Origin of the sequence: Neorhizobium turbinariae (genome assembly GCF_023223505.1) — a bacterium.
Taxonomy (GTDB): domain Bacteria; phylum Pseudomonadota; class Alphaproteobacteria; order Rhizobiales; family Rhizobiaceae; genus Neorhizobium; species Neorhizobium turbinariae.
Window position 1 is genome coordinate 56,774 of sequence record NZ_JALPRY010000023.1, and the last position, 111,176, is coordinate 167,949.

The 111,176-nt window shown below is 62.2% G+C and carries 113 protein-coding genes, 1 tRNA gene and 1 other RNA gene (2 of these 115 running past the window's edge); 49 read left to right on the forward strand and 66 right to left on the reverse strand.

The genetic code is table 11. The features are described 5' to 3' along the window. Positions 1-913: the 5' portion of a Bug family tripartite tricarboxylate transporter substrate binding protein gene (locus tag M0654_RS18505; RefSeq protein WP_248684349.1), read on the reverse strand. The gene continues 32 nt to the left of window position 1, outside the view; the window shows 913 of its 945 coding nt (coding positions 1-913); it begins with the start codon at positions 911-913; its stop codon lies off the left edge, out of view. 215 nt (positions 914-1,128) lie between these two features. Further along, positions 1,129-2,199 carry an ABC transporter substrate-binding protein gene (locus tag M0654_RS18510; RefSeq protein WP_248684350.1) on the reverse strand — a complete coding sequence of 357 codons (1,071 nt, stop codon included), beginning with the start codon at positions 2,197-2,199 and terminating at the stop codon, positions 1,129-1,131. Positions 2,200-2,350: 151 nt separating this feature from the next. Between M0654_RS18510 and M0654_RS18515 the strand changes: the two genes are divergently transcribed. The 3 genes from M0654_RS18515 to M0654_RS18525 all read left to right on the forward strand — a co-directional run bounded on the left by M0654_RS18515 (position 2,351) and on the right by M0654_RS18525 (position 4,992). After that, positions 2,351-2,857: a DUF1993 domain-containing protein gene (locus tag M0654_RS18515; protein ID WP_248684351.1), complete on the forward strand. Its 507-nt coding sequence runs from the start codon at positions 2,351-2,353 to the stop codon at positions 2,855-2,857. Between the two features lie 69 nt (positions 2,858-2,926). After that, positions 2,927-3,604, forward strand: coding sequence for a response regulator transcription factor (locus M0654_RS18520; RefSeq protein WP_118851217.1), 678 nt, complete (start codon positions 2,927-2,929; stop codon positions 3,602-3,604). Next, a complete protein-coding gene (locus tag M0654_RS18525; protein ID WP_248684352.1) occupies positions 3,601-4,992 on the forward strand; it encodes a sensor histidine kinase in 1,392 nt (463 codons plus the stop codon). The genes M0654_RS18520 and M0654_RS18525 overlap by 4 nt, the downstream gene beginning before the upstream one ends. Here M0654_RS18525 and nagA read toward each other — a convergent pair whose 3' ends face one another. Genes nagA through M0654_RS18545 form a run of 4 tightly spaced genes read right to left on the reverse strand, consistent with a single transcriptional unit; the run spans position 4,993 to position 8,858 of the window. Then, complete coding sequence (nagA, locus tag M0654_RS18530; protein ID WP_248684353.1) at positions 4,993-6,165, reverse strand: N-acetylglucosamine-6-phosphate deacetylase; 1,173 nt, start codon at positions 6,163-6,165, stop codon at positions 4,993-4,995. Next, a complete protein-coding gene (locus M0654_RS18535) occupies positions 6,162-7,193 on the reverse strand; it encodes an SIS domain-containing protein (RefSeq protein ID WP_248684354.1) in 1,032 nt (343 codons plus the stop codon). Before M0654_RS18535 ends, nagA begins: the two co-directional genes overlap by 4 nt. 16 nt (positions 7,194-7,209) lie before the next feature. Beyond that, on the reverse strand, positions 7,210-7,974 hold the full coding sequence (locus M0654_RS18540; protein WP_248684355.1) for a GntR family transcriptional regulator: 765 nt from the start codon (positions 7,972-7,974) through the stop codon (positions 7,210-7,212). Further along, complete coding sequence (locus tag M0654_RS18545) at positions 7,971-8,858, reverse strand: N-acetylglucosamine kinase (RefSeq protein ID WP_248684356.1); 888 nt, start codon at positions 8,856-8,858, stop codon at positions 7,971-7,973. The genes M0654_RS18540 and M0654_RS18545 overlap by 4 nt, the downstream gene beginning before the upstream one ends. Before the next feature lie 205 nt (positions 8,859-9,063). Between M0654_RS18545 and M0654_RS18550 the strand changes: the two genes are divergently transcribed. From M0654_RS18550 to M0654_RS18580, 7 genes are all read left to right on the forward strand, one after another. Further along, a complete protein-coding gene (locus tag M0654_RS18550) occupies positions 9,064-9,978 on the forward strand; it encodes an N-acetylmuramic acid 6-phosphate etherase (RefSeq protein ID WP_248684357.1) in 915 nt (304 codons plus the stop codon). 23 nt (positions 9,979-10,001) lie between these two features. Further along, positions 10,002-11,252: an ABC transporter substrate-binding protein gene (locus M0654_RS18555; RefSeq protein WP_248684358.1), complete on the forward strand. Its 1,251-nt coding sequence runs from the start codon at positions 10,002-10,004 to the stop codon at positions 11,250-11,252. A gap of 200 nt (positions 11,253-11,452) precedes the next feature. Then, positions 11,453-12,403 (forward strand): carbohydrate ABC transporter permease, encoded by a 951-nt coding sequence (locus M0654_RS18560; RefSeq protein WP_248684359.1) that lies wholly within the window; start codon positions 11,453-11,455, stop codon positions 12,401-12,403. Between the two features lie 12 nt (positions 12,404-12,415). Next, positions 12,416-13,255, forward strand: a complete 840-nt coding sequence (locus tag M0654_RS18565) for a carbohydrate ABC transporter permease (RefSeq protein WP_118851224.1) — start codon at positions 12,416-12,418, stop codon at positions 13,253-13,255. Continuing rightward, the gene (locus M0654_RS18570; protein WP_248684360.1) at positions 13,252-14,313 is read left to right on the forward strand and encodes a Gfo/Idh/MocA family protein; all 1,062 of its coding nucleotides are present in this window, start codon (positions 13,252-13,254) and stop codon (positions 14,311-14,313) included. The genes M0654_RS18565 and M0654_RS18570 overlap by 4 nt, the downstream gene beginning before the upstream one ends. Positions 14,314-14,327: 14 nt before the next feature. Further along, a complete protein-coding gene (locus M0654_RS18575) occupies positions 14,328-15,338 on the forward strand; it encodes an ABC transporter ATP-binding protein (RefSeq protein ID WP_248684361.1) in 1,011 nt (336 codons plus the stop codon). Between the two features lie 93 nt (positions 15,339-15,431). Beyond that, positions 15,432-15,716: a hypothetical protein gene (locus M0654_RS18580; RefSeq protein WP_248684362.1), complete on the forward strand. Its 285-nt coding sequence runs from the start codon at positions 15,432-15,434 to the stop codon at positions 15,714-15,716. A gap of 26 nt (positions 15,717-15,742) precedes the next feature. Here the strand turns inward: M0654_RS18580 and M0654_RS18585 are convergent. Next, positions 15,743-15,818 (reverse strand) — tRNA-Ala (locus M0654_RS18585). 158 nt (positions 15,819-15,976) lie between these two features. Then, positions 15,977-16,363, reverse strand: a complete 387-nt coding sequence (locus M0654_RS18590; protein WP_248684363.1) for a TIGR02300 family protein — start codon at positions 16,361-16,363, stop codon at positions 15,977-15,979. 226 nt (positions 16,364-16,589) lie between these two features. On the opposite strand from M0654_RS18590, the gene M0654_RS18595 reads away from it, so the two are divergent. The 3 genes from M0654_RS18595 (at position 16,590) to rpsA (ending at position 19,725) form a co-directional block, all read left to right on the forward strand. Then, entirely contained in the window at positions 16,590-17,231 is a 642-nt protein-coding gene (locus M0654_RS18595) for an FMN-binding negative transcriptional regulator (protein ID WP_248684364.1), read from the forward strand. A 21-nt stretch (positions 17,232-17,252) separates the two neighbouring features. Further along, a complete protein-coding gene (gene cmk, locus M0654_RS18600) occupies positions 17,253-17,879 on the forward strand; it encodes a (d)CMP kinase (protein WP_248684441.1) in 627 nt (208 codons plus the stop codon). 139 nt (positions 17,880-18,018) lie between these two features. Further along, positions 18,019-19,725 carry a 30S ribosomal protein S1 gene (rpsA, locus tag M0654_RS18605; protein ID WP_118851231.1) on the forward strand — a complete coding sequence of 569 codons (1,707 nt, stop codon included), beginning with the start codon at positions 18,019-18,021 and terminating at the stop codon, positions 19,723-19,725. Positions 19,726-19,803: 78 nt separating this feature from the next. On the opposite strand, the gene M0654_RS18610 is transcribed toward rpsA, so the two are convergent. From M0654_RS18610 to rimP, 12 genes are all read right to left on the reverse strand, one after another. Continuing rightward, positions 19,804-21,498: a hypothetical protein gene (locus tag M0654_RS18610; protein WP_248684365.1), complete on the reverse strand. Its 1,695-nt coding sequence runs from the start codon at positions 21,496-21,498 to the stop codon at positions 19,804-19,806. A gap of 172 nt (positions 21,499-21,670) precedes the next feature. Continuing rightward, a complete protein-coding gene (locus M0654_RS18615) occupies positions 21,671-22,546 on the reverse strand; it encodes a hypothetical protein (protein ID WP_248684366.1) in 876 nt (291 codons plus the stop codon). Between the two features lie 89 nt (positions 22,547-22,635). Then, positions 22,636-23,259 (reverse strand): ribonuclease D, encoded by a 624-nt coding sequence (locus M0654_RS18620; RefSeq protein ID WP_248684367.1) that lies wholly within the window; start codon positions 23,257-23,259, stop codon positions 22,636-22,638. Positions 23,260-23,646: 387 nt separating this feature from the next. Next, the gene (locus M0654_RS18625) at positions 23,647-24,633 is read right to left on the reverse strand and encodes an Ldh family oxidoreductase (protein ID WP_248684368.1); all 987 of its coding nucleotides are present in this window, start codon (positions 24,631-24,633) and stop codon (positions 23,647-23,649) included. 53 nt (positions 24,634-24,686) lie between these two features. Next, a complete protein-coding gene (locus tag M0654_RS18630) occupies positions 24,687-25,688 on the reverse strand; it encodes an energy transducer TonB (protein ID WP_248684369.1) in 1,002 nt (333 codons plus the stop codon). Next, positions 25,685-26,188, reverse strand: coding sequence for a TonB system transport protein ExbD (gene exbD, locus M0654_RS18635; RefSeq protein WP_248684370.1), 504 nt, complete (start codon positions 26,186-26,188; stop codon positions 25,685-25,687). The genes M0654_RS18630 and exbD overlap by 4 nt, the downstream gene beginning before the upstream one ends. A gap of 6 nt (positions 26,189-26,194) precedes the next feature. After that, the gene (exbB, locus tag M0654_RS18640) at positions 26,195-27,283 is read right to left on the reverse strand and encodes a tonB-system energizer ExbB (RefSeq protein ID WP_248684371.1); all 1,089 of its coding nucleotides are present in this window, start codon (positions 27,281-27,283) and stop codon (positions 26,195-26,197) included. Positions 27,284-27,448: 165 nt separating this feature from the next. Further along, positions 27,449-28,210 carry a 2-dehydro-3-deoxy-D-gluconate 5-dehydrogenase KduD gene (gene kduD, locus M0654_RS18645; RefSeq protein ID WP_248684372.1) on the reverse strand — a complete coding sequence of 254 codons (762 nt, stop codon included), beginning with the start codon at positions 28,208-28,210 and terminating at the stop codon, positions 27,449-27,451. A gap of 78 nt (positions 28,211-28,288) precedes the next feature. Beyond that, a complete protein-coding gene (gene infB, locus M0654_RS18650) occupies positions 28,289-31,012 on the reverse strand; it encodes a translation initiation factor IF-2 (RefSeq protein ID WP_248684373.1) in 2,724 nt (907 codons plus the stop codon). Positions 31,013-31,115: 103 nt separating this feature from the next. After that, a complete protein-coding gene (locus M0654_RS18655) occupies positions 31,116-31,799 on the reverse strand; it encodes an RNA-binding protein (RefSeq protein ID WP_248684374.1) in 684 nt (227 codons plus the stop codon). 17 nt (positions 31,800-31,816) lie between these two features. After that, entirely contained in the window at positions 31,817-33,427 is a 1,611-nt protein-coding gene (nusA, locus tag M0654_RS18660) for a transcription termination factor NusA (protein ID WP_118851242.1), read from the reverse strand. A gap of 66 nt (positions 33,428-33,493) precedes the next feature. After that, on the reverse strand, positions 33,494-34,090 hold the full coding sequence (rimP, locus tag M0654_RS18665) for a ribosome maturation factor RimP (protein WP_248684375.1): 597 nt from the start codon (positions 34,088-34,090) through the stop codon (positions 33,494-33,496). Between the two features lie 245 nt (positions 34,091-34,335). Here rimP and M0654_RS18670 point away from each other — a divergent pair, with 245 nt between their 5' ends. Beyond that, complete coding sequence (locus M0654_RS18670) at positions 34,336-35,967, forward strand: MFS transporter (RefSeq protein WP_248684376.1); 1,632 nt, start codon at positions 34,336-34,338, stop codon at positions 35,965-35,967. Between the two features lie 5 nt (positions 35,968-35,972). Beyond that, entirely contained in the window at positions 35,973-36,428 is a 456-nt protein-coding gene (locus M0654_RS18675; protein WP_248684442.1) for a GNAT family N-acetyltransferase, read from the forward strand. Here M0654_RS18675 and M0654_RS18680 read toward each other — a convergent pair whose 3' ends face one another. Continuing rightward, a complete protein-coding gene (locus M0654_RS18680; RefSeq protein ID WP_248684377.1) occupies positions 36,429-37,703 on the reverse strand; it encodes a lytic murein transglycosylase in 1,275 nt (424 codons plus the stop codon). 15 nt (positions 37,704-37,718) lie between these two features. Further along, a complete protein-coding gene (recR, locus tag M0654_RS18685; RefSeq protein WP_248684378.1) occupies positions 37,719-38,324 on the reverse strand; it encodes a recombination mediator RecR in 606 nt (201 codons plus the stop codon). 69 nt (positions 38,325-38,393) lie between these two features. Between recR and M0654_RS18690 the strand changes: the two genes are divergently transcribed. Further along, on the forward strand, positions 38,394-39,005 hold the full coding sequence (locus tag M0654_RS18690) for an MOSC domain-containing protein (RefSeq protein ID WP_248684379.1): 612 nt from the start codon (positions 38,394-38,396) through the stop codon (positions 39,003-39,005). Here M0654_RS18690 and M0654_RS18695 read toward each other — a convergent pair. Both M0654_RS18695 and M0654_RS18700 read right to left on the reverse strand, forming a co-directional pair. After that, the gene (locus M0654_RS18695; protein WP_248684380.1) at positions 39,002-39,613 is read right to left on the reverse strand and encodes a LysE family translocator; all 612 of its coding nucleotides are present in this window, start codon (positions 39,611-39,613) and stop codon (positions 39,002-39,004) included. The two genes, M0654_RS18690 and M0654_RS18695, sit on opposite strands and share 4 nt — an antisense overlap. A 55-nt stretch (positions 39,614-39,668) precedes the next feature. Then, entirely contained in the window at positions 39,669-40,250 is a 582-nt protein-coding gene (locus M0654_RS18700; RefSeq protein ID WP_118851249.1) for a TetR/AcrR family transcriptional regulator, read from the reverse strand. 84 nt (positions 40,251-40,334) lie between these two features. Here M0654_RS18700 and M0654_RS18705 point away from each other — a divergent pair, with 84 nt between their 5' ends. Continuing rightward, complete coding sequence (locus tag M0654_RS18705; RefSeq protein WP_248684381.1) at positions 40,335-41,225, forward strand: alpha/beta hydrolase family protein; 891 nt, start codon at positions 40,335-40,337, stop codon at positions 41,223-41,225. A 4-nt stretch (positions 41,226-41,229) separates the two neighbouring features. Here the strand turns inward: M0654_RS18705 and M0654_RS18710 are convergent, their stop codons facing one another. From M0654_RS18710 to ffs, 3 genes are all read right to left on the reverse strand, one after another. Further along, on the reverse strand, positions 41,230-41,553 hold the full coding sequence (locus M0654_RS18710) for a YbaB/EbfC family nucleoid-associated protein (RefSeq protein ID WP_118851251.1): 324 nt from the start codon (positions 41,551-41,553) through the stop codon (positions 41,230-41,232). Between the two features lie 15 nt (positions 41,554-41,568). Next, the gene (locus M0654_RS18715; protein WP_248684382.1) at positions 41,569-43,431 is read right to left on the reverse strand and encodes a DNA polymerase III subunit gamma/tau; all 1,863 of its coding nucleotides are present in this window, start codon (positions 43,429-43,431) and stop codon (positions 41,569-41,571) included. Positions 43,432-43,506: 75 nt separating this feature from the next. Continuing rightward, an RNA gene (gene ffs, locus M0654_RS18720) (signal recognition particle sRNA small type) lies at positions 43,507-43,603 on the reverse strand. Positions 43,604-43,690: 87 nt separating this feature from the next. Between ffs and M0654_RS18725 the strand changes: the two genes are divergently transcribed. Then, positions 43,691-44,101 (forward strand): HIT domain-containing protein, encoded by a 411-nt coding sequence (locus M0654_RS18725; RefSeq protein WP_248684383.1) that lies wholly within the window; start codon positions 43,691-43,693, stop codon positions 44,099-44,101. Further along, entirely contained in the window at positions 44,098-45,057 is a 960-nt protein-coding gene (nudC, locus tag M0654_RS18730) for an NAD(+) diphosphatase (protein ID WP_248684384.1), read from the forward strand. The genes M0654_RS18725 and nudC overlap by 4 nt, the downstream gene beginning before the upstream one ends. Before the next feature lie 105 nt (positions 45,058-45,162). Here nudC and M0654_RS18735 read toward each other — a convergent pair whose 3' ends face one another. Both M0654_RS18735 and M0654_RS18740 read right to left on the reverse strand, forming a co-directional pair. Continuing rightward, entirely contained in the window at positions 45,163-46,026 is an 864-nt protein-coding gene (locus M0654_RS18735) for a prephenate dehydratase (RefSeq protein ID WP_118851255.1), read from the reverse strand. A gap of 18 nt (positions 46,027-46,044) precedes the next feature. Further along, positions 46,045-46,803: a 3-deoxy-manno-octulosonate cytidylyltransferase gene (locus M0654_RS18740; RefSeq protein ID WP_248684385.1), complete on the reverse strand. Its 759-nt coding sequence runs from the start codon at positions 46,801-46,803 to the stop codon at positions 46,045-46,047. Between the two features lie 161 nt (positions 46,804-46,964). Here M0654_RS18740 and M0654_RS18745 point away from each other — a divergent pair, with 161 nt between their 5' ends. Next, positions 46,965-47,543: a c-type cytochrome gene (locus M0654_RS18745; RefSeq protein ID WP_118851257.1), complete on the forward strand. Its 579-nt coding sequence runs from the start codon at positions 46,965-46,967 to the stop codon at positions 47,541-47,543. Positions 47,544-47,612: 69 nt separating this feature from the next. Here M0654_RS18745 and M0654_RS18750 read toward each other — a convergent pair whose 3' ends face one another. Continuing rightward, positions 47,613-48,557, reverse strand: a complete 945-nt coding sequence (locus M0654_RS18750; protein WP_248684386.1) for an AEC family transporter — start codon at positions 48,555-48,557, stop codon at positions 47,613-47,615. Positions 48,558-48,787: 230 nt separating this feature from the next. Between M0654_RS18750 and M0654_RS18755 the strand changes: the two genes are divergently transcribed. Further along, positions 48,788-49,780, forward strand: coding sequence for an adenosine kinase (locus M0654_RS18755; protein WP_248684387.1), 993 nt, complete (start codon positions 48,788-48,790; stop codon positions 49,778-49,780). Positions 49,781-49,798: 18 nt separating this feature from the next. Here M0654_RS18755 and M0654_RS18760 read toward each other — a convergent pair whose 3' ends face one another. Continuing rightward, the gene (locus M0654_RS18760; RefSeq protein ID WP_248684443.1) at positions 49,799-50,335 is read right to left on the reverse strand and encodes an SH3 domain-containing protein; all 537 of its coding nucleotides are present in this window, start codon (positions 50,333-50,335) and stop codon (positions 49,799-49,801) included. A gap of 153 nt (positions 50,336-50,488) precedes the next feature. On the opposite strand from M0654_RS18760, the gene M0654_RS18765 reads away from it, so the two are divergent. Then, complete coding sequence (locus tag M0654_RS18765; protein ID WP_248684388.1) at positions 50,489-51,493, forward strand: 2-hydroxyacid dehydrogenase; 1,005 nt, start codon at positions 50,489-50,491, stop codon at positions 51,491-51,493. A gap of 2 nt (positions 51,494-51,495) precedes the next feature. Here the strand turns inward: M0654_RS18765 and M0654_RS18770 are convergent, their stop codons facing one another. Genes M0654_RS18770 through recF form a run of 3 tightly spaced genes read right to left on the reverse strand, consistent with a single transcriptional unit; the run spans position 51,496 to position 53,928 of the window. Then, complete coding sequence (locus M0654_RS18770; protein ID WP_248684389.1) at positions 51,496-51,969, reverse strand: GNAT family N-acetyltransferase; 474 nt, start codon at positions 51,967-51,969, stop codon at positions 51,496-51,498. After that, positions 51,966-52,748 carry a molybdopterin-synthase adenylyltransferase MoeB gene (moeB, locus tag M0654_RS18775; protein ID WP_248684390.1) on the reverse strand — a complete coding sequence of 261 codons (783 nt, stop codon included), beginning with the start codon at positions 52,746-52,748 and terminating at the stop codon, positions 51,966-51,968. Before moeB ends, M0654_RS18770 begins: the two co-directional genes overlap by 4 nt. 43 nt (positions 52,749-52,791) lie before the next feature. Next, on the reverse strand, positions 52,792-53,928 hold the full coding sequence (recF, locus tag M0654_RS18780; RefSeq protein ID WP_248684391.1) for a DNA replication/repair protein RecF: 1,137 nt from the start codon (positions 53,926-53,928) through the stop codon (positions 52,792-52,794). 309 nt (positions 53,929-54,237) lie between these two features. Here recF and M0654_RS18785 point away from each other — a divergent pair, with 309 nt between their 5' ends. Both M0654_RS18785 and M0654_RS18790 read left to right on the forward strand, forming a co-directional pair. After that, positions 54,238-55,722: a globin-coupled sensor protein gene (locus M0654_RS18785; protein ID WP_390920818.1), complete on the forward strand. Its 1,485-nt coding sequence runs from the start codon at positions 54,238-54,240 to the stop codon at positions 55,720-55,722. A 66-nt stretch (positions 55,723-55,788) separates the two neighbouring features. After that, on the forward strand, positions 55,789-55,995 hold the full coding sequence (locus tag M0654_RS18790; protein WP_118851264.1) for a SlyX family protein: 207 nt from the start codon (positions 55,789-55,791) through the stop codon (positions 55,993-55,995). Between the two features lie 71 nt (positions 55,996-56,066). On the opposite strand, the gene dnaJ is transcribed toward M0654_RS18790, so the two are convergent. The 3 genes from dnaJ to M0654_RS18805 all read right to left on the reverse strand — a co-directional run bounded on the left by dnaJ (position 56,067) and on the right by M0654_RS18805 (position 61,848). Continuing rightward, positions 56,067-57,194 (reverse strand): molecular chaperone DnaJ, encoded by a 1,128-nt coding sequence (dnaJ, locus tag M0654_RS18795; RefSeq protein WP_248684393.1) that lies wholly within the window; start codon positions 57,192-57,194, stop codon positions 56,067-56,069. 98 nt (positions 57,195-57,292) lie between these two features. Next, on the reverse strand, positions 57,293-59,197 hold the full coding sequence (gene dnaK / locus M0654_RS18800) for a molecular chaperone DnaK (RefSeq protein WP_118851266.1): 1,905 nt from the start codon (positions 59,195-59,197) through the stop codon (positions 57,293-57,295). A 197-nt stretch (positions 59,198-59,394) separates the two neighbouring features. After that, positions 59,395-61,848 carry a transglycosylase domain-containing protein gene (locus M0654_RS18805; RefSeq protein ID WP_248684394.1) on the reverse strand — a complete coding sequence of 818 codons (2,454 nt, stop codon included), beginning with the start codon at positions 61,846-61,848 and terminating at the stop codon, positions 59,395-59,397. Between the two features lie 199 nt (positions 61,849-62,047). On the opposite strand from M0654_RS18805, the gene M0654_RS18810 reads away from it, so the two are divergent. The 6 genes from M0654_RS18810 to M0654_RS18835 all read left to right on the forward strand — a co-directional run bounded on the left by M0654_RS18810 (position 62,048) and on the right by M0654_RS18835 (position 64,148). Then, the gene (locus M0654_RS18810) at positions 62,048-62,221 is read left to right on the forward strand and encodes a hypothetical protein (protein WP_248684395.1); all 174 of its coding nucleotides are present in this window, start codon (positions 62,048-62,050) and stop codon (positions 62,219-62,221) included. A 128-nt stretch (positions 62,222-62,349) separates the two neighbouring features. Then, entirely contained in the window at positions 62,350-62,532 is a 183-nt protein-coding gene (locus tag M0654_RS18815) for a hypothetical protein (protein ID WP_118851269.1), read from the forward strand. Between the two features lie 94 nt (positions 62,533-62,626). Further along, positions 62,627-62,833 carry a hypothetical protein gene (locus M0654_RS18820; RefSeq protein ID WP_248684396.1) on the forward strand — a complete coding sequence of 69 codons (207 nt, stop codon included), beginning with the start codon at positions 62,627-62,629 and terminating at the stop codon, positions 62,831-62,833. Between the two features lie 140 nt (positions 62,834-62,973). Further along, the gene (locus M0654_RS18825) at positions 62,974-63,171 is read left to right on the forward strand and encodes a hypothetical protein (RefSeq protein WP_248684397.1); all 198 of its coding nucleotides are present in this window, start codon (positions 62,974-62,976) and stop codon (positions 63,169-63,171) included. Positions 63,172-63,460: 289 nt separating this feature from the next. After that, positions 63,461-63,673 (forward strand): hypothetical protein, encoded by a 213-nt coding sequence (locus M0654_RS18830; protein ID WP_118851272.1) that lies wholly within the window; start codon positions 63,461-63,463, stop codon positions 63,671-63,673. A gap of 118 nt (positions 63,674-63,791) precedes the next feature. Next, positions 63,792-64,148 (forward strand): hypothetical protein, encoded by a 357-nt coding sequence (locus M0654_RS18835; protein ID WP_248684398.1) that lies wholly within the window; start codon positions 63,792-63,794, stop codon positions 64,146-64,148. 25 nt (positions 64,149-64,173) lie between these two features. Here M0654_RS18835 and M0654_RS18840 read toward each other — a convergent pair whose 3' ends face one another. Beyond that, positions 64,174-64,662 carry a YbaK/EbsC family protein gene (locus M0654_RS18840; protein WP_248684399.1) on the reverse strand — a complete coding sequence of 163 codons (489 nt, stop codon included), beginning with the start codon at positions 64,660-64,662 and terminating at the stop codon, positions 64,174-64,176. A gap of 457 nt (positions 64,663-65,119) precedes the next feature. Between M0654_RS18840 and M0654_RS18845 the strand changes: the two genes are divergently transcribed. Next, positions 65,120-65,329, forward strand: a complete 210-nt coding sequence (locus tag M0654_RS18845; protein WP_118851708.1) for a cold-shock protein — start codon at positions 65,120-65,122, stop codon at positions 65,327-65,329. A gap of 437 nt (positions 65,330-65,766) precedes the next feature. Here M0654_RS18845 and M0654_RS18850 read toward each other — a convergent pair whose 3' ends face one another. Further along, entirely contained in the window at positions 65,767-67,155 is a 1,389-nt protein-coding gene (locus M0654_RS18850) for a dipeptidase (RefSeq protein ID WP_248684400.1), read from the reverse strand. A 138-nt stretch (positions 67,156-67,293) separates the two neighbouring features. After that, the gene (locus M0654_RS18855; RefSeq protein WP_248684444.1) at positions 67,294-67,725 is read right to left on the reverse strand and encodes a MarR family winged helix-turn-helix transcriptional regulator; all 432 of its coding nucleotides are present in this window, start codon (positions 67,723-67,725) and stop codon (positions 67,294-67,296) included. A gap of 403 nt (positions 67,726-68,128) precedes the next feature. Here M0654_RS18855 and polA point away from each other — a divergent pair, with 403 nt between their 5' ends. Beyond that, entirely contained in the window at positions 68,129-71,122 is a 2,994-nt protein-coding gene (polA, locus tag M0654_RS18860; RefSeq protein WP_248684401.1) for a DNA polymerase I, read from the forward strand. Positions 71,123-71,131: 9 nt separating this feature from the next. Here polA and M0654_RS18865 read toward each other — a convergent pair whose 3' ends face one another. The 9 genes from M0654_RS18865 to mepA all read right to left on the reverse strand — a co-directional run bounded on the left by M0654_RS18865 (position 71,132) and on the right by mepA (position 78,227). Next, the gene (locus M0654_RS18865) at positions 71,132-71,431 is read right to left on the reverse strand and encodes a hypothetical protein (RefSeq protein ID WP_248684402.1); all 300 of its coding nucleotides are present in this window, start codon (positions 71,429-71,431) and stop codon (positions 71,132-71,134) included. A 76-nt stretch (positions 71,432-71,507) separates the two neighbouring features. After that, positions 71,508-72,086 carry a phosphonate metabolism protein/1,5-bisphosphokinase (PRPP-forming) PhnN gene (phnN, locus tag M0654_RS18870; protein WP_248684403.1) on the reverse strand — a complete coding sequence of 193 codons (579 nt, stop codon included), beginning with the start codon at positions 72,084-72,086 and terminating at the stop codon, positions 71,508-71,510. Then, positions 72,086-73,222 carry an alpha-D-ribose 1-methylphosphonate 5-triphosphate diphosphatase gene (locus M0654_RS18875; RefSeq protein ID WP_248684404.1) on the reverse strand — a complete coding sequence of 379 codons (1,137 nt, stop codon included), beginning with the start codon at positions 73,220-73,222 and terminating at the stop codon, positions 72,086-72,088. The genes phnN and M0654_RS18875 overlap by 1 nt, the downstream gene beginning before the upstream one ends. Then, positions 73,219-73,932 (reverse strand): DUF1045 domain-containing protein, encoded by a 714-nt coding sequence (locus M0654_RS18880; protein WP_248684405.1) that lies wholly within the window; start codon positions 73,930-73,932, stop codon positions 73,219-73,221. The genes M0654_RS18875 and M0654_RS18880 overlap by 4 nt, the downstream gene beginning before the upstream one ends. 162 nt (positions 73,933-74,094) lie before the next feature. Continuing rightward, positions 74,095-74,730, reverse strand: a complete 636-nt coding sequence (locus M0654_RS18885) for a 2,3-bisphosphoglycerate-dependent phosphoglycerate mutase (RefSeq protein ID WP_248684406.1) — start codon at positions 74,728-74,730, stop codon at positions 74,095-74,097. Positions 74,731-74,756: 26 nt separating this feature from the next. Then, positions 74,757-75,575: a 4-hydroxy-tetrahydrodipicolinate reductase gene (dapB, locus tag M0654_RS18890; RefSeq protein ID WP_248684407.1), complete on the reverse strand. Its 819-nt coding sequence runs from the start codon at positions 75,573-75,575 to the stop codon at positions 74,757-74,759. A 72-nt stretch (positions 75,576-75,647) separates the two neighbouring features. Next, positions 75,648-76,670 (reverse strand): glucokinase, encoded by a 1,023-nt coding sequence (locus M0654_RS18895; RefSeq protein ID WP_248684408.1) that lies wholly within the window; start codon positions 76,668-76,670, stop codon positions 75,648-75,650. Between the two features lie 8 nt (positions 76,671-76,678). Next, positions 76,679-77,059, reverse strand: a complete 381-nt coding sequence (locus M0654_RS18900; RefSeq protein ID WP_248684409.1) for a methylglyoxal synthase — start codon at positions 77,057-77,059, stop codon at positions 76,679-76,681. 121 nt (positions 77,060-77,180) lie between these two features. Further along, positions 77,181-78,227: a penicillin-insensitive murein endopeptidase gene (gene mepA / locus M0654_RS18905; RefSeq protein WP_390920798.1), complete on the reverse strand. Its 1,047-nt coding sequence runs from the start codon at positions 78,225-78,227 to the stop codon at positions 77,181-77,183. Positions 78,228-78,419: 192 nt separating this feature from the next. On the opposite strand from mepA, the gene M0654_RS18910 reads away from it, so the two are divergent. The 7 genes from M0654_RS18910 (at position 78,420) to pncB (ending at position 87,127) form a co-directional block, all read left to right on the forward strand. Next, positions 78,420-80,255 carry an extracellular solute-binding protein gene (locus M0654_RS18910; RefSeq protein ID WP_390920801.1) on the forward strand — a complete coding sequence of 612 codons (1,836 nt, stop codon included), beginning with the start codon at positions 78,420-78,422 and terminating at the stop codon, positions 80,253-80,255. A gap of 144 nt (positions 80,256-80,399) precedes the next feature. Then, a complete protein-coding gene (locus tag M0654_RS18915) occupies positions 80,400-81,482 on the forward strand; it encodes a microcin C ABC transporter permease YejB (RefSeq protein ID WP_248684410.1) in 1,083 nt (360 codons plus the stop codon). Then, on the forward strand, positions 81,482-82,621 hold the full coding sequence (locus M0654_RS18920) for an ABC transporter permease (protein ID WP_248684411.1): 1,140 nt from the start codon (positions 81,482-81,484) through the stop codon (positions 82,619-82,621). The genes M0654_RS18915 and M0654_RS18920 overlap by 1 nt, the downstream gene beginning before the upstream one ends. Beyond that, positions 82,618-84,246, forward strand: coding sequence for an ABC transporter ATP-binding protein (locus M0654_RS18925; protein WP_248684412.1), 1,629 nt, complete (start codon positions 82,618-82,620; stop codon positions 84,244-84,246). Before M0654_RS18920 ends, M0654_RS18925 begins: the two co-directional genes overlap by 4 nt. A gap of 12 nt (positions 84,247-84,258) precedes the next feature. Continuing rightward, the gene (locus tag M0654_RS18930) at positions 84,259-85,209 is read left to right on the forward strand and encodes a 2-hydroxyacid dehydrogenase (protein WP_248684413.1); all 951 of its coding nucleotides are present in this window, start codon (positions 84,259-84,261) and stop codon (positions 85,207-85,209) included. Positions 85,210-85,314: 105 nt separating this feature from the next. After that, on the forward strand, positions 85,315-85,644 hold the full coding sequence (locus M0654_RS18935; RefSeq protein WP_248684414.1) for a hypothetical protein: 330 nt from the start codon (positions 85,315-85,317) through the stop codon (positions 85,642-85,644). A gap of 178 nt (positions 85,645-85,822) precedes the next feature. Beyond that, entirely contained in the window at positions 85,823-87,127 is a 1,305-nt protein-coding gene (gene pncB / locus M0654_RS18940; RefSeq protein ID WP_248684415.1) for a nicotinate phosphoribosyltransferase, read from the forward strand. 63 nt (positions 87,128-87,190) lie between these two features. Here pncB and M0654_RS18945 read toward each other — a convergent pair whose 3' ends face one another. Beyond that, a complete protein-coding gene (locus tag M0654_RS18945; RefSeq protein ID WP_248684416.1) occupies positions 87,191-87,586 on the reverse strand; it encodes a DUF1236 domain-containing protein in 396 nt (131 codons plus the stop codon). 206 nt (positions 87,587-87,792) lie between these two features. Here M0654_RS18945 and M0654_RS18950 point away from each other — a divergent pair, with 206 nt between their 5' ends. The 3 genes from M0654_RS18950 (at position 87,793) to M0654_RS18960 (ending at position 89,683) form a co-directional block, all read left to right on the forward strand. After that, positions 87,793-88,188 (forward strand): response regulator, encoded by a 396-nt coding sequence (locus M0654_RS18950; protein ID WP_245450354.1) that lies wholly within the window; start codon positions 87,793-87,795, stop codon positions 88,186-88,188. A 96-nt stretch (positions 88,189-88,284) separates the two neighbouring features. Then, entirely contained in the window at positions 88,285-89,292 is a 1,008-nt protein-coding gene (locus M0654_RS18955) for an NAD-dependent epimerase/dehydratase family protein (RefSeq protein WP_248684417.1), read from the forward strand. Between the two features lie 76 nt (positions 89,293-89,368). After that, positions 89,369-89,683 carry a hypothetical protein gene (locus M0654_RS18960; RefSeq protein WP_248684418.1) on the forward strand — a complete coding sequence of 105 codons (315 nt, stop codon included), beginning with the start codon at positions 89,369-89,371 and terminating at the stop codon, positions 89,681-89,683. 226 nt (positions 89,684-89,909) lie between these two features. Here the strand turns inward: M0654_RS18960 and M0654_RS18965 are convergent, their stop codons facing one another. From M0654_RS18965 to M0654_RS19005, 9 genes are all read right to left on the reverse strand, one after another. Beyond that, positions 89,910-90,887, reverse strand: a complete 978-nt coding sequence (locus tag M0654_RS18965; protein ID WP_248684419.1) for a type II secretion system F family protein — start codon at positions 90,885-90,887, stop codon at positions 89,910-89,912. Positions 90,888-90,897: 10 nt separating this feature from the next. Beyond that, a complete protein-coding gene (locus tag M0654_RS18970; RefSeq protein ID WP_248684420.1) occupies positions 90,898-91,911 on the reverse strand; it encodes a type II secretion system F family protein in 1,014 nt (337 codons plus the stop codon). 13 nt (positions 91,912-91,924) lie between these two features. Next, positions 91,925-93,427, reverse strand: a complete 1,503-nt coding sequence (locus M0654_RS18975) for a CpaF family protein (RefSeq protein WP_248684421.1) — start codon at positions 93,425-93,427, stop codon at positions 91,925-91,927. A 15-nt stretch (positions 93,428-93,442) separates the two neighbouring features. Further along, a complete protein-coding gene (locus M0654_RS18980) occupies positions 93,443-94,738 on the reverse strand; it encodes an AAA family ATPase (RefSeq protein ID WP_118851300.1) in 1,296 nt (431 codons plus the stop codon). A 19-nt stretch (positions 94,739-94,757) separates the two neighbouring features. Further along, positions 94,758-95,438 carry a CpaD family pilus assembly protein gene (locus M0654_RS18985; RefSeq protein ID WP_248684422.1) on the reverse strand — a complete coding sequence of 227 codons (681 nt, stop codon included), beginning with the start codon at positions 95,436-95,438 and terminating at the stop codon, positions 94,758-94,760. Between the two features lie 51 nt (positions 95,439-95,489). Then, the gene (locus tag M0654_RS18990) at positions 95,490-96,992 is read right to left on the reverse strand and encodes a type II and III secretion system protein family protein (RefSeq protein WP_118851302.1); all 1,503 of its coding nucleotides are present in this window, start codon (positions 96,990-96,992) and stop codon (positions 95,490-95,492) included. Between the two features lie 57 nt (positions 96,993-97,049). Then, positions 97,050-97,856 carry a Flp pilus assembly protein CpaB gene (gene cpaB / locus M0654_RS18995; RefSeq protein ID WP_118851303.1) on the reverse strand — a complete coding sequence of 269 codons (807 nt, stop codon included), beginning with the start codon at positions 97,854-97,856 and terminating at the stop codon, positions 97,050-97,052. 103 nt (positions 97,857-97,959) lie between these two features. After that, positions 97,960-98,490, reverse strand: a complete 531-nt coding sequence (locus M0654_RS19000; RefSeq protein WP_248684447.1) for an A24 family peptidase — start codon at positions 98,488-98,490, stop codon at positions 97,960-97,962. Between the two features lie 95 nt (positions 98,491-98,585). Further along, on the reverse strand, positions 98,586-98,777 hold the full coding sequence (locus M0654_RS19005) for a Flp family type IVb pilin (RefSeq protein WP_118851305.1): 192 nt from the start codon (positions 98,775-98,777) through the stop codon (positions 98,586-98,588). Positions 98,778-99,175: 398 nt separating this feature from the next. Between M0654_RS19005 and M0654_RS19010 the strand changes: the two genes are divergently transcribed. The 7 genes from M0654_RS19010 (at position 99,176) to M0654_RS19040 (ending at position 104,550) form a co-directional block, all read left to right on the forward strand. Further along, entirely contained in the window at positions 99,176-99,595 is a 420-nt protein-coding gene (locus tag M0654_RS19010; protein ID WP_248684423.1) for a pilus assembly protein N-terminal domain-containing protein, read from the forward strand. 88 nt (positions 99,596-99,683) lie between these two features. Next, complete coding sequence (locus M0654_RS19015; protein ID WP_313791091.1) at positions 99,684-100,298, forward strand: TadE/TadG family type IV pilus assembly protein; 615 nt, start codon at positions 99,684-99,686, stop codon at positions 100,296-100,298. Further along, positions 100,295-100,888, forward strand: a complete 594-nt coding sequence (locus M0654_RS19020) for a TadE/TadG family type IV pilus assembly protein (RefSeq protein ID WP_248684424.1) — start codon at positions 100,295-100,297, stop codon at positions 100,886-100,888. The genes M0654_RS19015 and M0654_RS19020 overlap by 4 nt, the downstream gene beginning before the upstream one ends. A gap of 103 nt (positions 100,889-100,991) precedes the next feature. Next, on the forward strand, positions 100,992-102,212 hold the full coding sequence (locus tag M0654_RS19025; protein WP_248684425.1) for a phosphopentomutase: 1,221 nt from the start codon (positions 100,992-100,994) through the stop codon (positions 102,210-102,212). Beyond that, positions 102,209-103,195: an adenosine deaminase gene (locus M0654_RS19030; protein WP_248684426.1), complete on the forward strand. Its 987-nt coding sequence runs from the start codon at positions 102,209-102,211 to the stop codon at positions 103,193-103,195. The genes M0654_RS19025 and M0654_RS19030 overlap by 4 nt, the downstream gene beginning before the upstream one ends. 92 nt (positions 103,196-103,287) lie before the next feature. Continuing rightward, a complete protein-coding gene (gene upp, locus M0654_RS19035; protein ID WP_118851310.1) occupies positions 103,288-103,917 on the forward strand; it encodes a uracil phosphoribosyltransferase in 630 nt (209 codons plus the stop codon). A 117-nt stretch (positions 103,918-104,034) separates the two neighbouring features. Next, on the forward strand, positions 104,035-104,550 hold the full coding sequence (locus tag M0654_RS19040) for a TIGR02281 family clan AA aspartic protease (RefSeq protein ID WP_248684427.1): 516 nt from the start codon (positions 104,035-104,037) through the stop codon (positions 104,548-104,550). Here M0654_RS19040 and deoA read toward each other — a convergent pair whose 3' ends face one another. The 7 genes from deoA to M0654_RS19075 all read right to left on the reverse strand — a co-directional run. Beyond that, a complete protein-coding gene (gene deoA / locus M0654_RS19045) occupies positions 104,551-105,861 on the reverse strand; it encodes a thymidine phosphorylase (protein ID WP_248684428.1) in 1,311 nt (436 codons plus the stop codon). Continuing rightward, on the reverse strand, positions 105,861-106,631 hold the full coding sequence (gene deoC / locus M0654_RS19050) for a deoxyribose-phosphate aldolase (RefSeq protein ID WP_248684429.1): 771 nt from the start codon (positions 106,629-106,631) through the stop codon (positions 105,861-105,863). The genes deoA and deoC overlap by 1 nt, the downstream gene beginning before the upstream one ends. Positions 106,632-106,780: 149 nt before the next feature. After that, complete coding sequence (locus M0654_RS19055; RefSeq protein ID WP_282571696.1) at positions 106,781-107,569, reverse strand: purine-nucleoside phosphorylase; 789 nt, start codon at positions 107,567-107,569, stop codon at positions 106,781-106,783. Positions 107,570-107,579: 10 nt separating this feature from the next. Beyond that, positions 107,580-107,984: a cytidine deaminase gene (locus M0654_RS19060; protein ID WP_118851314.1), complete on the reverse strand. Its 405-nt coding sequence runs from the start codon at positions 107,982-107,984 to the stop codon at positions 107,580-107,582. Between the two features lie 5 nt (positions 107,985-107,989). Beyond that, complete coding sequence (locus M0654_RS19065; protein WP_248684430.1) at positions 107,990-108,961, reverse strand: ABC transporter permease; 972 nt, start codon at positions 108,959-108,961, stop codon at positions 107,990-107,992. 3 nt (positions 108,962-108,964) lie between these two features. Beyond that, positions 108,965-110,068, reverse strand: coding sequence for an ABC transporter permease (locus tag M0654_RS19070; protein ID WP_248684431.1), 1,104 nt, complete (start codon positions 110,066-110,068; stop codon positions 108,965-108,967). Then, a protein-coding gene (locus M0654_RS19075) for an ABC transporter ATP-binding protein (RefSeq protein WP_248684432.1) crosses the window boundary here: on the reverse strand, positions 110,065-111,176 show its 3' portion. It continues 433 nt past the right edge of the window; only the last 1,112 of its 1,545 coding nucleotides appear in the window; its start codon lies beyond the right edge, outside the window; its stop codon occupies positions 110,065-110,067. Before M0654_RS19075 ends, M0654_RS19070 begins: the two co-directional genes overlap by 4 nt.

The following is a 111,176-nucleotide window of genomic DNA, read 5'->3' on the forward strand; positions in this document are numbered from 1 at the left end:
CTTCAGTCGCCGTGATGTCCTTGGCGAGCTGTTCTTCAAATTCCGGGCCGGAGAGGTAGGTGTCGATCCAGCCCTTGGTCTTCAGGTTGTCCTGCCAGGTCTTGGACTTGGCGAGCTTTTCGATGTCAGCCGTGACAGCTGCCTTCTGCTCGTCGGAAAGACCCGGGGCAGCAGCAACCATGCGCCAGTTCTGGATCACGACATCGAGGCCGGATTCCTTCAGCGTCGGGGCGTCGATGCCTTCGATCTTCTCGTCGGACGAGATGGCGAGGACGCGCAGCGCGCCGGCCTTCACCTGGCCTTCGAATTCGCCATAGGAGGAGATGCCGGCCGTCACCTGGCCGCCAAGGATAGCAGCAAGCGCTTCGCCGCCGCCGGAGAAGGCGATGTAGTTGACCTTGGTCGGGTCGACGCCTGCAGCCTTGGCAACGAGGCCAGCCGTGATGTGGTCGGTACCGCCGGCCGAACCGCCGCCCCAGGAAACCGCGCCCGGATCAGCCTTCAGCTTTTCGACGAGGTCGGCCATGGTCTTCACTTCGGAAGCCGCCGGAACCACGATCACTTCATACTCGCCGGTCAGGCGAGCGATCGGGGTGACGTCCTTCAGCGTGACGGGAGAATTGTTGGTCAGGATCGCGCCGACCATGACGTAGCCGCCAACCATCAGCGCGTTCGGGTTGCCCTTCTGCTGGCTTGCGAACTGCGCGATGCCGATCGTGCCGCCCGCGCCCGGGACGTTCATGACCTGCACCTTGTCGGAGATCTTCTCCTGCTGCATGGCCGTCTGCATCGTGCGGGCCGTCTGGTCCCAGCCGCCGCCAGGCGCTGCCGGAGCCATGATCGTGTAGTCGGCTGCAGCAGCCGGAAGAGCGATGGCGCCCGCGAGAATGGATGCGAGGATGAAATGTTTCAAGGATGTGTCCTCCGTTGAGCGTCTTGAGTTGACGCGACATTATTTGACATGCGGCGGTGAAGCGTTTGCAAGGCTGGAAGCCTGCCTGTCATCCTCCGCAATCGGGTCCCGCCTCCAAACGGGGCCGAATGCGCCTAAGCGATCACATAAAGCTGACATCAACCTGACATCCCGCGCCGCTTGTTCACGAGGATGCCACGGAAATGCCCGATTTGCTACTGCAGTCGCAGCACCTCGTTCCAACGCGAGATGAGCCGGGCGCGCTTCACCTGGTCGAGATAGACCATCAGCCCGAGGCTCACCGGAACCGGTTTCAACTGGCCGCCCAGCATTTCGCGCATGGTCGTGGCCGTATTGTTGCCGGCCACTTCCGGGCTCACCGCCGGGATTTGCAGTTCGCGGGCCATGATCGTCTGGCCCTCCTTCGACATGAAGAACTGCAAGTAACGCTTTCCAAGCTCGGGGGAGGCTGCTGCCTGCGGCACCAGCCCGATGCGCGACATCACGACGGTATAATCCTTCGGCAGCACGATGCCGACATTCGGGTCGTGCTTCGCCCAGTCTGCGGCATAGGAGCCGACGATGTTGTAGCCCAGCAGGAAGCGTCCGTCGGCCACCCGTTCCAGGATCGCACCGCTTGTTGAGTAGAGTTTGACGCCAGCCTTGCCCATGGCGCCGACAACCGACCAGATGTCGCCGAACTGCTCCTGGTCCCGTGACATGAACAGGAAGCCAACGCCAGACCGCTCGATGTCATAGGTGCCGATCCGCCCGTGCACAGCGTCGCCGCGCTCCTTCAGGAACTGTACGAACTCGGCGCGGGTCGAGGGCGGCGGCCGGTCCTGGAAGCTCGGCTTGTGGTACACGAAGACGGCCGGCTCGAAGGTCAGTGCGTAGACTGTGTTGCGCCAGTTCGCCCAGCTTGGCCAGAGCCCGCTGTTCGGCAGGTCGCTCTGTTGCGCATAACCATCATTGGCAAGCTTCACCTGCAGGTCCATGGCGGAGGAGAAGGCAAAGTCGGCGGTCTTCTGTCCAGCATCCGTTTCCCGCACGATCCGATCATAGATCTCGCCGGTCAGCATGTCCTCGTAACGCACCGCGACATCCGGATTGGCGGCCTGGAAACTGGTGATCATCGGCTTCGCAAGCGGCGCGTCGAGCGACGAATATACCGTCAGCACGGGTGCGTCGGCCCGGCCCGACAGGGCTGGAAACACCGTTGTATCGGCTGCGGCAAACAGGGGCAGGAGCGCAAGGCAAAGCGAAAGGAACAGGAGCCTTTTCATGGGCGCGAAGAATGCCTCATCGGCGCGTGGTGGGCAAGCTGAACGAGCGCCTCCGCCGATACGCCACACCGCTTGTATTTATCGATCCTCTGCCTACCTCTGCACCGCCTGCGCCAAGCCAGCGCGCCACTTGAACCCGAGGTTTCGACCCATGTCGCTTTCGCTCTACGATGTCACGATCCCCGTCTTCCTGCGCAACTTCGCCAACCTCACCGAGATCCTGAAGAAGGGCGAGGCCTTCGCGGACGAAAAAGGCATGGCGCATGAGGAGCTACTTGGCGCTCGCCTCATTGAGGACATGCACCCTTTGACGGCGCAGGTTCAGCGCGCCAGCGACACCGCCAAGTTTGTCGTGGTCCGGCTCGGCCAGGTCGAGAACATGCCGATGGCCGATGACGAAAAAACCTTCGCTGATTTGCATGCCCGCATCGCCAGGACCGTCGAGTTCCTGAAAAGCGTCGACCGTGCCAGCATGGATAACCGTGAAGATGCCGAAGTGGTGCTCACCACCCGTACCGGTTCCACCACCTTCACCGGCACCAGTTACGTGTTGAACTTCGCGCTGCCGAACTTCTTCTTCCACGTCACGACGGCCTATGACCTGCTGCGCCACAAGGGGGTGCCGGTCGGCAAGATGGACTATCTCGGCCGCGCGTAACCATCTGTCCGCCCCAGCCGTGACATCCCCGCTTCATCCGGTATAATCGCCGGCGAAACGGGGCATTTCGTGCGCATTCTTCTGGTCGAGGATAATCAGGCTCTGGCCGAAGGGCTGACGGCAATCCTGCGCGGCAGCGGCTATGCTGTCGATGCGGTTGCGGATGGCGCATCGGCGGAGGCGGTGGTGGCCGCCGAGGCTTATGACCTTGTCATCCTTGATCTCAACCTTCCGGAAATGGACGGTTTGGACGTGCTGCGCATGATGCGCGCCCGCCAGAACAAGGCGGCCGTGATGATCCTGACGGCGCGAGGCACCCCGGAAGAGCGGGTGAGGGGGCTCGATCTCGGTGCCGACGACTACATGATCAAGCCCTTCGATATTTCCGAGTTCGAGGCGCGGATCCGCGTGCTGCTGCGCCGTCAGGCGGGCTTGCGGAGTTCGATCGTCAATTATGGCGGCGTCACTTTCGACCTCACCTCGCGCAGCTTTTCGAGCAATGGCGTGCCGCTCGATATTCCCGCCCGCGAAGTCGCCCTGCTCGAACTGCTGTTTCTGCGCGCCGGCAAGGTCGTCTCCAAGGATGCGATCGTCGGCTCGCTCACCGGTTTTGACGAAGACCTTTCGGCCAATGCGATCGAGCAATATGTCAGCCGGCTTCGGCGTCGCCTCGCGCCACACGGCCTGACGGTGAAGACCGCCCGCGGCATTGGATATTACCTCGAAATGCTCGCGCCCGCCTCATGATGGCGCCGCCGCGGTCCCCGACCTATTCCCTGCGCCGCTGGCTGCTGGCCTGGCTGTTGCTCGCCACCGCCTTCATCGGCACGATCGCCATGATCGACACCTGGGATGAGGCGGTCGATACAGCCAACGAAGTCTCCGATCGTGTTCTTGCCGGGTCGGCGCTCGCAATCGCAGAACGTGTCGTCGTTGCCGAAGACGGCTCGCTGCAGGTCGACATCCCTTATGTCGCGCTGGAGATGCTGACATCGGCGGCGCAGGATCGGGTTTTTTATCGCGTGGACGGGCCGCCCGGCCACTTCATCACCGGCTATGGCGACCTGCCGTCGATTCCACGTCGTGAAGGGCAAGCGGCGGCTTACGAGGATGCGCATTACCGCGGCGAGCCGATCCGCATTGCGGCGCTCGCCCGCTCCGCCTCTACCGGTATCAATTCCGTGCCCTTCATTGTCACCGTGGCCGAAACCACCATTGCCCGCCAGCAACTGACCCAGACCATCCTCATCCGCTCGGCGCTGCGCCTGCTGTTCATGATATTCGGTGCTGCGGCCATCGTCTGGGTTGCCGTCACGCTTTCCTTGCGGCCGCTCTACCGCTTCAGCGAGGCGATTGCGGAGCGTAGCCCGGACGATCTTCACCCGATCGACGAGCGTGTACCGAATGAGGTCCAAGGCCTGGTCGATACCGTGAACTCGTTCATGGTGCGGCTTGAAAACGCGCTCGACGCTCTGCGCCACTTCACCGGCAATGCCAGCCACCAGTTGCGCACCCCGCTGACGATCATCCGCACGCAGCTGGCGCTCGCCGCCCGCGCCCCGACTTTGGAGGACGCAAAGGATGCCGCGCGCAAGGCCGACGAGGCGGTTGCCGATGCCGAACGTATCCTCGCGCAACTGCTGCTGATGGCAAAGATCGATGCGGCGAAACGCTCGACCGCAATGCAGGTGATTGATCTGACGGCGCTGGCTCGCCAGGCGACCGCCGATCACATTCCGGCCGCGGCTGACGCCGGGATCGATCTGGGTTTTGAAGGCGAGGACGAGGTATCTGTTCTGGCAGAACCGCTGCTGATCGGCGAACTCATCAAGAACCTGATCGGCAACGCGCTGCTTTATGCCGGCAGCGGGGCGGAAGTCACGGTGCGGGTGCGAGGGGAAAACCAGGTGGCCGTGCTGGAAGTCGAGGACGATGGTCCCGGCATTCCTCCTGCCAAGCGCGATGCGGTGCTCGAACGGTTCGACCGCGGCGGTCGAACGGATCATGCCGGCACAGGCCTTGGCCTGCCGATCGCGGAAGACATTGCCCGGCTGCACAACGCCAGGCTTTCCCTGTCCGACGGCCACGCGGGCAGGGGCTTGAAGGTGGAGCTCCGGTTTCCCGAGCGCTCCTGATTATTCCTGATGCACCTTCTGGCCGTCGATCCAGGTGCTCTTCATCTGCAGGTCGTCGGTCAGCAGGACGAAATCCGCGTCGAGCCCCGGCCGCAGCGCGCCCTTGCGCTCTGAAAGCCAGGCCGCTTCCGCCGCATACGTGGAGGCCATGCGCAGTGCCTCCTCGACCGGCAGGCCGAGTTCGCGGTGCACGAGCCGGATCGACGAGATCATATCGATATCGGCGCCCGCCAATGTGCCGTCCGCCAGCGTCAAACGGCCGTTCTGCCGCAGGATTTCGCGTCCGTTCAGCGTAAAGCTCGTCATGTCGGTGCCGATCGGCGACATCGCATCGGTGACGATGAAGATCTTGCCCGGCCCGCGTTTTGCGCGAAGCGCAATACCCATCGCGGCCGGATGCACATGCACGCCGTCGCAGATCATGCCAGCGTAAAGCGAACCGGTATCAAGCGCCGTGCCGACCATTCCAGGTTCGCGGTGCGCGAGCGGGCTCTGGGCGTTGAACAGGTGGGTTACGGTGCGGATGCCGGCCTTAGCATATTGCCTCGCCGTCTCGTAACCTGCCTCGGTATGACCAAGGCTCACCATGAAGCCGGCGTCTGCCAGCCGCCGCACCTGGTCAACCGTGACGTTTTCCGGCGCGATCGTGATCATCATCGCGCCAAAGGCTCCCTTGCAGGAGAGCATCAGCTCGATGTCCTTCTCTTCCATCGGCCGGATCAGCTTTGGATCATGCGCGCCCTTGCGAGCGATCGAAAGATGAGGTCCTTCGAGGTGAAGCCCGAGGAAACCAGGAACGCGCTGCGCACTCGCCTGCTTGCCCGCTTCCACCGCGGCGCGGGTGGTCTCGTAGGTATCGGTGATGAGCGTCGGCAGAAGGCTCGTCGTGCCGAACTTGGCATGTGCCGAGCAGATCTGCCGCAGGCCCTCGACGCTCTGGTCTTCATTGAGCAGAACGCCACCGCCGCCATTCACCTGCAGGTCGATGAAGCCGGGCACGACCATGCCGCCACCTGCATCGACCGTCTTGATGTCAGGCTCAAGCTCGGCGACCGGCTGGATCGCCTTGATCTTTCCGCCTTCGATCAGAAGCGCGGAATCGTCGTGCCAAAAGGTCCCGTCGAAGATGCGGGCTCCGACAATCGCCGTTCTGCTGGTGCTTGGCTCGTTCATAACGTTTCCGTCACTTTCTTCAGCGCAACCGGTGCGTCCGGATTGAAGCCCTTGGCGCGGGACCAGGCTTCCACGAAGCCGTAGAAAGGCAGGATCAGCGCAAGTGCATCGGTGATCGGGTGGCCGGTTTCGATGAACGGCAGCTTGTGCGCCGTCTTCGCCCCGTTCGAAGTGATGAAGGCAAGCGCCCCCTTGGCCGCGAGGCTATCGGCAACCTCGAGTGCCGAACCTTCCGCAGCGTCACGCGCCGCAAAGGTCACGACGGGGAAACGCTTTTCCACCAACGCCACCGGACCATGCAGCACTTCCGCCGCGGAATAAGCTTCCGCATGCATGTTGGAGGTTTCCTTGAACTTCAGTGCCGCTTCGCTGGCGATGGCAAGGGCGGGGCCGCGACCGAGCATGTAGAGCGATTCCGCATCACCCAATTCTTGCGCAAGCGCGCTCCAGTCGAGCTTCACGGCCTTCTCGAAGTGACCCGGCAGCGCGCGCACGGCCGCCTTCAGCGCCTCGTCATCCACCCATTCCGAAAGCAGCGCGAGGCCAGCGACGATGGAGTTGACGAAGGACTTTGTCGCAGCGACGGCAAGTTCCGGCCCGGCATTGATATCAATGGCATGGCTCGATGCACTGGCGATCGGGGAAGGCAGCGTGTTGGTGAGCGCAACGGTCAAGGCGCCTGATTTGGTAGCAGCTTCGGCCATGGCAACGATGTCCGGGCTCTTCCCCGACTGCGAAATGGCAATCGCCGCACCGCCATCGAGCTTCAATGTCTTGCCATAGATCGAGGCGAGCGACGGCCCGAGCGAGGCAACCGGACGGCCGACCGTCAACTCGATCGCGTATTTGATGAAGGTGGCGGCATGGTCCGACGATCCGCGCGCAATGGTGATCAGGAAGGCTGGATCCTTCTCCCGCAATGCCAGACCGGCGGCAGCAAGCTGAGCGGCCGAACCATCCAGAAGTCGCGCTGCCGCTTCCGGTATCTCGTCGATCTCCTGGCGCATATTCGTCATGTTGGTCTGCATTGCATCATCCTTGTCGTCATTTGGAGCCAAGCGAAAGCTCGGCCACGAAATCATAAGCATCGCCGCGGTAAAGCGAGCGGGTGAGTTCCACCACGCGGCCGGAAGCGAGGTAGGAAACCCGCTCGATCGACAGTCCCGCCGCCCCTACCGGAACCGCCAGCAGCCCGGCTTCCGGGTTCTTCATGTTGCAGGCGGAGATACGCTGGATGGCCCGCACCGGCCGGGCGTTCTTCTTCTCAAGCTCGGCATAAAGGGAACCTGTGACAGACATCGGATCCGGCAAGAACTCGGCGGAAATACTGGCGTGCTCGATGGCAAGCGGCAGGTCGTTTCCCATGCGCAAGCGCCCGAGCCGCGCCACCCTGGTTCCGGGCGCCAGCCCCAGCATCATCATTTCCTCGGGCGAGGGGTGAAACAACCCCCGTTCCAGCCATTCGGAACGCGTCAACAGCCCACGCCGCGCCATGTCTTCCGTGAAGGAGGTCAGGCTCGTCAGCGGCTGTTCGACCCGCGGCATCGGCTTCACGACAAAGGTGCCGGAGCCATGTTTTCGGGTCAGAAGCCCATCACGGACCAGATCATCCACCGCCTTGCGCACGGTGACGCGGCTCACATTGGCGTAGTCCGCGAGATCGCGTTCGGGCGGCAAGGCATGTCCGTGCTCCAGCCGGCCGGATCGGATCGCCTCCTCGAGGCTCCGGCGCAGCTTCACATAAAGCGGTCCGGTCCCCGCAGATTGCAGGCTCTGAAGCGGCAGCAATGCGGAGAGCGTCTCGTTCATGCCGTGAGCGTCTCTTTGCGTCCAAAGGTCTGGATGGCGAGCGCCACCGCGCCGGTCAGGGCATCGGCAAGCGGAGCGGAAATTCGGCCACGATGACGTTCGGCAAGATAGGGCGGGTAAAGCGGCCCGAGACCACCAAGCAGGCAGAGCCGGCCGGTGTTCCGCGTCAGCCGGTCAACGGCATCGAGCGCTTCATCAATGCAGGCGGCACCCTGGCGCAGAAGGCGCAGCGCCGCTTCGTCGCCACGTGCCGCATGTTCGAAAACCTTTGGTGTGAACCGCCCGAAGTCGCCAGGCTTCGCCAATCGGGCAAAATCCACCACGGCTTCCGGGTTGTTGCCGAATTCGGCAAGGATCGCTCGTGTGAGGTCCGTCAGCGGGCGGATTGTGTCATGCGCGAGCAGGCTTTCCTGCAGCGCCATCTGCCCCAGCCGCGCGCCGGAGCCGAGATCGCTGACCTGGAAACCCCAGCCGGCAATCGAATGCAGCTTGCTCTGGTGGCGCGCGATGTAAACCGTTCCAGTACCGACGATGCCGATCGCGCCGTCCTCGTCGCCGATTGCGCCCTGGAGCGCGATCACGCCATCTGACACGATGTCAGACTGCCGGAAGGGAAGACGCGCCGAAACATAGCTTACGGCATCGCCGACATTGTTGCCGGCAAGGCCAAGCACGGAGGAGGCTGAAGCGAGGTGCGGTACCAGTCCGGCTTCCTCGAAGGCGCGGCGCGACGCTTCCTCGATATGCCGCAGCGCCGTGTCAGGGTCGGTCAGGATATTGGAGGCACCACTTTTGCCCCGGCCTATGATCCGGCCAGTCTCGTCTGCCAGCGCTGCCCGGCAACTGGTGCCGCCGCCGTCAATGCCCAGGAAATAGCGCGTCATGAAGACCTCCGACACAACAATACCAAAACAACACCAATAGCCAAGCCTGTTTTTATTTGTTGCAGAGATGCGATTCTAACAGGTTGAGCGAACTGCGAATTTATTGCGACTGGCGTCTCACGTCGGCTTTCTGTTCATCCCACTCAACTTTCCCTCTGGACAATTGGTATTTTTTTGGCATCAATTGTAGAGAGGGAGAAATCGGATGAGCGAAAAAGCCACCGAAGCACGACATGGGAAAGCGGAGGGGCTGGATCGCCTGCCTCCGGGGAAAATCCTTGCGCTCCTCGCCAAGGGCCAGCAGGCGGCGTCGCAAGCCGTCGATGCGGCCATTCCTGAGATTTCGAAAGCAGCAGATCGGGTCGCGGCCTCCTTGAGAGCGGGCAGAAAGCTCGTCTATGCCGGCGCCGGCAGCGCAGGCCTGATGGCCGCCGCGGATGCCATGGAACTGCCGGGTACCTATGGCATCTCGCCTGACCGCATCGCCATCCTGCTTGCGGGTGGCTTGCCGCAGGTCGCCGATATTCCGGGCGGTCCGGAAGACGATGCCGAACTTGGCGAACGCGATGCCGCGGTAATCGAAGCCGGTGACTGTGTGCTCTGCGTTTCCGCCAGCGGCACCACGCCTTACACCTTGGCCGTCGCTAAAACTGCCCACCGCCATGGTGCAAGCGTCGTTGCCATTGCCAATAATCCCGGCGCGCCGCTGTTTCGTGATGCCGATGTGGCGATCCTGCTCGCAACGCCTCCGGAAGTCATTGCCGGTTCCACCCGCATGGGCGCCGGCACGGCGCAGAAGATCGCCTTCAACATGCTGTCGACGCTCGCGGCCATCAAGCTTGGCCACGTGCATGACGGCCACATGGTCAACCTGCGTGCCGATAATGAGAAGCTGCGTATCCGCGCTGCTCGCATGGTCGCCGACATCGGTGCGGTTCCATTCGATGAAGCGCGGATCTGGGTCGATGCCGCTGACGGCTCGGTGAAAGTTGCCGTGCTGCTCGCCGCTGGCGTCGAGCATGCCGAGGAGGCGCGGGCGATGCTAGCCGAGAATGGCGGATTGCTTCGCACCGCGCTTAAAGAAATACAGCTGAAAAAGAGTTCCATGAAGCGCGCCTGAAGGCGCAGAAGAGGGAGAACATCATGACTCGCATTTTGAAGGGTGTGTTTTTCGCCACGACGGTGCTGGCGCCGGGCATGGTCTTTGCACAGACCAACCTGACGATCGAAAGCTGGCGCAATGACGACCTGTCCATCTGGCAGGAAAAGATCATCCCGGCGTTTGAAGCAAAGAACCCCGACATCAAGGTCACCTTCGCGCCGATGGCGCCGACCGAATACAACTCGGCCGTCAACGCCAAGCTTGAAGCGGGTACCGCCGGCGACCTCATCACCTGCCGTCCGTTCGACCTGTCGCTTGGCATGTTCCAGAAGGGCCAGCTCGCAGCACTGAACGACCTGCCGGGCATGTCGAACTTCTCCGACACCGCAAAGTCCGCCTGGACCACCGACGACGGCAAAACCACCTTCTGCGTGCCGATGGCGTCCGTCATCCACGGCTTCATCTATAACAAGAAGGCGTTCGAGGAAGTCGGCGTCGAAGTGCCGAAGACCGAAGACGAGTTCTTCGCGGTTCTGGAAAAATTCAAGACGGACGGCAACTACATCCCGCTCGCCATGGGCACCAAGGACCAGTGGGAAGCCGCCACCATGGGCTACTACAACATTGGTCCGAACTACTGGAAGGGTGAGGAAGGCCGCAAGGCGCTGATCGCCGGCGAACAGAAGCTCACCGATGCGCAGTGGGTCGAGCCTTATGCAACGCTTGCCAAGTGGAAGCCTTACCTCGGTGATGGTTTCGAAGCCCAGACCTATCCGGACAGCCAGAACCTCTTCACGCTTGGACGCGCCGCCATCTATCCGGCCGGTTCGTGGGAAATCGCACCGTTCCGTGCCCAGGCCGATTTCGAGATGGGCGCCTTCCCGCCGCCGGTAAAGAACGCTGGCGACACCTGCTACATCTCCGACCACAACGACATTGGCATCGGCTTGAATGCCAAGGGCAAGAACCCGGAGGCCGCGAAGAAATTCCTGGAATGGGTTGCTTCCGCGGAATTTGCCGAACTTTACGCTAACGCACTGCCGGGCTTCTTCAGCCTCAACTCCACCGCGGTGAAGATGGACGATGCACTGGCGCAGGAATTCGTCTCCTGGCGTGAAAACTGCAAGCCGACCATCCGCCCGAGCGCAGCCATCGTCGGCCGCGGCCAGCCGAACCTCGATCTGGAAATGTGGCGCGTCTCAGCCAATGTCATCAACGGCACGCAGACCCCGGAAGAAGCCGGCGCAGAGACCCAGAAGGGCCTCGACAGCTGGTACAAGCCGGCGAAGTAACGTCGTTATCCACGATAGCCCCTCACCCTGACCCTCTCCCCGCATACGGGGAGAGGGGAATTGGGCAGCGAACTCTGATCTTCGAGAATAGGTGGAGAGGGCGCGGCATATCCGTTCTCCCCGGTTGACAGGAAGAAGGTGGCGGCAGCCGGATGAGGGGCATCTCAAACGTCTTGAATAGAAATACCGGAACCAGATCCATGAGCGATACCGACAGCACCGATCCCGCGATCGCTCCGGTGCGGCGCCCCATCCGGTGGCACGTCCTGGTCTTCCTCGCGCCGGCCTTCCTGGTCTACACGGCAGTGATGATCCTGCCGTTGATCGAGACGCTGCGGCTTTCGCTCTTCAACATGGTCGAAGGCCAGTTGTCCTTCGTCGGCTTCAACAATTTCCGCGTCCTGTTTACCGATCCGCGCCTGTCGGCAGATTTCTGGAACGCGCTGTCGAACAACGTCATCTTCTTCATCATCCACATGCTGGTGCAAAACCCGATTGGCATTGCACTCGCCGCCATGCTGTCGGTGCCGAGCCTGCGGTTTGCCGGCTTCTATCGCTCGGCGATCTTCGTGCCGACACTGCTCTCCTTCGTCATCGTCGGCTTCATCTGGAAGCTCATCCTGTCGCCGATCTGGGGCATCGCGCCGAGCCTGATGGACTGGGTCGGCCTCAAATGGGCCTTCTCGCCCTGGCTTGGAAAGCCGCAATCGGCGCTGATCACCGTCTCGCTCATCTCGGTCTGGCAATATGTCGGCATCCCGATGATGCTGATCTATGCCGCCCTCCTCAACATCCCGGATGAAGTTCTGGAAGCGGCGGAATGTGACGGCATCACCGGCTGGAGCCAATTCTGGAAGATCAAGCTGCCGCTTATCCTGCCCTCGATCGGCATCATCTCGGTCCTGACCTTCGTCGGCAATTTCAACGCCTTCGACCTGATCTACACGGTCCAGGGTGCGCTTGGTGGCCCGAACGGGTCGACCGATATTCTAGGTACCCTCTTGTACCGCACCTTCTTCGGTTTCCAGAACCAGCTCGGCGACCGCTCCATGGGCGCCACCATTGCCGCGGTGATGTTCCTCATCATCCTCGCCGGCGTCTCGCTTTATCTTTTCGTCATCCAGCGGCGCATGCGCCGTTACCAGTTCTAAAGGGCGGATCTGATGTCCAAGGCACGCTCAGCCCCGCTTCGCTCCGCGCTCATCCATCTGGCGCTCCTGTCCTACACGCTGCTGGCGCTCTTTCCCGTCTTCCTGACGCTGGTCAACTCGTTGAAGAGCCGCAACGCGATCTTCCGTGAGCCGATGGCCTTGCCCACGCCGTCGACCTTCAGCCTGATCGGCTACCAGACGGTCCTGCAGCAGGGGGATTTTGTCGGCTATTTCCAGAACAGCCTGATTGTTACCGTCGCATCTATCGCGCTCGTGCTGCTGTTCGGCGCAATGGCGGCTTTTGCGCTGTCGGAATACCGCTTTCGCGGCAACACGCTGATGGGGCTATACCTGGCCCTCGGCATCATGATCCCGATCCGGCTTGGCACCGTCGCCATCCTGCAGGGCATGGTCTCGGCAGGCCTCGTCAACACGCTGACCTCGCTCGTCCTCGTTTATACCGCGCAGGGCCTGCCGCTGGCGATCTTCATCCTGTCTGAGTTCATGCGCACCGTCTCCGACGACCTGAAGAATGCCGGCCGCATTGATGGCCTGTCGGAATATTCCATCTTCTTCCGTCTCGTCCTGCCACTGGTCCGTCCAGCCATGGCAACGGTGGCGGTCTTCACCATGATCCCGATCTGGAACGACCTGTGGTTTCCGCTCATCCTGGCGCCTGGCGAAAGCACCAAGACGGTGACGCTCGGCGCGCAGATGTTCATCGGCCAATACGTGACCAACTGGAATGCGGTGCTGGCGGCACTCTCGCTCGCCATCCTGCCCGTCATGGTCCTCTATGTCATTTTCTCGCGGCAATTGATCCGCGGCATTACCTCTGGAGCCGTCAAGTGAATTCGAATACCCCCATCCGCGTCCTCGTCGCCGGCCTTGGCAATATGGGCATGAGCCATGCGCTCGCCTATCACAACAACCCGGGATTCGAGATCGTCGGCCTCGTCAACCGCTCTAAGCGCGAGCTGCCGCCGGAACTCCAGGGTTATCCGCTTTATCCGGAGTTCGAGCCGGCGCTGAAGGAAACCAGGCCGGCGCTCTGCTCCATCAACACCTATTCCGATAGCCATGCCGACTATTCGGTCATGGCTTTTGAGGCGGGTTGCGACGTCTTTGTCGAAAAGCCGCTCGCGACCACCGTTGCCGATGCGGAACGCGTCGTGGCGGCCGCGAAGAAGCATGGCCGCAAGCTCGTCGTCGGTTATATCCTGCGCCACCATCCGTCCTGGATGCGGCTCATCGAGGAGGCCCGTCGTCTCGGTCCCCCGTACGTCTTCCGCATGAACCTCAACCAGCAGTCCTCCGGCTCCAAGTGGGACGTCCACAAGGCGCTGATGCAGACCACCCCGCCGATCGTTGATTGCGGTGTGCATTACGTCGATGTCTGGTGCCAGATCACCGATGCCAAGGCTGTCGAGGTCCGCGGCATGGGCTTGCGCATGACCGACGAAGTCGGGCCGGACATGTATAACTACGGCCACATGCAGGTGCTCTTCGAGGATGGCTCGGTCGGCTGGTACGAGGCAGGCTGGGGCCCGATGATGTCGGAAATGGCCTTTTTCGTGAAGGATATCATTTCGCCCAAGGGTTCGGTCTCGATCCTGGTCGATGCCAACGCCAAGTCGGATGACATCGACACCCATACCAAGACCTCGGTGATCCGTGTCCATTCCGCCGAAACCGGACCGGATGGCTCCTTCATCCGCCCCGACCAGGATCTTTCCATGAGCGGCGAGCCGGATCACCAGAAGCTTTGCGACCTCGAACAAGCCTATGTGCTGAAGGCAATCCGCGAGGATATCGACCTGACGCGGCACATGAACGATGCGGTCCAGTCGCTGCGCATCTGCCTTGCAGCAGATGAAAGCGTCCGCACCGGCCAGCCTGTACGTCTGTAAAAAGGGAAACGCTTGTGGGTTCTCTCCAGCTCCAATCCATCCGCAAGGCCTTCGGCACCCACGAGGTGCTGAAGGGCATCGACCTTGAGGTCGCCGATGGCGAGTTCGTCATCTTCGTCGGTCCATCGGGCTGCGGGAAGTCGACGCTTCTGCGGGTGATCGCGGGTCTTGAGGACGCAACCTCGGGCAGCGTGCGCATTGATGGCGCGGAGGTGGTCAACACGCCGCCCGCCAAACGCGGCATCGCCATGGTCTTCCAGTCCTATGCGCTTTACCCGCACCTGACGGTGAAGGACAATATGGGCCTGGGACTCAAGCAGGCGGGGACCGACAAGGCAGAGATCGAGACACGCGTCGCCAAGGCATCCGCCATGCTGTCGCTTGATCCGTATCTCGCCCGCCGTCCGGCGGAATTGTCCGGTGGCCAGCGCCAGCGGGTGGCGATCGGGCGCGCCATCGTGCGCGAACCCAAGCTTTTCCTGTTCGACGAACCCCTGTCGAACCTCGATGCGGCGCTGCGCGTCCAGACGCGGCTGGAGATCGCAGGTCTCCATCGCCGCCTCAAGGCGACGATGATCTATGTCACGCACGACCAGGTCGAGGCGATGACGCTGGCCGACAAGATCGTCGTGCTGAACGCGGGTGCTGTGGAGCAGGTCGGTTCGCCGATGGAGCTTTATAACCGGCCGGCGAACATCTTCGTCGCAGGGTTCATCGGCTCGCCGCAGATGAACTTCATCCCGGCCGAGCGCCTAGGCGATTCGTCCGCCAAGACGATCGGCATCCGTCCCGAGCACATCGCCCTGTCGCGCGACAGCGGCGAATGGAAGGGCAAGGTGATTCACGTGGAGCACCTGGGCGCCGACACGATCGTCTACCTGGAGACAGAGCAGACCGGCCTGCTGACGGTTCGGTTGTTCGGCGAGCATGCCTATGCCCCCGATGACATCGTCTTTGCCACCCCCGACAGGGCGCACCTGCACCGCTTCGACGCAAGCGACCGCGCCATTGTGACCGAGCGCTAGGACTGGGGTTCGGTCGCGCCGATGTGAACGGACGGGCCCCGAGTTGAACGGGGCCATCTGGGAAGGGCAGAACTTTCCACCGATATAAGCGTTATGATCCTCAAGGAGGCGCTCATGTTCGCTTTATCGCTCATCATCGCGCTGATGGCAGGAATGGCAGGGCTTTTCGCCACCATCGTTTACCAGATCGCCCAGGCGCGTCGCCAGCAGTTTATCGAGGAAGCCTCGCTCAACGGCTATGCGAACCATCGCGCGGTCGAACTGGAAAAGAAGGCAGCGGAAAAGAAGGTTTTTCGAGGAAAACCCCAACGGCTCGCGAAACAAACGCCGAAATGCGTTCCGGCCCGGCGTCCGCACGCACCGATGCTTGCCCGTTAAGCAATCATTTCACGAACTTGGGAAATTGGTGGAGCTAAGCGGGATCGAACCGCTGACCTCTTGCATGCCATGCAAGCGCTCTCCCAGCTGAGCTATAGCCCCATCAGGGTGGTCCGGTATATTCCGGCCCTGGGAAACTCCGTTCGGCGCTTTGTCCGGGGGAGTGGCGGCTTCTTACTTCCGGTTCGGAAAGAGTGCAAGCCGAAATTTGAGAGCCCGCCAATTTTTATCTAATTGCCGGGCTCAAAAGCGAAAATCGCTTAAACGTCGTCGTCGTCGCCGCCAACGCCGATGATGCCCGAAACGTCGTCATCATCTTCGTCTTCGTCGGCTTCGAGGAAGGTATCGTCGTCGTCATCGCCGAGATCAACGTCGTCGTCACCGATATCGGGGATGTCGTCGCCGCTGTTGCCGTCGTCGTTATCGTCGGTCGAAACCATTTCGATCTCGGCGTTTTCGGTATCGACTTCCTGGACGTCCTCTTCCTCGGCCTGTTCCATCTTCTTGGCAGCGCTGTTTTCTTCGAAGAAGGAGAGCGGCCAGGACTTGCCGGTATAGGGCGATACAACCGGATCGCGGTTCAGGTCGTAGAATTTTTTGCCGGTATCGGGGTCGGTGCGCTTGGTGCCGAGTTCCGCTTTTGCCACAGTCAGAGCCTCATGGGATGGCCGATAATATCGGCATGCCGCCGGATGAGCGGCTAATTTCGGTGAAAATCTAAGCCGGTCCCCATAAGGCCTGAGCACTATGATGTCAAAGACAAACTTTCATGAGGCCCATCAACCACCGCGTGATGACCGCCTGACGGCTTTGTGCTAGGCAGCCCCATCGGCAGAGCCTTTGGGAACAAGGCATCATCGGGAAGGACAGGACGTGTATCAGCCGCCGCATTTTCGTGAAGACGATCTTGCCACGCAGCACGCGTTGATCCGCGCCCATCCGCTCGCCCTTCTGATCACGGCCGGCGCCTCCGGCCTCACCGCCAATCCGGTTCCCTGCCATCTTGACGCCGGAGCATCGGACAAGGGCACCTTGCGGCTGCATCTTGCCCGGGCAAATCCGCAATGGAGCGAGATCCGCGATGGTGCGCCAGTGCTTGCCGTCTTCCAGGGCGCAAACTCGTATGTGACGCCATCCTGGTACCAGACCAAGCAGGAGACCGGCAAAGTCGTGCCGACCTGGAATTATGCCATCGTGCAGGTTCGCGGCACTGCCCGTGTCATCGAGGATGCCGACTGGCTGCTGGCGCAGGTCGAGGCTATCACCCGTCAGCATGAGAGCGATCGTCCCGAGCCTTGGGCCGTCAGTGACGCGCCGCGGGATTTCGTCCGCGCGCAGCTAAAGGGCATCGTCGGCATCGAAATCGAGATCACGGATATCGACGGCAAGTGGAAAGTCAGCCAGAACCGGTCCGCCGGTGACCGGGAAGGGGTTGCCGCAGGCCTAGACGAGCTAAAGGCCGGCGATGGCATGGCAGAACTGGTGCGCCGCTACGGCGCAATGCGAATTTCATAAGGTGAAAGAGTGAACGCAGGAATGATTATCGCCATCGACGGGCCCGCGGCAGCCGGCAAGGGCACGCTGTCGCGCCAGATCGCCGAGACCTATGGCTTCCAGCATCTGGATACCGGGCTGACCTATCGCGCCACCGCCAAGGCGCTGCTGGATGCTGGCCTGCCGCTCGACAATGAAGAGGTGGCGGAAAAGATTGCTCGCGAAGTCGAGCTTGCCGGCCTGGATCGCGACATCCTGTCGGCGCATGCAATCGGCGAGGCCGCCTCGAAGATTGCCGTGATGCCCGCAGTTCGCCGCGCGCTGGTCGAAGCGCAGCGCACCTTCTCCCAGCGCAAGCCCGGCACGGTGCTCGACGGTCGCGACATAGGCACCGTCGTTTGCCCCGATGCGGCGGTGAAGCTTTACGTCACCGCCTCTCCCGAAGTCAGGGCGAAACGCCGCTACGACGAGATCCTCAGCCGTGGCGGCGAGGCGGATTTCGCCGAGATCTTCGCCGACGTGCAAAAGCGCGACGAGCGCGACATGGGGCGCGCCGACAGCCCCTTGCGGCCCGCCGAGGATGCGCACTTGCTAGATACGTCGGAAATGAGTATAGAGGCGGCGTTTCAGGCGGCGAAGGTCATCATCGATGCTGCCTTGAAGAAATAGCATTCCAGAATAGCTCGAAGCTCAGTCCCCGCGCCGGATTGCCTCCCTGTTTGATGAGAGAGGCGGACTTGAGTCTTTGGGCATGTACAACTCGAACCCCCGGCGCGCTATGTGCCCCCGCGGCACTCCAGGAGATTTTATGGCAGTATCAACCCCCACGCGGGAGGACTTCGCAGCCCTCCTCGAAGAATCCTTCGCTTCCAACGATCTGGCAGAAGGCTACGTCACGAAAGGTCGCGTCACCGCGATCGAAAAGGACATGGCCGTTGTTGACGTCGGCCTCAAGGTCGAAGGCCGCATCGCGCTGAAGGAATTCGGTGCAAAGGGCAAGGACGGTTCGCTGAAGGTCGGCGACGAAGTCGAAGTCTATGTCGAGCGCATCGAAAATGCACTCGGCGAAGCCGTTCTGTCGCGCGAGAAGGCTCGCCGCGAAGAAAGCTGGGTCAAGCTCGAAGCCAAGTTTGAAGCTGGTGAGCGCGTTGAAGGCGTTATCTTCAATCAGGTCAAGGGTGGCTTCACCGTCGATCTCGACGGCGCCGTTGCCTTCCTGCCGCGTTCGCAGGTCGACATCCGTCCGATCCGCGACGTTACCCCGCTCATGCACAACCCGCAGCCCTTCGAAATCCTCAAGATGGACAAGCGCCGCGGCAACATCGTTGTTTCGCGTCGTACGGTTCTTGAAGAATCGCGTGCCGAGCAGCGTTCGGAAATCGTGCAGAACCTCGAAGAAGGCCAGGTTGTTGACGGCGTCGTCAAGAACATCACCGATTACGGTGCGTTCGTTGACCTCGGCGGCATTGACGGCCTGCTGCACGTCACCGACATGGCATGGCGCCGCGTCAACCATCCGTCGGAAATCCTGAACATCGGCCAGCAGGTCAAGGTTCAGATCATCCGCATCAACCAGGAAACCCACCGCATCTCGCTCGGCATGAAGCAGCTCGAGTCGGATCCGTGGGATGGCATCTCGGCCAAGTATCCGGTCGGCAAGAAGATCTCCGGTACCGTCACGAACATCACCGACTACGGTGCGTTCGTTGAGCTGGAGCCGGGCATCGAAGGCCTGATCCACATCTCCGAAATGTCCTGGACCAAGAAGAACGTACATCCCGGCAAGATCCTGTCCACGACGCAGGATGTTGACGTTGTCGTTCTCGAAGTCGACCCGTCGAAGCGCCGTATCTCGCTCGGCCTCAAGCAGACGCTGGAAAACCCGTGGCAGGCATTCGCCTACACGCATCCGGCTGGCACTGAAGTCGAAGGCGAAGTCAAGAACAAGACCGAGTTCGGCCTGTTCATCGGCCTTGAAGGCGATGTTGACGGCATGGTGCACCTGTCTGACCTCGACTGGAACCGTCCGGGCGAGCAGGTCATCGAGGAATACAACAAGGGCGACGTCGTCAAGGCTGTCGTTCTCGATGTAGACGTCGAGAAGGAGCGTATCTCGCTCGGCATCAAGCAGCTTGGCAAGGACGCTGTTGGCGAAGCCGCAGCTTCGGGCGAACTGCGCAAGAATGCTGTTGTTTCCTGCGAAGTCATCGGCGTCAACGACGGTGGCGTGGAAGTGAAGCTCGTCAACCACGAGGACATCACCTCCTTCATCCGCCGCAACGACCTGGCCCGCGATCGTGACGATCAGCGTCCGGAGCGTTTCTCGGTTGGCCAGGTATTCGACGCCCGCGTCGTCAACTGGTCGAAGAAGGACCGCAAGGTCATGCTGTCGATCAAGGCTCTCGAGATCGCAGAAGAGAAGGAAGCAGTTGCTCAGTTCGGTTCGTCCGACTCGGGCGCTTCGCTCGGCGACATCCTCGGCGCGGCTTTGAAGAACCGCAACAACGCCGAGTAATCCACGCCAAGAATAATAAGAGCCGCCGGACCCAGGTCCGGCGGTTTTTTCATGTCCGCTTTTCAGGCTTCGGGTTGATCAAGCCCAGCCGGCCATGCGCCAGTAAAGATCGTTGGCGGGCGAGGAGCTGTCAGTTTCCTCGTTATCTTCTGAAGCATCCGCCTCAGGCTCGTCCTGCCGGTCATCCTCCTCAGCGTGATGAAACGCCTGGCCATCCTGGCCCTGCTGGCTCTCGCCATCTTCATCGGTGGCCGACACGGCGCGCGTCTTGCGCTCTTCCGGATCCCGCTCCCGCTCTTCCGGCGGATAGGGCACATAAGCGAGCGGCACGCCGTCACGCATGACAGGCGGCAGCGTCATCGGCACCACCATCTTGTCGGACACCTCGGTCGTGACGGGACGCGGCATGGCTGTGGCGTCCTGCTGCGCACGGGTGGCCTGTGGAGACACGTCGTCGGCCGAGTTTTCCGATGCAGTAGCTGACGGCGGGCGCATGCCCGCCTGGCCATCGGCCGCTGTGGCGCGTGCCTGTGCCGCCTCTGCCGCGGGCTGGTCCGCATTCAGAAGTGCCCGCAACGCCTGTTGTTCAGGGGAAGCATTCCTGGATGCTGCCGCTGTGGCAACCGTTGGAAAACCGTCTTCGTCAAAGGCCTCTGCCAGCCACTGCGCCACCGCGGAGATTGATGCCTTGTCGGCGGGCGTCTTACGCAGGGCTTCACCGCGATGCTCGGGCAGGCGCGCGGCGGCTGCCTGTTCCTGCCGTTTCGGCTCGAGCGACCACTCTTCACCCGCCTGTTCGTAAAGTAGGTGACCAGGATCGGCGACTTGGGCCGTGTGAGCCTGTTTAGGTGTACCTTGCGGTGTCGATGCCGGTAATGCAGTCGCCGGTTTTCCAGTCTCGGGCGTCGTAACGGTGGCCGGCACCGGGCGACCGCCGGCTGGCGTCGCACGACCTTCCAGAGCCTGCTTTGCAACCTGGCCAGCCTTGGCGGCAGCTGCATCGGCTTTTGCGCCATCAGGCAGGTCATCGACGGTCTCCCCCGTGGGGGAGGAATTCTGCGGCACCGGCGCCTCATCCGCCTGTGCGGCCTCTGCCGCAAGCTCAGCGAATGCCGAAGTGGCCGATGGACTAGCCGCCGCCTTGATGGCGTTGCTGGCCTGCGCTGTTGGCGCAGCATTCTGTGCTGGCGCCGTCGTGTCCGCCCGTGTTGCATCTACCGGTTTCGGGGCATTGGCTGCCACGCGCGGCGCCGTACCGGGTGCAGGCTCCGCGCCTCCGTTCTGCTGGTAGGAATTGACGGCCGCCTTGGCGGCAAGATCGCCTTCGAGAAGCTTTGCAGTTTCGAGGTTCACCGCAAACCGAGCCGCCTCCGGTCCGGCCGGGTTGGCGAGCACCTGGTTCAGCAACTGCAGCGTGATACCGCGCACCAGCTGGTTCAGGCTGCGCTCCACTGTGGCGCGCTCTGCCGGGTTCAGCGCCTTGATCGCCTCGAACAGCCGCTTGGTGTAATCCGAAAGTGTCTCGCCTTCGCGCCGTGGCAGCTTGATCAGCCGGCCAACCGTTTCGGCAAACACCGAAGTCCCCTGCGCGAGTTGCACCTGCGCCGAAAGCGCCAGCGCATTGCTACGACCACCGGACAGCGCGTTCGACAGGCTGACGACCGCTTCCTGTGCCGGCGCGTTTGCACCCATTCGCTGGCGCAACAACGTGTGCGGCGGCAAGGGCTGCTGTTCGGAGAAAGATGTCGAAGTGGTACGCACCAGAGGCAGCATCGGTCGCTCCTTCTGTTGGCGACGATAATGGCAGCTCGGCTAAGCGATCACTCTGTTTTATCGCAACGAAACGGCGTTGCGACCGTAACGCCTCATGGCGTACCCGATGCCGATGGATTCGCCCATTCTGGCCAGGCATGGTTAATAATTTACAAACGGAAGCAGGGGCAGCTTAAGCCGCCTGCTTGCGATCCCGAAGTTCGTAGAGACCGATCTCGTCAACGTAGACTGGCACGATCCCGTCGGTCTTCTTCTCAGCTTCCGCCTCGTCATCCACCGACATGGCTTCGTCTGTCACCGGGGCCGCAGCGTCGGCGTCATCAGCCAAGGGCAAGCCGTTTTCGTTGTCTTGCCTCACGGCCTCCTGCAGCTTGCGCACCTCTTCCAGGTTACGGCCCGCCTCGGCGGCCTTGATGTCCTCGCGTCGCTCGGCGCGCGCTTCACCATCCTCCACGCGGGCCGGGTCGCCACCCTGCGGCCCAAGCTTCAGTTCCTCAAGCGTCTTTGGATCGGCAACATCGTCCATCCGCTGCAGCACGCGGCCGAGGTCAGCGTCGATCCTGCCGCCGTTGACCTTTCTCGTCAGCGCGTCCTTCAGCCGCTCGCTGTCGTCGCCATAGGGGCTCTTGATCGCTGCAATCAGCGTGTCCATCGTGATATCGAGTTCGGAAAGTCCGATATCGTCGGAAAGCGCGCGGATCTGGTCCGGCCGCATGTCCTTCACGAGGTCTTCCACCGCCTTGCCGAACTTGAACGAGGAGCGCGCTTCGTCGGTGTCGAGGCCGAGCTTTTTTGCCAGCCGCTCCAGAAGATCCATCTTCAACTGGTTGGCGTCGGCCTGGTTGGAACCGAAAAGCCCAGAGGCGATCTTTTCCCGCGCCCGCTTGGCGTCCTCGCTGGCGCTGATCCGCGCTTCGAGAAGGCGGTCCTTTTCCTTGCCGGTCCGCTGTTCTTCCTCGCGCTTGCGCTGCTCCTCAATGCTGTCGAGCATCGACTGCATCTGCGAGGTGGCGGCAAGTCCATGAGCTTGCTGGGTCGGAAACAACATCGGCGGGTCCCGGTCTGATTGAACCACCAGGAACCATAGGTTCCGACGGTTAATCAGGCTTTAACCGCGCCTGCCTGGCTCTGGCCGGCTCAACTATGGGCGAAGATGTCGGTATCTTCCCAGCCGAGCAGGTCGAGCTTGGCGCGGGTCGGCAGGAAGGCAAAGCAGGCTTCGGCAAGTGCGGCACGGTTGTCGCGCACCAGGCGCTCGGTCAGCTTGTCGCGCAACGCATGTAGATGCAGCACGTCTGATGCGGCATATTCCAGTTGCGCGGGCGAGAGCACGGCCGCCGCCCAGTCGGTCTGCTGCTGCGCCTTTGACACATCGACGTCCAGCATCTCCTTGAGATTGTCCTTCAGCCCGTGCCGGTCGGTATAGGTGCGCGTCAGGCGAGAAGCGATCTTGGTGCAGAACACAGGCGTCGCCGTGACGCCGAAAGTATGGAAGAGCACGGCGATGTCGAAGCGGCCGTAGTGGAAGATCTTCTGCTTGGTGGGATCCGCCAGAAGCGCAACAAGATTGGGTGCCGCGGTCTGCGATGCTGCGATGCGGATAACATCCGCCGTCCCGTCACCGGGCGACAGCTGCACCACGCAAAGCCGGTCACGCCGCGGGACGAGCCCCAGCGTTTCGGTATCGATCGCGATCGCATCGGTGTAACGCGCGGCATCCGCTGCCGAAATATCGCCCTCGTGGTATCTGATCTCAGCCATTCCGCGTCTCCGCATGCCATTCGTCGTGCAGTTCGCAACCGCTATAGCCCAGGCGCCGGCCGAAGAACAGCGTTTGTCCGATCGCGGCGCTCTGAGCATCGGTGCATGCACTGGGCAAATGCTCAGCTCTGCGTCCGGCGCATTGCTGCATTGCAATAGCCGCTCTTGGCCTGCTTAATCGATTAGCTTATACACTCACTCATCGAACGACGCACTCCTCCTCCCAGCGTCGTGCGATATGGATCGACAACATCCTCCTCCTCCCAGTTGTCGATCAAGTTTAAAGCCTGGCGCACCTCCTCCCGCGCCAGGCTTTTTGCATTTCAGGCTTTCAAAAAACCGTGCCCGTCGCCGCCGGCATCACCGGCGGCTTTTGCTTATCAGCGTTCAGGCCAGCGCCTTGATTGCGGCGATCACGGCATCATCGATCTCCAGGCCTTGGGCGATGGCCCGCTGGCGCGCATTCTGGCCGCGGCGGCCCGGCAGGCGCACACCGTCTTCGGACGCCAGTTCACCCGCAAGCTCGGCAATGCGTTCCGCAGCTGCCGTTCCGGCCACGGGATCGATGACAATCAGCGTCTGTCCGACCGAAGGCGGTGGGCCATCCTCGGCCATGAAGGAACTCGCCTCGTATGAGAAGTTCGAACCCGTCAGCCCCGCCGCCAGCACTTCCACCATCAGCGCCAGCGCCGCGCCCTTGGCGCCGCCGGAGGGCGCCATCAGGCCCTTCAACGCCTTGTCCGGATCGGTCGTCGGTTGTCCGTCGGAATCGAAGGCCCAGTCGGCAGGGATCTGCTGCCCCTGCTGCTTGGCGGCCATGATCTTGCCGGCGGCAACAGTTGAGAGAGCGAGGTCGATCACCAGCGGGTCAGTGCCTGCCACCGGTGTTGCAAAGGCGATCGGATTGGTGCCGTAAAGCCGCTTCTTGCCGCCCCAGGCGGCCATGGAAGCCGGCGCATTTGCAAACATCATCGCCACCAGCCCCTGGTCTGCAAAACGCTCCACGGTCAGCGCCATCACGCCCGCATGGTGGGAACGGTGCACCAGCCCGAGCGCGATGCCTTGCGCGCGTGCGATCGCCGGCAGCTTCTCGACCGCCAGATCAAGGGCGGGGTAAGCGTAACCGAGTGCGGCATCGATCGTGAGCACCGCTGGCTTCGGCTGCAGGCTGCTGACGCGCGCCTTGCCGTCCACCTTGCCGGTCCGCGCCTGGCCGATATAGACCGGCACGCGCCGCAGGCCGTGGCCATATTGCCCGGCAGCTTCCGCCTGCACCAGCGCATGCGCCACAGAGCGGGCGGTGTCGGGGAGAACGCCATTGGCTTCAAAAACGCCTGCGACAAGCGTTTCGGCTTCAACGAGAGAAATATGCATGCTGCGGATCCGGCAGGTTCAGGAAGGGCGGGAGCTGCGCTGATGACAGGCGGCTACTGGCACTTTACCGGCTGGCTCAGCGAACTTCCAGCACCTGGTGGTGGTGCGGGAATGGGCGAGGCCTTGCGCACGGCGGACGCGACATATTCGTCGATCGCCGGATTGCCGGATGAGCGGGCCACGGCAACGCTGCCGATATTGCCGCTGCCGTCGAAGCTGAAACGCACGGTGACAACGCCGGTGTCGTTGCCTGGGCAACGACGTGCATAACGTGCGATCTTCGTCCGCACCTTCGTCATCCACTGCTGCGGCGACACCTTTGAAGAAAACAATCCTGCCGAGGTCTGGCTGGCGGCGGTACGGTCGGAATCGCGGGCCTGCACCCGTGCTTCGGCCTGTTCCTGGCGCGCCTGCGGCTGTTGCTTCGGCTTTTCCACCTTGCGAACGGTCTGCTGCTTCTTCGGCTCCGGCTTCTTTTCTGCCGGCGGCTTCTCGTCAACCATCGGCGGACGCATGGCCGGCAACGGCACCTCGACGTTCTCGAGCATCGCCGTCTGCTGCGCCTCGATCGGATCCGGTTCCTCGATCGGTTCCGGCGGCGGCTCGGGGATCGTCTGCGTCATCTCCGGCGCAGGTTCAGGTTCGGGTTCCGGCGGCGGTTCCTCCACCACCGGCTCGGGCGGTGTTGGCTCCGGTGGCAGCTCAGCCATCTCCGGGGGAGGCGACTCCACCGGCTCAGGCGGCATCGGCTCTGCCTGCTCAACGGGTTCCACCGGTTCGTCCACCGGCTCCACCTGTTCGCTCAGCACCTCCTGCTGGTCCTGCACGTCGGTGGCAATCTGCTCTTCTTCGGTATTGGCCGCTTCCGGCTCAGCCGCGAGTTCGATCATGATGGCCGCCGGCGGGCCGGTATCGACAATCTCTTCAGGCACCTGCCGCATCAGGTACGCAGCGCCCGCCACATGCACGGACAGCATCACAAGGCCAGCCGCGCCCCAGAGCGCCAGTTCGCCGACGCGTCCACCCGGACCTGCCTGCGAGACAACGAGACTCATGGCGTGGTTCCTGCCGGTGCCGCGGGTGTTGCAGGCTGCGTCTGTCCCTCGGCTGGCGCGGCGGCGGGTGCCTGTGCACCCGGCAGGGTTTCCAGGCCCACCAGCGCGATTTTCAGGTAGCCGGCATCACGCAGCAGGTTCATCACTTCCATGAACTGGCCGTAGTCGACAGTCTTGTCGGCGCGCAGGAAGACGCGCGTGTCCTTGTTGCCCTCCGTCACGCGATCAAGCGTTGCGGCAAGCTGTTCGCGCGCCACAGGATCATTGCCGATATTGAGGCTGAGGTCGGTCTTCACCGTCAGGTACAGCGGCTCATCCGGGCGCTCCGCGGGCTTGGCGCTGGAGGCCGGTAGGTCGACATTCACGTCGACCGTCGAAAGCGGTGCCGCCACCATGAAGATGATCAACAGCACCAGCATGACGTCGATGAACGGCGTAACGTTGATCTCGTGGTTTTCGGTCAACTCGTCGCCGTGGTTTTCGCGGATGCCACCAGCCATGATCGATCAGCCTCCGGAAACAAGCGAAACAGGCGTCTTGCGGGCGTCCGGCGGCACCTTGCGGAAGTCGAGGTCGCGGCTCACCAGCCGTTCCACGCCGGCCGCAGCATCGGCCAGCAACTGCCGGTAACCGGTCACGGAGCGGGCAAAGACGTTGTAGATTACCACCGCGGGAATAGCTGCAACAAGGCCAATGGCGGTCGCCAAAAGCGCTTCGGCAATGCCGGGCGCCACGACGGCAAGGTTCGTCGTCTGTGTTTCCGAGATGCCGATAAACGAGTTCATGATGCCCCAGACCGTGCCGAACAGGCCAACGAAGGGCGCGGTCGAGCCGATCGTGGCGAGCACGCCCGTGCCGCGCGACATGCGCCGGCCGGCAGACGCTTCGATGCGCGACAGGGCGGAGGAAACACGTTCCTTCACGCCATGCCCGTCTGCGTGGTCGAGGGCGGCTTCCGACATCTGGATCTCTTGCGCCGCCGCACGCAGCATCAGCGCTGCCGGGCCACCACGGCCGTCCGTCTCGCGGTAAGCCTCGGCGAGCGACCGGGCCGACTGGATCACCTTCAGTGTCCGGCTGGCGCGGGTGCGGGCACCGGCAAGTTCGAGCGACTTGGCAAGCCATACGGTCCATGTCACCAGCGAGGCAAAGGCAAGTCCGATCATCACCGCCTTCACGACCCAATCGGCGGCCATGAACATGCCCCAGGGCGAAAGGTCATGCGGCAGGTCGGTGCGCTTTTCCGGGTTCAGGAACTGGGTCAGCACATCCATCGGCTCTGCCGGCTCGGCACTTTCGGCGGGGGCTTGCGCCGGTGTCATCTCAGCGGGCGCCGCCTCAGCAGTCGTGGGCTCGGCAGGTGCAATTTCGACAGGTGCAGGTTCGACCGGTGCGGCAGCCGATGGTTCTGCGGGTGCAGCCGGCTGGGCCGGAGCCGTTACGTCCGGCTGCGCAGGTGCAGGCGTGGTTGCATCCGGGGCAGGGGTTTGCGCAACCGCAGCCGAAGCGGCAAGCAACAGCCCGGCCAGTGCGCCGAGAGACCGGTTTCCGATCGGCAGGTGCTTGAAGGAAACGGCGGTGCGGGCAGCGGACATGGTTGCGATACTCCGGGTCATCGGCAATGCGTCTGCTGGCGTTGCCGGAACAGCACAAGAAGCCGCGAGGCTTCAGGTTCCGCTACCCGATAATAAACATGAGTACGGTTGGCAACATATAATTCCGCCGGCGCGATCAAATCACCTGCGCCGGCGAGGGGCGCCTTACCGTGCCAGCCAGCCACCATCCACCGGCAGCACGATGCCATGGACGTAATCGGATGCCGGAGCCGCGAGGAACACCGCCGCGCCACCCAGTTCTTCCGGCTCGCCCCAATGGCCGGCCGGGATGCGGCCGAGGATTGCCGCATTACGATCCGGGTCGTTGCGCAGCGCCTCGGTGTTGTTGGTGGAGAAGTATCCGGGAGCGATCGCGTTAACGTTGATGCCCTTGCCGGCCCACTCGCAGGCAAGCAGCCGCGTCAGGCCCGCAAGTCCGCTCTTCGAAGCGGTATAGGACGGAATGCGGATGCCGCCCTGGAAGGAGAGGAGCGAGGCGATGTTGATGATTTTGCCGCGCTCGCCCTTGCCAATCAGGTGGCGCGCAAAGGCTTGGGACAGGAAGAACACGGTCTTCAGGTTGACGTCCATCACCGCGTCCCAGTCCGCCTCGGTAAAGTCGATCGCGTCAGCGCGGCGGATGATGCCGGCATTGTTGACCAGGATGTCGGCGCGACCGGTCCAGGCGACGGTCTCGGAGATAACTCGCTCCACCGGCTCAAGGGTTGAAAGGTCGGCCTGGATCGACAGGCTGCGTCCACCACCGGCCTTTGCAACGGCAGCTTCCGTGCCGGCCATCGACGAGCGGCCGACCAGCGCCACGTCCGCACCGGCGCCGGCCAGCGCCACGGCAATTGCCTGACCAAGGCCAGTATTGGCGCCGGTCACGATCGCCGTCTTGCCGGTCAAGTCAAACGAAACTGCCATGTCTTCCTCCAAACTGCAGACAAAATAAAACCGCCGGGAATTTCTCCCCGGCGGTTGGTAACACTATCGCGGACGGGCTTAAAGCGTCCGGGTGATGTGTTCGACGCGGAAGCACTCGATGGTGTCCCCGGCGCGGATGTCTTCGTAGTTCTCGAAGGCCATACCGCATTCCTGGCCCATCGGCACTTCGGTGACCTCGTCCTTGAAGCGCTTGAGCGTCTTGAGCTTGCCTTCGTGGATGACGACGTTGTCGCGCACCAGGCGCACGCCTGCACCGCGTTCCACCTTGCCTTCGACGACACGGCAACCCGCGACCTTGCCGACCTTGGTGATGTTGAACACCTCCAGGATCTCGGCATTGCCGAGGAAGGTTTCGCGGCGTTCCGGCGACAAGAGGCCCGACATCGCGGCCTTCACGTCATCCACCAGATCGTAGATGATGTTGTAGTAGCGGATCTCGATGCCGGCGCGTTCTGCGGCGGTACGAGCCTGGGCATTGGCACGAACGTTGAAGCCGATGATGGCTGCGTTTGAGGCTTCGGCAAGCGAGATATCCGACTCGGTGATGGCGCCGGCGCCCGAATGCACGATGCGTGCCCGAACTTCGTCGGTTCCAAGCTTGTCGAGTGCACCTGCAATGGCTTCGATCGAGCCCTGCACGTCACCCTTGATGACGAGCGGAAACTCCTTGAAGCCGGTGTTCTGCAGCTGGCTCATCATCTGCTCGAGCGAACCGCGCTGGCCGGACTGGCGGGCAGCGGCCTTGTCACGAGCGAGACGCTGGCGGTACTCGGAGATTTCGCGAGCACGCGCTTCGTTCTCGACGACCGCAAACCGGTCACCGGCCGCAGGCGTTCCCGAAAGACCAAGCACTTCCACCGGCATGGCAGGACCGGCTTCCTTCACATGCTCGCCCTTGTCGGTCACGAGCGCGCGAACACGGCCCCACTGGTCGCCGGCCACGATGATCTGGCCAGGCTTCAGCGTACCCTTCTGCACGAGCACGGTTGCCACCGCACCACGACCGCGGTCGAGCTGCGCTTCGATGACCGTACCTTCTGCCGTCCGGTTCGGATCAGCCTTCAGGTCAAGAATTTCAGCCTGCAGCAGGATCGCCTCGAGCAGCTTGTCGAGGTTGATCTTGTTCTTGGCCGAAACTTCGACGTCGAGCACTTCACCGCCGAGTGATTCAACGAATACCTCGTGCTGCAGAAGCTGCTGGCGAACCTTGTCAGGCTTTGCTTCGTGCTTGTCGATCTTGTTGATCGCCACGATGAGCGGCACGCCGGCCGCCTTGGCGTGGTTGATCGATTCAATCGTCTGCGGCATCACGCTGTCATCAGCCGCAACGACGAGAACGGCAATGTCGGTTGCCTGTGCACCGCGGGCACGCATTGCCGTAAAGGCGGCGTGGCCGGGGGTGTCGATGAAGGTGATCTTCTGGCCGTTCTGCTCAACCTGATAGGCGCCGATATGCTGCGTAATGCCGCCGGCTTCACCGGAGGCCACGTTCGCATGCCGGATGGCGTCGAGCAGCGAGGTCTTGCCGTGGTCGACGTGACCCATGATGGTCACGACCGGCGGACGCGGCATCATTTCGCCTTCGTCGTCGGCCTTGTTGAAGATGCCTTCTTCAACGTCGGATTCCGACACGCGCTTGACGGTATGGCCGAATTCGGTGGCGATGATTTCGGCGAGGTCGGCGTCGATGACGTCGCCCGGCTTCATCATCTGGCCTTCCTTCATCAGGTACTTGATGACGTCGACGGCGCGTTCGGACATGCGCTGCGACAGTTCCTGAATGGTGATCGTCTCCGGCAGGATGACTTCGCGCATGACCTTTTCGCGCGTTTCCTGCATCTGGCTGCGGCGGAACTTCTCCTGCCGGCGGCGGATGGAGGCAAGCGAGCGGCCACGTGCATTGCCGTCGTCATCGGTGCTGACGGTGGTAACGGTCAGCTTGCCCTGGCGGCGACCATCATCGGCCTTCGGACGTGCCGGGACCTTGGCCGGAGCCGGAACCGGTGCGCGACCGCGACCCGGAATGGTGCGTGCAGGACCACGATCATCATCGTCCTCGCCAGCGCGGCGGCCACGAACGGCACCTGGCTGAGCAGGTGCTGCCGGTGCGGCACCCGGACGGGTAGCCTGCGGACGTGCGTCAGGACGACCTGCCGGTGCAGCCGGAGCGCGTGCTACAGCAGGCGCAGGCTCTTCAACCTTTGGCTCTTCCTTGGGCGCAAGCTTTGCTTCTTCGGCACGACGAGCAGCTTCGGCGGCTTCTTCAACGCGACGACGCTCTTCCTCGACCTTGCGGCGTGCTTCTTCCTCGGCGCGCTGCTGCGCTTCGATTACTTCGCGGGCCTGCGCTTCTGCAAGCGCGCGGCGACGGGCTTCCATTTCGCCTGCGGACAGGTCGTGCAGAACCGTGCCGGTGCGCTGCTGCGGACGCTGCGGCTGGGCAGACGGTGCCGGTCGGCGGTCCTGGCTGTGGGCCGGGCGCTGGTTCTGCGATGCGGGCTGGTGAACGCGCGGAGCCGGGGTCGCCGGCTGCTGCGGCCGTGGTGCGGCAGGCTGCGGTGCGGCCGCTTCAACCTGGCGTGGTGCTGCGGGGGTCGGGGCCGTGAAGGCGGGCTTCTCGTCCAGTGGTCGCGTTGGTCGCCGCTTTACTGTTTCGACAACGACTGCCTTGGTGCGACCGCGCCCCATGTCCTGGCGTACAGTACCCTGCGTCACGCCTGATGGTTTCAGGGTGAGGGTCTTCTTTACGCCGAGCGTCTTGTCGTCTTTGTTATCGGTCATTCCGTTCCTGTTCCTTCGGGCAGGAACGGATGGTCAAGCCATCAGAACCTGTCGTTCAAATTGTGGTCTATCGACTTGCGTCCGGCTGAAGCCGGTGACCGCGTCATTGTTTCGGCATGTCAGCGACACCCTTTGTCTGGCACAGATCGCCACCGCGATACTGTTCAAGTAGGTTTGCGCGCTTCACTACACCCTCACCTGCCTGCCCTGCAAGCGCGCAGGCATGGATAAAAGCGTTCTGGCCCATCACTTCGTCCATTTCGGTGCTCGTGAAGAGCCGAAAAGACGGAATATCGTGCTCGGCATCGTTGCCGAGCTTCCAGGCCTTGCGCGCCTGGTCGATCTTGCGGATCCCGTCGGGACTCGCATCTGCCGCATGGAAAACGGCGAGAGCGGCACCGGAGCGCACGGCTGCGTCCACTTTCATGGCACCGGTGACGAACTGGCCCGCCTTGCGCGCCATGTTCATCATGCCGATCAGGTCGGCTGCAATGAGCCGGTCCACCAAGGCACCGAGATCGGCATCGGCCTTGACGTCTTTCTTGAACGCCCGGGAAAACAGCTTCTTGGCCACCGCCCGGTCGATCAGCGCCCGTTCGGGCTTGATCCAGCATCCCCGACCGGGGAGCTGGCGTTTCAGGTCCGGAACAACCTTGCCGTCCGGACCCGCCACGAAGCGGATCAGCGTCTCCGGCGAGGCAGCTTCCCGTGTCACGATGCAGGTACGGTCGTTCACGATGCTATCGTCCCATCCGTCCTCATCTGGGGCCTGCCTGCCCGGTGTCAACTCATCCGCCAGTGGGATTACTCCTGTTCTGCGGCGTCGGTGTTCTCGTCCTCAGCCTCTACGGCTTCGCGTGCGAGATCCTCTTCCGTGATCCAGCCGGCCAGAAGGCGCGCCTGGACGATCATGTTTTCGGCTTCGGCGCGCGAAACGTCCATCTTCGAGAACAGGCCGTCGAACTTTTTGGTTTCGCCGTCCTTGCGTTCGCTCCAGCCGACGAGGTCGTCAGCGGCGCAGCCTGCAAAGTCCTCGACAGTCTTGATGCCGTCTTCGCCGAGTGCCACCAGCATCTGGCCGGTCAGGCCGTTGATCTGGCGAAGCTCGTCCTGGACGCCCAGCTCCTTGCGCTTGGCGTCCATTTCGGCCTCCACGCGCTCCAGGTATTCGCGGGCGCGGGTCTGGATCTCGGTTGCGGTGTCTTCGTCGAAGCCGTCGATCGAAGCGATTTCGTCGAGATCGACGTAAGCCAGTTCCTCAACCGCTGCGAAACCTTCGGACGCCAGCACCTGGCCAACCATCTCGTCAACGTCGAGCGCTTCCATGAAGAGGTTGGTGCGCTCGTTGAATTCCTTCTGGCGGCGCTCGGACTCTTCCTGCTCCGTCATGATGTCGATGTCCCAGCCGGTCAGCTGCGACGCCAGGCGAACGTTCTGGCCGCGACGGCCGATCGCAAGCGACAGCTGCTCGTCCGGAACCACGACTTCGATGCGCTCTGCATCCTCGTCGAGAACCACCTTGGCGACTTCAGCCGGCTGCAATGCGTTGACGATGAACGACGCCGGGTCCTGCGACCACGGAATGATGTCGATCTTTTCGCCCTGCAACTCGCCGACGACGGCCTGGACACGGCTACCGCGCATACCGACGCAGGCGCCGACCGGATCGATCGAGCTATCGTTCGAGATCACGGCGATCTTGGCGCGCGAACCGGGGTCACGGGCAACCGACTTGATCTGGATGATGCCGTCGTAGATTTCCGGCACTTCCATGGTGAACAGCTTCACCATGAACTGCGGGTGCGTACGCGACAGGAAGATCTGCGGGCCGCGCTGCTCGCGACGTACATCATATACGTATGCACGGACGCGATCGCCATAGCGCATGTTCTCGCGCGGGATCATTTCGTCACGACGGATGATGCCTTCGCCGCGGCCGAGGTCAACGATGACGTTGCCATATTCGACGCGCTTGACGGTGCCGTTGACGATTTCGCCAAGGCGATCCTTGAATTCGTCGAACTGACGGTCACGCTCGGCTTCGCGCACCTTCTGCACGATGACCTGCTTGGCCGACTGGGCGGCGATACGGCCGAAATCCATTGGCGGCAGCGGGTCTGCAATGAAATCGCCGATCTTGGCGTCAACATTGCGGTCGCGCGCCAGTTCCAGCGGGATCTGCGTGCTGTAGTCCTCGGCGTGCTCGACGACCTCGAGCAGGCGCTGGAGGCGGATTTCGCCGGTCTTGGAGTTGATGTCGGCGCGGATGTTGGTTTCCGAACCGTAACGGGAACGGGCAGCCTTCTGGATGGCGTCGGCCATCGCAGCCAGCACGATCTCGCGGTCGATGACCTTTTCGCGGGCTACAGCGTCTGCGATCTGCAGAAGTTCAAGCCGATTTGCGCTCACTGCCATTGTCGTTGGTCTCCGTCATTCGCATGTTTTGCGAGGGGGTGCTTCGCGGCACCGGGTTTGTCTTGGTTATTCTTCGTCTTCGTCTTCGTCGTCGTTCTGGTTTGCAGCCTGCTGCTTGGCGAGCTTGTCGGCCCGCAAAGCCTCACGGATCAGGTCGTCCGTCAGGATCAGCTTTGCTTCTGCCAGCGCCGAGAACGGGATCGTCACCCGCGGTTCCTCGCCATAGGCGACCTGGTCCCGCTCGATGGTGAAGCCTTCGCTATCCGTGTTCGTGATCTTGCCGCGGAACCGCTTGCGGTTGTCGATGATGATCGACGTCTCGCATTTCACCAGATGGCCTTCCCAGCGGGAGAAATCCGACTTGCGGACCATCGGGCGGTCGATACCGGGCGAAGACACTTCCAGATGATACTCCCGATCGATCGGATCTTCCACATCGAGGACGGGAGAAATCGCCACTGACACGGCCTCGCAGCCGTCGACGTCCATGGTGCCGTCGTTGCGCTCGGCCATGATCTGCAGCGTAGCACCGTTCTGGTTCAGCATGCGCACGCGCACCAGCCGAAAGTCCATGGCGGTCAGCACAGGCTCGATGATTTCAGCGATTCTGAGTTCGAGCCCGGTTTCGATGATGAGCCGCGGCTCGTGTTCGGTTTGCGGCATAAGCTCTCCGGCAATCATGGACCCGGATCTGTTTCAAGAGCCGGGAAGGACGATCGCCTAACAAAAAAGAGCGGGTCCGGTCGGGCCCACTCTTCATCGGACGATCAAGAATATGTGCTGCATATACGTCTTTTGGCCGGCAATTGCAAGACTTGCTTAATCTTGCGGCGTGGCGCTGGAATTTGCAGCCGGCCGGTCTATAACCGTCATCAGCACGCAAGAGCAGATGAGCAAGAGGACGCCAAGTGCCCGACCGGATCCCCACCCTGGCACCCTTCCGGCATCAGACTTTCAGGACAATCTGGCTCGCAAGCCTTGTTTCGAACTTCGGCGGCCTCATCCAGGCTGTCGGTGCTGCGTGGATGATGACCTCCATCTCCAACTCGCAGGACATGGTGGCGCTGGTGCAGGCCTCGACTGCCGCGCCGATCATGCTGTTTTCGATCGTTGCCGGCGCGCTTGCCGACAATTTCAACCGTCGCACCCTTATGCTGACCGCCCAGAGCTTCATGCTGGTGGTGTCGGTCCTGCTGTCGCTGTTTGCCTATCTCGAGCTTCTGACGCCCTGGCTGCTCTTGTGCTTCACCTTCCTGCTCGGCTGCGGCGTGGCGCTGAACAACCCGTCCTGGCAGGCCTCGGTGGGGGACATGGTGCCGCGCGAGGTATTGCCGGCGGCCGTCACCATCAACAGCGTCGGCTTCAACATCACCCGCAGTGTCGGCCCGGCGATCGGCGGTGCCATCGTCGCAGCAGCCGGCGCGGCCGCCGCCTTTGCGGTGAATGCCTGCAGTTATCTTTCGCTGATCTATGCGCTGGCCCGCTGGAAACCCGAAATTCGCGAAAACCCGCTGCCGCGCGAAACGCTGGGCCGGGCGCTCTCAGCCGGCCTCGGTTACGTGGCGATGTCGCCGAACATCCTCAACGTCCTGTTCCGCAGCCTGGTCTTCGGCCTCACTGCCAGCGCCATCCTCGCGCTGTTGCCGATCGTTGCGCGCGACCTGGTGGCCGGCGGCCCGCTCACTTACGGCATCATGCTCGGCGCCTTCGGCGTTGGCGCCATCGGTGGTGCGATCGGCAATGCGCGCCTGCGTGAAAAACTATCGAGCGAATCCATCGTGCGCTTGGCCTTCCTTGGGTTTGCCGCAAGCGCTGCCGTCATTGCGCTCAGCACCGATACGCGGCTCACGGCGGTGGTACTGCTCGTTCCCGGCGCCTGCTGGGTGCTCGCGCTGTCGCTCTTCAACACCACGGTGCAGCTGTCGACGCCGCGCTGGGTGGTTGGCCGAGCGCTGTCCTTCTACCAGACGGCCACCTTCGGCGGGATTGCCGCCGGCAGCTGGATCTGGGGTATCCTTTCCGAAAACCTCGGCGTCTCGGTGTCGCTGACCATCGCGAGCCTTGTCATGCTGCTCGGGGCAGCACTGGGCATGCGGCTGCCGGTGCCGCAGTTCCGCGACCTCAACCTCGACCCGCTGGGCCGCTTCAACACGCCGCCGCTCAAGCTCGACCTGCAGCTGCGCAGTGGCCCTATTGTCTCGCTGATCGATTACACGATCGCCGACCAGGATATTCCGCAGTTCCTGCGGCTGATGTCGGACCGCCGCCGCATCCGTATCCGCGATGGCGCGCGCCAATGGGCTTTGATGCGTGACCTCGAGCATCCGGAGGTTTGGACGGAAACCTACCATGTCGCGACCTGGGCCGATTACGTCCGGCATAACCAGCGCCGCACGCACGCCGATGCCGAGGTCTGGGATGCGATCCGCAAGCTGCACCGTGGCACCGAGGGCCCGCGTGTCCACCGCATGATCGAGCGGCAGACAATCCCGCCGGTCAACGACATCTTCCACAAGTCACCACCTGACCTGCATCATTGAACGCCATGGTTCTGTTCCGGAAAGCACGTTCTGAGGAGCTACCCGCCATTGTCCGGCTTCTCGCCGACGACGCGCTCGGCCAGGCACGGGAGGTCGTCTCCGATCCCGTCGATCCGCGTTACGTACAAGCTTTTGCGGCAATTGACGCCGACCCGAACCAGTTGCTCGCCGTTGCGGTTGATCCGAAAGACGAGGTTGTCGGCTGCCTGCAACTCACCTTCATTCCCGGCCTTTCCCGCACCGGGATGTGGCGAGGGCAGATCGAAAGCGTCAGGATTGCCGCCAGCCAGCGGGGCAGCGGAATGGGTTCTGCATTCATCGAATGGGCTGTCGAGCGCGCAGCCGAACGGGGTTGCAAGCTGGTGCAGCTGACTTCCGACAAGTCTCGGCCGGACGCCATCCGCTTCTACGGGAAGCTCGGTTTCACAGCCAGCCACGAAGGGCTGAAGCGCAGCCTCTAGTTACCTGATCTTCCCCTTCAGCCCGGCATCCGGATAGCAGGTCGGCGCAAGGCCATTTTTCGCCTGCCAGTCGCCGAGCGAGCGGCGTGTCTTGTAGCCCGGCAGCCCGTCGACATTGCCGACGTCATACCCCTTGGCCACCAGCGCCTTCTGCATCGCCAGCACGTCGGAACGCAGCATCTTGCCGACATCGCCCCACGGCGCCTTGAACGCGCCTGAGCCGTAGGCGATGCGGTCTGCGAGATTGCCGATGAAAAGCGCGTAGAGGTCGGAGTTGTTGTACTCTTTCAGCACGTAGAAGTTTGGCGTGACGATGAATTCCGGCCCATGCCGCCCGGCCGGCACCAGCACCATGCCGTCCGCCTTCATCTCGGCGGCCGGGAAAGCCTTGCCGGAAATCCGGGTGATGCCGAGCGCTGCCCATTTCGCGATAGGCTGCGCGCGGTCCGGCCCTTCCTGGGCGCAGGAAACATCCTGCGGAATCCGCGCCTCGAAACCCCAGCTTCGGCCGCGCTGCCAGCCTTCCTTTTGTAGATAGTGTGCTATGGAAGCCAGTGCATCCGGAATCGAATTCCAGATGTCGGCATGGCCGTTCTTGTCGAAGTCGACCGCGTATTTCAGGTAGCTGGATGGCATAAACTGCGGCTGTCCCAGCGCGCCCGCCCAGGAGCCTTTCATCGCGGATGCATCCACGTCGCCGCGTTCGATCATCGTCAGGGCAGCGAGCAGTTCATCGCGGAACATGTCCTTGCGGGTCGACATGAAGGCCTTGGTCGCCAGCACCTCGATCGCCGAATACGGCAGCTTGGCACGGCCGAAGCCGGATTCACGGCCCCAGATCGCAACAATGATTTCGGCTGGAACGCCATAGGCCGCTTCGATCCGTTTCAGCGTCGAGGCATGTGTGGAGGCAAGGCTGCGGCCGGTTGCAGCCAGTCCCTGCAACCGCTTTTCCGAAAAGTAGGCACCGGGCGATGAGAACTCCGCCTGGCTCTGGTCCTGTTTCTTCGGCGGCGGCGCTCCCGGCGGCACGAGGTCCGGCAGGCTCCAGTTCAGCGTCACGCCCTTGAGTGCAGCCCGCAGCGTCCTCTCGGAGATCCCGGCCTTTTTCGCCTGGGTCGTCAAATCGCTGGCGATCCATCGCTGGAACTGCTTTTCTACCTCCGGCTTGTTCTGCGCCAGCGCCGGCAGGGGCAGGAGGGAGAGCAGGGTTGCCGCAACGGCCAGCAATCGGCGCCTGGAGTGATTATTGCAGAGGGGGGTGTGGTGGCGCATGAAGCCTCCCGATCTTTAAATGGCCGTTCGCGCCCGCAGAGCGGCCGTCAGCGTTCCTTCGTCGAGGTAGTCGAGCTCACCGCCAACCGGCACGCCATGGGCCAGCCGGGTGATCTTCACGTCGATGCCGGACAACTGATCGGTGATGTAGTGCGCCGTCGTCTGGCCTTCGACGGTGGCGTTTACCGCGATGATGATCTCGCGGATCGTTCCTTCGTTCACCCGGTCGATCAGGCCGCGGATGTTGAGGTCGTCGGGACCAACCCCGTCGAGCGGCGAAAGCGTGCCGCCCAGCACATGGTAGGCAGCGTTCATCGCGCCGGCGCGTTCCAGCGCCCAGAGGTCAGACACATCCTCGACCACGATCAGCATGGACTGGTCACGCTGCACATCGGTGCAGACGGTGCAGGGGTCGGACGTATCGACATTGCCGCAGCGCGAGCAGACCTTCACCTTGTCGTAGGCATCACCCATTGCGTGCGATAGCGGCCCGAGCAACTGGTCTTTCTTCTTGATGAGATGCAGAGCGGCGCGACGTGCCGAGCGCGGCCCAAGCCCCGGTACCTTCGCCAACAACTGGATGAGTTTTTCAATTTCGGGGCCGGTGACTCGCTTTGCCATGTTCTCCCTTTAGCCCATATGGTGCACAAACGGAATCGCGTAAGGACCCGCATCCATGAAGATATGGCTATGAAACTTGTTGCCGTCTGCCTCGGTCACGCCGAAAAGCTGCCAGGCAAGAGCTACAAGACCGGCATCTACAAGATGCCCGTTTCCGCTCCGGTCATGGTCGACAGGCTCGGCCTCGTGGGCGACGCGGTCTGCAACAGCAAGCACCATGGTGGCGAAGACCAGGCAATCCTGCTGGAGGGCTCATTGACGCTCGACTGGTGGGCGGCTGAACTCGGGGATGACGTGCTGCCCGGCACCTTTGGCGAAAACCTCGTGGTGGAAGGCCTCGACAACCGCGACGTTGCCGTCGGCGACCGCTTCCATCTCAGCGAGGTGGTGTTGGAAGCGACCTGCGCCCGCTCGCCCTGCAACACGCTCGCGGCAAGGATGGGCGATCCTAAATTCCTGAAAGCCTATACGCAGGCCGCGCGCCCCGGCATCTATTGCCGCGTCATCCAGACAGGAATGGTCGCGGCCGGCGACCCCGTTCGTTACGAACCAGTCGCAGGCGATCGCGTCGGCATCGCTGAAATGCTTGCCGCGCTTGGCAGGCGCCTGTCGCCTGCGGAGAAGGATCGTTTCCTCGCAGCGCCAATCGGGAGCCGCTGGCGGCAGAAGTTTTCCGCCTAGCGTGCCGCAATCACCGCGGCCGCGCCCGCCATGGTGCCGGCCGAGACCCGGTTCGCGATTCCCACTGCCGTCGGGCTTTTCAGGAACTGGCGAGCCTTGGCGGCAAGCAGCACCCAGAGAAGATCGACCACCATCAGCACGAGCAGCATCGCCACCACGAGTTCCGCCCAGCCGGCGAGCGTCACGCCACCAAGGTCGATGATCGATGGCAGAAGCGCCACATAGAACATCATGATCTTCGGGTTGCCGAGGGTAAGCGTCAGGCCCGTGAGAAACATCTTCACCGAAGACCGGCTCTCGGGCAGCGCATCGTCAGAGACTGCGGTCTCAGCGGTCCACATCTTCCATGCCAGGTAAAGCAGATAGGCGACCCCAATCCACTTGATGACGAGAAAGAGGGGCTGGAAACTCTCGGCGATGGCGGCCAGTCCCGCCACCGCAAAGGATAGCCAGATCGCTTCGCCAAACCACATGGCGGCGACAAACGGCAACACGTCGCGGTATCCCTTGGAAAGCACCCGTGCGACAAGTGCGGCAATACTCGGTCCGGGCGATCCAGCGGCAACAAACAGCGCCGCAGCGAATACAAAAAGCGATGTCAGGGTCATGGGAGCCTCCCCTCCGCGGGTAGATTAGCGAAGTCTCAGGTGCTCCGGCAAGGCCTCATTTCCGGGTGGCGCTACGGCTCGCCGTTACCAGCGCATAGGCGGCCTCTCCGGCTGTTCGAAAATAGCTCGGGTCCCGGTGCAGCATGACAACGGCAAAGGCGCCGTCGAGCAACAGCCGGATTTGCCGGGCCAGCGCTTCCGGCGTGGCCAGGCCTTCCGCGGTGAAGCAGTTGGCAAACCATCGCTCCACCTTCAGCTTGTGGGCCGCACCCACCTGGATTGCCGGGTGGCCTGGCAGGTTGGACAATTCGGCCGAGGTGCGTAGAAAGCCGCAGCCCTTCCACTTCGGGTGTCTGGCAGAGGTTGCGAGATGCTCGAAGATCGCAACGATCTTTCCTTCGATCGCCCCGTCATGCTCATCATACCAGCGCTGGAAGGCCTTCAGGTTCGGCAGGTCGCGATAGTCAAGGTAAGCGGCAATCAGGTCGTCCTTGCTCTTGAAGTGGTAATAGAGCGACCGCTTGGTGATACCGGCTTCTTCGGCCACGGCATCGACGCTGACGGCACGGATTCCGTCGCGGTAGAACAGCTTGTTGGCGGCGGAAACGATACGCTCGCGCGTCGAGAGGGTATCCATGCGGCGAAAGTATACCGACCAGTGAGTGTACACAAGCGACGTGACGAGCGAATTTAGGGATCACAGTCGCTTCGGAGGGAGCACATGCAGCACGTCGCTATCGAGATAACCTGCGCTGATGATGTCGCCCTGCATGGGCACTGGTGGGCAGCAGATGCAGACCGGCCTCTCGGTTCAGTGGTCATCAACTGCGCCACCGGCGTGCAGGCGCGATATTACCACCGCTATGCATCCTTCCTGGCGCGCCACGGCTTCCACGTCCTGACCTATGATTATCGCGGCATCGGCCTCTCACGGCCGGAACGTCTGCGTCACCTTCGATGCGGATGGCGGCATTGGGGAGAGCTTGATTTCGATGCGGCGGTGCAACTGGTCACGGAGAAACAACCCAGCCTGCCTGTCCAGGTGGTCGGGCACAGCATCGGCGGTTTCCTGCCGGGTTATGCGGCAAGCGCCTCGCGCATCTACCGCATGCTCACCGTCGGCGCCCAACATGCCTATTGGCGTGATTATCATCCGCCGAGAAGAATGGGATACCTTCTACGCTGGCACCTCGTCATGCCGGCTATCACTGGGATCTACGGTTATTTCCCGGGCCGTCGGCTGGGCTGGCTGGAGGACCTGCCGGCCGGTGTCGCCTACAGTTGGAGTTTCGGCGGCAGGCAGTTGGCATCGAGGCTGGACCAGGAGGAACGGCAGGTCGTCGTGTCGCGCTTTGCCCATGTCCGCGCCCCGATCCTCGCCGTCAGCGTCTCGGATGATCCCTTCGCCACCAAACCGGCGATGCGACGGGCGCTCGGTTATTACACCGGCAGCCGGGCAATCAGTGTAATGCTGGAGCCCGCGGATCTTGGCGTGGAAAAGATCGGTCATTTCGATCTTTTCCACGACCGTCACGCATCGGGCTTCTGGCGGGATACGCTGTTGTGGCTCCGGGACGGGATCAATCCCTGGCCGCAGAGGTGCTTCGTCTGATGCCTCAGAACGGCATCTTGAAGCCGGGCGGGATCGGCAGGCCGGCGGTCAGTTCCTTGGTCTTCTCGGCGGCAATTGATTCGGCGCGTTCCTTGGCAGCCTTGTGAGCGGCGATGATCAGGTCTTCCAGGATCTCGACCTCGTCTTCCTTGAACAGCGACGGGTCGATCTTGAGGCCGAGCATTTCGCCCTTGCCGTTCATGCGCACAGTCACGAGCCCGCCGCCGGAGGTGCCTTCGACGTCGAGCGAGGCGATCTCCGCCTGCATCTTCTCCATCTTGGCCTGCATTTCCTTGACCTTGCCCATCATGCCCATGATGTCGCGCATAATTCTTTCTCTCCTTTAGAATTCGATGTCGTCGCCGGGCAGGATGTCGCCCTCGTCAGATTCGGCGGCCGCCGGTGCCGGCGCTTCTTCAATATCCGCCTGCTCCTCGGCCGCGCGAATGCGCACGTCGATGATCTTTGCGCCGGGAAACTGTGCCAGGATTGCCGCCACGTCCGGGTCGGCCTTGGCGTCCGTCTTGCGCTGTTCGCGCACCTGTTCCTCGGCCTGCGCCAGCGTCGGTGCACCGCGCTCGTTCGACAGCGTCACCCACCAGGTGATCCCCGTCCATTCGCGAAGCTTGGAGGTGAGATCGTTGACGATGGTTTTCGGTGCGTCCGGCTCGAGGCTGATTTCCAGCCGCCCCGGCTCGATCTTGACGAGATGGACGGAGGAACGCAGCCGGGCGCGCAGCACCGGCTCCTTGTTCTTGGCGCAAAGATCGGCGATGTCCTCGAGCGACTTGATCGGGACCTTCGGCTCCGGTTTTTCTTCCGTGCGGCCAACCGGCATCTCGCGCGGGCCCGTGTTCGGCACCGCCTGCAGCATCGCGGTCGGACCACCGGCAGGCATTCGCCCGCCCGTCATCTCCGAACCACGCGCATTGAGCATTGCGGAGGGCTGCGAGCCCATCCGGCCGCCGCCGTTTCCGCTCGGTGACCCACCCTGCGCACCGTTGCCGGCAGACATGTCGAGCAGCCGGCGTGCGGCATCTTCCGGGGAAGGGAGGTGGGCGGCATGTGTGAGCCGGATCAGCACCATCTCGGCCGCACCCGCCGGGCGCGACGAGTTTTCCGCTTCCGGAATGCCCTTGAGCAGCATCTGCCACATGCGTGACAGCGTGCTCACCGCTACATTTTCGGAACATTCGCGTCCGCGCACCCGCTCCACTTCGCTCAGCGATGCGTCGGCGGCAGCCTCGGGAATATATTTGATCCGGGTTACGAGATGCGTGAAGTCGGCAAGGTCCGTCAGCATCACCACCGGGTTGGCGCCGGCCTCGTATTGCGCCTCGAATTCCTGCAGCGCCGCCTTCACGTCGCCGCGCAGGATGTGTTCGAAAAGGTCGACGATGCGGGCCCGGTCGGCAAGCCCCAGCATGCCGCGCACGGTGTTCGCCAGCACCTGGCCGCTGCCATGGGCAATCGCCTGGTCGAGCAGCGACAGGCCGTCGCGGGCCGAACCTTCCGCGGCGCGGGCAATCATTGACAGCGCTTCCGCTTCGGCCGGAATGCCTTCCTTTTCGAGAATAGTGGTGAACAGGCCAACCAGGTCCGAGGCGCTGATGCGGCGCAGGTCGAACCGCTGGCAGCGCGACAGCACGGTGATCGGCACCTTGCGGATCTCGGTCGTCGCGAAGATGAACTTCACATGCTCCGGCGGCTCTTCGAGCGTCTTCAACAGGCCGTTGAAGGCCTGCGTCGAAAGCATGTGCACTTCGTCGATAATATAGACCTTGTAGCGTGCCGACACCGGGCGGTAGCGCACCTGCTCGATGATCTCTCGGATGTCGTCAATCCCGGTATGGGAGGCGGCGTCCATCTCGATCACGTCGACATGCCGGCCTTCCATGATCGGCTGGCAGTGCTCGCCGGGTATGCGGAGGTCGATCGTCGGCTTGTCGATCTCGGCGGTCTTGTAGTTCAGCGCCCGGGCCAGGATGCGCGCCGTCGTCGTCTTGCCCACCCCGCGAACGCCGGTCAACATATAGGCCTGGGCAATGCGGCCGGTTTCGAACGCGTTGGTCAGCGTGCGAACCATCGGCTCCTGCCCGACCATCAGGTCGGAGAAATCCTTCGGGCGGTATTTGCGGGCGAGAACCCGATAACCGCTGCCTGCCGTGGCGAGGATGTTGGAATAGGTCGGCCCGTTATCGCTCATTCGTCCTGCCAGCCTGCACGGGCCATTCCTGAGCGCGGTCTTGACCGGGCCGGAAGCTGACCAAGATGGAAGAAGGTGGGAGGCTGGCACGGCGACCCGTGCCTGGCTCGTTAGGGCTGCTTCCTTCCGGACCTGACCCGGTTGGCGAGTGGCTCGTCCACCACCAACCTCCCACTGCTCATATCGTCAATAACGCTTCCAAATGCAAGCCAAGCCTGTAAAAAACTGGAAGGGAAACATGGGAAGATGGAGGACAAGGGTGGACGCTTTTCAACTCGACGCGCGAATCGGGCGCGATTCCACGCTGATCAAGCGGCTCGGCCTGTGCCAGTTGCGCCTCCAGGACGACAGCCGATGGCCCTGGCTCGTCATGGTGCCGGAGCGCGCCGGGATGAGCGAGATTTTCGAACTGTCGAGTGAAGACCGGGCGCTGCTCAATGCCGAAGTGGCCAAGGTTGGCGCGGCGCTGAAGCAGGTCACTGGCGCCACCAAGATCAATATCGCGGCGATCGGAAACATCGTCCGCCAGCTCCACGTTCATGTTATTGCCAGGTTCGAGGGTGACCCCAACTGGCCGGGACCGGTCTGGGGCTTTGGACAGGCCGTGCCTTATGCCGATGCCGCGGAGAAGACGATGTTTAACGACAAACTGATCGAAGCCCTTTCATGACCTCATCCATGTTCGACAGCCAGGCACCGCATTCTGAACCGAGCGAGCTTACGGCCTTTTCCGGCAATAAGCTCGACCGGCAGGCCGAATACCGCACCGATGATTGCGTCGAAAAGGCGCTTGCGGTGGAGGGCGCGCATATCTTTGCCTTCACCGGCAGCCGGGTCATCCTCAAGCACGACGGCCAGATCCTCGATCCTCTGTTTGCAGCTTATGAGCTTGCGGGACTGCAGCCGGATTTCGATAATGCAATCCTGCTCGGTTACCGCGAAACGGGCGAACCGCGCATCGCCGTGCCGGTGCTTATTCCAGCAGACGACCTCGCCAGCCAATACAAGCCGACCGAGCCGCGCGCTCTGTTCCGCGACCGGCTGATGGAAGGCGAGTTGCAGGGGGAGGTGGCGCAGGCCGTGTCGCTCCTCAACTGGAACGCCGCCAACAGGTTCTGCGGCAAATGTGGCTCGCCGACGCTGACCCAGCTTGGCGGCTACAAGCGCACCTGCACACAGTGCCAGCACCTGATGTTCCCGCGCACAGATCCGGTGGTCATCATGCTGACGGTGGATGTCGACAACGACCGCTGCCTGCTTGGCCGCAGCCATCATTTTCAGGAAGGCATGTATTCTTGCCTTGCAGGCTTCGTGGAGCCTGGCGAAACGATCGAGAACGCCGTGCGCCGCGAAACGGTGGAAGAATCAGGCATCGTCGTCGGCCGCGTCCGCTACCATGCTTCGCAGCCCTGGCCGATGCCGCATTCTCTGATGATCGGCTGTTACGGCGAAGCTCAGTCGACGGAGATCAAGATCGACAGCCAGGAAATGCAGGACGTGCGCTGGTTTTCCCGCGCTGAAGCCGCCGCCATGCTGAAGGCCGGACCTGACACGCCGCCCTTTGCCCCGGTCGAAGGCGCGATCGCCCACCGCCTCCTGCGCGACTGGGTGGAATGGCCCTTGTGATGGGCGGGTGACCGCCCCATCGTCCCGATGCCGTCGCGACCAGCGCCCGGCCGTTCAACAGAAAACCAGGATCACCAAGGGACCACTCGGTCTGCTTGCCAGCGCTTACCGTTTCTGCAGCGTGCCGCGCATCGGGTGGCCCTTGTAGGAGCCAAGAATGCGAACCTTTTCGGAGAAGAACCGCAGTTCTTCCAGCGCCCGGCGTACCGGCGCATCGTCTGGGTGGCCTTCGATGTCGGCATAAAATTGCGTCGCCACGAACTTGCCGCCGAGCTGGTAGCTTTCGAGCTTCGTCATGTTGATGCCGTTGGTCGCAAAACCGCCCATCGCCTTGTACAGTGCGGCGGGAATATTGCGGACATTGAACACGAAGGTGGTGACGATCAGGTCTTCCGGGTCATTGCGCTGCACCCATTTTTCGTCGCGCGACAGCACCACGAAGCGGGTGACGTTGTTTTCGGTGTCCTCGACGTTTTCGGCCAGAATCTCGAGGCCATAAAGTTCCGAGGCAAGCCGTGGCGCCAATGCCGCCATCGTCCGGTCGCCCTTTTCCGCAACCATCTTGGCAGCGCCGGCTGTGTCGCCCGCCACGACACCCTTCCAGCCGTTCGAGCGGATGATCTTGCGGCACTGGCCAAGCGCATGGATATGGCTGTGGACGGTGCGGATCTCCTCATGCGCGACACCCGGGAGCACCATCAGCTGGAAACGGATCGGCATGAAATATTCGCCGACGATATGCAGCCGCGATTCCGGCAAAAGATAATGGATGTCGGCGACGCGGCCGGCGATCGTGTTCTCGATCGGGATCATCGCCAGATCGGCCTCACCGCTGTCGAGCGCCTGAAAGGCATCTTCAAAGGTCGGGCAGGGCAGCGGCTCCATGGTCGGAAACATGTCGCGGCACGCCATGTCGGAGTTGGCGCCGAAGTCGCCTTGGAAGGCGATGCGATTGGTGATGGCATTCATGGCTATGTCCGGAGTTCGCTACGAGGCGCGGGACGACAGGATGACGCGCGCCTTCTCAAGGTCGGCCGGAGTATCGACACCGAGCGGCACCGAGTCAACGATCTCAACGTCGATGCGCATGCTGGCCTCAAGCGCCCGAAGCTGTTCAAGCGATTCGCGCTTTTCGAGCGCAGACGGCCCAAGCGACACGAATTTTTCAAGCGCGGCGCGGCGATAGGCATAAAGACCGATATGGTGGTAGAGCGGCCCGTTGCCGTGGGGTGCAGTGGCGCGGGTGAAATACAGCGCCTTGAGCCGCGTCGGCGAAAGCGGCGAACCGACGACCTTCACGACATTCGGATTGGTCTTTTCGTGTTCGTCGGTGATCTCGACGGTCAGCGTTGCGATATCGGTCGCCGGATCGTCCTGCAGCGGCCGAAGCGAAGCGCGCACCGCTTCCGGTTCGATCGTCGGCAGGTCGCCCTGCACGTTGACGATATACTCCATCTTCGCCTCGGGATCGGCCTTCTGGACCGCCTCGAAGATCCGGTCGGACCCGGACTGATGGTCGGCCCGCGTCATCACGACATCGAAGCCCGCCGCAGACACCGCGTCGAACACGTCCTGATGGTCGACAGCCACGATGATTCGGCCGATCTGCGCTTCCTCTGCACGCTTGGCCACCTGCACGATCATCGGCAGGCCCGCAATGTCGGCAAGCGGCTTGCCGGGCAGTCTCGTGGAGGCCATACGGGCCGGGATAAGCACCAGCGTCCGGTCAAAAGCCGTATTCTTCATGGAGGCCCCTCTTCGCAGGTCCCGACAGTGTCAAAAAGTCTCACGGACGGAGCGATAATCGTGTTGCAACAGGCATGCAAAAGACATAGGTTCCGCGCAATTTCAAGATGGTCCGCCTGCGCGTCAAAGCGTGTGGCGCGGTTGCTAAGGAGCGGTTGCGGATGAATTCCTATACAAACATGGCGGCAGGCGCCCTGCTTGCAACGGTCTTCGTCATGATGTCGGTGTCCATTGCCTCGGAGGGCATTTTCCATTCGGAAGTTCCGGAAAAGCCTGGCTTTGCCATTGTTGCAGAGGAAGAACCCGCGGGCGGTGAAGCCGCTCCGGCTGCGGAAGCCGTTCCGGTTGCCCAGCTTCTTGCCAATGCCGATGCTGCCGCAGGCGCCAACGTCTTCAAGAAGTGTCAGAGCTGCCACTCCATCGAGAAGGGCGGCCCGAACAAGGTTGGTCCGGATCTCTGGAGCGTTGTAGACCGTCCGGTCGCCTCGCATGAAGGTTTCGCCTATTCTGCTGCCATGAAGGATTTCTCCAAGGGCGGCGAGGAAAAGTGGACCTTCGATCACCTGAACAAGTTCCTCACCGCGCCGAAGGCCTACATCAAGGGCACGGCCATGGGCTTCGCAGGCCTCAAGAACGACACCGAGCGCGCCAACCTGATCGCTTACCTTCGCGAACAGGCCGACAGCCCGGTTCCGCTTCCGGATCCGAATGCCGAAGCTCCGGCACCGGCGACCAACTGATCGCCAGAACATTCCAGATGAAAAGCCCGGCATTGTCCGGGCTTTTTTCATGCGCTGAGGTGGAAGGGGCTAGCTCAGCAACCAGGCCCAGAAGCTCACTGTCACGACACCGATCGCCGTGGTGATGCCGATCACCGAAGCAGCCGTGCTGTGGCCCGAGCGGAAGCGCTGCGCGATCAGCCAGGCATTGATGCCGGTTGGAACCGAGGAGGTGAGGACAAGTGCGGCCGACCAGTCCTGCGGCAGGCCCATCACCTTGCTGACGACAAACACGACGGCCGGAAGCAGCACGAGCTTCAGCACCGAGCTTGCACCGGAAAGGCCAAGGTCGCCGCGGATCTGGTAGCGCGTCAGCGCCATGCCGATTGAGATGAGGGCGACCGGGCTTGCAGCACTCGCCAGCTGGGTAACAACGATGCTGATCGCCGGGTTCAGCGAAATCTGCGCGAAGTTGAAGGCAAGGCCGGCAATCATCGCCATGATCAGCGGGTTTTGCGCGAGGTTCACAACCACCTGCTTGACGATCGCGCCGACGCTGCGTTTCGCCCCTCCATCGACCTTTGCCGCCGCACCTTCCATGAGGATCGTGCCGGCAATCATCATAAGCGGCAAGTGGATGGCGAGCAGGATCGAAATCGCCACCAGCCCATCCTTGCCGACCACATGGTCTACCAACGGCAGGCCGATGAACACGTTGTTTGCAAAGGAGGCCGACATGCCGGTGATGACGCCAACCTTGGCATCCCGCTTGAAGAGCCGCGTCGCCATCAGGTGCCCGACCGTCCAGGTAAATGCGACGCCGGCGAAATAGGCGATCCAGAGCTTGAATGGCGAAACGCCCTCGAAATGCGCATCGGCCAACGTTCGGAAGATCAGCATCGGCACGGCGATCTTGAAGACGAACTCACTCAGCGCGTCGCCCGTTCCCTCCCGCAGCACCCCGGATTTGGAGGTCAGCCACCCGATCAGAATCAGGATGAAGACGGGAACGACATTCACGAAGACGGTAGACAAGGGCGCGCTTTCACTGGCGGTGTTTCCATGCGCTTAACGCATGCCGTCCCAGCCGACAAATGCATTTGCTGCAATGGGGGTGACGCGGTGCTCAGCCGCCATGTCGCGAAAGGCCTGGCAACGCGCTGTTTCTCCCGATCTACCGCAGGAGTAATTTTTTCTTCCACTGCACGGAAAAGGGGTTTACCCGTTCCTTCGACTTGAAACTCGAAGAGACGGATCACAACCGGATGTCCAAATTTGACGTGCTCACCATCGGCAATGCCATCGTCGATATTCTCGCCCGCTGCGACGACAGCTTCTTGAGCGAGAACGCCATCACCAAGGGCGCGATGAACCTGATCGATGCCGAGCGCGCCGAACTTCTCTACTCGAAAATGGGTCCGGCGATCGAAGCCTCTGGTGGTTCGGCCGGCAATACCGCAGCGGGCCTCGCGAGCCTTGGCGGCAAGGCTGCCTATTTCGGCAAGGTCGCAGAAGACCAGCTTGGAGAGATCTTCCAGCACGATATCCGCGCCCAGGGCGTGTATTACGAGACCAAGCCGCAAGGCGACAACCCGCCCACCGCGCGCTCGATGATCTTCGTGACACCCGATGGCGAGCGCTCTATGAACACATATCTCGGCGCCTGCGTCGATCTGGGGCCGGAGCACGTCGAGGACGACGTGGTGGCCAATGCCAAGGTTACCTATTTTGAAGGTTACCTTTGGGATCCGCCGCGCGCCAAGGAAGCCATCCGCGAAGCTGCCCGCATTGCCCATGCCCATGGCCGCGAAGTCTCGATGACTTTGTCGGACGCCTTCTGCGTCGGGCGTTACCGCGCCGAATTCCTGGACCTGATGCGCTCCGGCACAGTCGACATCGTGTTTGCCAACAAACAGGAAGCGCTTTCGCTTTACGAAACGGATGATTTCGAACTGGCGCTGAAGAAGATCGCCCAGGACTGCAAGTTGGCCGCGGTAACGATGAGCGAAGAAGGTGCCGTCATCCTGCGGGGCGACGAGCGCTTGCAGGTTTCTGCCTATCCGATCGAGGAACTTGTCGACACCACCGGCGCCGGCGACCTTTTTGCGGCCGGCTTTCTGTATGGCTATACACAGGGCCGTTCGCTGGAAGATTGCGGCAAGCTCGGTTGCCTCGCAGCCGCCATCGTTATCCAGCAGATCGGCCCGCGGCCGCAGATTTCGCTGAAGGATGCCGCAAAGGAAAAAGGTCTCATTTGAGGCCTCCATCCAAAGGACTTACTTGAACGCCTCGCCGGGATAGGCGCCCCAGATCTCGGCCTGGGAAACCCAGCCCTTGGTGCCGTTCGCTTGCGCGCGGCACCAGTCACCATTGCATTCGTCGAGTTGAACGACCACGCCGGGCTGCAGCTTGGCGACCACCGCGGCGGTGCTTTGCGGGTCGCGCCGCAGGTTGACATAGATGTCCGTTCCCTTGCTGCGCATCCAGGGCGCTGCAACGGCCGTCCGCTCGCCGGAAAGAAGCGCCTGGTTGACCCAGCCTTCGGTGCCGTCGGCATCGCGCACGCGGCGCCAGTTTTCGTATTCTTGGATGATTTCCATCGGCGTGCCGGACTTCATATACATCCAGGCAACCGGGTAATCGGTGCTCGGGCCGATGCGGATGTTCACCTTGCGGGACTTCAGGCTGACAAATCGGGGCAGCGGCAGACCGCTCGCACCCTTGGCACCCTGTGCGAAAACGGGCGCGGCCGGGAGGGCGACGGTGAGACCGAAGGTGAGGGCAAGAAGGCAACGGAGAATGAGTTGGCGCATGATGATCAGGTCCGGCTTGTCCATCTGGGCTTTCCGAAACCCGCGAGGTTTTGTTTGTCTTCGCCGACGGGTCTGGTAGAAAACGCCCTGGATCGTCGAACTATCGCGCGACTTGGTTAAGGACCTCCTAAAAGGCGTCAGATAACAGAGCTCATGACTGCGAAGAAAAAACCCAAGGTCTACATTACCCGTAAGCTGCCGGATGCGGTCGAAACCCGCATGCGCGAACTGTTTGAGGCTGAGCTCAACATCGACGACACGCCCCGCTCGCGTGATGAACTGCTGGCCGCGGTGAAGACCGCCGACGTGCTGGTGCCGACGGTGACCGACCGTATCGACGAGTCGCTGATCGATGAAGCCGGGCCGCAGCTGAAGCTGATCGCAAGCTTCTCCAACGGGTTTGACCATATCGACATCGAGGCGGCGGCGCGAAAGGGCATCACCGTCACCAACACCGCCAACGTGCTGACCGAAGACACGGCCGACATGACGCTCGCGCTGATTCTGGCGGTCAACCGTCGGCTCGCCGAAGGATCGCGGATCCTGACCGACAAGCCGGGCGAGTGGGACGGCTGGAGCCCGACCTGGATGCTCGGTCGGCGGATCTGGGGCAAGCGCATCGGCATCGTCGGCATGGGCCGTATCGGCACCGCTGTCGCGCGACGCGCCAAGGCCTTCGGGCTTTCGATCCACTACCACAACCGCAAGCGCGTAAGCCCGCAGACGGAGGAAGAGCTGGAAGCGACCTACTGGGACAGCCTCGACCAGATGCTGGCCCGCGTCGACATCGTTTCGGTCAATTGCCCCTCAACGCCGGCGACCTTCCATCTCCTGTCAGCCCGCCGGCTGGCGCTGATGCAGCCGACCTCTATCATCGTCAACACGGCCCGTGGCGACATCATCGATGAAGCAGCGATGATCCAACTGTTGCGCGACCACAAGATCGCCGGCGCCGGTCTTGACGTCTACCAGAACGAGCCGGCGGTCAATCCGAAGCTTGTCAAGCTTGCCAAGGAAGGCCGGGTGGTGCTGCTGCCGCATATGGGCTCGGCCACGATCGAAGGCCGCATCGACATGGGCGACAAGGTGATCATCAACATCCGCACCTTCTTCGACGGCCACCGGCCGCCAAACCGCGTCCTGCCGGGCCGTAACTGAGGTCAGGCGAGCGGTTTCTGCATCTCGATCGTCGTGGTGCGGGTAAAGCCTGGATGGCTCGTTTCCGCCGTCTTGACGAAGCCCCAGCGTGTGAAGGTTGCGTGGTTGCCGGTGAGCTCGATGCGGGTTTCGAGACGCAGCCGGGGGAGGCTCTTTTCGCGCGCCACCTCTTCAGCGACGGCAAGCAGTTTTGCACCGATCCCCTTGCCCTGGTGCGACGGGGAGACTGCAAACTTGCCGACGTAAAGCGATTCCGGCTCCGGTCTGCAGAAGATGCAGCCGACCAGCCGCTCACCCTCCACGGCAATGAAGGCGATCTCGTCCCGGGCCTTGTAGGCGAGGGCCGCCAGCGTCAGGCGGGTCGCCGAAGACGGCGGGTCGATGACGCCCTCCATATAGGCAAAGGAGGACAGGATGAGCGCCAGCAACTCGTTCCAGCGGCTGAAGCTTTCATCAATCCGGACGATGTCGATCATTCTGCCGCGGCCCTGGCATTGCGTTTGTATTTGATGGTGTCGAAGCGGGCGGACAGAGAGTCATAGAGTAGCAGTCGGCCAAGCAGCGGCTCCCCGATGCCGGTGACGAGCTTGATTGCTTCCATCGCCATCAACGTGCCGATGACGCCCGTCAGCGCGCCGACAATGCCGGTCTCTGCACAGGACGGGATGAGCCCTTCCGGTGGCTTTTCGGGAAAAAGGTCGCGATAGGCCGGATAAAGGTCACCGGTCGCATTGGTTTCATATGGCTTCAGCACGGTGAGCGAGCCGTCGAAGCGGCCGACGGCACCCGTCACCAGCGGGATACGCGCCGCTTCCGCCGCATCGGCAGCACTGTATCGGGTGTCGAAATTGTCTGAGCCATCGATGAGCAGGTGGAAACGCTTCAGGTGCTGGGCCGCCCAGTCGAGCGAGAAGCGCTCCTCGAAGTCGATCACCCGGACATGCGGATTGAGCCGGACGATTGCCTCGCGCGCGCTCCTCGTCTTCATCTCACCCAGGGTTCCCGTATCGTGGATGACCTGACGCTGCAGGTTAGAGAGCGATACCCGGTCGTCATCGATGATGCCGAGCGTGCCGATGCCGGCGGCCGCAAGATATTCGAGAATGGGTGCGCCAAGCCCGCCGGCGCCGATCACCAGCACGCGGGCGTTCTTCATCTTTTGCTGGCCGGTGCCGCCGATCTCCGGCAGCAGGATGTGGCGGCGATAACGCTCGATCTCCTGCTGGTCGAGCGGTGCGGCTGTCTCATGTTCCATGGGGGGAGCATAACACCACGCCCATGGCCGCGTAAGGCGGAAATCAGGCAGAAGGCTCGGCGGTTATGCCGCCATGCGCGACGGTGAAGAACTGTGCGCGGTCGGCAAGGGCGGAAAACATGTGCCGATCGGTGCCGGTCATGAAGGCCTGGCCGCCAAGCCCATGCACGAGGTCGAAGAGCGCGGCGCGTCGTCCTTCGTCGAGATGGGCGGCGATCTCGTCCAGAAGCAGGATTGGCGCATAACCGGTCATGTCGGCCGTCAGGCGCGCATGTGCGAGCACAAGCCCGATCAGCAGGGCCTTCTGCTCGCCGGTCGAGCAGCGCGCTGCGTCCATGTCCTTCTCGCGGTGGCGCACGAGAAGGTCGGAGCGGTGTGGCCCATCGAGCGTGCGTCCGGCGCTGGCATCGCGGCCGCGGCTGGTGCGCAACATCTCCAGGTATTCCTCCTCGAGATCGGCCGCCGGGCGATCCATGGCGCCATCGAGGAAGCCTTCCAGCGCCAGGACAGGGGTGGGGAAGGGGGTGTCGCCGCTGCCGGCCGAAAGCCGGCGCAGCAGACCCAGCATCTCATGCCGTGCGGCCGCCATGGCGATACCAAGGCCCGCCATCTGCGCCTCGATCGCCGAAAGCCAGGCGGGGTCGAACCGGCCTTCCGAGAGCAGGCGATTGCGGCTGCGCATGGCGCGCTCAAAATCGCCGGCGCGGCGACCATGGCCGTGGTCGAGCGAAAGGACGAGCCGGTCGAGGAAACGACGGCGATCGGCGGAGGGGCCGGTGAAGAGCCCGTCCATCGCCGGCGTCAGCCACAATACGCTCAGATGATCGGAGATCTCTTCGGTGGATTTGGCTGGCGTGCCGTTGATGCGCAGCTTGCGCGATACCGTCTCGCTCTCGTTCGGTTCGATGCCTGTACCGACCGCAACTTCCCCTTCCATGCCGTCGAGATCGGCAAAGATGGTGAAACCGCCCGGCGCGCCTACCCGCGTGACATCGGCCAGCACAGCACGGCGAAGGCCCCGTCCCGGCGACAGGAAGGAGACCGCTTCAAGAAGGTTGGTCTTGCCGGCACCATTTTCCCCGGTCAGCACCACATGCCGCCCGTCGAGCGCCAGCGCGGCGTGCGCATAGTTGCGAAAGTCGGTGAGCTTCAGCCGGGAAAGGGAGGTCTTCTGCGCCATCAGGTATCTTGGGTTCGTTGCAGCAGGAGCTAAGGGCTCCAGGCCCGGATGGCAAGCGCGCATCGGTTTTCGGGGTGAATATTGCACTCAAGGACCGGAGGACGACGGGGTTGATTCTGAGGCGCGGCTACGAAGCCAGCGTCAAAAAGATCAATGCCAATTTGTCGTTAGTGAGAAAATAGGGGTGGTGACTAACAGCACGTTAAAGGCCGATTGCTAGATGTGTCACATCACCCACCATGCATCTCATCGCAGACCGCCATGTGGAAATAATCTGACAAGGGGGTAGCCTTGAGCGACCAGAACCGTATGAACGACCTCGACGACCGTCTTGAATTTGCAGGCATCGGTCCGGAGCAGCGGCGTCAGCTCGCCGCGATCCAGCCGATCGTCAAGCAGGCGGCCGACAGCGCGCTCGACGTCTTCTACCGCAAGGTCAAGGCGCATCCGCATACGAGCAAGTTCTTCTCGAGCGACGCTCATATCGCGCATGCCAAGAGCAAGCAGGCCCAGCACTGGGAAAAGATCAGCTCCGGCAAGTATGAAGCCAATTATGTCGAAGGCGTCACCGCTATCGGCAAGGTGCACGCCCGCCTCGGGATCGAACCGCGTTGGTATATCGGCGGCTATTCCGTCGTGCTCGACGGGCTCATCCGCGCCGTCATCGCCAACGAGATGAAAGGCTTCTTTCATGAGAAGAAGGGCAAGGTGCTGTCCGAGCAGGTGACGGCCATCGTCAAGGCGGCGCTGGTCGACGTCGATTACAGCATCTCGGTTTATCTCGATGCGCTGAATGAGGAACGCCAGCGCGTGGAAGCCGAACGTCATCGGGTGCAGTCGGAGCAGGCAACGGCAGTTGCCGCGATCGATGCAGCGCTCCGCAGCCTCGCGGACGGCGATCTCACGGCCGAACTCTGGGCGCAGCTTGCGCCGGAATTCACCAAGCTGAAGGAAAACTACAACTCCTCGCTCGCCGAGCTCGACGCTGCGATGCGCGAAATCAACGCGTCCGTAGAGCAGGTGCGCGCCGAAGCCGGCGGCATATCGTCTGCCACAAACAACATGGCCAAGCGCACCGAACAGCAGGCGTCGGCACTTGAGCAGACCGCCGCCGCGCTCGAGCAGATCACCACCATCTCGACCCAGTCCGCCCAGCGAACCCGCGAGGTCCAGACGATCGTGCGCGAATCCGCGTCCGACACCGTTCGCTCCGGCGAAGTCGTCCAGCAGGCCGTTGCCGCCATGGGCGAGATCGAGCAGTCTTCGCAGAAGATGAACCAGATCATCGGCGTCATCGACGAGATCGCCTTCCAGACCAACTTGCTCGCACTGAACGCCGGTGTTGAAGCTGCGCGCGCCGGCGACCAGGGCAAGGGCTTTGCGGTCGTTGCCCAGGAAGTTCGCGAACTGGCGCAGCGCTCGGCTGCGGCGGCCAAGGAGATCAAGGAACTCATCGACCGTTCGTCGGCCGACGTCGTACGCGGCGTCGATCTCGTCAACCGCACCGGCGAGGCACTTGTCGGCATCGGCCAGCGGGTGAAGTCGATCGACGAGCACATCAGCTCGATTGCCCGTTCGGCGCAGGAGCAGGCCTCCGGCATCGGCGAGATCAATGCGGCTGTCCGTGAGATGGACCAGATCACCCAGCAGAACGCCGCGCTGATGGAAGAAACCAATGCCTCGACCGAAAGCCTCGTCGGCATCAGCCGCCGCCTGGCGTCGCTGCTTGGCCGCTTCAAGACGCGGTCGACGGTCCGGGCCGTGCGCGAAGAACGCCCGCGGCTCATCGCCTGAGCTTGACGCATGGACCTTGCGCTTGCCACTGATTAAGAAGCGGCAGTGCAAGGAGGTTCAACGGTCATGACTGACGAAGACAGACTGATACGGCTCGAGGAACTGGCCGCCCACCAGGCCAAGGTGATCGAGGAACTGTCCGACCAGCTTGCCGAACAATGGAAGGTGGTCGAGCAGATGCGGGCAAAACTCGATCGGCTGACGGAGCGGTTCCTCACGCTCGAAGAAGCATCGCTCGATGCGCCGCCGATTACCCGGCCACCGCACTACTGAGCCACCCACAAACGAGAAACGCCGGCCACGAGGGCCGGCGTTTTTTGTTTGTAGGTGGCTCTGTCGGCAGCCTAGCTGTCGAAGAATTCCTTCATCCGGGCAAAGAAGCCCGTTGATTCCGGATTGTTTTCCTTGGACGAGATTTCCTCGAACTCCTGAAGCAGTTCGCGCTGCCGCTTGGTGAGCTTCTGCGGCGTCTCGATCTGGATCTGGATATAGAGGTCACCCGTCTGCGACGAACGCAGCACCGGCATGCCCTTGCCCTTCAGGCGGAACTGCTTGCCGGGCTGGGTCCCTTCCGGCACCGTCACGCGTGACTTGGTGCCGTCGAGCGTCGCCACGTCGAAGGTACCGCCCAGGGCGGCCGTCGTCATGGAGATCGGCACGGCGCAATAAAGGTCGGCTCCGTCGCGCTGAAAGAACTGGTGCGGTTTTACCGACAGGAAGATGTAGAGGTCCCCTGCAGGTCCGCCGCGAGTGCCGGCTTCGCCTTCGCCCTGCAGGCGAATGCGGGTGCCGTCCTCAATGCCGGCCGGGATGTTGACCGACAGCGAACGCTCTTCCGTCACGCGGCCCTGGCCATGGCACTTGGTGCAGGGATCGGTGATCGTCTGGCCGCGACCATGGCAGGTCGGACAGGTGCGTTCCACCGAGAAGAAACCTTGCGAAGCGCGTACGCGACCGGAGCCCTGGCAGGTGCCGCACGTCTTGGGCTGCGTGCCGGGCTTGGCGCCCGAACCGGAACAGACGTCACAGGTGATCGAGGTCGGAACCCGGATCTGCGCCGTCTTGCCGGTAAAGGCTTCTTCCAGCGTAATTTCCATGTTGTAGCGAAGGTCGGCGCCGCGTTCGCGTCCACCGGTAGACCGGCGTGCACGTCCGCCACCCATCATTTCGCCAAAGATGTCTTCGAAGATGTCGGAGAAGCCGCCAGCGCCGGCCGAGAAGCCGCCGCCACCACCCATGCCGCCATGCTCGAATGCGGCGTGGCCGAAGCGGTCATAGGCTGCACGCTTCTGGGGATCCTTCAAGGTCTCGTAGGCCTCGTTGATCTCCTTGAACTTCTTTTCGGCTTCCGCATCACCCGGGTTCTTGTCCGGATGATACTTCATGGCCAGCTTACGGAAGGCGCTTTTCAGCTCCTTCTCGTCAGCGGATCTGCCGACACCCAGCGTTTCGTAAAAATCTGCTTTTGCCATCAGGTAACCGGCTCCGGAAAGGATTCCGGCTGCACGATGGCAGCCGGATTACTTAAGTCAACTATGGTTCAGAACTAAAGCCATCAGACAGCCGGCGATCAGGCAGACTTCTTGTCGTCCTTGACTTCTTCGTAGTCGGCGTCGACGACATCATCGTCCTTGCCGCCTTCGGCAGAAGCACCGCCTTCAGCCTGCTGGGCTTCGTAGATAGCCTGACCAAGCTTCATGGAGACTTCCATCAGGGTCTGCGTCTTCGCCTGGATGTCGTCGGCATCCGGCTCGGATGCTTCAACGGCAGCCTTCAGCGATGCGATCGCATCCTCGATGGCCTTGCGGTCGGCCTCGGTTACCTTGTCGCCGTACTCGCTCAGAGACTTCTCGGTCGAGTGAACGAGGCTTTCGGCCTGGTTCTTGGCTTCAACGGCAGCACGACGCTTCTTGTCAGCTTCGGCGTTGGCCTCGGCATCCTTGACCATCTTTTCGATCTCGGCATCAGACAGACCGCCAGACGCCTGAATACGGATCTGCTGTTCCTTGCCGGTACCCTTGTCCTTGGCCGAAACCTGCACGATGCCGTTGGCGTCGATGTCGAAGGTGACTTCGATCTGCGGCATGCCGCGCGGTGCCGGCGGAATGCCGACGAGGTCGAACTGGCCAAGCAGCTTGTTGTCGGCTGCCATTTCACGCTCGCCCTGCGACACGCGGATCGTCACGGCCTGCTGGTTGTCCTCGGCAGTCGAGAAGACCTGGGACTTCTTGGTCGGGATCGTCGTGTTGCGGTCGATCAGGCGGGTGAAGACGCCACCGAGCGTTTCGATGCCGAGCGACAGCGGGGTCACGTCGAGAAGCAGGACGTCCTTGACGTCGCCCTGGAGAACACCGCCCTGGATGGCAGCGCCCATGGCAACCACTTCGTCCGGGTTGACGCCCTTGTGCGGCTCCTTGCCGAACAACTGCTTGACGACTTCCTGGACCTTCGGCATGCGGCTCATGCCGCCGACAAGAACCACTTCATCGATTTCAGCTGCGGTGACGCCGGCATCCTTGAGCGCTGCCTTGCACGGAGCAACGGTGCGCTGGACCAGATCGTCAACCAGGCTTTCGAACTTGGCGCGGGTCAGCTTCAGCGTCAGGTGCTTCGGACCGGAAGCGTCAGCCGTGATGAACGGCAGGTTGATTTCGGTCTGCTGCGAGGACGACAGTTCGATCTTGGCCTTTTCCGCAGCTTCCTTGAGGCGCTGCAGGGCGAGCTTGTCGTTCTTCAGGTCGATGCCGTTGTCCTTCTTGAACTCGGATGCGAGGTATTCGACGAGACGCATGTCGAAGTCTTCACCGCCGAGGAAGGTGTCGCCGTTGGTCGACTTCACTTCGAAGACGCCATCGCCGATTTCGAGAACCGAAATATCGAAGGTACCACCACCCAAGTCGTAAACGGCGATCGTCTTGCCGTCCTTCTTGTCGAGACCGTAGGCGAGAGCGGCTGCCGTCGGCTCGTTGATGATGCGCAGCACTTCAAGACCGGCGATGCGGCCGGCATCCTTGGTTGCCTGGCGCTGCGCGTCGTTGAAGTAAGCCGGAACGGTGATGACGGCCTTCTCGACTTTTTCACCGAGGTAGGACTCGGCGGTTTCCTTCATCTTCTGAAGGATCATCGCGGAAATCTGTGCAGGCGAATAGGGCTTGCCCTGTGCCTTGACCCACGCATCACCGTTGTCGCCCTTGGCGATCTCGAACGGAACAAGACCCTTGTCCTTTTCAACGGTCGGATCTTCGTAGCGACGGCCAATCAGGCGCTTGACAGCAAACAGCGTGTTGGTGGGGTTGGTAACAGCCTGGCGCTTTGCCGGCTGGCCGACGAGGCGCTCGCCATCATCGGTAAATGCGACCATGGAAGGCGTGGTACGTGCGCCTTCAGCGTTCTCGATCACCTTGGCATCCTTGCCGTCCATGATAGCGACGCAGGAGTTCGTGGTGCCGAGGTCGATGCCAATTACTTTAGCCATTTCTTCTCTCTCCTTTAAGCGAACCGCCAGAACCCCTTGAAGGCATTCCTTTGACAGTTCCTCGACTGGGATGGTTTTCGCAGCATCGGCTGCGGTATGCGGCGTATATAAGGATGGGTTTTTGCGACTGCAAGGCGGGAAATCGCTTGCAGTTCAGCAAATAAAGCGACTCGCGCACGGGCTTTGCGGGAAATCTTCTATTCGCCCATCAGGATGTCGAAAAGCGTGGTGCGACGCCCCTCGGGATAGTTGTCGACGACCCCGACTTCGCCCGGCGGAATGGGCCCGCGACGGGCACCTGCAGGCGCCACCGGCACGGGTGCGTCATAGGGTCCGCGATACTCGCGATAGTCCCGGCGGCCACCCACATCGGCGGGCGGCACGACGTCGCCATAGGTGCGGCGATAGTTGGGTTCCGGGCGCGCCTGGTAGCCCGGCTCATCCGGGTAAACGGGAGCCGGGGCAGGGGCGGCACGGTTGCGTGAAACGGGCGGCTCGATTGAGGCGGAACCCTGGACAGGGCGCGGCGGCGCCGGTGGATATCCGTCCGGTGCCGGCTCGTTGCGGCGCGTGCCGCCGCCGGGCAGGATGCCGGACAGGAAATCGCCGATCGATTGTTCGGGCTGCTGTTCGACAGGAGCCGGTGGCGGAAGCTCGAGGCTGCGGCCGGTGCCGAACAGCGGCGTCGGCGAATAGCCCTTCATCGCAACCGTCATGTAGTCCTTCCAGGCCTTGGCAGGCAGGCCGCCGCCGGTCACCTTCTTCATATAGGCGCCGTCGTCGTTGCCGAACCAGATCCCGGTGGTCATGATGCTCGTGTAACCGACAAATAGCGCATCGCGGAAGGACTGAGTGGTGCCGGACTTGCCGGCTGCCTGCCAGCCATCGATCCTGGCGGCCTTGCCGGTGCCTTCGTTGATGACGCGGTTCATCATGCTGTTCATGGTGGCCGCCACCGGCTCGCTCAGCACGCGCGGCGGATTGGTATAGTCAGCCTCGTAAAGGACCTTGCCGTCCATGTCGCTGATGCGTTTGACGATATGCGGTGTCGCCTTGTAGCCGCCGTTCATGAAGGCGGCATAGGATGCGGTGAGCTCGACGAGCGAGACTTCCGACGTGCCGAGCGCGATCGAGGCATTCGGCTGGATCTCGGAATCGATGCCAAGGCGGTGCGCAAGGCTCACGACCTTGTCGGGACCGACCTGGTTGGCAAGTTGCGCCGCCACCGTGTTCAGAGACTGCGCCAACGCCGAGGCGATGGTGACGGGTCCGCGGAACTTCTGGTCGTAGTTTTCCGGCGACCAGTTGCCGATCTTGACCGGCGCGTCGTTCATCACAGTGTCCGGAAGGGCACCAGCCTCGAGCGCTGCGGCATACACGAACGGCTTGAAGGCGGAGCCCGGCTGGCGCTTCGCCTTGGCGGCGCGGTTGAACTGGCTCTGGGCATAATCACGCCCGCCGACGACAGCGCGGATGGCGCCTGTCGCATCGACCGAGACAAGGGCGGCCTGCGAAGCGTTAAGCTTGGCGCCTTCCTTTGTCAGGATGGTGTTGAGCGCCTTCTCGGCAGCTTCTTCCAAGCGAAGATCGATGGTGGTCTCGACCACGACATCGGCCTTGGGCTCGCCGATCAGCGTCTTGACCTCGTCCATCACCATGTCCGCGGCATAATGCTGCGCGCCCGACCAGTAGCTCTTGGCCTTCGCTGGCGGCTGCGACATGGCCGTCTTCAAATCGCTGTCGGTAACGAAACCTTCTTCCCGCATGGCGCCGAGCACCACCTGGGCGCGGGCTTCCGCCGCTTCCGGATCGCGTGCCGGGGACAGGCGCGACGGCGCCTTCAGGAGACCCGCGAGCGTCGCCGCCTCGCCAAGGTTCACGTCGCGCGCCGACTTGTTGAAGTAACGCCGCGAGGCCGCCTCGACGCCATAAGCATTCGAGCCGAAGAAGACCCGGTTCAGGTACATCGCCAGGATCTGCTCCTTGGTGAACTTCGTCTCCAGCCAGAACGACAGCAGCACTTCCTGGATCTTGCGCTCGAAGGTGCGCTCCGGGGAGAGGAAGAGGTTCTTCGCCAGCTGCTGGGTGATGGTGGAGCCGCCCTGGATCGGCTGGCCCGTGAGATTGTTGACGAAGGCGCGCGCCAGGCCGAAGGGGTCGACGCCGAAATGCGAATAGAAACGCCGGTCCTCGATGGCGATGACCGCCTGTGGCAGGTAAGGCGACATCTCTTCGAGCGCCAAGGCCTCGCCGCCGGTGGAGCCGCGGTTGGCAATAACCGAGCCGTCGATGGCGGTGATCTTCATGTTCGGCGGCCGGTCCGGGATCGCCCAGGTGCTGGCAGCCGGCATCTGCGCCCCGTAATAGAGCACAAGCCCGCCGACGCCGATCCCGGCCCAGATGCCCAGCACGAAACACCAATAAATGAGCCGGCGGATCGGACCGAACAGGCCGCCGCTTTTGCGAGCACGCCGCGCCTTCTTGCCGCGAGACCGTGGAGGCGGCTCCTCAGACGCCTGTTTGGGCGCGCGCTTGACCGGACGGCCGTTGCCGACGATGCGCTCGTCGGCATCGATCCGGAAATCGCTGCTATCCCGCGAACCTTCGAACGATGGTTCGACGCGTCTGTCTGATTTGCCTCTTGGCGCCATTAAGCCGGCATGCCCCCGTTCGTCCTTTACCTGCTCGCGAGAAGCAGTTCCGTCTCGATTACTCCGCCCAAGTCATTGGTTGGACTGTAAATGCGGCGATTTAAGGAGGCGTAAAGCAACGCTATATGCACGCCGTGCTTGAAACACTTGACCTCCATCCTCAGATATGAGAACAAACAGAGAACATATGGAGGTGCTGATGAGCAGAGCCGCACAAGTGATCGAGCGTGCCATGGCCGCGGTTGCGGCATCCAAGGCGCTGCGCGAGGCAGAGGCCGAGCGCCGGCGCAAGGTGTTCGAGAGGATCCAGATCGCCAACCAGCGTCGTCCGAGCATCCCGAAGGGGATCCAGCTACCGCTCGACCTGCATTAAGTACCTAGCTCGTACATGAGCATTTGCTTGACAAGCTTCAAGCCGAGGCATTCTCTACCTTAGAAAAAACGGAATCGGGTGGGAGAAACGTTCCGTTTTTCGCAGGTTCTGCCTGGAGGAGGTAGGAAATGATCAAGATCGTGGAGGCGGTCGTCTTCAATGACGGACAGCGCGTGCCTGTCGGACTGGTGAACATCAAGCAGGCTCTGGAAATGCCGGAGCGGGTGAAGTTCGAGTTCAGTCATCCGGCGCATGAGGCAGGCAAGACGGATATATTCATCAGCCGCGAAGATTTGTCGAAGTTGATGTAACGGCTGGCTGGCAGCCGGGACGCGTATTCGTGATTTAGTATTTTCGGCATTACCGGTTATTCTCCCACCCGCAACCGAAGCGAAGGAGAATGACATGAAGACATTTCTCGCAATCGCCGCCGTTCTCGGGTTCACGTCGTCCGCTGCTCTTGCGGATTGCGCCGGCCACGTCACGGCCTCTGCCAAGGTGGACAAGGAAGTCACCACCGCCAGCGTCACCAAGTCCGATGAAAAATCTGCCGAGAAGGTCGTCCTTCTGAAGCGTGATCGCCTGAAGAGCGAAACACGCGTCAGCGACTGAGTATGACCCGCGCCGTCCGCGGCGCGGGCATCCCTGGATGTGACAGCCGAAGTATTTTGGCTGCGCTGCGGCACGACCCTTGGGAAAGGAACCCTTCGCGGCCAAGCCCGTTGGTTCTGTTCAACCAAGGGAGATGACGCATGCCCAATCGCGATCCGCTACCCAATCCCGGTTCCGAAACGCCACGCGGGCCACAGCCCGAAGGCGGCATCCCGGATCGGGTCCAGGAAAAGCCGCCGCTGACGCCGGCCCAGGACCCAGGCGACAGCAAGAACCCGCAGGATCCGACGCTCAATCCGGCCCTCCTGCCGATCGGTGACCCGGCCGGTATGGCCTGATTTTCAAGTCTTTCGGGAGCCCTCGCGCAGGGGGCTCTCCCTGCTTGCCAGAACGGTCGCATAGGTAGAAGCCGAGTTGCTTCCACCCCTATATTGTACCCCTCTAAAGTTATTGTTGCTAAACTATTTGTTAATGATCAGAGTGTAGCGACCTGTCGTCGAAAGGCCTCGGGAGGTTGTGGCTCGGCTGTACCGAACTTCGACCTGTGCCGGTACTGGGAGTAAAGGTATCGGTGCGAAAGGAGCAGCAATAGTCTGCCGATCGGGCTTTACAAGATCGGGAGGATGTATGCCTACGCAGTTGGTACGGAATCCGGTCAATCCCGAACAACTTACCTTGTTGCAGCAGGTCTTCGACCGCGCCTGCCAGGAACATCAGATCGACAAGACCAGCCCGGATGCCGAGGCGCTGGCGCTGATCCTCGTCAACTCCCTCCAGAAGGGCAAGGACGACGAGGAAAAGCTTGCGGCCGTTGCTGCCGCGCTTGTCAGCAGCCGCTAGTTTTTCCGGCTTTCATCTGCCACAGGCGGGTACAGCGCTACACGCCAAACATCCAAAAGGAACATATCGTTCCTTCGGGAATTGACCGAACTCTCGATCAACCCCGAAGGAGGCCCGCATGGCAGAGCCCGTGAAAGATATGAAGACCCCTGTTGGATCCGGTTCGTCCTATGACGACGATGTCAGCAACGAGATCGCGACGCTCCGCACCGAGATCGCCAACCTGCGCGAGCTTCTGGCTGAAAAGGGCGGCAAGGCTTATGAGCGGTTGTCCGAACGTGCCGGCACGGCGGCGAGCTATGTGCAGAGCGAAGCCGCGTCCGTGGCTGGCACCGTGCGCGAACACCCGGCTGCAACGACCACCCTGTTCACGCTGATCGGCGCAATCGGCTTTGCGATCGGGTACGTTGTGGCGAGTGCCTCTGCCGAAAGCAAGCAGGCCTGGTACCGCCGCTACCTCACAGATCGTTTCTGAAAATGATGCCTTGCAGCGATACGCTTCACGCGGGCGTATCGCTGACGGCGACCTGTTCCTGGGCCACATCGATCCAGACGGCGCCGGTCAGTTCAGCCATGTGGTCCGGCGCGATGCGCACAGCAGCATTGATTGCCCCGGCGGCCGGCACAACGATCGCATGGCGTTTCAGCGACACGTCACAATAAACCGGCAGCGGTGTCGCCAGGCCAAACGGGCAGACCCCGCCCACCGGATGGCTCGTCAGCGCCACGACTTCATCGCCGCCGAGCATGCGCGGCTTCGGTCCGAAACGGTCGCGGAACTTGCGGTTATCAAGCCGGCTCATGCCGGACATCACCACCAGCATGGTTTCATCGCCTGCGCGCAGGCAGATGGTCTTGGCGATCTGGTCTGCGTCCACTCCATGCGCCTCGGCGGCAAGCTGGACGGTCGCCGAACTCTGTTCGGTGACGATGACGTCGATCTCAGGGGCTTTGAGGGAGAAGAAAGTGCGAACGGATTCAAGGCTCATGGTGGCAAGATGGCCGAGCCTTGCGCGTCTCGCAAGCCCCTCTTCTTCTACCTATGCAGAAAACGCATTGCTGCAGTGCGAAATTTTGACTGTTTTTTAAGCCGTGCTCCTATATAGTCAACTCATCGACAGGCGCACTCCTCCTCCCAGCGCCTCCGATGGGACCAGCAACACCTCCTCCTCCCGGTTGTTGGTCAGTATCGAAAGCCCGGCGCTCCTCCTCCCGCGCCGGGCTTTCTCTTTGTCCGGGACTGACGAGAGGCACCTCACCGAGAGGCGCTGCATCTTGACGTTTGCACGTCGTCAGCCTAGATGATTTCGCATCGATATTTGTTTGATAAGCCAGCACGACACGCTTCCCGCGTCAGCGACGATCTTTCTTCAAATACGAAACTCACCGTTTCTCGCAGGCGACTGCGCGGAACAAGTCGGTCTTATTTGCATGAAAGGCATCGTTATGGCGACCGGTACTGTAAAGTGGTTCAACGCAACCAAGGGTTATGGCTTCATTCAGCCGGATGATGGCGCACAGGACGTTTTCGTTCACATCTCCGCTGTTGAGCGCGCTGGCATGGGCCAGCTCAAGGACGGCCAGAAGCTCTCCTACGAGCTCGTAACCGACAAGCGTTCGGGCAAGGTTTCGGCAGACCATCTTCAGGCTGCTTGATCATTCTTGATCCCAAGTTCTTCGAAAAGGCCGGCTCGTCCGGCCTTTTCTTCGTTTGGAGATCTTCCTCTTGTAAAGGGGTGGACCCATCCCCATTTAGGGTTCAGTCGCGTTTCCGGCGCACCTGAGGCTTGAGGACAGAAATGCTGATCGGGTCATAGGTAACGGCAAATACGGGAGACCGTGCCGTCTTGAAGCAGGTGACATATCCGCGTTTACGGAATGTTAACCTTTCGGAGAGACGATGACTGCTAGAGCCGCATGAGTCGTTTTCGATTTGAAGCGGCCGCGCCGGAAATGCTTATCCCATCTCGAGTGACCACGGATGTACTGGCACCAATGATCGGGGACTGAAAGGTCGGGCTTGCCCCGGCCTTTTGTTTTTCTGGCTTCCCCTCAACCTGGCCGCGGACCGGCCAGGCTGAGAGATGGAAGCCTCAGGCGGCCAGCGCTGCCATGATGCGGATCCACGAGCGGATGCCCTTGTGGAAGGACTTCAGGTCATACTTCTCGTTCGGGGAGTGAACGCCGTCGTCGCTGAGCCCAAAGCCGACGAGAAGCGATTCCATGCCAAGCAGGTTCTGGAAGTCGCCGACGATCGGGATCGATCCGCCAGAACCGATGACCAGAGCGGGCTTTGCCCATTCCTCCGACAGCGCCGTCTTTGCCTTCGTCAGCACCGGTGAATCGTAGCCGAGCTGCAGCGCCGGCGAGCTGCCGTGTTCGAGGAACTCGACCGTGCAGTCCTTCGGCATCTTCGAGCGTACATAGGCGCGGAAGTTCTCGCGGATCTTTGCCGGGTCCTGCTGGCCCACGAGCCGGAACGAGACCTTGGCCGAGGCCTTCGACGCAATCACCGTCTTGAAGCCCTGGCCGGTATACCCGCCGTTGATGCCGTTGATTTCGCAGGTTGGGCGCGCCCAGAGCAGTTCAAGCATCGAACGGCCCTTTTCACCCGCCAGTTCCGACAGGCCGACTTCACCGAGGAAGTCATTGCGACCGCCGGTCAGGTTGTCCCAAGCCGACTTGATGTTGGATGGCGTTTCTTCCACGCCATCGTAGAAACCTTCAACCGTCACGCGCCCTGTTTCATCATGCAGGCCGGCGAGGATCTTCGAGAGGATCTGGATCGGGTTGGCTGCAGCGCCCCCATACATGCCCGAATGAAGGTCGCGATTGGCAGCGGTCACGATGATCTCTTCGCCAACGAGGCCGCGCAGCGAGGCGGTGATTGCCGGCGTATCGGCATCCCACATGCCCGTATCGCAGACCAGCGCATAATCGGCCTTCAACTCATCGGCATGGGCGTCGAGGAAGGGCTTCAGCGACGGCGATCCGGACTCTTCCTCGCCTTCGAACAGCACGGTGACTCGCACCGGCAGATGGCCGTGCACGTCCTTGTAGGCGCGGCAGGCCTCCACGAAGGTCATCAACTGGCCCTTGTCGTCTGCCGATCCGCGGCCGGTCAGCACCTTACGGCCATTGCCGAGATCCTTGATCTTCGGGTCGAAAGGATCGTCTTCCCAAAGCTCGATCGGGTCGACCGGCTGCACGTCGTAGTGGCCGTAGAACAGGACATGCGGCGCATCGGCGCTCGGTCCGGGATAATGGCCCACAACCATCGGATGGCCGGCGGTCTGGCGAACGGAGGCTTCGAAACCAAGTGCGGTGAGATCGGCGACGAGCCATTCTGCCGCCTGGCGGCAATCGTTCTTGAAGGCGGGGTCGGTCGAAATGGACTTGATCCGCAGGAGTTCGAAGAGGCGTTCGATGCTGGCGTCGAGATTCTGGTCGGCGCGGGAAAGGACGGAAGAAAGATCGGTCATGGAGAATCCTGACTGCGAAAAGATGATGTCATCCAGCCGGCAGGGAGCCGGCGCGTCCGCTGTGCGGGCTTAGGATGTGTTATCAAGCCCTGCCGGCTTTGAACACTTGAAATCGAAGAACTTTGGTCGCGGCCGCGGCTAGAGCTTGCGGGCGTTGTCGATGATCATGCGCATATACTCGATCATCAACTCGCGCTCGAAACGCTTGAAGCCGGCAAACATCGCAGCATCCGCCTCTTGTGCCGCTTCCAGCGCGCGCGCTTCGAGATTGCGCCCGAGCTGCGTCAACCGGATGATCTGCGCTCGGCGGTCAGAAGGATGTGGCGTGCGTTCGATGAGGCGGTCGCGCTCCATGCGCGCCAGCGTGTTGGCAAGCGTTGCCTGCTCCACCTCCAGCTTGTCGAGAAGCTGCTTCTGGGTAAGGCCGTCCTGCTGCCAGAGTTCGAGAAGCACGGGAAACTGTCCCGGAGAAAAGCCAAGTGCGGTGGCTCGCTTCTGAAGGGACCGGGAAAAGCTCTTGGCCAGTTGTCTGGCAAGATATGTCGGGGAATGCGCGCGGTCGAACCCCATCACGTCGACTCATCCTCCTTGAGCGAACCAAAGCTGGACGCTGAGGAAACGATATATTGCAGGCGGTGCTTTCGCCAAGCCTGCGTGCTCGCCATGGTAAATCCGTCGGCGCGGCCAAACAAAAACCGCCATGACCGGGAGGGGAATCGGCCATGGCGGTTCGATTGATGGACAAAGGCCCGGAGAGGGGGATAGGCCTTTGCCCGGTCTGGCGCGGCGGGGGACAGGCCAGCTTCCAGACTGCGGCGTGATCAGGCGCCGGTACTGCTGATTTGTGGGGCCAAATGGGGCTTTTCAAGGGAATGCTCTATTACAAATCGGTAACGTTCCGGTGAGAGCCGGAGGCCTTGCGCAAGCAAGTTTTCATGGACGGATCAGCGGCTGGACGTTATTGCTTCTGCCCATGAAAAAAGGTGATCACCTCTTCCTCGTCGACGGCTCCGGCTTCATCTTTCGGGCCTTCCACGCACTGCCACCGCTGACCCGCAAATCAGATGGCCTGCCGGTGGGCGCCGTGTCGGGTTTCTGCAACATGCTGTGGAAGCTGTTGACGGATGCGCGTGATACCTCGGTCGGCGTGACGCCAACGCATTTCGCCGTGATCTTCGACTATTCGGCCAAGACCTTCCGCAAGGACCTCTACGATAGCTACAAGGCGAACCGTTCGGCGCCGCCCGAGGAGCTCGTTCCGCAATTCGGTCTGATCCGGGAGGCGACACGCGCCTTCAACCTGCCGTGCATCGAGACCGAAGGCTTCGAGGCCGACGACATCATCGCCACCTATGCGCGCCAGGCCGAAGCGATCGGCGCGGACGTCACCATCATCTCCTCCGACAAGGACCTGATGCAGCTCGTGACGCCGAACGTCCACATGTACGACAGCATGAAGGACAAGCAGATCGGCGTGCCGGATGTCATCGAAAAATGGGGTGTGCCGCCGGAAAAGATGATCGACCTGCAGGCCATGGTCGGCGACTCGGTTGACAACGTGCCGGGCATTCCCGGCATTGGTCCGAAGACGGCGGCCCAGCTTCTGGAAGAATTCGGCGATCTCGACACGCTGCTGGAGCGCGCCGGCGAGATCAAGCAGGTCAAACGGCGGGAGAACATCATCGCGCATGCCGAGCAGGCGCGGCTGTCGCGCCGGCTGGTGCAACTGCGAACCGACGTGCCGCTCGACGTTGACCTTGAGGGGCTGATCCTGGAGCCGCAGAATGGCCCGAAGCTGATCGGCTTCCTGAAGGCGATGGGCTTTGGCACGCTGACCCGTCGTGTCGCGGCGGCCTGCGACTGCAATGCCGACGAGATCGATGCGGCGGTGGTCGAGGTCGAATGGGGCGGTGCAGCCCATGGCCCGGATCTTGATGCACCGGCACCGGCCGGCGAGGCTTCGGCGGCGAACGCTTCGGCACCGGCGAGCAACGGAAAACCGGCAGCGGCCGGCAGCGTTATCGTAGGAGAGGCGCGGCCCGCCGATCTCGCACAGGCGCGTGCTGATTTCTACGCGACCGCCAAGATCGACAAGTCCTGCTACATCACCATCCGTGATGTCGAGGTGCTCGACGACTGGATACGTGCTGCTTACGAAACCGGTGTGCTGGCCTTCGATGCCGAGGCCGCATCCATCGACCCGATGCAGGCGGAGCTTGCCGGCATTTCGCTCGGGCTGCCGGACAACGCCCATACCCCGGCTGGCGGCGAAATTCGCTCCGCTTATCTGCCGCTGGGGCACAAGACCGGAGACGGCGATCTTCTGGGGGGCGGTCTGGCGGAAAACCAGCTGTCGATGAAAGAGGCGCTGGACCGGCTGAAGATCGTGCTCGAGGACCCGTCGGTTCTCAAGGTCGGCCACAACATGAAATTCGCCTACCTTCTGCTGAAGCGCTACAGCATCGTCGTCCAGAGCTACGATGACGTGATGTTGATGTCCTACGTGCTGGAGGCCGGCAAGGGCGGCCAGACGCTCGACTCGCTGTCGGAGCGATGGCTCGGCCATGTGCCGATGACCTTCAAGGAAGTGGCAGGCAGCGGCAAGGCGGGGCTTGCTTTCGACATGGTCGATATCGAGCGCGCCATGACCTATGCCGCGGAGAAGGCAGATCTTTCGCTGCGCATGTGGTTTGTGCTGAAGCCGCGGCTTGTGGCCGAGCGGCTGACGCGGGTTTACGAGCGGCTGGAACGGCCGATGCTGGCGACGCTTGCTGAAATGGAAGAGCGCGGCATCACCATCGACCGGCAGATCCTGTCGCGCCTGTCCGGCGAGCTTGCGCAGCGCGCCGCCGCCATCGAAGACGAGATCTACCATCTGGCCGGCGAGAAGTTCACCATCGGCTCGCCAAAGCAGCTTGGCGACATCCTGTTCGGCAAGCTCGGGCTGCCGGGTGGCGCAAAGACCAAGACCGGGCAGTGGTCGACCTCCGCCCAGGTGCTGGAGGAACTCGCTGCCGTCGGCCATGAACTGCCGCGCAAGATCGTTGACTGGCGTCAGCTGACGAAGCTCAAGTCCACCTATACCGATGCCCTGCCGGGTTATGTCCACCCGCAGACGAAGCGGGTGCACACCTCCTATTCGCTCGCCTCGACGACGACCGGGCGGCTGTCCTCGGTCGAGCCGAACCTGCAGAACATCCCGATCCGCACGACCGAAGGCCGCAAGATCCGCACCGCCTTCATCTCGACGCCGGGCCACAAGCTCGTCTCGGCCGACTACAGCCAGATCGAGCTGCGCGTGCTCGCCCATGTCGCGGACATCCCGCCGCTGCGTCAGGCCTTTGCCGATGGCGTCGACATTCACGCCATGACGGCATCCGAAATGTTCGGCGTGCCGGTGGAAGGCATGCCGAGCGAAGTGCGCCGCCGCGCCAAGGCGATCAACTTCGGCATCATCTATGGCATTTCAGCCTTCGGGCTCGCCAACCAGCTGTCGATCGAACGTTCGGAAGCGGGCGACTACATCAAGAAGTATTTCGAGCGCTTCCCGGGCATCCGCGACTACATGGAAAACACCAAGGCGTTTGCCCGCGAGCACGGTTATGTGGAGACGATCTTCGGCCGGCGTGCGCATTACCCGGATATCAAGTCGTCCAACCCGTCGGTGCGTGCCTTCAATGAACGCGCCGCCATCAACGCGCCGATTCAAGGGTCTGCGGCCGATATCATCCGCCGTGCGATGGTCAGGATGGAAGGCGCCCTGGCGAAAGCCGGGCTGCAGCACAAAGCCCGCATGCTCCTTCAGGTGCATGACGAACTGATCTTCGAGGTGGAAGACGACGCGATCGACGAGACGCTGCCGGTGGTGATCTCGACCATGGAGAACGCCGCCATGCCGGCGATTGCCATGCGTGTGCCGCTGAAGGTGGATGCGCGTGCCGCGAGCAACTGGGACGAAGCGCACTGAGTTGAAGGCTCAGTGTTGTTGCGGCGCGCCCGGGTAAAGCGACTGCATCGCCGTCGACAGCAGTTCGTCGGCATAGGAGCAGGCAGAGAGCCTTGCCTCATCCGGCATCTTCAGCTCGCCGCAGCGCTGGTGCACCGTTTCCATGATCAGCCGGGCAATGCCGCGGGCATGGTCGACATCGGCGGTTTCGGAAGTATCCATGGCGAGCGCCAAGGCGGTCATGGATACTATTTCCAGCACGACCACCCGCCCCTCAAGGTCGACTTTGGCCCTGTCCGTTTGCCCGTCCTGCGGCGTCGTGTCGGTCATAGCCTCGCCTCTGAAGTGTCAGGAGAAGCTAGCGCGGGTCAGTGAAGAGTAAAGTCGGCGGAGAAAAGAGTTTTCCTCAGGTGAAGTGAGTCCCGCAGTAAAGCTCCTGAAGAGCAGCAATAAAAGCCCCGGCGCTTACTTCGAGGCTGTCGCTGTTGTCGATGGTGACGACCTGATAGTTGCCGGTCACCTCCAGCGAACTGCGCGCCAGACGCTGCCTGATCTCATCCTCCGTCTCGCGACCACGTTCGGCCAGGCGTCGGGCCAGCACCTCCGGACGGGCCGTCACGTTGAAAACGACAAGGCGAGGGTAGGCGGCCTTGAAATGCGGCAGCGCCGAGCGCGAGCCATTGGCAATGACAAGCCGCCCGGTTTCGACGGCCTGCCGGGTTTCGACGGGGATGCCGTATCGCAACCCGTGTGCATCCCAGGAAACCGCAAAACCGCCGGATGCCGCAAGCGCCTCAAACTCCGCGTCGCCCACGCCGTCATGATCTTCGCCGCCGGCTGCCGCGTCACGGGTGATGATCCGCCGAACGAAGACGATGCCGTCGCGATCGCCGAAATGTGCCGCGGCTCGTGCGATCAGCGTGTCCTTGCCGGCGCCGCTAGGGCCAACAACGACTGCCATGCAGCCCGGCTTGGCCTTTGCCATCAGGCGACCCGCCGGCCCTGGCGCCAGGTGGCGCGTACCACGGGAACACCATCGACACGATGAACCCGCACCAGATCCGCCCGTAGGCCGACGGCAATGCGGCCACGATCGTCGAGGCCGACGGTGCGGGCCGGGTTGGCGGTGACCATCGCCAGCGCTGCGGGCAGCGAAATGCCATCCATTTCGTCGGCCAGCACGAAGGGCGCATGCAGCAGGCTGAGCGGCACGTAATCCGACGACAGGACATCGAGCACGCCGCGTTCGGCAAGGTCGCGCGCGGCGATATTGCCGGAATGTGACTTGCCGCGCACGATGTTCGGCGCTCCCATCAGCACGCTCATGCCGGCTTCGTGGGAGGCTTTGGCCGCATCGAAGCTCGTCGGAAACTCGGCCAGCCGCACGCCGTTCTCGATCGCTTCGTCGACATGGCCGAGGGTGGCATCGTCGTGGCTGGCAATGGTGATGCCGCGCTCCCGGCAGACCTTGGAAATGGCAGTGCGGTGCGGCGTCGAATTGCGCTGCGATTCGCCGATCCGCTTGGCACAGAAGGCGTCGAATGCTTCGTCGCTCAGCCCGCGCTTCTTCTTGTAGTAATAGATGTACTGGTCCATCGTCTGGAATTGCCGTTGGCCCGGCGCATGGTCCATCAGCGAGACGAGGCGCACAAACGGGTCCGTCTCGAAGTCGGCAAAATGCTCCAGCACGTTGTCGGCTGATACCTCGCAGCGCAGGTGGAGCAGGTGCTGGGAGCGCAAGCGTCCCTGTTTCTCGGCCGCCTGGATCGCATCCGCCATGGCGCGCATCTCGCCGCGCGGAAAGCCGCCGTCCTCGTCTGCACCCATTCGCAGGCAATCAAACACGGTGGTGATGCCGGAGGTGGCAATCTGCGCGTCATGCGCCTGGATCGCCGCGGTGGTGTTCCAGCGCACGCCGGCGCGCGGCGAATAATGCTGCTCCAGGTGGTCGGTGTGCAATTCGACCAAGCCGGGAATAAGATAGTCGCCTTCAAGATCCTCACCGCTGGTGACGGAACCTTCCGAAACATCCGCGATCAAGCCGTCGCGGATTTGCAGCGAGCCATGGACGACGTGGTCTTCCAGCACGATCCTGGCATTGGTGAAAACCTGTTCAGTCATGGGGCAGTCTTCCTGCTATCGGCGGCCGGTGCGAGCGCGCACCAGCGATGGACGGTGAAGGGGGCGCCGCGCTCCGGCTCCACGAACAGGGCAAGCCCGTCGATCGAAAGCGGTTGCTGGATGAACGGCGCGAAACGCTGGCTGAGTTCCGCCTTCATCGCCTCCGCCTGCTCTGGCGGCACCTGACCCGTCAGGGTCATGTGGAAGCGGAACTCGTCCATCACGTAAGGGTAACCCCAGCGGTCAAGGTAGGCGCGCTGGGTGGGCGGCAGGTTTCCCGGCTTGCGTCGTGCGATGTCGGCCTCGGACAACGGCGCGCGGAAAGGCTCGAAATCCTCGACCACGCGGGCCGCAAAATCCTGCAGTTCCGGATAAATCCGGTCAGGCACGATGGCAAAGAAACGACCAAGCTGGCCCAGGATCACATTCGGAATTGTGAAAGCCGGTGTTGCGGCCGCGAACGCCGCAAGCGCAGCAACCAATTCCGCCTCCGTCTTGTTGGGCGCCAGTTCGAACGGCGCCTTTAGCGTCGCGTGGAAACCATATCGGCGCGGGTCGGCCGTCAGTTGATGGACATCGCCGCACGCCAAACCGCGCACATCGGGGGTCGCGAAACTTTCGTCCGAGAACGCATCGCGTCCAAGCCAGCGCGATGCGGCCGCCGTCAGCGGATGGTCTTCGGCGGGCGAGTAATAGAGGGCGTAGCGCAATGATGAAGTTCCGGAATCAGCGAAGGCACGACATGAGACTAGCGCGGTGCCCGATCCGGAAACAGCACCCGCAACGAAAAGATGTGGGGTCTGAACAGGAGACCAAAAGAAAAAGCCGGCTGCAAGGCAACCGGCTTGAAGATCGTTTCAAGGATCAGACGCTCAGTGCGCGCCGGACATGTCGCCGAGCACTTCCTTCGAGGCAACGGTCGAATCCGCGTTGAGGCGGTAGACCATCGGCACGCCCGTGGCGAGGTTGAGCTTGAGGATTTCTTCCTTGCTCAGCCGGTCAAGCACCATCACCAGCGAACGCAGCGAATTGCCGTGGGCCGCCACGAGAACCTTTTCGCCCCGCAGAACCCGCGGCAGGATTTCGGTGAGGTAATAGGGCCAGACGCGGGCGCCCGTGTCGCGCAGGCTCTCGCCGCCCGGAGGCGGTACGTCATAGGAGCGGCGCCAGATATGCACCTGCTCCTCGCCCCATTTGGCGCGCGCGTCATCCTTGTTGAGGCCCGACAGGTCGCCGTAGTCGCGCTCGTTGAGCGCCTGGTTGCGGATGGTTTCGAGGCCGGGCTGGCCGACCTTTTCCAGCACGATCTTCAGCGTGTCCTGCGCCCGCTTCAGATCCGAGGTAAAGGCGATGTCGAGCTTGATGCCGGTGTCGGCCAAAGCCTGGCCGCCGGCCTGGGCTTCCTGGATGCCGAGCGGGGTGAGTTCCGGGTCTCGCCAGCCGGTGAACAGGTTCTTGAGGTTCCAGTCGCTCTGGCCGTGGCGAACGAGGACAAGGGTGCCGCTCATCAAATTCCTCCGAGGGATGTTGTCTTTCAAGAAAGCCCGAGAACATCGAGCATGGAATAATAACCGGGCTTCTGCCCGCGCGCCCAGACGGCGGCCGCAACGGCGCCGCGGGCGAAGATCGAGCGATCGCGCGCGCTATGCGACAGCGTTACCAGTTCACCTTCGGCTGCAAACAGAACGGAATGATCGCCGACCACGGAGCCGCCCCGCAGTGTAGCAAAACCGATCGCGCCATCGGGTCTCGGGCCGGTATGACCGTCACGAACGCGAATCGAATGGGCGGCGAGATCAATGCCGCGACCCTTGGCGGCTGCTTCGCCGAGAAGCAGCGCAGTGCCTGATGGCGCATCGACCTTGTGCTTGTGATGCATCTCGACGATCTCGATGTCCCAGCCGGCTGAGGGCAGGGCTCTCGCGGCCTGTTCGGTCAATACGCCGAGCAGGTTCACGCCGAGGCTCATGTTGCCGGACTTGACGACGCGGGCATGGCGACCCGCCGCTTCGAACCTGGCTTCGTCTTCCGCCGAGCAGCCGGTGGTGCCGATTACATGGACGATCCGGGCCTGGGCGGCGAGAACCGAGAAGTTGACGCTCGCCTGCGGCGCCGTAAAATCGAGCACGCCTTCGGCATCGAGGAAAGCGTTCAGCGGATCATCGGTCACGGGAATGCCGAGCGTTCCGGCGCCGGCCATTTCACCTGCATCCTTGCCGAGAAAGGGCGAACCTTCCCGTTCGATAGCTGCGTGCAGCATCACGCCTGGCGTCTCGCTGATCACGCGGATCAGGGTCTGGCCCATGCGGCCTGCCGCGCCGACGACGACGAGTTTCATGTCATTTGATGTCATGGCGGCTGTTCCCGAATTTCGCTCCACCGCTTCTTAGCGGCTTGGATCCCTATTTGAAAGGTGCAGCCGCCGTCAGCGAAGCCAGCGGCGTCCGTCGGTTGCAATGCCATAGGCCGAGGGGGCTCGGGCAAAGCTTGCAAGGCCCGCCAGTGCCGCCTGCGGATGCGTCACCACGAAGGTTGGAATGGTGCTGAGCAGTTCCGAATGCGGTGCCTTGTCCTCGAAGGCCGCGCGAAACTCCGGCTTCTTCAGCGCCGGGATGATTTTCTGCGAGATGCCGCCGGCAAGATAGACGCCGCCGCGGGCCATGAAGATCAACGCCATGTCGCCGGCGACGCGGCCGAGATAGGTGGCAAACAACGAAAGCGTCTCGACAGCCTGGGGGTTCGATCCATCCAGGCCACGGGCGGTCACATCCGCCGGATCGCTGAAGCTTGGCTGGACGCCATCGGCCTTGCAGACGGCTTGGTAGATGTTGATGACGCCGCGGCCGCTCAGGATTTCTTCGGCCGACACACGTCCTTCGATCCGCTTCAGGTGCGGGAAAACCTCGAAGTCGCGATCGGAGCGCGGGCCGACATCGACATGCCCACCTTCGCCCGGCACCGGAAACCAGATCTCGCGTGCATGGACAAGGCCTGCAACGCCAAGGCCGGTGCCCGGGCCAAGCACCACCCGCGAGGCAAGTTGCGGTTCGCCGCCCCGGCCAAGCTTGTCCAGGAAATCCCGCGGCAGGGCAGCCACGGCAAGCGCCTGGGCTTCGAAGTCGTTCACCACCAGCACGTCATCGAAACCGAGTTCGGCGATCATGCCCTTGGGGCGCACCACCCAGTCGCAGTTGGTGAGGTCAATCTCGTCGCCGTCCACCGGCGCCGCCACGGCAAGGATCGCCGAACGCGGCCGCACAGACGTGGAAGCCAGCACGACGTTCTGGATTGCCGCATCGATGGTCGGATAGTCGGCGGTGCGGATATTCGGGAAGGGGATCGGTTCGGCATCGGCGTCGGTCAGGACCGAAAAGCGTGCATTGGTGCCGCCGATGTCGCCGATCAGGATCGGAAAGGGCAGCTTGTCGGTCTTCATGCTGTCGGCCATTCGAACGCTTAGTCCTTCTGGAAGTCGATGAGTTTTTCGGCAGTGGCGCGGTTGAGCGCCATCGGAATGTCGTAGACGGTGGCGAGCCGCGTCAGTGCCTTGACGTCTACATCATGCGGCAGGGCGCTCAGCGGGTCGATGAAGAAGATGAGCATGTCCACTTCGCCGGTGGCGATCATCGCGCCGATCTGCTGGTCACCACCAAGCGGGCCGCTTTTCAGCCGGGTGACATCAAGATCGGGGCACGCTTCCTGCACGCGACCGCCGGTCGTGCCGGTTGCAACAATACGGAAGCGGGAGAGGGCGCCCTGGTGCTGAAGCGCAAAATCGGCCATGTCGGCCTTTTTCTGGTCGTGCGCGATCAGTGCGATGCAGGGCTTTGCCGGCATGATTGGACGTTCTCCCCAAGAACGGTTTCAATCGATTTGCAAGCTTCTAGCCTGCGGTTCGTCGCTTGGGAAGGTGGCGGAGCGCCAGCCGGTTTCAAGAACCGGCTTTCGCAGATGAACTTCACGGCCGCGGCGATGGCAGCGGCACGTTGGTAAGGGGCAGCGAGGACTCCATCACGGTGCCGACGGCTTGTGCCGGTGCCGAAGCGGCAGGCTGGGCGCTATAGGCCATGGCGCCGCCAAAGGTCGCTGCGTCCTCTGAGCGCGAAGGCGCGGCAAGCACCACCGAGCAGGCATTCGGCAGGTCAGCGAGCGTCACCTGGCGCGGCTTCACCGGCTTCTTGTTGGGATCCGGCTTCGGCGGCGGCGCCCAGGGCTCCTTGGTGAACCACCAGGCGAGCTCCTTGCTGTTGCAGTCATCGGTAGTCGGCGTCGGTGCCTGTTTCTTGCAGGATGTCGCGCCCGGCGGGCAGGCCATGCGGATATGGAAATGCTCGTCATGGCCATAAACCGGCCGCACCTTGCCAAGCAGCGAGCGGTCACCGCGCCAGGTTTCGCAGAGCTTCTTCTTGATCGCCGGATTGACGAAGACGCGCTCCACCTGGGGATAGCTTGCCGCCTGCATCACCAGCTTGGCATGCGTGCCGGTCCAGCGACGGTCGTCGACCGTCAGGAACTTGCTCTTGTCCAGCATGGAGGTGAATGGCATGTCCTCGCGCTGCTGCGGCGTCAGCGGCTGGGCCGGCTTCGGCGTGAACCAGATGTCGGCATCAAGGCCGATCTGGTGCGATGCGTGGCCGTTCAGCATCGGGCCGCCGCGCGGTTGGGAAATGTCGCCGACGAGGATGCCGGACCCCCATCCCAGCCGGGCCGCGTCCTGGCTGAACTGCTGGAGAAGCGCGATCATCTGCGGGTTGCCCCAGCGGCGATTTCGCGAAAGCCGCATCGCCTGCCAGGTCGGGCCATCGGTTGGCAAGGCAACGGCGCCGGACATGCAGCCCTTGGCGTAGAAACCGAACGGCTGGGCAGGCGAGCTCGAAGGCAGCTTCACCGCTCCGAACAACTGCTTGGCAGGCGCCTCGTCTTTCGCGAAAGCCGGCGCGGCGAGCGCCGCACAGAGTATTCCGGCCGCAGCAAAGCGCAGCATGCCACCCAAGGTCGATTCCATTTCAGCTCCGCGGCAAATCAGTTCCTATGGCGAATCTACCTGAAACAGGATTTTGGTGAAATGGAGATGGCGGCGGCTCGCGGCCGTGCCAGCGGCTCCCGGATAAAATGCTTGTGAGTGGGTCGCCCTGTTTTTTGCCCGGTTTTGCCCTATGCTTCACCGCGAGATCGACGCTTGACCAAGAGGTAGAGAATGACGTTCGGCCGAATGAAGCGGGCTCTTGCGGTGGCTGCAGCCGCCTTTGTTGCCACCGCATCGATCGCGACCGCCCAGGAGCCGCAATGGCGCCACGGGATGGCGGTGATCGGCGACCTCAAGCTTCCGCCAGACTTCAAGCAACTGCCTTATGTCAACGTCGATGCACCCAAGGCCGGCGACTTGCGGCTCGGCGACGAAGGGACCTTCGATAACGTCAATATCGTCATCGACCGGGGCACGGTCGCCTCCGGCGTCGGTCTGATCTACGACACGCTGATGAAGCGCTCGGAAGAAGAGGTTTTCGGCACCTATGGGCTGCTTGCCGAGGCGGTGTCCTATCCGGAAGACATGTCGACCGTCACCTTCCGGCTGAGGCCGGAAGCGAAGTGGGCGGATGGCGAGCCGGTGACGCCCGAGGACGTGATCTTCAGCATGGAGACGCTGAAGAAGAACAGCGCCTTTTATTCCGGCTACTACCGCCATGTGACGGGCACCGAAAAGAGCGGCGAACGCGAGGTGACCTTCCACTTCGACGAAAAGAACAACAAGGAATTGCCGTCGATCGTCGGCGATTTCCCGATCCTTCCCAAGCACTGGTGGGAAGGCAAGGACAGCCAGGGCCGGCAGCGCGACATTACCCGTACGACACTGGAGCCGGTAATGGGCTCCGGACCCTACAAAATCGCGGCGATCCAGCCTGGCTCGGTGGTGCGCTACGAATTGCGCGACGACTATTGGGGCAAGGATCTGCCGATCAATCGCGGGCAGAACAACTTCCGCTCCATCAGCTACACCTATTTTGCCGACGCCGATGTGGAGTTCGAGGCCTTCCGCGCCGGCACGATCGACTTTCGTCAGGAGAACAGTTCCAGCCGCTGGGCGACCCGCTACGACTTCGATGCCGTAAAGGATGGGCGGATCAAGAAGGAAGCACTCACCAATCCGTTCAAGGCAACGGGCGTCATGCAGGCCATGGTGCCCAACATGCGCCGGGAAATCTTCAAGGACGCCCGTGTCCGCGAGGCGCTGAACTACGCCTTCGATTTCGAGACGATGAACAAGAACCTCGCTTATGGCGGTTTGAAGCGGGTCGACAGTTTCTTCTGGGGCACCGAACTTGCCTCCTCCGGCCTGCCCGAAGGGCGCGAGCTCGCCATCCTTGAGGAACTGAAGGACAAGGTGCCGCCGCAGGTGTTCACCACGCCCTACAAGAACCCGGTGGGCGGTGATCCGGCCAAAGTGCGCGACAACCTGCGCAAGGCCGTCGAACTGCTGAAGGAGGCGGGATGGGAGCTCAAGGGCAACCGGATGGTCAACGCCAAGACCGGCCAGCCGCTGAGCTTCGAAATCCTGCTCAACAGCGCCTCGCAGGAGCGTTCGGTCAATCCGTTCGTGGCCAGCGTCAAGAAGATCGGCATTGACGCCCGCATCCGCACCGTGGACTCCTCGCAATACATCAACCGGACGCGAAGCTTCGACTACGACGTGATCTGGGCCGTCTGGGCACAAACGCTCAATCCCGGCAATGAGCAGATGGAATATTGGGGCTCGGAGTCGGTCAGCCGCGAGGGGTCGCGAAACTATGCCGGCATCGCCGATCCGGCGATCGATACCCTGATCCGCAGGATCGTCTTCACGCCGGACCGCGAGGACCAGATCGCAGCCGTCAAGGCGATGGACCGGGTGCTGCTCGCCAACCACTATGTGATCCCGCTGTTTTATTCCGGCGAGATGAAGGTCGCCTACTGGAACCGGATCACGCGCCCCGAGACGTTGCCCGAATACGGGATCGGTTTCCCGGACACCTGGTACGCCAAGACCGGCAACTGATGGGGGAAGGCTGCAGGCTTGCACTGCTGGCCCGCACCTGTTCCATATTGATCGATTGATTCGCTCAGAACGAGGAAGAAGCCTTTTGAGCCTCATTGACAGGACCGGCAGAGCGAAGCCCGCAGCGATGGGAAGGACGCCCTGATGGGTGCCTATATTCTCCGCCGAATCTTGCTGATGATCCCGACCATGATCGGTATCATGGCGATCTCATTCCTTGTCGTGCAGTTCGCGCCGGGCGGTCCGGTGGAACAGATCATCGCGCAGATCCAGGGTCAGGACACCGGCGACCGGCTTTCCGGTGCGGGCAATGATCTGGCGACCCAGGGCGGCGGCGACGATGGGCGATATCGCGGTGCCCAGGGGCTTGATCCGGAGTTCATCAAGAAGCTCGAACAGCAGTTCGGTTTCGACAAGCCGCCGCTGACGCGCTTCCTCGAGATGATGTGGAACTACCTCCGCTTCGACTTCGGCGAAAGCTTCTTCCGCAACACCTCGGTGCTCGACCTCATCATCGACAAGCTGCCAGTGTCGATCTCGCTCGGCTTCTGGATCCTCATCGTCTCCTACCTGATCTCCATCCCGCTCGGCATCCGCAAGGCGGTGAAGGACGGGTCGAGCTTCGACGTCTGGACGTCCGGCATCGTCATTGTCGGATATGCGGTGCCGAGCTTCCTGTTCGGCATCCTGCTGATCGTGCTGTTTGCCGGCGGCTCCTTCTTCGACTGGTTCCCGCTGCGTGGCCTGGTGTCGGACAATTTCGCCGAGCTGACATGGTGGCAGAAGATCATCGATTATTTCTGGCACCTCACCCTGCCGCTGATCGCCATGTCGCTGTCGGCCTTCGCCACCACGACGCTTTTGACCAAGAACTCCTTCATCGACGAGATCAAGAAGCAGTATGTGACCACGGCGCGCGCCAAGGGTCTGAACGAGCGGCAGGTGCTTTACGGGCACGTCTTCCGCAACGCGATGCTGATCGTCATCGCTGGGTTCCCGGGCGCCTTCATCTCCGCCTTCTTCACCGGCTCGCTGCTGATCGAAAACATCTTCTCGCTCGACGGGCTGGGCCGCCTCGGTTACCTCGCCATCGTCAACCGCGATTACCCGATCGTCTTTGGCACGCTTTACATCTTCTCGCTCATGGGCCTCGTCGTCAGCCTGATCTCGGACCTGATCTACACCTGGATCGACCCCCGCATCGACTTCGAGCGGAGGGACGTGTGATGGAAGCATCCGCTGCCGCCATGACAACCGGACCGCAGAAGCGGCCGTGGCTTTCGCCCACCAACAAGCGGCGCCTTGCCAATTTCCGCGCCAACAAGCGCGGCTACTGGTCGTTCTGGATCTTCATGATCCTGTTCGTGCTGAGCCTGTTTGCCGAGCTGATCGCCAATGACCGGCCGATCATCGCCTCCTACAAGGGCGAGATCCTCTACCCCGTTCTGGTGGATTATCCGGAGGAGAAGTTCGGTGGCTTCCTGGCGACCACCGATTATCGCTCCGAGTTCATCTCCCAGGAGATCGAGGCAAACGGCTGGATGATCTGGCCGCCGATCCGTTATTCCTACCAGACGGTCAATTCCAACATTCCGCATTCGGCGCCGACCGAGCCCTTCTGGCTGATGGACAAGGAAGAGCGCTGCAAGGCCTATCCCGAGCAGGACGCCGATCCGAATTGCATCCTCGGCAACATGAACTGGCTCGGCACCGACGACCAGGCGCGCGACGTGACGGCGCGGATGATCTACGGCTTCCGGATCTCCGTCCTGTTCGGCCTGGCGCTGACCATCTGCTCGGCCATCATCGGCGTCACGGCTGGTGCGGTACAGGGTTACTTCGGCGGCTGGACGGACCTGCTGCTGCAGCGTTTCATCGAGATCTGGTCCTCCATGCCGGTTCTCTACATCCTGCTGATCATCGCCGCGATCATGCCGCCCGGCTTCTTCGTGCTGCTCGGCATCATGCTGCTCTTCTCCTGGGTGGGCTTTGTCGGCGTCGTTCGGGCGGAATTCCTGCGGGCACGAAACTTCGAATATGTCCGCGCCGCCCGCGCGCTCGGCGTCGGCAACTGGACGATCATGTACCGGCACCTGCTGCCGAACGCGATGGTTGCAACGCTGACCTTCCTGCCGTTCATCCTGTCGGGATCGATCGCCACGCTCACCTCGCTCGACTTCCTCGGCTTCGGCATGCCGCCGGGTTCGCCGTCGCTTGGCGAGATGATCCAGCAGGGCAAGAACAACCTGCAAGCCCCATGGCTTGGCTTCACGGCCTTCTTCACCATGTCGATCATGCTGTCGCTGCTGATCTTCATCGGTGAGGCGGTGCGCGATGCGTTCGACCCCAGAAAGACGTTCGGATGACGAGCCCGCTTCTTTCCGTACGAGACCTGTCGGTTGCCTTCCACCAGGGCGGCAACACGACCACGGCTGTCGACCGCGTCTCCTTCGATATCATGCCCGGCGAGGTGATGGCGCTGGTGGGCGAATCCGGCTCGGGTAAATCGGTCACGGCCAACTCCATCCTGAAGCTGCTGCCTTATCCGGCCGCAAGCCATCCGACCGGCGAAATCCTGTTCGACGGAAAGGACCTGCTGAAGGCGTCGGAAGCGCATCTGCGCCATGTGCGCGGCAATGACATCACGATGATCTTCCAGGAGCCGATGACCTCGCTCAATCCGCTCCATACGATCGAAAAGCAGATCGGCGAGATCCTTGAGCTGCACCAGGCGGTTACCGGGCAGGCGGCGCGGGTAAGGACGCTCGAACTTCTCGCCCAGGTCGGCATCCGCGAGCCGGAAAAGCGACTGAAGGCTTATCCGCACGAGTTGTCCGGCGGACAGCGGCAGCGCGTCATGATCGCCATGGCGCTCGCCAACCGGCCGAAGCTGCTGATCGCCGACGAGCCGACAACCGCGCTCGACGTGACGGTCCAGGCACAGATCCTCGACCTGTTGCGCAATCTGAAGGGCGAGCATGGCATGTCCATGCTGTTCATCACCCATGACCTTGGCATCGTCCGCAAGTTCGCCGATCGCGTCTGCGTCATGACCAAGGGCAAGATCGTCGAGACGGGCACGGTGGAGGAGGTTTTCCGGAACCCCCAGCACGAATACACCCGCCACCTCCTGTCTTCGGAGCCACGTGGCGAACCGCCCGTTCCCGATCCGACGAAGCCGGTGGTGATGGAAGGCAAGGACATCCGCGTCTGGTTTCCCATCAAGTCGGGCCTGCTGCGCAAGGTGGTCGACCATGTGAAGGCGGTGGACGGCGTGGATCTTACGCTGCGGGCCGGCGAGACGCTGGGCGTCGTTGGTGAATCCGGTTCGGGCAAGACAACCCTCGGTCTGGCGCTGGCGCGCCTCATCTCCTCGCAGGGACGGATCGCCTTTATCGGCAACGAGATCAACAACTTCTCCTTCAAGGAGATGCGGCCCTTCCGCGACAGGCTGCAGGTCGTCTTCCAGGATCCGTTCGGCTCACTCAGCCCGCGCATGCCGGTGGGTGAGATCATCGCGGAGGGCCTGAAGGTCCACGAGAAGGGTTTGTCGGCCGACGAGCGCGACGAGCGGGTCGTCTGGGCGCTGCAGGAAGTGGGGCTCGATCCGGCGACCCGCTGGCGGTATCCGCATGAGTTTTCGGGCGGCCAGCGGCAGCGCATTGCCATTGCCCGCGCCATGGTGCTGAAACCGCGTTTCGTGATGCTCGATGAGCCGACCTCGGCGCTCGACATGACCGTCCAGGCGCAGGTGGTCGATCTCCTGCGCGATCTCCAGAAGAAGCACGACCTCGCCTACCTCTTCATCAGCCACGACCTGAAGGTGGTGAAGGCGCTCGCCAACCATGTCATCGTCATGCGGCTTGGCAAGGTGGTGGAGGAAGGGCCGGCCGAGCAGATCTTCCGCGCGCCGCGCGAGGATTATACCCGCGCCCTGATGGCGGCGGCCTTCAACCTTGAAACCGTCGAAACCGCGGCAATCAACCAGTAACGAGAATGAAGCATGTCTGAGAAGAAAACGGTCGTCATCGATCTCAAGTTCGCGCGTCGAGAGGTGGACGAGGCACTGAGCAACGCCTTTGCAGGCCGCACCGTGCTGCGCGCCGCGGATGCTGCGGCCGACCTGTCTGACGCACGTTACGCGGTGATCTGGAAGCCCGATCCGACCCTGTTTGAGCGCGCGCCGAAGCTGGAGGTGCTCTTTTCCGGCGGTGCCGGTGTCGATTACATCCTCGCCATGCCGAACCTTCCCGACATCCCGATCGTCCGTTTCGTGGATGAAAGCCTGACGACGCGCATGAGCGAGTGGGTGGTCCTGCAGGCGCTCAGCCATCTGCGCCAGGTCCCCGCTTATGCAAAGCAGCAGCGAGAGCGGGTCTGGCGGGAATTGACCCAGCCGGAAGCCAAGGATCTCACGGTCGGCGTCATGGGCCTCGGCGTACTGGGTCAGGATTCGGTCGCCAAGCTCAAGATCATGGGCTTCAACGTCATCGGCTGGTCGCGCAGCAAGAAGGTGATCGGCGGCGTCGAAACCTTCGATGAAAGCGGGTTGGACGAATTCCTCGCCAAGACGGATATCCTGGTGGGCCTGCTGCCACTGACGCCGCAGACCCGCGGCATTTTCAACGCAGACCTGATCGGCAAGCTGCGCCAGGGTGGCGCCCTGGGCGAGCCGGTCTTCATCAATGCCGGCCGCGGCGGCAGCCAGGTGGAAGTGGATGTGATCGCAGCCCTGAAGAACGGCGTTCTCGGCGGCGCCTCGCTTGACGTGTTCGAGCAGGAGCCATTGGCGGAAACGAGCCCCCTGTGGTCGATGGAGAACGTCATCATCACGCCGCACGCGGCATCGGCTTCGGATGTCCGGGCCCTGTTCCGCAACGCGGAAGCGCAGATGAATGACTACGAGGCCGGGCAGCCGCTGCGGCACGTGGTGGACCGAACGACCGGTTACTAACGCAACCGTTCCAATGACCTCCGGCCATGGCGGAACATTCGCCGTGGCCTTTCGTTTCCTTGTCGATGAGCCGGATGTTACCGGCCCCAAACCAGGAGCGAAATCATGAATACCCGTTTCGATCCCAAGGACGCCGGAAACCGCCCAGCCGGTACTGCTGGTTCTCGCCCCGTGGTCGAGACTGCAACCGACGCCCGCCAGGGACGCCAGGGCCTTCCGGTCCTCAAAGTGCTGATCAGTGCCCTTGTCCTCGTGGCAATCGCCTTTGCCGTTGCGCAATGGTGGGGCGAGGCAAGCGATGCACCAGACGCCCAGACGGCAACGCCACCGGCCGGCAGCACCACGCCGCAGAGCTCCAATGCCGCGCCAAGCGCGGATCCTGCGGCCGCTCCGCCGCCAGCGTCGGCTGCAAACGATTCCCAGTCGGGCAACTAACCCGCCAACTGATCTGAAAAGAATTTCCCTCGGCCGCGCTCGCTCGCGGCCGATTTGCGTCTAGACTTCATCTCCAAAGTTTTCGATAAGTCTGCCCCGGAGGTGGAGCAGCCGTTGCCTCCGAATGCATCTCGAGTCGGCGGAGTCGATCTTCCGGAAGATCGAGGCAAGGGCAGGCATGACCAAGACGGATATCGCAGCCAGGGTCTATAACCATACCTGGAAGCTGGACCCCATCATCCGCAGCCTTATCGACACGGACTTCTACAAGCTTCTGATGCTGCAGATGATCTGGAAGCTGTATCCGGATGTCGATGTCACCTTCTCGGTGATCAATCGCACCACCAGCGTCAAGCTGGCGGAGGAGATCGACGAGGGTGAACTGCGCGAACAGCTCGACCATGCGCGAAGCGTCACCCTTTCCAAGAAGGAGATGATCTGGCTCGCCGGTAACACCTTCTATGGCCGCAAGCAGATCTTCGAACCGGAATTCCTCAACTGGCTGTCGACTTACCGGCTGCCGGAATACGAACTGCGCAAGCAGAACGGCCAGTACGAACTGACCTTCCACGGCAAGTGGATGGATACGACACTGTGGGAAATCCCGGCACTCGCCATCATCAACGAGCTTCGATCGCGCAGCGCCATGCGCTCGCTCGGCTTCTTCACGCTGGATGTGCTCTATGCCCGGGCCAAGGCGAAGATGTGGGAAAAGGTGGAGCGGCTGCGCATGCTGCCCGGGCTGCGCATCTCCGACTTCGGCACCCGCCGTCGCCATTCCTTCCTGTGGCAGCGCTGGTGCGTCGAAGCCTTGAAGGAAGGCATCGGCCCGGCGTTTACCGGCACCAGCAACGTGCTGCTCGCGATGGATTCCGATCTTGAAGCCGTCGGGACCAACGCGCATGAATTGCCGATGGTCGCCGCAGCACTTGCCAATACGGATGCGGAGCTGCGCGCCGCACCCTACCAGGTGCTCAAGGACTGGAACCGGCTCTACCACGGTAACCTGCTGATCGTGCTTCCCGATGCCTTCGGCACGGCCGCCTTCCTGCGCGACGCGCCGGACTGGATCGCTGACTGGACCGGCTTCCGCCCCGACAGCGCGCCGCCGATCGAAGGTGGCGAGAAGATCATCGCCTGGTGGGAGAAGATGGGCCGCGACCCGCGCAAGAAGCTGCTGATCTTCTCCGATGGCCTGGATGTCGATGCCATCATCGACACCTACAAGCATTTTGAGGGGCGGGTGCGCATGAGCTTCGGCTGGGGCACCAACCTCACCAACGATTTTGCCGGATGCGCGCCGACGGAAAATGCCGGCCTGATGCCGATCTCGGTCGTCTGCAAGGTCAGCGAGGCGAACGGCCGTCCAGCGGTGAAGCTGTCGGACAATCCGCGCAAGGCCACCGGCGATCCGGCCGAGGTGGAGCGTTACCTCAAATTCTTCGGCCAGGATGACCGGGTCGACCAGGCGGTTCTCGTCTAGGCCGGATGCGAAAAAAAGCCCTGCTGGTAGCAGCAGGGCTTTTTTATCAGTGATGCGCCAGGCTTAGTCGATGACCTGGACCACCGTGTGGGTTTCCGGATCAACGATGACGCGCTGCTTGTTGATCACGGTATAGGCGTATTTCGGGTTGCTCGGTACCGGCGTGACCACGACGCTGCTCGGGATCGGCTTGCCGACCACAACCGGCTCTTCGATGGTGACGGCCGTCGTTGCCGGCTGTTCTTCGACATAGGTAACGACTTCACGCGGCGGCGGGTCGATTGCGGTGCCGGCAACGGCGCCAACTACGCCACCAACGGCTGCACCAACTGGGCCACCAACGATGGCGCCGGTGACGGCACCACCTGCAGCGCCATTAACGGTGCTCTCCTGGGCACTGGCCTGGCCAGCAAAGGACGCTGCAAGAATAGCGCAGGAAGCAAGGATGATCTTCTTCATGTGTCTTCTCCGTTCGTTGAGTTCCGGCGGATAATTCATGAAGGTCGAAAGTGGTTCCTCCCGATCGCTCACCTTTCGTGAGCCTCTGTTACATTGACCGGGCGTAGCTCGATCACATTTCTAAAAAATGCGCAGCTAACATGGTCTTCCACTTGCCAAGTGGGGCTATAAGTCTATTTCGCGTGCTGGATCTGGAGGAGCAAGCTTTGGAATACCGTTTCCTGATCGTCGAAGACAGTCTGTTGGTGGCCATGGACATCGAAGACGCGATCCACCGCAGCGGGCATGATGTTGTTGGCATAGCACCGGACATGACTGTTGCGCTGAACTACACCCGAGAAACTGACATCGCCTTTGTGGACGTGCGCCTCGCCGATGGCGAAACCGGCCCCGAAATCGCCAGGGCCTTGGCGGAATACGGCATCGTCGTCATCATGATCACCGGCAATCCGGGCCTCGTGGCATCCGGCGTATCCGGCGTAGTGGGGGTCATGGCCAAGCCTCTTACCGACCAGGCATCGATGGACCTCATCCAGTTTGCCGTCGACCGCAAGAACGGCCGTGAAGGCACGCCGCCCGCGCGCCTGCGCCTCTTCCACTAGAAAGCGCAATCTTTCACCGGCACCCTTGTTGTCGAAAGTCCCTCGAGGCTCTAGAGCATCAGGAGTGACTTTCCGCTTCTGACGACAGGCTCGCACATGCGTTATTTCATCACCGGTACGGCAGGCTTCATCGGGTTCCATCTGGCGCGACGCCTGCTGGAGGACGGCCACGAGGTCCTGGGCTTCGATGGCATGACGCCCTATTACAGCCTGCGCCTCAAGGAAGCGCGGCATGCGGGACTGGCGCAGTTTCCAACCTTCCGGCCGGTGATCGGCATGCTGGAAGACAAGGCGCTGCTGGAAGAGGCAGTCTCAAGCTTCAAGCCGGACGTGCTGATCCATCTCGCAGCCCAGGCCGGCGTGCGCTACAGCCTTGAAAACCCGAAAGCCTATCTCGATTCCAATCTCGTCGGCTCCTGGAATATCCTGGAGATCGCCCGCGCCCACCAGGTGGGGCACCTGATGCTCGCCTCCACCTCCTCGGTCTATGGCTCGAACCCGGACGTGCCGTTCCGCGAGATCGACAAGGCGGACGAGCCGCTGACCTTCTATGCCGCAACGAAGAAGAGCATGGAACTGATGGCGCATTCCTACGCGCATCTCCACAAGATGCCGATCACCGCCTTCCGTTTCTTCACCGTCTACGGTCCCTGGGGACGGCCCGACATGGCGCTCTTCAAGTTCGTCAAGGCGATGATCGAAGACCGCGAGATCGAGATCTACGGCGAAGGCAAGATGAGCCGTGACTTCACCTATATCGATGACCTGGTGAACTCGATCATAGACCTGTCGAAGGTGTTTCCGGGCGAAGAAAACCGCGTGCCCGAGATCGACACGCTGTCGCACCAGGGCCCGTTCCGCGTCGTCAATATCGGTGGCGGCCAGCCGGCCGGCCTCCTGGACTTCGTCGAGACGATCGAGAAGGTCATGGGCAAGCCTGCCAAGCGCAAGATGCTGCCGATGCAGAAGGGTGACGTGCCGCGTACCTTTGCGAGCCCCGATTTGCTCGTCGCTCTTACAGGCCGAAAGCCCGAGATCGGCCTTGATGTCGGTGTGAAGGCGTTTGTGGATTGGTATCTCGATCATCGCAACGAGATCGACTGATCGGTCAGCGACGGCTGTTTGCGCCGTCGCTGAAGCGCGTTATCCTGGCTTGATCCGAGTGGGAGGAGGTCGCGGAATGAACATCGCAGCAGGATCGATCGCCTTTGCCGCCCCGCTGGCAGCGCTTGCATTCGTCATGGCGACTGGTGAGCCGAATGCGCATCCTTGCGCCGCCGACCTCGCGCTGGAAAAATCCGCGGAGATCGTCGAGGCACAGGCGGGCGTGGTCGGCTTCGCCCTGACGAATGTCCGGCACTACGGCTGCCGGCTTGAGGCCCGCGGCCTGTTCGACGTCCGCGCGGCCGATGGCTTCGATCGCAAGCCTTTCAAGGTAGAGATCGCTTTCGACGAGCAGAACCGTCGCTGGCAAGAGGTCAGCGTCGAGATGTAATGTGCCTGACGTCGTCTTCGCCTGCGTGTTCAGATGAGGCGGGTGATCACCGTGACGACACCGCTGATCAGGGCAAGGTTGATGCAAAAGCGTGCAAGCATGGGTCTGATCCTCTCGCATCGCGCATAAAGGGCGCTGTTGCATTCACGCGATCAAGATTGCGCGGCACGCACTGAACCGGCACTGAAGCTGAAGTTCAGGTGCAGTTCATCAAGAAGTAGATCGACTAGAAGCGATCGGCGACCTGGATGCCGGCCGGGCCGAGGATGACGGCGATCAGCACCGGCAGGAAGAACAGGATCATCGGCACGGTGAGCTTCGGCGGCAGGGCGGCGGCCTTCTTTTCCGCCTCGTTCATGCGTTCATCACGGCTTTCCTGCGCCAGCACGCGCAGCGCCTGCGAGATCGGCGTGCCGTAGCGTTCGGCCTGGATCAGCGCCTGCGTCACCGCCTTGACGATATCGAGCCCGGTACGGGTGCCAAGGTTCTCGAGCGCCGTTCGACGGTCTTGGAGGAATGAGAGCTCCGCCATGGTCAGCACCATTTCTTCCGCAAGCGGCGGAGATTGCTGCGCCATTTCCTCGGCAACACGGCGCATCGCCGCTTCCATCGAAATACCGGATTCGACGCAGATCAGCATCAGGTCGAGCGCGTCCGGCCATGCACGCTTGATCGACAGCTGGCGCTTGCTGACGAGGTTCGAGACATAGATGTTCGGGGCGTAGAAGCCGATATAGGCGGCGCCGATCGTCACGAGCAGGCGCACGGCAAAGGACTGGCCGGCCAGGTTGCCAAGCCCGAAGACCCAGAAGGCGACCGCGGCCAGGAACAAGAAGGGCAGCAGGAAACGCGCGAGCAGGAAGACGTTGAGCGCGTTTTGTGAACGCAGGCCGGCAGCCTTCAGGCGGTTCACCGTGTTGTCGTCGACCAGCGCCTTGCGCAGGTTGAAGCGCTCGACGATCTGCCGGACGGACTGGTTGTTCTGGGTGCGCAGCGACGTCTTAGACTGCTCGGCGTTTATCCGCGCACGTTCGCGGGCGCGGATCTGCTCGCGCTCGGTGGAAACGGCCTTCATGCGCTTGTCGAGGTTGCCGCGCTCAAGGAAGGGCGTGGCGAGCGAATAAAGCGTGGCGAACACGGCCAGCGCCACCAATAGGGCCAGCAGTGTGGCGGGATCGGTCAGCGTCGTCGCAAGGTCTTTCACTGCCGTCTCCTCAGATGTCGAAATTGATCATGTTGCGCATGACGAAGATGCCGATCGACATCCACACGCCCGAAGCCAAGAGGATCAGGTGGCCGCGCGGGTCGGTGAACAGGATGCTGATATACTGCGGCGAGGTGAGGTACACGAGCGTCGCCACGATGAACGGCAGCGCGCCGATGATGACGGCCGATGCCTTGGCTTCCATAGACAGGGCGCTGACCTTGGCCTTCATCTTCTTTCGGTCGCGCAGCACCTTGGAAAGGTTTCCGATCGCTTCCGACAGGTTGCCGCCCGCCTGGCTCTGGATCGCAATGACGATCGAGAAGAAGTTCACCTCCGGCAGCGGCATCGTCATCATCATGCGGGCGATGGCTTCGGGAATGCTCAGGCCCACCTGCTGGGATTCGACCACGCGCCGGAACTCCGTCTTCACCGGCTCCTGTCCGTCGGCCGCGATGAGCCGCAGCGCGTCGTTCAAGGGCAGGCCGGACTTGATGGAGCGCGTCATCACGTCAAGCGCGTTTGGAAACTCCTCGAGGAACTTCTTCTGGCGACGCTTGACGAGAAAACCAACGACCCAGCGCGGCACGCCGATGGCGGATGCAAATGCGGTGCCGAGGGCCGCCAGCAGCGGCAGGCCCATCAACAGCGTAAGCAGGAACATCAAGATGCCGAACACGGCACTCAGGAGATAGAAGCGGCCGAGGCTGAGCGAATAGCCGGTCTGGGCAAGCCGGGCCTTGATGCTGCCCTTGCCCATCCGCCGGTTCTTTTCTTCCTGCTGCTTTTCCAGCTCCTTGAGCGAATCCTGGACCGATTTGCGGCGCTTGGAAAGCTCCTGCACGCGGTCGCGTGCGGCCTTCAACTTGTTGAAGTCGGTTTCGGCCGCCTTCACCCGGTTCAGGCGCGCATCGGCACTTTTTTCCGCTTCCACGCGGGAGAACATCAGCGCATAGCAAACAGCGCCCGCGGCAATGGCCACGAGCGCAATAATCGCTATGACGGTCATATCCATCCCAAACATGGAAGATCCTCCCTTAATCCCTCGCCTTGTCCATGGCGTCGAGGGCGGCGGCGAGGCGCTTGTCCTCGTTGAAGTAGCGGGCCCGGTCCCAGAAATGAGGCTTGACGATGCCGGTGCCGACATGGCGGCCGATAAGGCGGCCATTGGCGTCTTCACCGTCAATCTCGTAGCGCATCAGGTCCTGCGTCACGATCACGTCGCCTTCCATGCCGATCACCTCGGTGATCTGGGTAATGCGGCGCGAACCGTCGCGAAGGCGGGCAGCCTGAACTATGACATCGATCGAACCGACGATGATTTCGCGCACCGTCTTGGCGGGCAGGGTGTAGCCGCCCATGGCGATCATTGACTCCATGCGGCTGAGGCATTCGCGCGGCGTGTTGGCGTGGATCGTGCCCATCGAGCCGTCGTGGCCGGTGTTCATCGCCTGCAGCAGGTCGAAAACCTCCGGTCCGCGCACTTCGCCGACGATGATCCGTTCCGGGCGCATACGCAGGCAGTTCTTGACGAGATCGCGCATGGTGATCTCGCCTTCGCCTTCGATGTTCGGCGGGCGGGTTTCCAGGCGCACCACATGCGGCTGCTGCAGCTGCAGTTCGGCCGTGTCTTCGCAGGTGATCACGCGTTCATGGGCGTCGATGTAGCGCGTCAGGCAGTTGAGAAGCGTCGTCTTACCCGAACCGGTACCGCCGGAGATCACCACGTTGCAGCGAACGCGGCCGATGATCTGCAAAAGCGTCGCGCCTTCGGGCGTGATCGCCCCGAACTTCACGAGCTGGTCGAGGTTGAGCTTGTCCTTCTTGAACTTGCGGATCGTCAGCGCCGGGCCGTCGATCGCAAGCGGCGGGGCAATGACGTTGACACGTGAGCCATCAGGCAGGCGCGCGTCGCAGATCGGCGAGCTTTCATCAACGCGGCGGCCGACCTGGCTGACAATGCGCTGGCAAATCGACAGGAGCTGCGCGTTGTCGCGGAAGCGGATTTCGGATTCGATCGTCTTGCCGCCAACTTCGATGAAGGTCTGGCCGGAACCGTTGACCATGATGTCGGCGATGTCGTCGCGGGCGAGCAGCGGCTCCAGCGGACCATAACCCAGAACGTCGTTGCAGATGTCTTCGAGCAGTTCTTCCTGCTCGGAGATCGACATCGCGAAGTTCTTGATGGTGATGATGTCGTTGACGATGTCGCGGATTTCTTCGCGCGCGCTTTCGCCATCAAGTTTGGCGAGCTGCGACAGGTCGATCGTGTCGATCAGCGCCGAGAAAACCTGGCTCTTGGTGTCGTAATAGTGCTCGGTGCGTGGCGCGCGCTTGCGCGCTGTGGCCGGCGGCTGGGGCGCGAGCGGCGGCGGTGCCACGGGCTGGCGAGGGCCACCCAGGTCACGACCGGGTTCTGCAAGGATCTCAGGCGTGCCGGGTCTGGCCATGACCGTCGCGGCCGAAGCGGGTGCCGCGGCTGGCGCAAAGCCAGCGCCGACGCTCTTGCCAGATCCTTCGTTTCCGCGTTTTCCGAACATGACGACTTCCTGGTATTAGCTTTTCTTGCGAGACAGCATTCCGATGAGCCCGCCGAGGCCGGCCTTCTTTGCCTTCTTCACCGCCATGCGACCGGTCACGATGTGGGCGATCTGCGAGAAGGTTTCGGCAGCCGGCGACTTGGCATCGATCTCGGAAATCATCCGGCCGCTGTTGGCGGCATTGCCGAACAACTGCACATCGAAGGGCAGGATGGCGATCGGCTCGATCTCCAGCGGCTCGACAAAGTCGCTCGGGGTGATCTCCGGGCGCTTCGGCATGCCCACCTGGTTGAGGATGAGATGCGGCGGGCGGTCGTTCGGCCGCAGCTTCTTCAGCGCGTCGATCATGTTCTTCGTGTTGCGCAGGTTCGCGAGATCCGGAACGGCGCAGATCACCACCTCGTCGACTTCCGAAAGCACGGAACGTGTCCACTCGCTCCAGGCATGCGGCAGGTCGAGTACCGCGACCGGTGCGCTGCGCTGCAGGAGTTCGATGATCGGCGTGAACGCGCCGCGGTCATAGTCATAGGCGCGGTCGAGAAGCGAGGGCGCGGCCAGCAGCGACAGGTGCTCGGAGCACTTTGTCAGCAGGCGGTCGAGGAAGACTTCATCCAGCCGCTCCGGCGCAAACACGGCTTCCGCAATGCCCTGCGCAGGATCTTGGTCGAAATCGATATTCGCGGTCCCGAACGGCAGGTCGAGGTCGGCAAGAATGGTTTCGGTCGAAAACAGGCTTGAGATGCCGAAGGCGCAGTTGTGGGCGATGGTGGAAGAGCCCACGCCACCCTTGGCGCCGATGAAGGCGATCGACTTGCCGAGCGGTTCGGCTTCCGGATCAACGAAGATGGCCGAAATGGAGGCAAGCATGTCCTGCATCTGCACCGGTCCGACGAGATATTCGGAAATGCCGTTGCGGATCAGTTCGCGGTAAAGGCCGATATCATTGTAGCGCCCAACAATGATCACGCGCGTGGAGGGGTCGCAGACCTCGGCCAGCGGCGCGAGCTCGACCAGCAGGTTCTTCGGGTCGGCTTCCGTTTCGAGGATGATCAGGTTCGGCGTCGGCGACGACGAGAACATGTTGGCGGCAGCGTCCGTGCTGCCGATCGTCACCCGAAGGTTGACCTTGGACATCCGGCGGTCGCGCGCCATCCGGTCCATCATCCGCTGCATGGCTTCGCTTTCGCAGAAGGCATGCACGGAGATGCGCGGCAGCGGGCGCAAGGCGTCGAGGTGGTCGGAACGCTCGGCAACTTCGGCGAACCGTTCATCCTCGCCGGGCGTGCGGATTTCGTAGTTGATCGCGCTCATGTGGGTCCCCCGCCTCCCGTTATGGTCTTGTGGTGGTCGAGCCACCGGTGCGGTAGTCGCTGATGACCTTCGCCCGCTGCGTCGCATCGATCGGCGTCGTGGCCCGCGGTGCGATCAGGTCGGTCGGATTGGCGACTTGCGCAGCCAGATTGTTCTGGCTGGCGCAGCCGAAATTGTACCAGTTCCGGTTGCCGAAGGTGTTGTCCGAAAGGTCGTCCGGCCACTCGCCACAGGCGCTGGTCATGGCTTTCGTCGCAACATAGGCGAGACGGATCGGGGCCGCGTCGCCATCAGGAGAGGCAGAATAGCTGCTCATCAGGATCCGCTGCGGCTTGATTCCTGTGCCGATCAGCGTGCGGCGCACGTCGCCGGCAAGATGCTGGGCGGCACCTGCATTGTAGGAACCGCGCGGCACCTGGACCTGGATCACCCCAGCCGGCGAGGCAACGAAATTCTGGGCAAAGCCGCGAACCGTATCCTTCATGCCGGCGTTCAGGCGGATGTCGCCGGATGCGACGGGAATATCCAGCGTATGTTCGGCTTCGGCCATCACGATCGGGTGGCGGGTCCGGTAGTCGTCCGGTATCGAGCCGGTGGTGAGCTGGCTGTTGCCGCAGGAGGAAAGAAGCGCGACCGTTGCTAGAAGCACGGTTGCTGCAGCAAACCTGCGCGTGGTGCGGTGTGCCTTGTCATCTGTCATGACATCGTGTCCTTCGGCCGGAAATGCTTGAGTTTCATTAGCCATGACCGCTCACTTGTAGATGAAGCCGACGGCGCCGTGGTATTGCCCTTTGGCAACGGGCTCCTTGCGGCCGTAGATCTTGTTCACACGGTTGAGGAAGAAGGTGGCTGCGTCGTTCTCGGGATTGAAGTTGTCATCCGGCCGCGCGATCTCGTTGCGTGCCACCGGGCGCACCAGATAGGGCGTCGCGATGATGACGAGTTCGGTCTCGTTGCGGACGAAATCCTTGCTGCGGAAGAGCGTGCCGAATACCGGCACCTTCGAGATGCCCGGCAGTCCCGACATCGCCTGGCGCACATTGTCCTGCACGAGGCCGGCAATTACGATCGAACCACCGGACGGCAGTTCCACGGAGGTCGAGGCTTCGCGCTTGCGGATTGACATGTAGGTGTTGCCTGCGACCCGCGGCGAGATCCCGTTGCCGGTCACGGCAGAACCCTCATAGGTCGGCTCGGAAACGTTTGTCTCGATCTGCAGGCTGATGCGGCCGGGGGAGAGCACCACCGGCTTGAAGTTCAGCTCGATGCCGTAGTCGACCGTCTGGATGGTCCGCTCGACGGTGGTCGCGTTGTTCTGGGTGCTGACTTCCTGGGTGCCCGGCAGGCGATATTCGCCACCGACATAGAACTTGGCCTGCTGGCCGGAGATTGCGGTGAGGCTCGGTTCGGCGAGCGTGCGCATCACGCCGGCCTGTTCCATGGCGTTCATGTAGGTGGCAAGGCTGGTATTGCCGACGAGGCCGCCCAGCGCACCCGTGGCGACCGTATTGATGGCATTGCCGAGGTTTGCCGGGTTGGCGAAGGAGATCGAGCCGCGCGGACCCTGCACCGAGCCGTTGAAGCCGAGCTGCTTCAGCACCTGGCGGCTGACTTCGGCAACCGTCACCTTCAGCGTTACCTGGTCTTCACCCTCGATGGTGAGCAGGTTGACGATCTGCGATTGCTGGCGGTCTTCGGCGAAAATGTCCGCGTCGCCGTTGTTACCCTGCGCGGTGATATTGCGGGTGGTGGCTTCACCGCCCTTGAGGAAGGCATTGGCAAGCCGTTCGGCCTGCGCTGAATCCTGCGGCGTGCGCACAGTGCCAGACAACACGATGTTGTCCGAGATGATTTCGACCTTGATGGCTGACTCCGGCAGGAAGCGGCGAAGGTTCTGCTCGAGGCCGGAGATGTCACGCTCGATCTGTACGTCGAGGCTTACAATTTCCTCGCCGCCCGGGCCGAAAACGAAGATGTTCGTCTGGCCGACAGTCTTGCCGAAGAGGTAGATGCGGCGCGAGGTGCGGGTCACCGCATCCGCCATGGTCGGATCAGCGACCAGGATGTCATGGGCGTCGGAAGGAAGATCAACGACGAGGGCCTTGTTCAAGCCCAGCGACAGGCGCTTGCGCACGCCAGGGCCGCCATCGGTGATGCGGATGACGCTATTGCTTGCGGCCTTCGCCTGCGGAATGCCGAAGCTCGCGTGGTCGAGGCTTGTCGGCATGCTTGAAAACGCGAGGCAGAAGGCCATGCTGGCCGCTGCCGAACTGCGAATTCTATGGATCAGCTTGCTCACGTGACAGCTCCGTTACTTCGCTTGCATCGGCGTGCTTTTGACGACCGTGCCAGACTTGATCACCTGAATCTCGTTCTTGCCGTCACCGTCGTGCAGCAGGTAGTCGGCAGCTGCGGTGTCGGCTTCCTGGGAGTCGGCGACGGAGCGCAGGGCAAGTGTCAGGCGGTCTGCCATCTGCTGCGCCACGGCAATCACCTTGGCCTGGTCGGGGGTGAGTTCGAGCGTGGCAGTCGTACCAACGACAGCCTTCGAACCATCCTCGCTCTCCTGGATCTGCTGGTCGATTGCCAGCACGCGGACGTTGTTCAGGATGTTTTCGGTGATGTAGCCGCCTCCATCCTTGTTCTGGCGGACCATGATGATGTCGACCCGGTCGTTCGGCAGCACGAAGCCGCCAGCGCCGGTCGCGACGGAGATCTCGGTGGCGACGGCGCGTTTGCCGGAGGGAAGCAGTGAGGCCATGATGCGGCTCGAGGCATCGGCGATCTTTTCGGCGCGAACCGGCTCACCCTTGAACATCGGCATGCGCACGATCGTGCCCTGCAGCTCGGTGACCGCTTCCGGGCGGATCGAGTCGGTGATGAACCCGTCGATGAGGCCGCTCTGCGGCCAGGCCACCCACTCGACAGCCTTGTCGCTAATGCGGCTACCGACGGGAAGGTTCTCAGCGGAGACGAGAACCCGAACCGTGGGCTCTTTCTGCACGATCGTCTCTACGACGCCCGGCGCTTTCGCTCCGGTCAGCTGCATGGCGAGCAGTCCCGCGAGGCCCGCAGCCACGACGGCAACCGAAAGAATGATGATACGGGTCGGCTTCATGAGGCCAGTCCTTGGAAATACAATCTCCGGGAACAATGGCCTTCAAAGGTGTAATTATAGTTAACGACTTGCTGCCGTCTTTGGTTAACGGAAAGTTTCTTTTTTAACTTTCACTGAAAAGCCTGAGCGCCCACATGTATAGTGGAGATTGCCCAAGTGTCAGCATGCCACCAATCGCAATTGCGATCCCGTAAGGGATCTTCTTCGCCGTCACCATGGATGAGGGCAGGGGGACGCCCAGCGACACAACCCTGTGCGCTTGGCTACGTAACAGCAGGAAGACGAGTGTGACTACGCCGCCAGCAAAGGCGACCGCCGTCAGGAAGGCGATCAGCGAGCTGTTGAGGCCGTACCAAAGCGCAATCGCTGTCAGCAACTTGGCGTCACCACCGCCCATGACATTGACGGCAAAGAGGGCGAAGCAGGCGATGAAGACAAGAAGTGCGGCGAGAGCGGCGAAACCCAGTTCGACGGCACCCATGCCGGCGAGCGGCGCCAAGAGGAGAAAAGCCACCGCAAGTCCTAAAGAAATGCGGTTGGGAATGGTCATCGTGATCAGGTCGCTGAGCGCCGCGTAGATCAACGCAGCGACCGGCACTGAAAGAACCAGGATAGCGACAACAACATCAACCATGCGCTTTCCTTTCACGAAGACCTGAGAGCAAAAAATAACGAGGGTCGCCAATCGGCGGCCCTCGTTCATGTTCTACCGATCCAGGCTGATAGCAATCAGCAAGAAGTGGTGGCGGCGGCGCTGCAGTTCAGCTTGTTGGAGATGCTGGTGAACTGGGTATTCAGCTTGCTGCCGAGCGTGGTGGCGCCAGCGATCAGTGCGACGGAGATGAGGGCGGCGATCAGGCCGTATTCGATTGCGGTGGCGCCGGATTCGTCTTTGCGGAAACGGGCGAAAAGCTTTGACATGGGACTCTCCTAAGTAGAATTGTTGTTCAGCACTTCCCGACAACTGTTTCCGTTGTTCGGATGGACCAAATCTACAAAGGGACGATTTCCATCACCTTAAGGAATGCAGTTAAGAAGGTGTTAATGCCCCACGGTTTGGATCGAGGTCAATGATGTCGCAAGATTTTCCGTAGTATTTTAGCATTCTCGCTTCGCCTGTGTTTGGGGCTAAATTAACACCTGCTTGTGCTGCGGCGAGGGCGTTTCTGTCGATTTATGAGGAATAGCTTGATCGTGGCATGTTCCATACCTGGAGCTGTCGAGCCGGGTGCTTGGCCCAGCTTGTCGTCTTAACGCTTGTTTCACCAATCACGTCCATTATCGGTTAAGCACTGTTTCCAGACTGAAGGCCGATCCTCATGTCCATACTCAGCCTCGTGGTTCGATTCGCGGCGTTTGGCGGCATTAGCCTTGCCTGTGCCGGACAGGCGTCCGCCCAGGACGGCGACGTCGATCTCCTGCGGGTCTTCATGAATCACGCCCGCGTGCTGAAGCTCGACCGGCCGGTGAGCAAGGTCATCGTGGGCAATGCCAACGTTGCGGATGCGACGGTGGCGGATCCCACCACGATCGTGTTGACGGGCCGCAGCTTCGGAACCACCAACCTTGTCCTGCTTGACGCCGAGGGCAATGCGATTGCCGACGAGCGGGTGCTGGTCTCGATCGACGAGGGCAACACGGTCCGCGTCTTCCGCCAGACGGCGCGCTCCATCCTGTCCTGCACGCCGAACTGCGAACAGCACGCCGAATTCTCCGCGACGGCCGCCGGCGCGCCCTGAACGGCACAGATTGCTAAACTGAAAGCCATCTTGGCAACGGAATATCAATAGTCCGCCGATACCTTCCAGGATGAAGGAAGGGGTTTGGATGGTAGGCATGCGCCAGGACTGTGACGTCATCCACGACAGCTCGGACACGAAGCCGAAGCGCAAGGGCGTTTGGCGGCGTATGCTGCGTTCCGACGACGGCGCGGCGGCCATCGAGTTCACGATCCTCGCCATTCCCTATTTCATCATCGTCTTCGCAATTGTCGAGACCTTCATTGCCTTCACCGGTGAGCAGCTGATCTCCAACGCGGTCGACACCCTCTCGCGCAAGATCCGCACCGGCCAGATCACCAACACCATGAAGACGGAGCAGTTCCGCCAGGCGTTCTGCGAAGAAATCTCCATCATGATCCAGTGCGACGCCAACGAGGTGGCGCAGCCGAACAAACTGCTGCTGGATGTACGCAGCTACGCGAGTTTCGCCGATATCCCGAAGACGCTTCCGATCAATTCGGCAGGTGACATCGATGGTGCTTCCTTCGGATTTGCGCCGGGCAAGCAGAACACGATCAACATGGTTCGTGCCTTCTACAAGTGGAATATCATCACCGACATCCTGCGACCGATGCTCAGCACCATCAAACCCGCCGGTGATGACTCCGGTTACTTCCTGATTGTCGAGACATCCGCCTTCCGGAACGAGGATTATCCATGATCCAGGAGGCGAAGCTGAAGATGCGCCATTCCGGCATCCTGATCCGGCTGCGGGATTTCCTGCGCGATCGCCGGGGTGTGGGTGCGGTCGAATTCGCGCTGATCGCGCCGATCCTCCTGAGCCTCTACATCACCTCGTTCGAGATCACGGTAGGCCTGAGCGTTGCGAAGCGCGTCACCCGCAGCGCCAGCACGATCGCCGATCTGCTGACGCGGGAGTCCTCCGTGTCGAGTGCCACATTGGCGAACATGACGGCTGTTGGAGACAGCATCCTGTTTCCCTTCAAGCCGGCAAGCAAGGTAATCAAGGTTACCGGAGTGAAGCTCGATGCAACCGGTGCGCCCAAGGTCGCCTGGTCCTGGTCAAGTGCCGGCGGCGCGCCTTATGCGGTCGGCACGCCGGTTGATGTTCCAAACGACATGCGCTTGCCCGACACCTTCCTCATCCGCGCCGAAGTGGCGGTTGGTCACAAGCTGCTGATGTTCCTGTCGGGCCCCGAGGGAAGCGGTTACCAGAACATCACGATCGCGCGGGAATTCTTCTATCGCCAGCGCACCGGAAGCGAAATTTCCTGCAGCGGCTGCAGCTAGGCCACCCTTTCACCCCTTTGCTAAAATACGGCTGCGGCTATATGAAAACAGGTTCCGTACCGGCAGGCACGGGATGAGCAGTTTTGCGACTTCCAGGTGACCGATGGCGCGTGCCTTTCTTTTTGTTCTCGATTCCTTTGGCGTAGGTGGCGCGCAGGATGCCGAGGCCTATGGTGACCTTGGGGCGAACACGCTGGGGCACATCGCAGAGTTTTGCGCGGCGGGCATCGGTGATCGCGCCGGCCTTCGCGAAGGCCCGCTGACGCTGCCCAACATGTCCTCCTTGGGCCTGCTGGAGATCGCCAAGCTGGCGACGGGGGATTATCCCGCCGCCATGCCGATGCCGGAGCGGGTCTTCGGCCTCCATGGCGCCGCCAACGAAGTGTCGCGCGGCAAGGACACGCCGTCCGGTCACTGGGAGATCGCTGGCGCGCCGGTGATGTTCGACTGGGGTTATTTCCCGACCGAAGGTGATGCCTTTCCGCCTGAACTGGTCGAGGCGATCTGCCGGGAGGGCAATATCGCGGGCATCCTCGGCAATTGCCATGCCTCCGGCACGGAGGTCATTGCCAGGCTCGGGGAGGAGCATATCCGCAGCGGCAAGCCGATCTGCTACACGTCGAGCGACTCGGTTTTCCAGATTGCTGCCCACGAGACCCATTTCGGCCTCGACCGGCTGCTGGAGCTCTGCCAGGTGGTGCGCGAACTGCTCGACCCGCTGAATATCGGCCGCGTCATCGCGCGTCCCTTCATCGGGGAGAGCCCGGAGACCTTCGCACGCACCGGAAACCGCCGCGATTACTCAGTGCCGCCGCCGGAGCCGACCCTGCTCGACCGCCTGGTCCGCGGCGGTCGCTCGGTACATGCCGTCGGCAAGATCGGCGACATCTTCGCCCACCAGGGCGTCACCCGGGTGATCAAGGCCACCGGCAACCATGACATCATGCAGGCGTCGCTGGCGGCCATGGATGAAGCGGCCATTGGCGATCTTGTCTTCAGCAACCTTGTCGATTTCGACATGCTCTATGGCCACCGTCGCGACGTGCCGGGTTACGCGGCAGCACTCGAGGCTTTCGACCTGATGATCCCGGACATCCACCGCAGGCTGAAGCCGGGCGACCTCGTCATTCTCACAGCCGACCACGGCTGCGATCCGACCTGGCGGGGAACGGACCACACCCGCGAACGGGTGCCGATCATGGCCTTCGGCCCCGGCATCCGGTCGCGCTCGATTGGCATCCGCTCGACCTATGCCGACATAGCCGAAACCATAGCCTCACACCTTTCCATCGCGCCGGGGCCGCATGGACGGAGCTTCCTTTGACCCAGCATCTCCTGAAAGCCGAAATCCACTGTCACCTTGAGGGCGCGGCACCGCCATCTCTTGCTGAAGCCCAGGCCCGCAAATACGGCATGGAAACGAGCCACATCATCCAGGACGGTTCCTACCGCTGGTCGGATTTTTCCGAATTCCTCGTCTGTTACGACGCCGTCGCCTCGCTGTTTCGCACAGCTGAAGACTACGCGCTGCTGACGGAGACCTATCTTGCCGAGCTTTCGGCGGCGAATACCATCTACAGCGAGATCATCATCTCGCCGGATCATGGTGACCGTATCGGGTTGGGTGCCGATGCCTACCTTGCCGGGATCTGTGATGGCATCGAAGCGGCGCGGGAAAAGACCGGGATCGAAACGCGCATCATCATCACCGGCGAACGCCATTTCGGTGTCGATCGGGTCGTGGCCGCCGCCGAATATGCAGCGCGTAACCGTCATCCGCTGATGACCGGCTTCAACATGGCCGGCGAGGAGCGGATGGGCCGCGTGGCGGATTACGCGCGCGCCTTCGATATCGCCCGTGATGCGGGTCTTGGCCTCACCATCCATGCTGGCGAAGTCTGTGGCGCCTTCAGCGTCGGCGATGCCCTCGAGTTGGTGAAGCCGGCGCGTATCGGCCACGGCGTGCGGGCAATCGAAGATCCGGCTGTTGTCGAGCGGCTGGTGGAACTCGGCACCGTGCTTGAAGTCTGTCCGGGCTCCAACATCGCGCTCAATGTCTATCCTGACTTCGCCAGCCACCCGCTGAAACAGCTGAAAGCGGCAGGCGTGCGCGTCTGCATCAATTCGGATGACCCGCCCTTCTTCCACACCTCGCTGGCGCGGGAATACGAGATCGCCGCGCAAGAGTTTGGCATGGGCGATGCGGAGATCAACGCGATGTCCCGCACCGCGCTGGAATCCGCCTTCGTGGATGAAGACACGCGCACACGCCTGCTCGCCCGGCTGGACTCGGCGCCCACAGCCTAAACGGCCGAGCGGCGTGCAAACATCACGCAGGCCGCTTGCGAAACCTGCCGTTTTCGCTGAAAGAAGGGCAGGTAACCAATAAGGGGAAGCTCATGGACGGCGTCACTGTCATCGATCATCCGCTGGTGCAGCACAAGCTGACGATCATGCGCAAGAAGGAAACCTCCACCGCAGGTTTCCGGCGTTTGCTTCGAGAGATCTCGATGCTCCTCTGCTATGAGGTAACGCGCGACCTCGACCTGACGCTGGAAACGATCGAGACGCCGATCACCCAGATGCAGGCACCGATCGTCGAAGGTAAGAAGCTCGTTTTCGTCTCCATCCTGCGCGCAGGCAACGGCCTGCTGGAAGGCATGCTCGAACTGGTGCCGTCGGCACGCGTCTCGCATATCGGGCTTTATCGCGATCACGATACGCTCCAGCCGGTTGAGTATTACTTCAAGGCGCCGGATGATCTCGATGAGCGCCTGATGATCGTTGTCGATCCGATGCTCGCAACCGGCAACTCGGCAATCGCGGCCATCCAGAAGCTCAAGGAACGCGGCGCCCACAACATCCGTTTCCTCTGCCTGCTTGCAGCCCCGGAGGGCATCCGCAACTTCCAGGAAGCCCATCCGGACGTGAAGATCTACACCGCCTCGATCGATGAGCGGCTTAACGAGAAGGGCTATATCGTGCCCGGCCTCGGCGATGCCGGCGACCGCATGTACGGCACCAAGTAAAGCAACACTTCGCTAACCATATCTCGATTTTGAAGGGCCTGTCGCGACGCGGCGGGCCCTTTTGTTATGGTTTCGGAGCTAGGCGTGAGCGGTCAAGAGTTTCGCCAAAGAGACGCCATGCTTCTGCGCACCGCCACCATTGCCGCCATCGCAGCCGTGTTCGCCACGCAGATCCCGGCCTTGATCGACCGCGCCGGGCCGCCGTCGCAGGTGCCTGCCACAGTCGAGGATGCTCCGCCCGTCCAGAATGCCGCTTATACGCCCGGAACCGCCGTGCTCGAAGCAGATGGCCGCGGCCATTTCGAAGCCGCCTTCCGTATCAATGGAAAGCCGGTGGAGGGACTTGTCGATACCGGCGCATCATTGGTGGCGATTAACGAAACCACCGCCCGGCGCTTGGGTTTCGGCGCCAACAGCCTCGACTTCCGCTACAACGTCAACACCGCAAACGGCCCCACCGAAGCGGCGCATATCAAGCTGTCGCGCATGGAGATCGGTGGCGTGCGGGTGCAGAATATCGATGCCTTCGTACTGCGCGACAGGGGCCTGTCCGGCACGCTGGTCGGCATGAGCTTCCTCAAGAAGCTCAAATCCTTCCAGGTCGAAGGCGGCAAGCTGAAACTGACGCAGTAGTCAGCTGACGCGCCCGAGGATTACCGGTCGAGCCTCCGGAGCCTCATCGGAGACGGAGTAAGCGGCCAGAACATCCTGAATGGCCTTGTCGGCATCCGCCTCGCTTGCAGCATGCACCACGGCGATCGGGTCACCGGCTTCCAGTTTGGCGCCAAGCGGCCTGATTTCCGCAATCCCGACGCGATGATCGATCAGATCGGCGGCACGCTTGCGCCCGCCACCCAGTTCCACCACCGCAAGACCAAGCGCGCGTGTATCGCAGGCGGCTAGATAACCGGAGCGCGGCATCGGCACCGCCACCTGGACCGGGGCCTGCTGCAGGTAGGTATCCGGCCGCTCGCAGAGGTCTGCCGGGCCGCCAAGTCCATGCATCATCCGGGCAAAGTGCTCCAGCGCATGGCCGGATGAGAGCACCGCGCGGGCCTTGCTTTCGGCCTCGGCGAGATCCGCCGCGGCGCCAGCCGAAACCAGCATCTCGGCGGTTTCAGCAAAAACCACCGTCTCCAGCCGGGTGCCGGCTTTCCGACCGGCCAGGAAATCAAGGCAGTTGACGACTTCGAGCGCATTGCCGGCGGCATCGGCCAGCGGTTCGTTCATGTCGGTGAGAAGCGCGGTTGTCTTCAACCCGGCACCGTTCGCCACGTCGACCAGCGAGCGGGCAAGCGTTTCGGCGTCCTCCCGGCTGTTCATGAAGGCACCGTTGCCGACCTTCACGTCGAGAACCAGGCTCTCCAGCCCTGCCGCAAGCTTCTTGGACAGGATGGAAGCCGTGATCAGCGGCACGGATTCCACCGTCGCTGTGACGTCGCGGATCGCATACAGACGGCGGTCTGCCGGCGCCAGTTCACTCGTCTGGCCGATAATGGCACAGCCTGCGTTGGACACCACCTTGCGGAATAGTGCGTCATCCGGGGACACATTGTAGCCGGGGATCGATTGCAGCTTGTCGAGCGTTCCGCCCGTGTGGCCAAGCCCGCGGCCGGAGATCATCGGCACGGCGAGACCGCAGGCTGCTACGATCGGCGCGAGCATCAGAGAAACATTATCACCAACACCGCCGGTCGAATGTTTGTCCGCCACGGGTCGGCCGACACCGGTCCAGTCGAGAACTGTGCCGGAATCGCGCATCGCCAGCGTCAGCGCCACCGTCTCATCCCGGGACATGCCCCGAAAGAAAACAGCCATGGCGAAGGCCGCTGCCTGTCCTTCGCTGATCTTCTCCTTCGCAAGCGCGTCGATGAACGCGGCAATCTCCTGCTGTTGCAGGACCTCGCCGTCGCGTTTGCGGCGGATGATCTCCTGGGGGATCATCAGTAGCCCGTCGAGGCGCGCGGTGCCGTGTTGCCGTTGAGGACGGCGAGGATGTCGTCGAGCAGGCCGGACGCACCAAAACGGAAGGTGGACGGCATGATCCAGTTCGGCCCCATCACGGTTTCCGCAAGCCGCAGGTAAAGATCGGCATCCGCCACGGTGCCGATGCCGCCGGCGGGCTTCAGCCCGACGCGTTTCCTGGAATCGCGGATCGCCCGCAGCATGATATCGGCCGCCTCGAGCGTTGCATTGACGGCAACCTTGCCCGTCGAGGTCTTGATGAAATCCGCACCCGCTTCGATGGCAAGCTCCGAGCCACGACGCACCAGTGCCGCGTCCTTCAACTCGCCGGTCTCAAGAATGACCTTGAGGCAGGACTGCGGACAGGCGGCGCGCACAGCCTCCACCATTTCCGTCACCGCGGCTTCGTCGCCTCCAATCAGCTTGCGGTAGGGAATGACGAGGTCAATCTCGTCTGCCCCGTCGGCCACCGCCTTGCGTGTTTCTTCCACGACCTCGGCGACCGGAAGATCGCCGGAAGGGAAGTTCACGACCGTCGCGATCCGCACCACATGCTCTGGCCCGAGGATGGAGCGGGCATGCGCCACGAAGCGCGGCCAGATGCAGATGGCGGCCGTATGGCCGTTCGGCGTCTGGGCACGCAGGCACAGCTTCTCGATCGCGGCATTGTCGCAGTCGTCGCGCAGGTTGGTCAGGTCAAGAAGCAAAAGCGCGAAAGCGGCAGCTTCACGCGGGCTCAGGAGTTCCATGGGCGTGTCTCTCCGGCTGATTTGAGTGGCTATATTGGTCGTCGGACCCGGCACATGCAACCCGCTCCGGTCAATGAAGTGGTTGCGGCCGATGAAGGGGATCGCTTTTAGCGAAGTCTCGGCGGCTTGTCTTCAAGCCAGGATTTCCTTCAGGCGAGCATTTCCTTGAGGATTGCCGCCAGGCGCTGGCCGCCAATTGGCGCCATGTCCTTGGTTTCGTCGTGGCTAAGCTCCGCGCCGGTCATTCCCGCAGCAAAGTTGGTAATGACGGAGGCGGCGGCGACCTTCAGCCCGAAATAGCGCGCTAGGATGACTTCCGGCACCGTCGACATGCCGACTGCATCTGCGCCGAGCGTGCGCGCCATGCGGATTTCCGCCGGCGTTTCGAAGCTTGGGCCGGAAAACCACATGTAGACGCCGGAAAACAGCGGCAGGCCGCAACGGATCGCGGCATTGCGCATGTCGAGTGCAAGCGCTGCGTCATAGGCGGTTGTCATGCCGACGAAACGGCGGTCACCGCGCTCGCCGATCAACGGATTCATGCCGGAGAAGTTGATGTGGTCGGTGATCTGCATCACCGAACCGGGCGGCATGTCTTCGCGCACGGAGCCGGCGGAATTGGTCAGGATCAGCGTCTGGACACCGATGCCGCGCATCACCTCGATCGGCAGCCGCATGGCTGATGCGTCGCCGTGCTCGTAATAGTGCGCCCGGCCGGACAGCATGATGATCGGCTCGTCGCCGAGATAACCTGCGACCAGCTCTCCCGCATGGCCAGTGACGCCGCTGACGGGAAAACCTTCAAGCTCCGTATAGGGCACGCGAACCTGGTCGCGCACTTCGCCAACCAGCGAGCCGAGACCGGAGCCCAGGACGATGGCGTGCCGCGGCACCAGGCCACCCAGCCGGTCAACGAGGAGATCGATGACTTCCTTCATGATCTTGGTTTCATCCAATCACGTCCGTCTCGAAGGCGAAGGGCAGGAGTTCCGCCATGGTGACCGTCTTCTGTACGCCGGCCTCGTCGCAGAGGTAGATGCGCGTATCGGCCGAGGCGAATTCGGAGATCTTCTGGCGGCAGCCGCCGCAGGGCGTGCAAAGCGGCAGCTTTTCGGCAATCACGGCGAGTTCGGAGATCTTCTTGGATCCGCCCATGATCATCGCGCCGATCGCGGTGGGCTCGGCACACCAGCCCTGAGGGAAGGACAGGTTTTCGATATTGGCGCCGAGATAGACCTTGCCGTCGTCGGCCCGGATGGCAACGCCGACCGGAAATTTCGAATAGGGCGCATGCGCCTTCGTCATGGCCTCGCGAGCGGCTTCAAACAGCGCGTGGGACGCGGGATCGGACATGGCGATTAACGCTCCTTTGTGTAGGGCGCGCCGCCGGCCTTCGGCGGACGGGCGACGCCGATAAATCCGGCGAGCAGCACGCAGGTGAGGATGTAAGGCAGCGCCTGGAAGATCTGCACCGGCACTTCACCGATCCCCGGCAACGCCTTGCCCTGCATGAAGTTGGCGAAAGCATCAAGGAAACCGAAAAGCAGGCAGGCGAGCATCACCGGCACCGGCTTCCACTTGGCGAAGATGAGCGCCGCGAGCGCGATGTAACCCTTGCCGGCCGACATGTTGTTGATGAAGGCGGCGGACTGGGCAATCGAGAGGTAGGTGCCGGCAAAACCGCACAGGAAACCGGCGACGATCAGTGCGCGGTAGCGCAGCCATGCGACCGAGATGCCGGCGGTATCGACCGCGCCCGGATTTTCTCCCACGGCGCGAACGCGAAGGCCAAAGCGGGTCCGGTACAGGATCCACCAGGAAATCGGCACCATCAGGAAGGCGATATAGGTGAGGATGTTGTTGCCGGAGATCACGTTCGCATAAAGCGGCCCGATGATCGGCACATCGCGCATCATCTCGGCACCGGGCAGCGTGATGCCGGAGAAGCGACCGGAGGCCGGCACCTGGCCGGTACGCCCGCCCTGGCCGAACCAGGCCGCGCCCAGCACGATCGTCAGACCCGCCGCCACGAAGTTCAGCGCCACGCCGGAAACGATCTGGTTGCCGCGGTTGGTGATCGAGGCAAAGCCGTGGACCAGCGAGAACACGATGGAGGTCGCGATGCCGGTGGCGAGGCCCGCCCAGGCATTGCCGGTCCAGTAGGCGGCGCAAGCCGAGGCAAAGGCGGAGGCAAGGATCTTGCCCTCAAGACCGATGTCGAAGATGCCGGCGCGTTCGGAGAACAGGCCTGCAAGGGCGGTAAACAGCAGCGGGATCGACAGGCGGATGGCCGAGCCGAGAATGCTGATGAAAATATCGAAATAATCCATGAGCTACTTCCCGCTGATCTGCTGGTAGACCCGGACGATCGCCGGCCGCAGCATGTATTCGAGCGCACCCGCAAACAGGATGACCAGGCCCTGGATGACGACGATCATGTCGCGGGTGATGGTCGGCATGTCGAAGGAAAGTTCAGCGCCACCCTGGTAGAGCACGCCGAACAATAGTGCCGCAAGAATGATGCCGGCCGGGTGGTTGCGGCCCATCAGCGACACGGCAATGCCGACAAAGCCTGCGCCACCGACGAACTCGATCTGCAACCGGGCGGACGCGCCCATCACCGGGTTCAAGGCCATCATGCCGGCCAGGCCACCCGAGATCAGCATGGTGATCATCACGATCCTGGCGTAGCGCATGCCGGCGTAGCTTGCAGCCGTCGGGCTGTGGCCGAGCGTGCGCATCTCGTAGCCGAGTTTGGTGCGCCAGATCAGCAGCCAGACGAGGAGGCACATCACCAGTGCGATGAGGAAGGAGAAGTTGAGCGGCGCAGCCCCCAGCCGGCCGCCGAAGATGCCGATCAGCCAATCGAGCTTCGGCAACTGCCCGCCTTCCAGGAAGGTGCGGCTTTCCGGCGCCATCTTGCCCGGCACGATCAGCACCCGCACCAGGATGTAGTTCATCAGCGAGGAGACGATGAAGTTGAACATGATGGTGGTGATGACGATGTGGCTGCCGCGCTTGGCCTGCAGCCAGGCGGGAATGGCGGCACAGGCGGCGCCAAACAGTGCCGAACCGATGATCGCGAACGGCATCGTCACATACCAGGGAACGTAACGGTCGAGCGACAGCGCAACGAGCGCTGCGCCAAGCCCGCCGAGATAGGCCTGTCCTTCCGAGCCGATGTTGAACAGGCCGGCATGGATCGCGACCGCCACCGACAGGCCGGTGAAGATGAAGCTCGTTGCGTAGAACAGCGTGAAGCCGATGCCTTCGCCCCGGCCAAGCGCGCCGGCAAGAAGCAGTTTCAGCGCCTCGAACGGGCTTTCACCAATCGCCCAGACAACCAGGCCGGAGAAGAAGAAGGCGAGGAACAGGTTCAGAAGCGGGATCAGCCCGTAGTTGATCCAGGCGGGAAGTGGCACGGATGCGGTACTCATGCAGCAATCCCAGCCATCATCAGGCCCAGCGCCTGCTCGTTTGCTTCACCCGATTGTTCGCCAACCACCTTGCCGGCAAACATCACCAGGATGCGGTCGGACAGCGAGCGGATCTCGTCGAGCTCCACCGACACCAGGAGGACCGCCTTTCCGGCATCACGCATTTCGATGATCCGCTTGTGAATGAATTCGATCGCGCCGATATCGACGCCACGGGTCGGCTGGCCGATGATCAGTACATCAGGGTTACGTTCGATCTCGCGCGCCACGACGATCTTCTGCTGGTTGCCGCCGGAGAAGTTGGCGGTCTTCAGCCGCGGGTTCGGCGGGCGAATATCGTATTTGGCGATCTGCTCTTCCGCCTGCTTGCGGATCTCGTCGAGGTTGAGCATGGCGCCGCCGAAACGGCTCTCGCGATGATAACCGAGGATCGAGTTCTCGTATTCCTCGAACTTCAGCACGAGCCCCATATGGTGGCGGTCTTCGGGAATATGCGCGAGCCCCCGTTCGCGCAACTCGGCAGGATCGGCGCCAGCCGTCGGCTTGCCGTCGAGCAGGATCTCGCCGGACGCCGGCTTGCGGATGCCGGCGATTGCTTCCAGAAGCTCCGACTGGCCGTTGCCGGCAACGCCCGCGATGCCGACGATCTCACCGGCGCGAACGTCAAACGAGACGTCATCGACCATGGTGACGCCGCGGCTGTCCTTGACCGTCAGGTTCTTAACCGACAGAAGCACCTTGCCGGGATTGGCATCGCCCTTTTCAACGCGCAGCAGGACGCGACGGCCGACCATCAGCTCGGCAAGTTCCTCCACTGTCGTTTCCGTCGTCGTGCGCGTCGCAACGATCTCGCCGCGGCGCATGACCGACACCGTATCGGTGATCGCCATGATCTCGCGCAGCTTGTGGGTGATGAGGATGATCGTCTTGCCCTGGTCGCGCAGGACCTTGAGCACCTTGAACAGGTGGTCCGCCTCGGCCGGCGTCAGCACGCCCGTCGGCTCGTCGAGGATCAGGATTTCGGCGCCGCGGTAGAGCGCTTTGAGGATTTCCACGCGCTGCTGGCGCCCGACCGGCAGTTCCTCGATCACCGCATCCGGATCGACAT

Bases quoted from the DNA above. Each gene is read 5' to 3' on its own strand.
- M0654_RS18915 (WP_248684410.1), top strand. From the start codon at position 80,400: ATGGGTGCCTATATTCTCCGCCGAATCTTGCTGATGATCCCGACCATG.
- M0654_RS18535 (WP_248684354.1), bottom strand. From the start codon at position 7,193: ATGCAGACCAACATGACGAATATGCGCCAGGAGATCGACGAGATACCG.
- M0654_RS18550 (WP_248684357.1), top strand. From the start codon at position 9,064: ATGAGCGAAAAAGCCACCGAAGCACGACATGGGAAAGCGGAGGGGCTG.
- M0654_RS18845 (WP_118851708.1), top strand. From the start codon at position 65,120: ATGGCGACCGGTACTGTAAAGTGGTTCAACGCAACCAAGGGTTATGGC.
- M0654_RS18740 (WP_248684385.1), bottom strand. From the start codon at position 46,803: ATGAAGAATACGGCTTTTGACCGGACGCTGGTGCTTATCCCGGCCCGT.
- M0654_RS18900 (WP_248684409.1), bottom strand. From the start codon at position 77,059: ATGCCGGCAAAGCCCTGCATCGCACTGATCGCGCACGACCAGAAAAAG.
- M0654_RS18760 (WP_248684443.1), bottom strand. From the start codon at position 50,335: ATGCGCCAACTCATTCTCCGTTGCCTTCTTGCCCTCACCTTCGGTCTC.
- M0654_RS18700 (WP_118851249.1), bottom strand. From the start codon at position 40,250: ATGGATACCCTCTCGACGCGCGAGCGTATCGTTTCCGCCGCCAACAAG.
- M0654_RS18690 (WP_248684379.1), top strand. From the start codon at position 38,394: ATGAAACTTGTTGCCGTCTGCCTCGGTCACGCCGAAAAGCTGCCAGGC.
- M0654_RS19060 (WP_118851314.1), bottom strand. From the start codon at position 107,984: ATGTCCGATCCCGCGTCCCACGCGCTGTTTGAAGCCGCTCGCGAGGCC.
- M0654_RS18815 (WP_118851269.1), top strand. From the start codon at position 62,350: ATGATCAAGATCGTGGAGGCGGTCGTCTTCAATGACGGACAGCGCGTG.
- M0654_RS18680 (WP_248684377.1), bottom strand. From the start codon at position 37,703: ATGCGCCACCACACCCCCCTCTGCAATAATCACTCCAGGCGCCGATTG.
- M0654_RS18985 (WP_248684422.1), bottom strand. From the start codon at position 95,438: ATGACAGATGACAAGGCACACCGCACCACGCGCAGGTTTGCTGCAGCA.
- mepA (WP_390920798.1), bottom strand. From the start codon at position 78,227: ATGGAATCGACCTTGGGTGGCATGCTGCGCTTTGCTGCGGCCGGAATA.
- M0654_RS18620 (WP_248684367.1), bottom strand. From the start codon at position 23,259: ATGGCTGAGATCAGATACCACGAGGGCGATATTTCGGCAGCGGATGCC.
- M0654_RS18955 (WP_248684417.1), top strand. From the start codon at position 88,285: ATGCGTTATTTCATCACCGGTACGGCAGGCTTCATCGGGTTCCATCTG.
- M0654_RS19055 (WP_282571696.1), bottom strand. From the start codon at position 107,569: ATGAAGGAAGTCATCGATCTCCTCGTTGACCGGCTGGGTGGCCTGGTG.
- M0654_RS18785 (WP_390920818.1), top strand. From the start codon at position 54,238: ATGAACGACCTCGACGACCGTCTTGAATTTGCAGGCATCGGTCCGGAG.
- M0654_RS18625 (WP_248684368.1), bottom strand. From the start codon at position 24,633: ATGCATATTTCTCTCGTTGAAGCCGAAACGCTTGTCGCAGGCGTTTTT.
- M0654_RS18615 (WP_248684366.1), bottom strand. From the start codon at position 22,546: ATGTTGTTTCCGACCCAGCAAGCTCATGGACTTGCCGCCACCTCGCAG.
- nusA (WP_118851242.1), bottom strand. From the start codon at position 33,427: ATGGCAGTGAGCGCAAATCGGCTTGAACTTCTGCAGATCGCAGACGCT.
- M0654_RS18825 (WP_248684397.1), top strand. From the start codon at position 62,974: ATGCCCAATCGCGATCCGCTACCCAATCCCGGTTCCGAAACGCCACGC.
- dapB (WP_248684407.1), bottom strand. From the start codon at position 75,575: ATGACATCAAATGACATGAAACTCGTCGTCGTCGGCGCGGCAGGCCGC.
- kduD (WP_248684372.1), bottom strand. From the start codon at position 28,210: ATGGCAGTTTCGTTTGACTTGACCGGCAAGACGGCGATCGTGACCGGC.
- M0654_RS18735 (WP_118851255.1), bottom strand. From the start codon at position 46,026: ATGAATGCCATCACCAATCGCATCGCCTTCCAAGGCGACTTCGGCGCC.
- M0654_RS19070 (WP_248684431.1), bottom strand. From the start codon at position 110,068: ATGAGTACCGCATCCGTGCCACTTCCCGCCTGGATCAACTACGGGCTG.
- M0654_RS18560 (WP_248684359.1), top strand. From the start codon at position 11,453: ATGAGCGATACCGACAGCACCGATCCCGCGATCGCTCCGGTGCGGCGC.
- M0654_RS18935 (WP_248684414.1), top strand. From the start codon at position 85,315: ATGAATACCCGTTTCGATCCCAAGGACGCCGGAAACCGCCCAGCCGGT.
- nudC (WP_248684384.1), top strand. From the start codon at position 44,098: ATGACCTCATCCATGTTCGACAGCCAGGCACCGCATTCTGAACCGAGC.
- M0654_RS19000 (WP_248684447.1), bottom strand. From the start codon at position 98,490: ATGGTTGATGTTGTTGTCGCTATCCTGGTTCTTTCAGTGCCGGTCGCT.
- dnaK (WP_118851266.1), bottom strand. From the start codon at position 59,197: ATGGCTAAAGTAATTGGCATCGACCTCGGCACCACGAACTCCTGCGTC.
- M0654_RS18895 (WP_248684408.1), bottom strand. From the start codon at position 76,670: ATGGCCGACAGCATGAAGACCGACAAGCTGCCCTTTCCGATCCTGATC.
- M0654_RS19020 (WP_248684424.1), top strand. From the start codon at position 100,295: ATGATCCAGGAGGCGAAGCTGAAGATGCGCCATTCCGGCATCCTGATC.
- exbD (WP_248684370.1), bottom strand. From the start codon at position 26,188: ATGGCTGGTGGCATCCGCGAAAACCACGGCGACGAGTTGACCGAAAAC.
- rpsA (WP_118851231.1), top strand. From the start codon at position 18,019: ATGGCAGTATCAACCCCCACGCGGGAGGACTTCGCAGCCCTCCTCGAA.
- M0654_RS18555 (WP_248684358.1), top strand. From the start codon at position 10,002: ATGACTCGCATTTTGAAGGGTGTGTTTTTCGCCACGACGGTGCTGGCG.
- M0654_RS18835 (WP_248684398.1), top strand. From the start codon at position 63,792: ATGGCAGAGCCCGTGAAAGATATGAAGACCCCTGTTGGATCCGGTTCG.
- phnN (WP_248684403.1), bottom strand. From the start codon at position 72,086: ATGGCAAAGGCCAAGCCGGGCTGCATGGCAGTCGTTGTTGGCCCTAGC.
- M0654_RS19065 (WP_248684430.1), bottom strand. From the start codon at position 108,961: ATGGATTATTTCGATATTTTCATCAGCATTCTCGGCTCGGCCATCCGC.
- M0654_RS18745 (WP_118851257.1), top strand. From the start codon at position 46,965: ATGAATTCCTATACAAACATGGCGGCAGGCGCCCTGCTTGCAACGGTC.
- M0654_RS18630 (WP_248684369.1), bottom strand. From the start codon at position 25,688: ATGAGTCTCGTTGTCTCGCAGGCAGGTCCGGGTGGACGCGTCGGCGAA.
- M0654_RS18810 (WP_248684395.1), top strand. From the start codon at position 62,048: ATGAGCAGAGCCGCACAAGTGATCGAGCGTGCCATGGCCGCGGTTGCG.
- M0654_RS18695 (WP_248684380.1), bottom strand. From the start codon at position 39,613: ATGACCCTGACATCGCTTTTTGTATTCGCTGCGGCGCTGTTTGTTGCC.
- recF (WP_248684391.1), bottom strand. From the start codon at position 53,928: ATGGCGCAGAAGACCTCCCTTTCCCGGCTGAAGCTCACCGACTTTCGC.
- rimP (WP_248684375.1), bottom strand. From the start codon at position 34,090: ATGCCGCAAACCGAACACGAGCCGCGGCTCATCATCGAAACCGGGCTC.
- M0654_RS18840 (WP_248684399.1), bottom strand. From the start codon at position 64,662: ATGAGCCTTGAATCCGTTCGCACTTTCTTCTCCCTCAAAGCCCCTGAG.
- M0654_RS19040 (WP_248684427.1), top strand. From the start codon at position 104,035: ATGCTTCTGCGCACCGCCACCATTGCCGCCATCGCAGCCGTGTTCGCC.
- M0654_RS18990 (WP_118851302.1), bottom strand. From the start codon at position 96,992: ATGGCCTTCTGCCTCGCGTTTTCAAGCATGCCGACAAGCCTCGACCAC.
- M0654_RS18980 (WP_118851300.1), bottom strand. From the start codon at position 94,738: ATGAGCGCGATCAACTACGAAATCCGCACGCCCGGCGAGGATGAACGG.
- M0654_RS18675 (WP_248684442.1), top strand. From the start codon at position 35,973: ATGGTTCTGTTCCGGAAAGCACGTTCTGAGGAGCTACCCGCCATTGTC.
- M0654_RS18710 (WP_118851251.1), bottom strand. From the start codon at position 41,553: ATGCGCGACATCATGGGCATGATGGGCAAGGTCAAGGAAATGCAGGCC.
- M0654_RS19015 (WP_313791091.1), top strand. From the start codon at position 99,684: ATGGTAGGCATGCGCCAGGACTGTGACGTCATCCACGACAGCTCGGAC.
- M0654_RS19025 (WP_248684425.1), top strand. From the start codon at position 100,992: ATGGCGCGTGCCTTTCTTTTTGTTCTCGATTCCTTTGGCGTAGGTGGC.
- M0654_RS18855 (WP_248684444.1), bottom strand. From the start codon at position 67,725: ATGGGGTTCGACCGCGCGCATTCCCCGACATATCTTGCCAGACAACTG.
- M0654_RS18765 (WP_248684388.1), top strand. From the start codon at position 50,489: ATGACTGCGAAGAAAAAACCCAAGGTCTACATTACCCGTAAGCTGCCG.
- M0654_RS18975 (WP_248684421.1), bottom strand. From the start codon at position 93,427: ATGTTCGGAAAACGCGGAAACGAAGGATCTGGCAAGAGCGTCGGCGCT.
- M0654_RS18790 (WP_118851264.1), top strand. From the start codon at position 55,789: ATGACTGACGAAGACAGACTGATACGGCTCGAGGAACTGGCCGCCCAC.
- M0654_RS18545 (WP_248684356.1), bottom strand. From the start codon at position 8,858: ATGACGCGCTATTTCCTGGGCATTGACGGCGGCGGCACCAGTTGCCGG.
- M0654_RS18930 (WP_248684413.1), top strand. From the start codon at position 84,259: ATGTCTGAGAAGAAAACGGTCGTCATCGATCTCAAGTTCGCGCGTCGA.
- M0654_RS18910 (WP_390920801.1), top strand. From the start codon at position 78,420: ATGACGTTCGGCCGAATGAAGCGGGCTCTTGCGGTGGCTGCAGCCGCC.
- M0654_RS19005 (WP_118851305.1), bottom strand. From the start codon at position 98,777: ATGTCAAAGCTTTTCGCCCGTTTCCGCAAAGACGAATCCGGCGCCACC.
- M0654_RS18565 (WP_118851224.1), top strand. From the start codon at position 12,416: ATGTCCAAGGCACGCTCAGCCCCGCTTCGCTCCGCGCTCATCCATCTG.
- M0654_RS18540 (WP_248684355.1), bottom strand. From the start codon at position 7,974: ATGAACGAGACGCTCTCCGCATTGCTGCCGCTTCAGAGCCTGCAATCT.
- M0654_RS18755 (WP_248684387.1), top strand. From the start codon at position 48,788: ATGTCCAAATTTGACGTGCTCACCATCGGCAATGCCATCGTCGATATT.
- pncB (WP_248684415.1), top strand. From the start codon at position 85,823: ATGACCAAGACGGATATCGCAGCCAGGGTCTATAACCATACCTGGAAG.
- deoC (WP_248684429.1), bottom strand. From the start codon at position 106,631: ATGGAACTCCTGAGCCCGCGTGAAGCTGCCGCTTTCGCGCTTTTGCTT.
- moeB (WP_248684390.1), bottom strand. From the start codon at position 52,748: ATGGAACATGAGACAGCCGCACCGCTCGACCAGCAGGAGATCGAGCGT.
- infB (WP_248684373.1), bottom strand. From the start codon at position 31,012: ATGACCGATAACAAAGACGACAAGACGCTCGGCGTAAAGAAGACCCTC.
- M0654_RS18970 (WP_248684420.1), bottom strand. From the start codon at position 91,911: ATGTTTGGGATGGATATGACCGTCATAGCGATTATTGCGCTCGTGGCC.
- cpaB (WP_118851303.1), bottom strand. From the start codon at position 97,856: ATGAAGCCGACCCGTATCATCATTCTTTCGGTTGCCGTCGTGGCTGCG.
- M0654_RS18885 (WP_248684406.1), bottom strand. From the start codon at position 74,730: ATGAGCGGCACCCTTGTCCTCGTTCGCCACGGCCAGAGCGACTGGAAC.
- M0654_RS18610 (WP_248684365.1), bottom strand. From the start codon at position 21,498: ATGCTGCCTCTGGTGCGTACCACTTCGACATCTTTCTCCGAACAGCAG.
- M0654_RS18515 (WP_248684351.1), top strand. From the start codon at position 2,351: ATGTCGCTTTCGCTCTACGATGTCACGATCCCCGTCTTCCTGCGCAAC.
- M0654_RS18820 (WP_248684396.1), top strand. From the start codon at position 62,627: ATGAAGACATTTCTCGCAATCGCCGCCGTTCTCGGGTTCACGTCGTCC.
- M0654_RS18830 (WP_118851272.1), top strand. From the start codon at position 63,461: ATGCCTACGCAGTTGGTACGGAATCCGGTCAATCCCGAACAACTTACC.
- nagA (WP_248684353.1), bottom strand. From the start codon at position 6,165: ATGAACGAGCCAAGCACCAGCAGAACGGCGATTGTCGGAGCCCGCATC.
- M0654_RS18805 (WP_248684394.1), bottom strand. From the start codon at position 61,848: ATGGCGCCAAGAGGCAAATCAGACAGACGCGTCGAACCATCGTTCGAA.
- M0654_RS18960 (WP_248684418.1), top strand. From the start codon at position 89,369: ATGAACATCGCAGCAGGATCGATCGCCTTTGCCGCCCCGCTGGCAGCG.
- M0654_RS18850 (WP_248684400.1), bottom strand. From the start codon at position 67,155: ATGACCGATCTTTCTTCCGTCCTTTCCCGCGCCGACCAGAATCTCGAC.
- M0654_RS18875 (WP_248684404.1), bottom strand. From the start codon at position 73,222: ATGACTGAACAGGTTTTCACCAATGCCAGGATCGTGCTGGAAGACCAC.
- exbB (WP_248684371.1), bottom strand. From the start codon at position 27,283: ATGTCCGCTGCCCGCACCGCCGTTTCCTTCAAGCACCTGCCGATCGGA.
- upp (WP_118851310.1), top strand. From the start codon at position 103,288: ATGGACGGCGTCACTGTCATCGATCATCCGCTGGTGCAGCACAAGCTG.
- M0654_RS18945 (WP_248684416.1), bottom strand. From the start codon at position 87,586: ATGAAGAAGATCATCCTTGCTTCCTGCGCTATTCTTGCAGCGTCCTTT.
- M0654_RS18865 (WP_248684402.1), bottom strand. From the start codon at position 71,431: ATGACCGACACGACGCCGCAGGACGGGCAAACGGACAGGGCCAAAGTC.
- recR (WP_248684378.1), bottom strand. From the start codon at position 38,324: ATGGCAAAGCGAGTCACCGGCCCCGAAATTGAAAAACTCATCCAGTTG.
- M0654_RS18510 (WP_248684350.1), bottom strand. From the start codon at position 2,199: ATGAAAAGGCTCCTGTTCCTTTCGCTTTGCCTTGCGCTCCTGCCCCTG.
- polA (WP_248684401.1), top strand. From the start codon at position 68,129: ATGAAAAAAGGTGATCACCTCTTCCTCGTCGACGGCTCCGGCTTCATC.
- deoA (WP_248684428.1), bottom strand. From the start codon at position 105,861: ATGATCCCCCAGGAGATCATCCGCCGCAAACGCGACGGCGAGGTCCTG.
- M0654_RS18925 (WP_248684412.1), top strand. From the start codon at position 82,618: ATGACGAGCCCGCTTCTTTCCGTACGAGACCTGTCGGTTGCCTTCCAC.
- dnaJ (WP_248684393.1), bottom strand. From the start codon at position 57,194: ATGGCAAAAGCAGATTTTTACGAAACGCTGGGTGTCGGCAGATCCGCT.
- M0654_RS18525 (WP_248684352.1), top strand. From the start codon at position 3,601: ATGATGGCGCCGCCGCGGTCCCCGACCTATTCCCTGCGCCGCTGGCTG.
- M0654_RS18770 (WP_248684389.1), bottom strand. From the start codon at position 51,969: ATGATCGACATCGTCCGGATTGATGAAAGCTTCAGCCGCTGGAACGAG.
- M0654_RS18705 (WP_248684381.1), top strand. From the start codon at position 40,335: ATGCAGCACGTCGCTATCGAGATAACCTGCGCTGATGATGTCGCCCTG.
- M0654_RS19010 (WP_248684423.1), top strand. From the start codon at position 99,176: ATGTCCATACTCAGCCTCGTGGTTCGATTCGCGGCGTTTGGCGGCATT.
- M0654_RS18580 (WP_248684362.1), top strand. From the start codon at position 15,432: ATGATCCTCAAGGAGGCGCTCATGTTCGCTTTATCGCTCATCATCGCG.
- cmk (WP_248684441.1), top strand. From the start codon at position 17,253: ATGATTATCGCCATCGACGGGCCCGCGGCAGCCGGCAAGGGCACGCTG.
- M0654_RS18920 (WP_248684411.1), top strand. From the start codon at position 81,482: ATGGAAGCATCCGCTGCCGCCATGACAACCGGACCGCAGAAGCGGCCG.
- M0654_RS18715 (WP_248684382.1), bottom strand. From the start codon at position 43,431: ATGAGCGATAACGGGCCGACCTATTCCAACATCCTCGCCACGGCAGGC.